The sequence below is a fragment of the Pseudarthrobacter cellobiosi genome (assembly GCF_023913815.1).
Classification (GTDB): Bacteria; Actinomycetota; Actinomycetes; order Actinomycetales; family Micrococcaceae; genus Arthrobacter; species Arthrobacter cellobiosi.
Map to the genome: position 1 here is coordinate 172,743 of NZ_JAMXBK010000022.1, position 101,722 is coordinate 274,464.

Genomic DNA, 101,722 nt, shown 5'->3' on the forward strand with positions numbered 1-101,722 from the left:
GTGGGCGGTCTCGCCGACGCCGAATTCCAACGAAAAGCGCCACCGCCCGGCCAGTCGATGACCATCCGGGAGTGGCGCCTAGCGAGGATGACTAAGCCTTGGGGCTTGCCGCAGATACGACCTTCAGCTTGCCGTCGACGATGTCCTTCTTGAGCTGGTCCAGCTCGGACTTCAGGTCGGACGGGACCTGCCCGTCGAAGCTGTGGAAAGGTGCCAGCTGGACGCCGTCGTTCGCCAAGGTGCCGACATATGGCGTGTTGGTGAACTTGCCTTCCTTGTCGTCCTTGACCACGGTTTCAACGGCTTCGCCCATAAGCTTCATGACCGAGGAAAGCATGATGTCCTTGTATTCGGGTGCGGTCAGGAATCCGTCGGAGTCAACCCAGATCATCTTGACGTCCTTGCCGGCCGCTTTCGCCTCCATCAGGGCTGCACCGGCTCCCTTGCCCACCGGACCGGCGACGGGCATCACAATGTCCGCGCCCTGGTCAAGGAAGTTTTGGGTGAGCTGCTTGCCCTTGTCCTGCTTTTCAAAGTCGCCCGTGAAGCTGCCATCCTGGGCCGCCTTGTCCCAGCCAAGGACTTTGACGTCCTTGCCCTTCTGCTCGTTGTAGTACTTGACGCCGTCGGCAAACCCATCCATGAAAATGGTCACGGTGGGAATCTCCCTGCCGCCGAACGTGGCCACACTTCCTGTCTTGGTGGTGCCTGCGGCCAGGTAACCGGCCAGGAACGCTGCCTGGGCGGTGTCGTAGATGATCGGCTTGACGTTGCTGATGGGCGGGTCGTAGCCGAAGTCGATGATGGCAAAGTGGCGGTCCGGGTTGTCCGTAGCCTGCTTCTTGGTGGCATCACCCAGCAGGAAGCCGACGGTCAGGGTGAGATCGCAGTTGGCGGCAACCATGGCGCGGAGGTTTGGCTCGAAGTCGTTGTTGGTCTTGGACTCGGCCTGGTTGACCTTGATGCCCAGGTCAGCCTCGGCCTTCTTCAGGCCATCGTAGGAGGACTGGTTGAACGACTGGTCATCGAATCCGCCGGAGTCCGAGACGATGCAGCCGGTGTAGTCGCTCGCTGTTGCGGTGGCGGTGCCTCCAGCGTCAGGTGCCGCGCCGCAGCCGGTCAGCAGGAGTGCTGTGGCACCCACTGAGGCCATGCCTGCCATTGAACCGCGCTTGAACTTAGCGCGCAGTGTGTTCTTCAAATTTCCTCCAGGGAGAGAGTGGCGCTACGACTCGAATTCAATGAGTGTCCGTTTCTACACTGAAATTCTGTTTTCACTGAGGGCTTCGCAGCACTGCGCCGAAGCGCCTGATACAAGCAACATTAGTGGGCTGCAACACATCCGATACCACATTGAAGCCGGATCCCGAAGATTGTTGAGAATTTGTTACCAACCAGTAGAAAACCTGCGGTTCCGCACCCCTCACTTTAAGCGCGAACGGACACTTGGGGCCCGCCGGGCGGGGCCTCAAATGTCCGTTCGCGCTGGTGGGGGGCTTAGAGGCGCACGAGCATCTTGCCGGTGTTGGCGCCGTCGAGCAGGTCCATGAAAGCCTGGGGCGCATTCTCCAGCCCGTCCACCACGGTCTCGTCATACCGGACTGAACCTTCCGCCAGCCAGGCTGACATCTTGCCGAAGAATTCAGCGCTGTGCTGGCGCTGTCCGCTGACCAGGAACCCCCGCAGGGTGAGCTGCTTGCCGATGGCAAGGGCGAGGTTCCGCGGCGCCGGCGTGGGTTCGGTGGAGTTGTACTGGGCTATCGCGCCGCACATGGCCACACGGCCGCCCACATTCAGGACCGCCAGGGCAGCCTCCAGATGATCGCCACCCACGTTGTCGAAATACACGTCAATACCTGCGGGTCCTGCGGCCTGGACAAGCTGTTCCCGCACCGGCCCGTCGTTGTAGTTGAATGCGGCGTCGAAGCCCAGTTCCAGGAGCCGGGCCACCTTCTCCGCGGTTCCCGCGCTGCCGATGACCCTGGAAGCGCCCATCGCCTTGGCGATCTGGCCCACAAGAGAGCCCACGGCACCCGCCGCACCTGACACGAATACGGCATCGCCGGGCTTGAACTCGGCCACTTTGAGCAGCCCGGCGTACGCCGTCAGTCCGGTCATGCCCAGCGCGCCAAGGAACGCCGACGCCGGTGCAAGGTCCGTGCGGGCAACCGACGTTGCGTCTGCTTCCAGGACCGCGAATTCCCGCCAGCCGAGCTGATGGACGACGGCGTCCCCCACCTTGCGCCCCTCGGCCCTGGACGCGATGACCTCACCGATGGCGCCGCCGTCGAGCGCTGCATCCAGCGCGAACGGCGGGGAGTACGACTTGACGTCGTTCATACGGCCGCGCATGTAGGGGTCCACGGAGACGTAGAGGTTGCGGACCAGGATCTGGCCGTCCTGAAGCTCCGGCAGCGGTGACTCTGCCAGTCGGAAGTTTTCGGGACCGGGACGCCCTACCGGACGCGAGGCCAGGCGGATTTCGCGGCTGGATGATGGCAGTGCCGTTGTCACGCTCATGCTGCGAACTCCAGGATCTTGATGTCCACGGTCATGTTTCCCCGGGTGGCGTTGGAATAGGGGCAGATCTGATGCGCTTTGGCCACCAGGGACTCGGCCGTGGCGAGATCCAGGGCCGGAACCGCGATCTCCAGTTCAGCAGCGAGACCGTAGCCCACGCCGTCGTTCAGTGCGCCAAAGTGGATCTTGGCGGCCACGGCTGAATCGGTCAGGTCTGCGCGCTCCTTGCGCCCCACGAGGCGGAGGGCCGAGTGGAAGCATGCCGCGTAACCGGCGGCAAAGAGCTGCTCCGGGTTGGTTCCCTGGCCGTCACCGCCCAGCTCCACGGGGATGGCAAGGCTGACATCCAGCTTGCCATCATTGGTGCGTGCGTTGCCGTCGCGGCCTTCGCCGGAAGCCAGGGCCTCGGCAGTGTAGAGAGTCTTCATAGGTGGTCCGTCCTGTTGGATGTGGATAACGGAAATCTTTGGCGCTCAGTGCGTGCGGTGAAGGGCTTCCGTGAGCCTTTCAAGAGTGGTGCGAAGCTGTTCCAGCTCCTCGGCTGACAACCCGGCGGCGTCCGCAAGGTGCCGAGGAATCCCGCTGGCCCTGCTGCTGAGCGAGCGTCCGGTCGGCGTCAGGTGGACTGCAACACGGCGCTCATCTTCCCCGGACCGGCGGCGCTCCACGAGCCCCATGGCCTCAAGCCGCTTGAGCAGCGGCGATAGCGTGCCGGAGTCAAGGCCCAGTTCCTCGCCGAGCTCCTTGACGCCCTTCGGCTCCGATTCCCAGAGGACCAGCATCACCAGATACTGCGGGTACGTCAGGCCGAGGTCTTCCAAGACTGGGCGGTAGACCGCTGTTGCCGCGCGGGACGCGGAGTACAGCGCAAAACACACCTGGCGGTCGAGGCGGGGGGCTTCAGTCATACCTAAGACGATAGTCCACAATTCAATTGTGCACAACTTACCACGCCAAAGAGACGCGCGAACGAGCAGATAACACCCTCAAAACCGGGTTTTGAGGGTGTTATCTGCCAGTTCGCGCGGGAGGGCAAGGGCTTAAATGTCCGTTCGCGCGCCAGGGGTTAGATAGCTCGGGGCGCGGGGGCTAGAGGTCGCGGATGGTCCGGAGGGCCGCTGCCGTGAGGACCTGGATGCCCAGGCCCAGGGCGCGTTCGTCCAGGATGTAGTCACCGCGGTGCAGGTCGTACTCCTCGCCGCCGGGGGTCTTGGTACCCAGGCGCATCATGGCGCCAGGCCGTTCAGCCAGGAACCAGGCGAAGTCCTCGCCGCCCATGGACTGCGGCGTCAGCACTACGGCGCCCTCGCCGATTTCAGCGCGGGCTGCGGCCTCAATGAGCGCGGTCTCGTCCTCGGAGTTCACAACAGGCGGGACGCCCCTGGTGTGTTCCAGGTGGACATCCACCCCATAGGGCGCGGCCACCTGCTGCACGACTTCATCCAGGAGCTCGCCGGCGTCATGCCAGGCATCGCGGTCGAGGCAGCGCATGGTGCCTGACATGTAACCGGTGCCCGGGATGGCATTGGGTGCCGATCCGGCGTTGATCTGGCCCCAGACCACGGATACTCCGCTGCGGACATCCACCCGGCGTGAAAGCACGGCCGGAACGTTGACGGCGATCTGCGCCAGGGCGAAGACCAGGTCCTCGGTAAGGTGCGGGCGGGACGTATGGCCGCCGCGGCCGCTCAGCTCGATCTTGATGGTGTCCGAAGCGGACGTAATGGCGCCGATGCGCGTACCGATGCGTCCGACGTCGATCCTCGGGTCGCAGTGCAGCGCAAGGATGCGCGGCACACCGTCCAGGACGCCCTGCTCAATGCAGGACAGTGCGCCACCGGGCATGGTCTCCTCGGCAGGCTGGAAAATGATCCGGACCGAACCGCCCAGCGGGGACTCCTCGTGCATGCGCTGCAGGACCAGCGCGACGCCGAGCATGGCGGCGGTGTGGACGTCGTGGCCACACGCATGTGTGACGCCATGGTTCTTCGAGGCAAACGGCAGCCCCGTTTCCTCGATGATGGGCAGGGCATCAATGTCGCCGCGGAGCGCTGTGGCGATGGTCCCCTCGCCGATGTCGACGGTGAGGCCGGTGCCTTCAAGCCGCCGCGGAGCCAGTCCGGCGGCTTCGAGCCGCTCCACCAGCTTGTCTGTGGTGCGGAATTCCTTGAAGGAAAGCTCGGGGTGCGCGTGCAGATCCCGGCGAAAGTCGATCAGCTCCGGCAGGAGGGGTTCCAACCATGGCCGCACTAATGCGGTGGGCTCGGCTTCAGTAGTGTAATTACGCACTCATTTACTCTAGCGAGCGTCCACGGAATAGCGTCATCACGGCGGGCGCGTTACAGATTGTGCCGCGCCTGGACACTTCCGACCGGGTTACAGAACGTCGGTGTCGCCACTGGCCTTGAGCGCGTCAACGGCTCCCTTGACCCGCTGCGCATGCTGCTTGGTGGTCACCAGGAGGGCATCGCCCGTGTCAACGATGACCACGTCCTTGATGCCGATCAGGGCGATCACGCGCTTCGTGTCCGAAACCACCACACCGCTGGCGTTTTCGGTGAAAACCCGGGCGCCTTCACCGATAACGGTGACGTCATCGACTTCCCGCGCACTGTTGAGCCGGCCCACCGAAGCAAAGTCCCCGACGTCGTCCCATCCGAAGGTGCCCGGCACAACGGCAACATCGCCGGCAGCGGCGGCAGGCTCGGCCACCGCATAGTCAATGGCGATCTTAGGCAACGTGGGCCAGACGCGGGCTGTGACGGCATCACGTTCGGGAGTGTCCCAGGCCTGGGCGATCTCCTGCAGGCCCTTGAACAGCTCCGGCTGGTTGGCCTCAAGGTGCCTCAGCATCAGGGCAACGGGAGCCACGAACATACCTGCGTTCCAGACATACTCACCGCTGTCCACATACTGCTGGGCAACTTCCTCGTCCGGCTTCTCCACGAACTCCACCACGGCCTGGGCGCTGGGCGCACCTTCGATGTTGAGTTCCGCGCCGGCCCGGATGTAACCGAAGCCGGTGGACGGGTGGGTCGGCTTGATGCCGATGGTCACGATCTTGCCGGCGGCGGCCGTGTGGATGGCCTCGCGGACGGCCTGCTGGAACAGGTGGTCAGGACTGATGACCTGGTCAGCGGCGAAGGAACCCATGATGGTGTCCGGGTCACGCTGGTACAGGATGGCGGCAGCCAGGCCAATGGCGGCGCCGGAATCCTTGGGCTCGCTCTCCAGGACCAGGTCAGACTCCTGGACCTCGGGGAGCTGCCGGCAGACGGCAGCCCGGTGCGCAGTGCCGGTCACCACGAGCACGCGCCTGCCTGCCAGTGGCTCCAGACGGTCGTAAGTGGCGCGCAGCAAAGTGCTGCCGGACCCCGTGAGGTCGTGAAGGAATTTGGGAGCTGCTGCGCGTGACAGGGGCCAGAGGCGGGTCCCCACTCCGCCTGCCGGAATCACCGCAATAAAGCGGTTCAGGGGTGAATCCGGGCTTGTCACTTTGTCTGTACTCATCACCGCTACTTTAGCTGACAAGCCGTGAACTGCCCTTTCAGAACCCTCCGCCAGCTCCCGCGGGCGCGCCATGGTGTGGTGTTCGTCTCATCTGCAGGCAAAACGCAGGCATTGCGGGGTCACCAAGGAGTTCCTAAATTGAATAAGCTGTGAGCGAAGCCTAGATTTAGGCCTGAGCTACGAGTTGCTCTCGCAGCAGGCGTTCCCCCCGCGTGGATCTCATGCCAGCGCCGCTGTGTTGCAGGGAGGTTTATCAGTGCCGACAAAACCAGCTGGCACCTTGTACCGCGGCCGTGAAGGCATGTGGTCCTGGGTAGGACACCGGATTACCGGTGTAGTGATCTTTTTCTTCTTGTTGGTCCATGTGCTGGACACCTCATTGGTGCGTGTGTCCCCGGAGGCCTACACGGCTGTTATCGGTGCCTACAAGAACCCCCTCATGGCCCTGGGTGAAACGGGCCTGGTTGCCGCGATCGTCTTCCACGCCTTTAACGGCTTGCGGATCATCGCCGTCGACTTCTGGAAGAAGGGCGCCAAATACCAGCGCCAGATGCTGTGGACCGTCCTGGCCCTGTGGGTAGTTGTAATGGTCGGCTTCTCCATCCGCCACCTTTCCCTCGCCCTCGGAGGTTACTAAGCCATGACTGCAACGATCGAAAACCCGCGCAGCGGCAAGATCTCCCCCCAGTACCGCCGCACCGGCGCAAGCCGGGGCAACTTCGAAATGTTCGCCTGGCTGTTCATGCGCCTTTCCGGCGTAGTGCTGGTGGTGCTCATCTTCGGGCACCTCTTCGTGAACCTCCTGGTGGGCGAAGGCATCCACGCCATCGACTTCGGCTTCGTCGCCGGCAAGTGGGCTGACCCGTTCTGGCAGATCTGGGACCTCGCCATGCTGTGGCTGGCCATGCTGCACGGCACCAACGGCGTCCGCACCATCATCAACGACTACGCCGAGAAGGATTCCACCCGTCTCTGGCTCAAGATCGTCCTCTACGCGGCCACCACCGTGATCATCGTCCTTGGCACCCTGGTGATCTTCACCTTCAACCCGTGCCCCGTGGTTGACGGCGTTCCGCTGCCCGGCGGCTTCTGCCCCGCGTAGCCAGATCACCGCTGCCCGCGGTGAGCCGCAGGCTGTATTTTGCGGTGCAGGCAACATTTTGCGGTGCAGGCAACGCCCGCCCGTTGTTTTATAGCGAATTTTGAGAGAAAGAGCGCCCAAGTATGCAGGTCCATAAGTACGACGTCGTCATCGTCGGTGCCGGTGGCGCTGGCATGCGCGCCGCGATCGAGTCCGGTCAGCGCGCGCGAACAGCAGTACTGACCAAGCTCTACCCCACCCGCTCGCACACCGGTGCGGCGCAGGGTGGCATGTGTGCGGCCCTTGCCAACGTCGAAGAAGACAACTGGGAATGGCACACGTTCGACACGATTAAGGGCGGCGACTACCTGGTTGACCAGGACGCCGCCGAGGTCATGGCGAAGGAAGCCATCGACGCAGTGCTGGACCTGGAAAAGATGGGCCTGCCGTTCAACCGCACGCCCGAAGGCCGGATCGACCAGCGCCGCTTCGGTGGCCACACCCGCGACCACGGCAAGGCGCCCGTCCGCCGCGCCTGCTACGCAGCAGACCGCACCGGCCACATGATCCTGCAGACCTTGTACCAAAACTGCGTCAAGCACAACGTGGAGTTCTACAACGAGTACTACGTCCTTGACCTCCTGACGGTCGAGGAAGACGCCGTCCGCGAGGACGGCACGCCGTACAAGCAGAAGCGTGTTGCCGGCGTCGTGTCCTATGACCTTGCCTCCGGTGAGCTGCACGTGTTCCAGGCCAAGTCCGTGATCTTCGCCTCGGGCGGCGCCGGCAAGGTCTTCAAGACCACCTCCAACGCCCATACCCTGACCGGTGACGGCATGGGCATCGCGTTCCGTCGTGGCATCCCGCTGGAGGACATGGAGTTCTTCCAGTTCCACCCGACAGGCCTCGCCGGCCTGGGCATCCTGCTGTCCGAAGCCGCACGCGGTGAGGGCGCCATCCTGCGTAACTCCGAGGGTGAGCGCTTTATGGAGCGCTATGCCCCCACCATCAAGGACCTCGCACCGCGTGACATCGTGGCCCGCTCCATGGCCAACGAAGTCCGCGAAGGCCGCGGCTGCGGCCCGAACAAGGACTACGTCCTCCTGGACCTGACCCACCTGGAGCCGGCGCACATCGATGCCAAGCTCCCGGACATCACCGAGTTCGCCCGCACCTACCTGGGTGTGGAACCGTACACGGAGCCGGTTCCGGTGTTCCCCACGGCGCACTACGCCATGGGCGGCATCCCCACCAACATCACCACCGAAGTCCTGCAGGACAACGACACCGTCATCCCGGGCCTCTACGCCGCCGGCGAGGTTGCCTGCGTTTCGGTCCACGGCTCCAACCGCCTGGGCACCAACTCACTGCTGGACATCAACGTGTTCGGCAAGCGCGCCGGCATCGCCGCCGCGGAGTACGCCAAGACTGCTGACTTCGTGGATCTCCCGGAGGATCCGGAGGCCTACACCATCGAGCTGCTGGACATTGCCCGCAACGGCACCGGCGACGAGAAGGTGGCGGTGATCCGCAAGGAACTCCAGGACACCATGGACGCCAACATGCAGGTGTTCCGTACGGCTGACACGCTGAACCAGGTCCTGACGGACATCGAGTCCTTCGAGGCCCGCTACAAGAAGATCAGCGTCCAGGACAAGGGCAAGCGCTTCAACCTGGACCTGCTCGAGGCCGTTGAGCTGGGCTTCCTGCTGGAACTGGCCAAGGTCATGACCGTGGCTGCCCTGCACCGTGAGGAATCCCGCGGCGGACACTTCCGCGAGGACTTCCCGGAACGCGACGACGAAAAATTCATGAAGCACTCCATGGCGTACAAGGATGACCATGCCCCGGCCGACGGCTCGGCAGAGGCAATCGCCGGCATCCGTCTGGGCACCAAACCGGTTGTCTTTACCCGCTACGAGCCGATGGTGAGGAAGTACTAAGATGACCGCTGAACTTGCTGAGCCAGCCTCCAAGATCGAACTGCCCGCACACATCGGAGGCGGCGGAGAGATCCCGACATTCGACGTCACCCTGCGCGTCCGCCGTTACAACCCTGAGGTGTCCGAGGACGCCACGTGGGACGACTTCAAGGTGACCATGTACGGCACCGACCGCGTGCTGGATGCCCTGCACAAGGTCAAGTGGGAAATTGACGGCAGCGTTTCGTTCCGCCGTTCCTGCGCCCACGGTGTCTGCGGTTCCGATGCCATGCGCATCAACGGCCGCAACCGCCTTGCCTGCAAGACGCTCCTGAAGGACTTGGACACCACCAAGCCCATCACCGTTGAGCCCATCAAGGGCCTGCCGGTGGAGAAGGACCTGATCGTGGACATGGAGCCGTTCTTCCAGTCCTTCCGCGAAGTCATGCCGTTCCTGATCAACAAGGGCCACGAGCCCACCAAAGAACGCCTGCAGTCCGCCGAGGACCGTGAGCGCTTCGACGACACCACCAAGTGCATCCTCTGCGCGGCGTGCACGTCCTCCTGCCCGGTGTTCTGGACCGATGGCCAGTACTTCGGCCCGGCCGCGATCGTCAACGCCCACCGCTTCATCTTCGATTCCCGTGATGATGCCGGCGACATGCGCCTGGAAATCCTGAACGACAAGGAAGGCGTGTGGCGTTGCCGCACCACCTTCAACTGCTCCGAAGCATGCCCCCGCGGCATCCAGGTGACCCAGGCAATCGCCGAAGTCAAGCAGGCAATTCTCTCCCGTAAGATCTAATTCAGGTTCTTGCTTACGACGGCGTCACCCACCTTAGGTGGGATGGGCGCCGTCGTTGTTTAACACCTGACGGTACCAACGAAAGCAGCACGCGATGTCCCGCTCCGAAAAAGTCAGCTTCGAAGGATCCACCGGCGAGCTCCTTTCCGGCATCATCGACGTCCCGGAGGGGCCGGTCCGCGGCTGGGGTGTGTTCTCCCACGGCTTCACCCTGGGCAAGGACAGCCCCGCGGCGTCCCGGATGTGCAAGGCCCTGGCTGACACCGGTATCGGGATGCTCCGCTTCGACAACCTGGGGCTGGGCGAGTCCGCCGGCCATTGGTCGGAGGGCTCCTTCAGCCACAAAGTGGCGGACACCGTGGTGGCCGCCGAGTTCATGCGCAGCCAGGGGAGGGCTATCTCGCTGCTGGTGGGCCACTCCTTCGGCGGCGCGGCGGTGCTTTCGGCCGCCCGCCAGATCCCGGAGCTCGACGCCGTCGCAACAGTTGCGGCCCCTTTCTCACCCAAGCACGTGGCCCACGTCTTTGACGCGGCACTGGACAAGATCCTCAGCGAGGGCAGCGCGGAAGTGGACCTCGGCGGGAAACGCGTGGAGATCCGGAAGCACTTTGTGGAGGACCTGGAGAAAGCGGACCTCACGGACTGCATCCGGCAGCTGCATAAGCCGCTGATGGTGCTCCACTCCCCTACGGACAACACTGTGGGCATCGAGAACGCCAGCACCATCTTCCAGACGGCGCGCCATCCGCGGAACTTCGTCTCGCTCGAAGGCAGTGACCACCTGCTGACCGGCAAGGGCCAGGCAGCCCGGGCCGCCAGGATTATTTCTGCCTGGGCCGACCAGTACCTCGACGCCGGAAAGTAACTGCCGGGCTGCCCTGGTGCCCGGCGCCGGGGCCCTTTCCGTCGCTGTGGCCCTCCACGGGTACTTTGCCGGGCTGGACCTGTCGGGAGCCCCACAGGGCTTTGTCCTGGCCTGCGGGTTCGCTCCTGATGTCCTCTTCGCGGATGGTGGACCAGCCCGCGGACACGAGGTAGACCTGGCTGACCAGGTTGAACCAGATCAGCAGGCCGATGATGATGGCAAACGGCGCCAGGATGGGGTTCCGTCCCGCACCGGCCAGCAGTTCAGTGCTGAAGACCTGCAGGACGGTGGTGCCCACCGCGGCAAGGATGGTCCCCTCCAAGAGCGCCCGCCGGGAGAGCTTGAGCCCACCGGCCAGCCGGAACATGATGACGGCCGTGACCCAGTTGAGCAGCAGCGGCACACCGATCTTGATCACGGTGGTCAGCGGACCTGCCACCGTCGGATCCAGCCGCAGGAAGTCCGTGACCCAGCCGGCCGCCGTGCCAAACACCAGGGACGCTCCGGCGCTGATCACCAGGGCCACTCCCAGGAGCAGCAGGGTGCCGGCGTCGCGCAGTTTGAGGACAATCGGGTTGATTTTAAGGGGCGGTAACTGCACCACACCGCGCAGACCGTCACGGAGTCCGGCGATCCAGCCCAGGGACGTGATGACTGTAACCACGGCAGCAATCACGGCGGTCCAGCCGAGACCGTCCGGGTTCAGGAGGTCGTTCGGATCAACCAGCCCTTCTCCCCCGCCCACCTTCAGCAGTCCGGGCGCACTCTGGGCCACGCTGCCGATGATGGTGTCCAGCAGGGCAGGCTGGCCCCGCAGCACCAGACCGGCAACGGAGAAACCCGTGGCCAACAGGCCGGTGATGGAAAAGAACATGTTGAAGCCGATGCCGGCGCTCATCAACGGGCCATGCTGGAGGTTGTAGTGCTGCCACGCGCGCATCGGGCGGAAGGCATTAAGCCTGGCCAGCAGCCACTGGAGCATTGCCAGCGAGCTGGCCACCGGGCCGCCGTCGGACCTTCTGGCCTTGCCCCACTCCATCCGTTTCTGGATGACGGCGAGCTTGAGGCGGGCCTGTTCAGTAGGGAGCGGTGGCTCCGTTTGCGTCGGCGTCCGCGGCGAAGGACCCGCCGTCGTCAGTTTCGGTCCCAAAGTCCAACTCTTCCCGTAGCTGCCAAATGCCGTCGGCATCGTGCTCGTAAAGTCCCATGCTAACCACCGGGAAGGTCGCCCGGTAACTTTCAAGCACCGTTTCGGCTTCGTCCAGGCTTTCGGGCGCAACATCGTGGGCGATCGTGACATGCGGGTGGTACGAGAACGGCAACTCGCGTTGCAGCGGGCCGGTCTGGAGTTTTTCGTGGAGCTCCACGCAGGAGTCGAACCCGTCCTCGACGTTGATGTAAACCACCGGGGAGACCGGCCGGAACGTTCCGGTCCCGGCGATGGTGACCATAAACGGGACCTGCCGCCGCGCCACGTCGCGGACGTGCGCCTGGGTGGCTGCCCAGTCCTGGGTGGGCGTGGTAGTGATCAGCGTGATGTGTGCGGGCACCACCCCCGCCATGGGGTCCCCGAAGGAGGCGCGCCACCGTTGAAGTTCCTCGGCGATGGCAGGGGGGAAGCCCAGAATGACGCCTACGCTCATTCCTTCACTGACATTGCTGGCGGCCGACATCGAGCTAGCGGACGCCTGCGAGGCTGAGGGACGGCAGGAAGCCCATGCGCTCATAGACCTGGCCAAGGGTCACTGCGGCGATTTCCCTGGCCCGATCGGCGCCCTGGGCCAGCAGCCGGTCCAGTTCGGCCGGGTCAGCCATCAGTTCGTTGGTGCGGTTCCGCAGCGGCGTGATGAAGTCCACCATGATCTCCGCAAGGTCCACTTTCAGGTGGCCGTACATCTTTCCCTCGTACTCCGTCTCCAGCTCAGCCACGGACTTTCCGGTGAGCGTGGAGTAGATGGTGAGGAGGTTGGAGATCCCGGGCTTGGCTTCGGCATCGAACCGGACCTCGGATCCGGTGTCAGTGACCGCGGACTTGATGCGCTTCGCAGCGAGCTTGGGGTCCTCCAGCAGCTGGATGGAACCGTTGGGCGACTCCCCCGTCTTGGACATCTTGGCGCTGGGGTTCTGCAGGTCATAGATCTTGGCGCTGGCCTTGAGGATGGTGGCCTCCGGCACGGTGAACGTGTGGCCGTAGCGGGTGTTGAAGCGCTGGGCCAGGTTCCGGGTGAGTTCCAGGTGCTGCCGCTGGTCCTCGCCCACCGGCACGAGGTCCGTCTGGTACAGCAGGATGTCGGCTGCCATAAGCGTGGGGTAAGCAAACAGGCCAAGAGTTGCGGCGTCCGCGCCCGACTTCTGGGTCTTGTCCTTGAACTGTGTCATCCGGGACGCCTCGCCGAAGCCGGTGATGCAGTTCAGCGCCCAGGCCAGCTGCGCGTGCTCGGGGACGTGGGACTGCACAAAGAAGATGCTTTTGTCCGGGTCGATGCCGGCGGCAATGTACTGCGCGGCCACCACGCGGGTGCGCTTGGCGAGCTCGGCGGGATCAAAGTCCACGGTGATGGCGTGCAGGTCCGGGATGAAGAAGACGGCATCATATTCGGCCTGCATGTCCACCCAGTTGCGGACAGCGCCAATGTAGTTGCCCAGGTGCAGGGAGTCCGCCGTGGGCTTGGCGCCGGAGAGGATGCGTTTCTTGGTCACCGGGGAAGTCGGGCTAGTCATGGGGAGAAAAACCTTCGGGGCTTAGAGCCGGTAGTCCACTACCAGCGGGGCATGGTCAGAGAAGCGGGTGTCCCACGAGGGCGCCCGGTCAACCACTGCCGAGAACGCGGCGGCGGCGAGGGCCGGGGTGGCCATGTGGTAGTCGATGCGCCAGCCGGTGTCGTTGTCGAACGCCTGGCCACGCTGCGACCACCAGGTGTAGGGGCCGTCAACGTCGCCCGCCAGGCCCCGGTGGACGTCCTTCCAGCCGATGTCCTCGCCGAAGAAGCGGTCAAAATAGGCACGTTCGTCGGGCAGGAAGCCGGCCTTCTTGACGTTGCCCTTCCAGTTCCTGATGTCCCGTTGAGTGTGCCCCACGTTCAGGTCGCCCACCACGAGTGCGTGGTCGCTGTGCTTGGTGAGTTCAGGCAGGCGGGTGCTCATGACATCCAGGAATCGGTACTTGTCCACCTGCTTCGGGGTTCCCACCTCACCGGAGTGCACGTAGGCGCTGGCAACGGTCAGCTGCGCGGGGTTCCCCTCGCCGTCAGTCACCCTGAAGTCAGCCTCAACCCAGCGGCCGGCGGTGGCGAAGTAGTCATCGCCGATGCCGTTGCGGGTTTCCAGCGGCTCTTCACGGGACGCAATGGCGACGCCGGCACGGCCTTTGGCCTCGGCTTCGGCGTGCAGGATGTGCCAGCCATCACCGAGCAGCTGGCGCACGATCGCGTCAGGCGCCCGGACTTCCTGGAGGCAGAGAATGTCCACCTCGCGGGGCTCCAGCCATGCCGCCATACCGTTCTTGTAGGCAGCCCGGAGGCCGTTGACGTTGACTGATGCGATGCGAAGGTGGTCCTTCTTCAATGCCGAGATCACCCGCACTACTCTAGTCGATGATGGTTCCGCTGACCGGGTCCCCGGTGCCGCCGGAGGCGCGGATCATGTCGCGGGCATTGGTGGCGGTGATCTCGATGGTCTCCAGCGCGCGGCGGATCGTATCCTGGTCCGCTGCCTCACCCTTGGCGTGTTCCTTCTCCACAACCTGGATCTGCACCTGGACAATCTTGAAGGAGTGGTCCAGCTTGAGGTCGCGGACTTCGTCCGCTTCGGTCCGCTCGTACACCATCCGGGTGCCGCCGTGGTCGGCCGAGGACGACGACGGCGCGCGGCCGGCTGCGCTGTTGAAGGCGTTCTGGGCTTCCGTCAGCTTGGCTCCGGCTTTTTTGGCGGCCTTCTGGATGCTGAACACCACGAACGCTGCAAGGGCCAGCCAGAAGGCGGCGATGATAGCGACAACCCAGCCCACAACGTCGTTCTGGTTCGCGGCAAAGATCACGGCAACGAGGAACGCGATGACAAAAACCAGCATTCCCGGCCCACTGATCCGGAGCATGGAGAAGCCGCCCTTGGACCGGCCGGACGGAGATTGAGTGTTACCCAGAGATCGCATGCGTCCATTGTCTCAAACGCAGCAGAGCCCCAACGCACCTTCCACCCCCGGCGAACACTTGCACGCTCCCAAGTAAGTAGCGCTATCTGTCGTTTTGAGCCTCCAAAACGACAGATAGCGCTACTTACTTGGGGTTGGGCACGCTTAACGGCCGACGGCGGTCCCGCGCCTTTCCTGAGAAGGTGCGGACCGCCGTCGGGCTTTGCTGTTAAGGAACGAAACTAGGCGATTCCCGCCTGGCGCTCCGCGGTCTCCACCACATTGGCGAGCAGCATGGCGCGGGTCATCGGCCCTACGCCGCCCGGGTTCGGGGAGATCCACGAGGCGACATCGGCAGCAGCGGGGTCCACGTCTCCGGTGACCACTGCCTTGCCGTTGCCGTCGTCCACACGGCTGACGCCGACGTCGAGCACTATTGCGCCCGGCTTGAGGTCCGCCGCCTTGATCATGTGCGGGACTCCCGCGGCGGCGATCACGACGTCGGCCTGGCGGAGTTCGGCGGCCAGGTCCACTGTGCCGGTGTGCGCCAGGATGACCGTGGCGTTGACGTCCTTACGGGTCAGCAGCAGCCCGACGGGACGGCCGATGGTCACACCGCGGCCCACCACGAGGACGCGCTTGCCCTTGAGGCTGATGCCGTGCCGGGTGAGGAGCTCCACGCAGCCCTTGGGCGTGCAGGGCAGCGGCGAGGTCATGGGTCCGCTGACGTTGGCTACCAGGCGGCCCAGGTTCATTGGGTGCAGGCCGTCGGCGTCCTTGTCCGGATCCATGGCCTCCAGGATGACGTCCTGGTTGATGTGCTTGGGCAAGGGAAGCTGCACGATGTAGCCCGTGCATTCCGGGTTCCCGTTCAGCTCACGGACCACGGCCAGGAGTTCGTCCTGCGTGGTTTCCTCGGGGAGGTCGCGGCGGATGGACGTGATGCCCACCTCGGCGCAGTCCTTGTGCTTGCCGCCCACGTACCAGGTGCTCCCGGGGTCGGAGCCCACCAAAACGGTGCCCAGTCCGGGGGTGACGCCCATGGCCTTGAGTGCGGCCACGCGTTCGGTCAGCTCGGCCTTGATGGCAGCGGCGGTAGCCTTGCCGTCAAGAATCTGTGCAGTTCCAGTTTCAATGGTCATGGATTACCACTGCTCGTGCTGCGGGTACAGCGGGAAATCGGCGGCGAGCTTGTCCACGCGGGACTGCAGTGCCTCGACGTCCGTGGCGGCGCCGGCCTTCAGTGCAGTGGCGATGATCTCCGCCACCTCGGTGAACTCGGCAGCACCGAAGCCGCGGGTGGCCAGGGCCGGGGTTCCGATGCGCAGGCCGGACGTGACCATCGGCGGGCGGGGGTCGAACGGAACCGCGTTGCGGTTCACGGTGATGCCCACGGAGTGCAGGAGGTCTTCGGCCTGCTGGCCGTCGAGCTGGGAGTTGCGCAGGTCCACCAGGACCAGGTGCACGTCGGTGCCTCCGGTCAGGACGGAGACGCCGGCGTTGGCGACGTCGGCCTGGTTGAGGCGGTCAGCGATGATCTTGGCGCCTTCGAGGACACGCTCCTGGCGCTCCTTGAATTCCTCGGTGCCGGCGATCTTGAAGGCCACGGCCTTGGCCGCGATGACGTGCATGAGCGGGCCGCCCTGCTGGCCCGGGAAGACGTTGGAGTTGATCTTCTTGGCCCACTCCTCCTTGGCCAGGATCACGCCGGAGCGAGGGCCGGCGAGGGTCTTGTGCACGGTGGAGGTGACGACGTCGGAGTACGGAACCGGGCTCGGGTGCAGCCCCGCAGCCACCAGTCCGGCGAAGTGTGCCATGTCGGTCCAGAGCAGCGCGCCCACTTCATCAGCGATGGAGCGGAAGGCCGCGAAGTCCAGGTGGCGCGGGTAGGCGGACCAGCCGGCGATGATGACCTGGGGCTTCTCGGCGATGGCCTGCTCACGCAGCTTGTCCATGTCAACGCGGAAGTTGTCCGGCTCCACCTGGTAGGCAGCCACGTTGTAGAGCTTGCCGGAGAAGTTGAGCTTCATGCCGTGGGTCAGGTGGCCGCCGTGGGCCAGGGACAGGCCCAGGATCTTGTCACCGGGAGTGATCATGGCGGACAGTGCTGCGGCGTTGGCCTGGGCACCGGAGTGCGGCTGGACGTTGGCGTACTCGGCACCGAACAGTGCCTTAACGCGGTCGATGGCCAGCTGCTCGGCGATATCCACATATTCACAGCCGCCGTAGTAACGGCGGCCCGGGTAACCCTCGGCGTACTTGTTGGTCAGGACCGAGCCCTGGGCTTCCATGACGGCGCGCGGGGCAAAGTTTTCGGAGGCGATCATTTCCAGGGTGCCGCGCTGGCGGCCAAGTTCCTGGTTGAGGACTGCTGCGATTTCGGGGTCAAGCTCGGCCAGCGACTGATTGCTGACGGCGGCTGTTGTGGTGGCGGTAGTAGTCACGAAAAACTCCTGGCTAGGGATACGGGCACTGCTAAGGTCAGGCTACCGGCTGGCGCACATCACCGCCCGTTGATGACAGGGCGTGAAAGTGAGCCGCGTCCTCAAAGGTTGCAGCTCCGGTAAAACATGACCCTCGGCCCAGGCGTACGATCCGTGGTCTTCGTGATTGCCGCTCCCTGGTGGTTAGCCACCCAACGCCAGTTGCGACCCCACCAGACTACCAAACGCGGGCGTGCCGCGCGGGTAGGCTTGTAGTCGTGACTGAAGAGCAGCTGAACCGAGCCTACGTATTGACATTGTCCTGCCCGGACCGCCCCGGAATTGTCCACGCCGTGGCCGGAGCGCTCCTGGTGGCGGGCTGTAATATTTTGGACTCGCAGCAGTATGGCAGCCCCGCAACCGGCAACTTCTTTATGCGGGTGGAAGCGACGACGACGGCCTCCCGGGCCGAGGTCCAGGCCGCCCTTGAGCCGGTGGTCCACTCCTTTGGCATGCAGTGGAGCCTCAACCCCGTGGGCCAGAAGGTGCGCACGCTCCTGATGGCCAGCACGTCCGCGCACTGCCTCAACGACATCCTGTTCCAGCAGCGCTCCGGCACCCTGCCCATCGAGATCCCGGCCATCGTCTCCAACCACCGTGACCTTGCCGGGCTGGCCGAGTTCTACGGCGTCCCGTTCCACCACATCCCGGTCACCCCGGACACCAAGGCCCAGGCAGAGGACAAGCTGCGCGGCCTCATGGCCGAGCACGATATTGAACTGACCGTTCTGGCCCGCTACATGCAGATCATTTCGGACGACCTGTGCGCGGAGCTCACCGGCAAGGCCATCAATATCCACCACTCGTTCCTGCCGTCCTTCAAGGGCGCCAAGCCCTACCACCAGGCTCATGCCCGCGGCGTGAAGCTGATCGGCGCCACTGCCCACTACGTCACGGCCGCGCTGGACGAGGGGCCCATCATCGAGCAGGAAGTCATCCGCGTGGACCACGCCCGCACTCCGGAGCAGTTCGTGCAGATGGGCCGGGACGTGGAAGGCCGCACTTTGACGCAGGCCGTCCAATGGCATGCCGAACACCGTGTGCTTCTGGACGGCAACCGGACTGTGGTCTTTAACTAAGCGGTCTCTTATTTAAGGTCGTGGGCCATGGACGCAGTTGAGAATGCAGTGGAGGAACCCGGCAGCGAGCAGCGCCTCGCCGAGTTCTATAACCGCCGCGCGGCGTCCGGCACGGAACATCCGCTCGCGCCCCAGCGGGTCGAACAGCGTGAGCGGTTCATCGCGTTGCTCAAGGCCGAGAGCCGCCACAACGTCCTGGAGATCGGCTCCGGCATGGGGCTCGATGGCCTGCAGTTCGTCCGGGCCGGCATCCATTACACCGGCGTTGACCTCTCCGAGGAGCACGTCCGCAGGTCCCGGGCGAAGGGCCTGGACGTCTCCGTGGCCAGCGCCCGGCAACTGCCCTTCCCGGACGGAACCTTTCCGGCCCTCTGGACCATGAGCACGCTGCTGCACGTCCCTGCCACTGATATCGATAGCGTCCTGGGCGAACTGGTGCGAGTCACGGCACCCGGGGCTCCCATCGCCGTCGGCCTCTGGTCCGGTGAGGATGAAGAGGTCCTGAACCCCGAGGACGACGTCGAACCCCGCCGGTTCTTCAGCCGGCGCAGCGACGCGACGGTGCGGCAGGTCTTTGGCCGGCATGGTGTCATCGAGGACTTTGTCACCTGGCCGGAAGGCACCGGTGAGGAATCCGGTCCGGGCGCGGGGAACTGGACGCAGCACTACCAGTTCCTGATCCTCCGCACCCCCGCCTCTCCCAACTGAGTAGCGCTATCTGTCGTTATGAGGGCTCATAACGACAGATAGCGCTACTCAGTTGGGGTGGGCGGATGTCCTAGGCTTGGCCCATGGCTCCTCTTTACACTTTCGCCGGCGACACCCCGGCCGTCCACGCATCCGCCTTCGTTGCCCCGACGGCGTCGATCATCGGCAAGGCCACGCTCGCTGAGGATTCGAGCGCCTTCTATGGGGTGTCGGTCCGGGCGGACACGGCGGCCATCGGCGTCGGCGCCGGCAGCAACCTGCAGGACAACGTGGTGCTCCATGCAGATCCGGGCTTCCCCTGCACGGTCGGGGCCGGGGTCAGTGTGGGGCACGCCGCCGTCGTCCACGGCTGCACGGTGGAAGACGACTGCCTGATCGGCATGGGCGCCACTGTGCTCAACGGCGCCGTGATCGGCACCGGCTCGCTCGTGGCGGCAGGTGCCGTGGTCCTGGAAGGCACGGTAGTGCCGCCCCGGTCACTCGTGGCCGGCGTCCCCGCCAAGGTACGGCGGGAACTCACCGACGAGGAGTTCGACGGCGTGAAGCAGAATGCCGCCCGCTACGTGGAACTGGCCCGGGCGCACCGGGAGCTGCACGGCTAGTCCCCACCCGCCCCTAACCTCGCAAGCTCGGCCAGGGAACCCTGCGGGCGTGGCCCCAGGCTCCTTACCCTCAGTCCAAGGCGATGGGCCCGATAGCGTCCAGGAGTTCGCCCGGACCGGGGTTGCCCGGCGCCGACGTCCCGCCCAGGTGGTTCACCACACCCCACACCGCGTTCAAGCCGGTGGTTACGGCGCCTTCGGCCCAGCCCGCCGTGAAGGACACATCATCACCGGCAAGGAAGATCCCGCGCTGGGCTTCGGGCAGTTTGTCCTGCTTGAAGTGCGTAAAGAGGCGCTGCTGGTAGCGGTAATGCCCCGGCAGGTTCGCTTTGAAGGCACCCATGAAGTTGGGGTCCGCTTCCCAGGAAACGGTGATGGGCTGGCCCACGATGTGGCTGGCGATGTCCACGCCCGGGTAAATCTGCTCGAGCGAGTGCAGCATCAGCTCAACGCGTTCGTCGGCGTCCAGCGCCAGCCATTTGAGCGCGTCATCGTTCCACGTGTAGGACAGCAGGATCACGGCGGGCTTGTCCGGGCCGTCATCCAGGAGGTAGGTGGCCCTGTTCAGCCGGTCCGTCAGGGTCATGGACAGCACCTCGCGGCCGGTGTCCGGATCGACGTCCTTCCAGAACGGACGGTCCACCATGACAAACGTCTTGGACGACTGCATGTAGTGCGAGCGCTCGATCGCAGTCCACAGTTCGGCCGGGAACAGCGCCTCCTCGGTGTGGATGCGAGTGGACAGCAGCCAGGACTGGCACGTGGTCACCACCGCAGGGTAGCTGGCCTCACGGCCCCAGCGCTCCCTGATCCGGAGGTCGCCATCGGGATCGCGGCGGATCCTGCCCACAGCCCCGCGGGGCGTGCCGGAGTGGAGCGACGCCAGGGACGTTCCGTCCGGCCAGTGGGCCATGCCCGACGGCGCGTGCTGCCACAGTGCCTCGGGCAGCCGTTGGGCTCCGCCGCTGATGAGCCGGTGCTGGTCATCGGCGTCGGTGTAGACCACGCGGAGGATTTCCAGGATGGAGTTGGGGAAGTCGGTGTCCCAGCCGCCGGTGCCGAAGCCCACCTGGCCAAAGGCCTCACGGTGCGCAAAGCCGGCTTCCTTGAATGACTCGCTCCCGGCGATGAACCCATAGAAGGTCTGCTCGTCCATGAGCGGCAGCAGCTCGTTCCAGAGCTCCTTGATCCGGCCCGTATCCCGGGCCCGGATGGCCTCCTGCATTTCGACGAACTTCGCTCCGTCGTTCACCGCGGCCTTCCAGGCATCGGCCACCTCGCGGAAGAACGGCGGCAGGTCCTGGGCGGTCTCGGCGTAGTACTTCTGGCCGGCCAGTTCGATCACGGTGCTGGACGTGACGGGTGCCAGGGGGTTGGGGAAATCCTGGGTGTCCAGCTCCAGCAGGTCCACGTAGTGGTAGAAAGCCCTGCCCGACACGGGGAACCGCATGCCGCCCAGATCGGCCACCACGCCGGGAGCGGACGGGAAACCGGCCGTCCGCAAGCGGCCGCCGATCTGGTCCGCTTCATAAATGACAGGGCGCAGGCCCAGCTTCATCAGTTCGTAGGCCGTGACGAGGCCCGAAAGACCCGCCCCTACAACTGCCACCTCGGTGCCGTACAGCTCCGGCGGAACCGCGCCGAGCCCTGCCGGATGGGCGAGGTAGTGGTCGTAGCTGAACGGAAAATCGGGGTTCAGCATGGTGATGGGACCAGCCTGGGTGCTGGACGGGTCAGAAGCCGGGAGTTCGGTGGCGACGGTCATGAAAGCTCTGCCTTCGATTGTTCGGGGGTGGACAGCGTTGAAGATTCCGGCTTGCTCAGCTCACGGTATTCCTCGTGGCTGAGCGCCGCTACCCTGGAGTTCCGGCGCCCGTAGCCGAAGTAGGCCGCCAGGCCCACCAGCATCCAGACTCCGAAGGTCACCCAGGTATCGGCACCGAGGTTGGCCATGAGGAAGGCGCACATCAGCGCACCGAGGATCGGGGTCAGGGGGAAGAGCGGCACGCGGAACGTGCGTTTCAGCTCGGGCCTGGTGCGGCGCAGGTAGATCACGGCCACATTGACGAGGGCGAAGGCGAACAGGGTGCCGATGCTGGTGGCGTCGGCCAGCGCACCGAGCGGGACCAGCCCTGCGGTGAGGGCGACGGCGATGCCCACCAGGAGCGTGCCGGCCGCAGGGGTGCCGGTCCGGCGGGAGACGCGGCCGAAGATCTTGGGGATGAGGCCGTCGCGGGACATGGCGAGCAGGATGCGGGTCTGGCCGTAGAGGACAGTGAGCACGATGCTGGCGATGGCGAGGACTGCGCCGACGGCGAAGACGAGGGCGATCCAGGGCTGGCCGGTGGTTTCCTCCAGGATCTTCACCAGGGCGGCTTCGGTGCCGTCGAACCAGCCCCACGGGCGGGCGCCGATGGCTGCGACGGCCACCAGGACGTAGATGGTGGTGACGATGACCATCGAGAGCATGATGGCCCGGGGAAGGTCGCGCTTGGGGTTGCGGGCTTCCTCGCCTGCGGTGGAGGCGGCGTCGAAGCCGATATAGGAAAAGAACACCCGGGACGCGGCCGCGGAGACTCCGGCGGCGCCCATGGGCAGGAGCGGTTCGAAGTTGCCCGCATTGAAGGCGGTGAAGGCCACAGCGCAGAAGAAGAGGAGAATGCCCACCTTGACCACAACGATGGACGTGTTGATCCAGGCGCTTTCCTTGGCCCCGCGGACCAGGAGGATGGTTGCCAGCACCACGATGACCATGGCGGGGACGTTGACCAGGCCGCCGTCGCCCGGGGGCTGGGAGACGGCGTCGGGCAGGACCTGCCCGAAAACGGCCAGGGTCTCGTTTACGTACTGGCCCGCCCCGACGGCAACGGCCGCGACCGAGACGGCGTACTCCAGGACCAGACACCAGCCGCAGATCCAGGCCATGCCTTCACCCATGGTGGCGTAGGTGTAGGAATAACTGGAACCGGCAACGGGGACCATGCCGGCCATTTCCGCATAGGACACGGCGGAGAGCAGCGCGGCGAATCCGGCGATGGCGAACGAGATCCAGATCGCGGGCCCGGCCAGCGGAACGGATTCTCCGAGGATGACCAGGATGCCTGTTCCCAGGGTGGCACCGACACTGATCATGGTCAGCTGCAGGACCCCGAAGCTGCGGACCAGTTTCGGTCCGCCATGGCCGCTTTCCGCTTCCCTGACCATCTGTCCGATTGGTTTCCGGCGCAGCAGTTGCGCGCCCAGCCCGGGACGGCCGGCTGCACGGCCCGTGGCCGGTCCGGAGAGTGTTGGCACAGTCATCGTTGACGTCCGTTCGTGAGTAGTTGTCGGTTTCCCCCCACCCAGCGTAGGGGTGTGAGCCGCATCTCAGGCATGTGCAAAGTGACCTATAGTGTTCAAGCATGAGACGTAATGCACCACTGATGCGCAGCACTGAACTCTCCTGCCCGGGGACCCTCCGTGCAGCCTGATGCTGCGGAACACCTGGATGCGGTGACCCTCGGCCACTTCCTGGCAGCCCTCCCCCCGGACCTCACCGTCCTGCACGACGCCGGCAACGCCGGCGCGCCTTTGCGCTGGGTGGAGCCCAGCGAACTGGAGGATCCCACGCCGTACCTGCTGGACGGGGAGTTCGTGCTGACGGCGGGACTGCCGTTCCTGGACGACGGCGGAACGAAGAAAAGGGCGGAAGCGTACGTCCGGCGGCTTGTCGGCGCAGGCGTCGCCGCCTTGGGGTTTGGCCTGGAGCCCTACTTCGACGCCGTCCCGGACCATGTGCTGTCAGCGTGCCGAACGCATCATCTCACCCTGGTGCAGATCCCCAGCAGCGTCCCCTTCGCCGCCATCGGCCTGGAGTTCTCCCAGCTCCTGGAATCCGGCAACGCCCGGGTCTTCCGTCAGCTGGCAGACACCAACCGGCAGCTGATGCGGGCGGTGCTGTCGGCCAGGCCCGAGCACGAGCTCCTCTCCGCCCTGGCGCAGCGGGTCCCGGTGTGGGCCCAGCTTTTCGGGGCGGACGGCCGGGTGCGGGCCCGGGCCGCAGCAGCCGGGACCGGCCCTGCGGCCGCCGTCGAGCCTTCCGCCCTGCAGCCCGTGCTGAAGCGGCTGCTCGCAGGCAACGGCCCGCGCGTGGAGACGGACTCACTGCCCACGAGCGGGTCGGCTCTGGTGTTCGGCCACCCCCTCCGAAGCACCAAGGACGCCACCCTCGGGGCACTGATCCTGGGTACGGACAGGGCGCTGACCCCGGCGCAGAACAGTGTGGTGTCCTCGGTGGTGGGGCTGCTGGAACTGCTGGTGCGCCAGCGCACCAGCGGCTCGCTCGCCCCCAGCCAGCTGGCAACGGCGCTGCTGCTGCATCCGGAGAGCCTGGCCGCCGGTTCAACCCGGCAGCTGAACGTCCTCAGGGACCTCTTGGCGCAGAGCGTGTCCGGAACCCGGTCCGGTGCCCTGCGGGTGGTCCAGGGTGTCCGCGCGGACGCCGCGGCGCCGGCGTCGGCGTCGGCGGATGGCCCTGTCCGGGAACTGCTGCAGTGGCGCAGGCTGTTCGACACGAAGATGGTGGAACTGACGGACTACGGGTTTGCGGCCGTCACCCGGTTCAAGGTGGACGACGCACTGCTGCATGAGGTGGAGGAGCTGGGCTGGCGCCTGGTGGTGGGCGATCCCACCGAAATGGCCGGCCTTCCTGCCGCCTACCAGCGCGCGGCGTCGCTGCGGTCCCGCGTCCAGGCAAGCGGAGAAAGCGTGCGTGTGGATGACGTCACGTGGTCGGTCGCGGGGCTGTTGGGACGCGGCGCCGGCACCATGCTTGCCGCCCGGCTGCTGGAACCGGTCCTGGCGCAGGAGCCTGACCGAATCAGCTCCCAGCTCGGTGTCCTGAAGTCGTGGCTGGGCGAAAACGGCAACTGGGATGCCACTGCCAAAGTCCTGGGGATGCACCGGAACAGCGTGCGGCGCCAGATCAATGCACTGGGCGAGCTGCTGGCCATGGACCTAGGTTCCGCCCAGGTGCGGGCGGAGCTGTGGATTGCCCTGCAGTACGTGGATGCTCTGGAGGACCGGATGGTTCAGATGCCCCAGGACCGGTAGAGCTCCGGGCGGCGTTCCCGGAGATAGGGCACCACGTCACGGGCATTTCGGGCGGCGTCCGGATCCACCTCGGCGAACAGGAGTTCGGCTCCCGGTCCCGCCGTGGCCAGCAGCGAACCATCCGGTCCGGCAATGACACTGCCGCCGAGGAATTCGCAGCCGTCCTCGGTTCCCGAGTGGTTGGCATAGGCGATGGTCAGCTGGCTTTCCAGCGCGCGGGCCCGGAGCAGGACCTGGGGAACCGTCTCGAAACCGTGCGCCAGTGCGGTGGGTACCAGCAGCAGCTCGGCTCCGCCCAGCGCGGCGGCCCTGACCGTTTCCGGAAATTCCACGTCGTAGCAGATCACCATTGACGTCCGGAAGCCGTTGAAATCGACGACGGCGGGAGCTGCTTCCGCGGGGCTGAACGCCGCGCGTTCGTCATCGCCAAAGAGGTGCACTTTTGCGTAGGTGAGAAGCTCAACCCCCGCGCTGTCCACGAGCGTGGAGGTGATGTGCCAGCTGCCCCTTTCCGTGACTGACGGCAGGCTGTAGACCAGTCCGATTCCGTGGCGGCGCGCGATGCCTGCCAGCGTCTCCCTGATGGCGGGAAGCCCGGTGGGGTCCAGCTCAGCGCGGAGCTGGAGCGGGGCGTAGCCCACGGCAAACAGTTCGGGCGTAAGCAGGACTGCTGCGCCTGCCGCGGCGGCCGCCCGGGCAGCCGCATCCAGCTCAGCGCAGTTTGCATCGACGTCGAGTACGCGGGCGTTTGCCTGCATCAGGGCCAGCAGCACCGTTTCCACCTCACATGATCGGGACGGCCACAGGAAGGATGCGTCCGCTTTTTCCAGCCTAGCCACCGGCCCTGAACGACATCCGGGGCCAATTGCACCGGCCGAAGCCACAGGAGGGACGGATCGTCCTATCTTTTTTGTCTCATCCGGCAGACTCCTTGCGTTAACTTCTTGACTACAACAGTCAAAGTAGGGCAGTCTTCTTTTCATGTCCGCCACACCGCGCTCGACGAGGAGCAAGCCAAAGAATCCGGGATCCCAGTCAGCCCTCCGGCAACTGAACCAGCAACGGATCATCGAGACCCTCATGAGCGGCCCGTCCACCCAGGCCGAGCTTGCGCGCCAGACCGGCCTCTCCACCGCCACGGTGTCCAACATCGTCAAAATCTTGCAGGACGCCGGCCTGGCGTCAACCGAACCGATCACCAGTTCCGGACGCCGAGCACTCAACGTAAGACTCAACAGCAACGGCGCGGTGGCAGTGGGAATCGATTTCGGCCGGCGGCATCTCCGCGTGGTCCTGGCATCCCTGAGCTACCACGTGATCGCCGAGGAATCCGTCCTGCTGCCGCTCGGCCACCAGGCCGAGGAAGGCATCCGGGCAGCCGTAGGACTACTGGACAAACTGCTGCAGCAAAGCGGCGTGGACCGGACCCTGGTGGTGGGCGCCGGCGTCGGAATTCCCGGCCCCATCGACCGCCGGACCGGCACCGTAGCGCAGGGCGCTATCCTCCCCGAATGGGTGGGCATCAACATCCTCCAGCATCTGGAGGAAAAGCTCAATATCCCCGTATTCGTTGACAACGACGCCAATCTTGGCGCTTGGTCCGAGGTCACGTGGGGGCCGCATTCGGGCGTGAGCAACCTGATGTTCCTCAAGATCGGATCGGGCATCGGCGCGGGCCTGATCCTCAACGGCGCGCCGTACTACGGCACCGTTGGCATTACGGGCGAAATCGGCCATGCAACGATCCACGAGCACGGGCTGGTGTGCCGCTGCGGTAACCGTGGCTGTCTGGAGACCATCGCCTCCACTACCACCATGATGGAGCTGCTGGGCCGCGGCGAAGACCCGCCCCTGACGCCGGCAGACATCGTGCGGAAAGCCCTCGCCCGCGACTCCGCAACACTAAGGGTGGTGGATGATGCAGGCCTGGCAGTGGGACGCGCCCTGGGCAATGTGGCCAATCTGATCAACCCTGAAGTGATCGTAGTGGGCGGTCCCCTCGCGGGGCTGGGCAACCTGCTGCTCGATCCCATCAGGCGGGGGCTCATCAGGCATGCAGTGCCGGTGATCGGCGAGACCACCAAGCTGACGATGTCTTCCCTCGGAGATAGCGCAGAGGCCTTGGGGGCTGCCGCGTTGGTGTTCCAACACGCCGGGATCCGGCGAACGTAGCCGTTTTGTTATCCGGCAATTGCGTTAAAGACTTGACGACAATGGGTGTGATCCAGTTTACTTTTTCATCAGACGTCCCTGCGCTTTGCGGGGCGGACAAAGAAGTCATGCATTGGAGGCGTAAGGGCAAATGACGTCCCAGACCACGCACACTGACCCGGTCATCCTGGAGATGCGTTCCATCACCAAGGAATTTCCCGGTGTCAAGGCATTGTCGGAAGTGAGCCTCCGGGTCAAAGCCGGCGAGATTCACGCTATCTGCGGCGAAAACGGCGCCGGCAAATCCACGCTGATGAAGGTGCTTTCGGGCGTCTACCCGTACGGCAGCTACGACGGCGACATCGTGTACCAGAACGAAGTCCAGCAGTTCAAAGACATCCGGGCCAGTGAGGCGGCCGGCATCGTGATCATCCACCAGGAGCTGGCCCTGATCCCGGAGCTCTCCATAATGGAGAACATCTTCCTGGGCAACGAACCCACCAAGCGCGGCGTGATCAACTGGGCGGAGGCGCGCCTCCGTTCCACCGAACTTCTGGCCCGCGTGGGGCTCAGGGAAAACCCGGACACCCCCATCAAGGAGATCGGCGTCGGCAAACAGCAGCTGGTGGAGATCGCCAAGGCGCTGAACAAGTCGGTCAAGATCCTCATTCTGGACGAGCCAACCGCTGCGCTGAACGAATCCGATTCCCAGCACCTCCTGGACCTGATGCTGGGCCTCAAGGGCAAGGGCATCACCTCGATCATCATTTCCCACAAGCTCAACGAGATCGAACAGATCGCCGATTCCATCACCATCATCCGAGACGGCAAGTCGATCGAAACGCTCGACGTCAAGGCCGACGGCGTCGACGAGGACCGCATCATCAAAGGCATGGTGGGACGGGCCCTGGAGTCCCGCTTCCCCGACCACACCCCCAAGATCGGCGACGTGTTCTTCGAGGTCAAGAACTGGACCGTGGCCCACCCGCAGATCCAGGACCGGATGGTCTGCAAGAACTCGAACTTCTTTGTGCGGCGCGGGGAGATTGTGGGATTCGCCGGGCTGATGGGCGCCGGCCGGACCGAACTGGCCCGTTCCGTCTTCGGCCGGTCCTACGGCCACTTCGTGTCGGGCCATGTCTACGTGGACGGCAAGGAAGTGACACTCAAGAGTGTCCACCAGGCCATCGACGCCGGCCTCGGCTACGTGACGGAGGACCGGAAGTCGCTGGGACTGAACCTCCTCGACGACATCAAGACCACCACGGTCTCGGCCAACCTCGAGAAGATCAGCAAGCGCAGCGTGGTGGACACCAACAAGGAGTTCACGGTCGCCGAACAGTACCGGAAGTCACTGCGGACCAAGGCCCCGTCGGTTGAGGAAGGGGTTGCCAAGCTCTCCGGCGGCAACCAGCAGAAGGTGGTCCTGGCCAAGTGGATGTTCACCGATCCTGAACTGCTGATCCTGGACGAACCCACCCGCGGCATCGACGTCGGAGCCAAGTACGAGATTTACGGCATCATCCAGCAGCTCGCCAACCAAGGAAAGGGAGTCATTGTGATTTCTTCCGAGCTCCCCGAACTGCTGGGGCTCTCGGACCGCATCTACACGATCTTCGAGGGCGCCATCACTGGGGTTCTCGATAAGGAGGAAGCCAGCCAGGAAAGCCTGATGAAGCTGATGACCTCCGCCCGAAAAGCCGCCTGATCCACTGCAGCCTTCCAGAACCTTCCAGATACAAGGACTGAAAAAACAATGAACGCGCTCAAGAAACTCTTCGGTGGCGACACCCGCCAGTTCGGCATGATCTTTGCCTTGGTGGCTCTGATAGTTCTCTTCCAGTGGCTCACAGGCGGCATCACGCTCACTCCGGGCAATGTCATCAACCTCTTCAACGGCAACTCCTACATCCTCATCCTCGCCATCGGCATGGTGCTGGTCATCATCGCCGGACACATTGACCTGTCGGTGGGCTCCGTGGCGGCGTTCGTGGGCATGGTGGTGGCCATCGCCATGCGGGACTGGGACCTCCCCTGGTTCCTGGCGATCCTGCTCGGCCTGGGCCTGGGCGCACTGATCGGTGCATGGCAGGGTATGTGGACGGCTTACGTCGGCATTCCGGCGTTCATCGTGACCCTCGCCGGCATGCTGATCTTCCGCGGGGCCCAGCAGTTTGTTGGCCAGTCTAACTCGATTCCTGTTCCGCGGGAGTTCCAGTACATCGGTGCCGGGTACCTCCCCGAAGTCGGGCCTGCCACCGGGTACAACAACCTCACGTTGCTCCTGGGTCTTGCCGGCGTTGCGTTCGTGATCTACAGCGAAGTCCGACGGCGGCGCACCGCCAAGGCGCTCGGCGCTGAGGTCTCGGAAACGTGGGTCAGTGTCCTTAGGCTTGTCCTGATCTGCGCGGCCATTCTCTACGCCACCTACCTCTTTGCCACCGGCCGCCCTGGCACGTCTTTCCCGGTCCCCGGCCTGATCCTCGCCGTGATGGTTCTGATCTACGGCTTCGTCTCTTCCAAGACGGTGGTCGGGCGCCACGTCTACGCAGTGGGCGGAAACCGCCACGCAGCCGAGCTGTCCGGTGTGAAATCAAAAAAGATCAACTTCCTGGTCATGATGAACATGTCCATCATCGCCGGACTCGCTGGAATGATCTTCGTGGCCCGCTCAACCTCCGCAGGACCGTCGGACGGTACCGGCTGGGAGCTGGACGCCATCGCTGCTGTCTTCATCGGCGGCGCTGCCGTGACTGGCGGCGTGGGTACCGTCATCGGATCCGTCGTTGGAGGCCTGGTCATGGCTGTGTTGAACAACGGCTTGCAGCTCCTCAGCGTCGGTGCCGACTGGCAGTCCATGATCAAGGGCCTGGTGCTGCTGGTGGCCGTGGCCATCGACGTCTACAACAAGTCGCAGGGCCGGGCATCGATCATCGGGCTGATGATGAAGAACTTCAACCGTCCGTCCGGCGGGCCAGGCACACCGCTGCAGCCGGATGAAACCACCTCCACCAAAGAAGTCATTTCCAGGGAAGCCTGAGCGATTCAGGTTCCGGAACCAACACCCCAAAAAAGAAAGTGGATCAAGAAATGCGAATGATTGGTAAAGCAGGAAAGGCAGCAGCAATAGCTGCGATCGCGGCACTGGCGCTGACGGCCTGCGGACGGGCCGAACCCGGCACCTCCAGCGGCACTACCGGTGGAGCCAGCGGCTTCGCACAGGACTCCGCCATCGGCGTCGCGCTTCCCAAGAAGACCAGCGAAAACTGGGTTCTGGCAGAGAAGCTGTTCAACGACGGACTTAGCAGCGCCGGTTTCAAGCCGACTGTCCAGTTCGCCAACAACGGCGTGGCTGAGCAGCAGAACCAGATCAGCGCCATGATCGCCAAGGGTGCCAAGGTGATCATTGTGGGTGCCCTCGACGGCTCCCAGCTGGGGACCCAGCTCCAGCAGGCCAAGGACGCAGGCGCCACCATCATCGCCTACGACCGCCTCCTGCTGAACACCGCAAACGTGGACTACTACGTGGCTTACGATAACTTCAAGGTGGGCGAGCTCCAGGGCCAGGCCCTCCTGGACGGCATGAAGGCCAAGAAGCCCTCCGGCCCGTACAACATCGAACTGCTGGCAGGTTCACCGGACGATGCCAACGCGAAGGTCTTCTTCGACGGCGCCATGAAGGTCCTCAAGCCCAAGATCGACGACGGCACGCTGAAGGTGGTCTCCGGCCAGACGACGTTCGAAAAGGCCGTCACCCAGGACTGGAAGGCTGAGAACGCCCAGCGCCGGATGGATACCCTCCTGACCGGCTCCTACGGCACGGCGTCGCTGGACGGTGTCCTGTCACCGAACGACACCCTCGCCCGTGCAGTCATCACCTCCGTCAAGGCGGCCGGCAAGCCGCTTCCGGTCATCACCGGCCAGGACTCCGAGGAACAGTCGGTCAAGTCCATCCTTGCCGGCGAGCAGTACTCCACCATCAACAAGGACACCCGCAAGCTCGTTGAGCACGCGATCGTGATGGTCAAGGATCTCCAGGCAGGCAAGACGCCTGAGATCAACGACGACAAGTCCTACAACAACACGGTGAAGACCGTACCCGCCTTCCTGCTGCCGCCGGTCATCGTGACCGCCGCCAACGTTAAGACGGCCTACGCGGACGATCCGGTACTGGGCCCGCTGACCAAGTAACGCGGTGTAACTAACGCGGTCCGCCGGTCACCACCGGTTTACACGGAATGCCCCGGCTCCCCACAGGGAGCCGGGGCATTCCGTGTCCCAACGCTCTCGCACTTAATGCACGCTTTTCACCAACGCTCTCTCACTGCCCTCTGCGTTTCACAGCCCAAACACAGCTTCGGCCGTCTTCCCGCACAGCCCCCGACGCGAGGGTAGGAGCAGATGCCGGCCTTCCGCCGGCCCCAGATCCTAGGAGTACAGTGAGCGTCCTTGCCCGGAGTGTTGGCAATGCCTTCAGAAACAAGGTCCGAACAGCTGCTGTGGTGGCAGTCCTGGCCGTCGCGATCGGACTTGCACTGGCCATGCTGGTGGCCAATCAGGCCGTCGGAGCCAAAGTCCAGGAGCTGAACGCATCCGTCGGGACCGTCCTGACCGTCAACCCGGCCGGCGGCCAGGGCTTCGAAGGCGGCGGCGAACCGCTGACTGCCGAGCAGGCCGCCACCGCAGCGGCCGTCTCCAACGTAACCTCCGTCGTCGGCACCAGCTCACTCCGGCTGCGGAACGCCGCCGAAGCGGCAGTGCAGACGGCGGCCGGCACCCAAGCCGGCCCCGGCGGCGGCCAGGGCGGTCCCGCCGGACAGAACGCCACCACGTTGACCACGAGCCTTACCGCAGCCATCGACGCTGGCACCCTAGGTGGACGGAACCAGGCCGCAAACGGCACCACCGGAACCACCACCGCGCAGCCGGTTCGCTCCCTCCCGATCACTGCAACCGGAATCGGCGGCGAAGTGGACACCACCGGCAAGGCCCTTGCCATCACCGAAGGCACTGGCCTGGGCGACTACACGGCTGAGTCCGCCAATGCCCTCCTGGGAACCACTCTGGCCGAGAAGAACAACCTGGCCATCGGTTCCACCTTCACCATCAACGACGAGACGTTCTCTGTGGCTGGCCTCTTCGATTCAGGCACCACGTTCGGCAACAACGCCCTGTACCTGACCCTCCCCACGGCCCAGACCATCGCGGAACTGCCCGGTGAGCTGTCATCGATGATCGTCACCGTGGACAGCATGGAAAATCTCGAAACCGCCAAGGCCGCGCTTGAGTCCGCCCTCGGCACCGACAAGGCCGACGTCACGCAGGGCCAGAACTTGGAGTCCGCCGTCAGCTCGCTCGGCAGCGTCAAGAACATCTCGTTCATCGCCTTCGTAGCAGCCTTGGGCACCGCCGGGCTGATCATCCTGCTGATCATGGTCATGCTGGTCCGCGAACGCCGCCGGGAAATCGGTGTCCTGAAGGCGATCGGAGCACCCAACCGCACCATCGGCCTGCAGTTCGTGCTGGAGGCGCTGGTCCTCGTGGCCATGGGCAGCGCGGTGGGCGCCGCCGTCGCCTCGTTTGCCAGCGGCGGCATCGCTTCCGCGCTGATCAGCACCAACACCACCACGACGGCGGCCACCACCACCGGTCGCGGGGCCGCCATGGCCGGCGCTGCAGGCGGCGCCGGAATGCCGGGCGGCGGGGCTGGCTTCCCAGGCGGCCAGGGAGGACCCCTTGGCGGCGCTTCCCAACTGCTGACATCGGTCACCGCCAGCGCCTCCCCCGGGGTCATCGCCGCCGGCATCGCAGCGGTGTTCGGCGTGGCTATCATCGGCGCGCTGGTCCCTGCACTGCTCACGGCACGCATCCGTCCCATCGAAGTCCTGCGAGGAGAATAGCCATGATTGAAGTCAAGAACCTGGTCCGCACTTTCAACTCCGGCGACCGCACCATCAAGCCGGTCAACGACGTCAGTTTTGTTCTGGAGCAGGGCACGCTGGCGTCCATCGTCGGCAAGAGCGGCAGCGGCAAGAGCACACTCTTGTCCCTCCTGGGTGCGTTGGACAAACCGACCAGCGGAGACGTCGTCGTCAACGGCGTGAGCCTGGCCGGGATGCCGGACGGCAAGCTGACCGAGTACCGGCGCCGGGATATCGGGTTCGTTTTCCAGCAGTTCAACCTGATCCCGAATCTTTCGGCGATGGACAACGTCATCCTGCCCATGGAGTTCGCGGGCGTGCGCAGGACAGAGCGTCGGCAGAGGGCAACGGACCTTCTGGAGCAGGTGCAGCTGGACCCGGAGAAGCAGGTGCGCCGCATCAACCGGCTGTCCGGCGGCGAGCAGCAGCGCGTGGCGATTGCCCGGGCGCTGGCCAACGAACCCAAGCTGATCCTCGCTGACGAGCCCACCGGCAACCTGGACGAGCAGACCGGTGACCACATCATCGAACTGCTCAGCTCGCTCAGGCGTGACCACAACACCACCATCCTTGTGGTCACGCACGACAAGGCGTTGGCCAACAAGACGGACCGCCGCTTCAGGCTCCAGCAGGGCAGGCTGACGGAAGAACCGGCGCGCGCCTTGGTCTGACGCCCGGACTGGTCTGAATGAGAGGATGGGCACTATGAGTGCGCCCATTGCCACACCGTGGCTGTCCAGCCAGTCCGATCCGGATCCCCGGTCTGCCACTGGAAGACGCCTGCGGTGGGGCGTCATAGCCACCGGCGGGATCGCGCGGTCAGTATCGCAGGACCTGGCACTGCTCCCAGACGCCGAGCTCTATGCCGTCAGTTCCCGCTCACAGGGCACTGCGGAGAGTTTCGCGGCGGACTACGGTTTCGCCAAGGCGTACGGGGACGACGACGGCGTGCCCGGCTACCAGCGGCTGCTCGCCGATGACTCGGTGGACGTTGTCTACGTCGCCACGCCGCACGCCCAGCACCACCAGTTTGTGCTCGCTGCGCTCAATGCGGGCAAGCACGTCCTGTGCGAAAAGGCGTTCACCATCAACGGCAGGGAAGCGAGCGAGCTCGTCGCGCTTGCCCGGGAGCGGAAGCTCTTCCTCATGGAGGCAGTGTGGTCCCGCTTCCTCCCGGGCATGCAGCGGGCGTTCGAGATTGCCGCGTCCGGGGAGCTCGGGGACGTGCATTGGGTGACCGCTGACCTTGGTTTTCCCGCGCCGTATTCCCCGACGTCCAGGCTGTGGGCCAGGCAGGCCGGTGGCGGCGCCCTCCTGGACATCTCGGTCTACCCCTTGCTGTGGGCAGTAGGAACGCTGGGGTTCCCGCAGACCGTCAGTGCCACCGGCTTCATTAATGACGACGGCGTGGACGCCCAGAATGCGCTGACGCTCGGCTACAACCATGGTGCCCAGGCCCAGCTGACGTCCTCGCTCCTGGCGTACGGTCCGCGGACTGCCACCGTGGCCGGCAGTCTGGGCTACCTCCAGAGTGTCGGTTCCATCAACAATCCGCGGGAGTTGGTGATCGGCGTCGGACGGGAAGGGCTGCGCAAGGAGGCGTTCGACGTCGTCGGCATCGGCTACACCTACGAACTGCGCGAGGTGACCCGCTGCATCCAACAGGGTCTGACCGAGAGCCCCGTCATGCCGCTGGAGGATTCCATCAAAACGATGCGGCTCTTTGACGGAGTGCGCGGGCAACTGGGCGTCAGCTACCCGAACGATGCCCACTGAATGATTCCCACTGAAGGGCAAAATCTCTCCGTTCGGGTCTATGACTTTCTTGTAAATAGGTTTGACACTCTCGTTTCGGATATCGATCTCGTTTCGGATATCGATGACTGAGTGACAAATTAGTAAGCTTGCTGGATTTATTATCCGTTTCCCTAGACTTCCTGCACGCGAGAGTCTTACGCTGTTGAAATCGTTAGGTCTCAACGGTACCGGGGGTGGTACGCATGGCTAAAGTTAGCTCGCCGTGGCGTGCGCTCCGGCCGCTCCTCCTCGCAGGTGCGGTGACCGCCACTTGGCTGACACTCTCCGCTTCAGCCGCGACGGCAGACTCGTCACGAGATTCAGGATCCCTTCTGGGCAGCCTCAGTTCATCGGCTTCGTCCCTGACTGCACCGTTGCCCGGCGCTGTCTCGCCCATTCTTGAGGCCGCGTCACCGGCTCCTGCACCCACCGGACTCCTGCAGCCAGTAGTAGGCAGTGTGGCGGGCACGGCTGATCAACTGATCACCGCCGTCCCTGCGGTGAAGAGCGTGGTTCCGGCGGGGACCGTCACGGCCGTGGCTGTCCCGATTGCCGCAGTGGTGGATACCGCTGCAAATGACCTGATTGAGACAGTCGCCCCTCCGCTCACCGATGCCGCACCGGTTCTTGAGCCTGTCCTGAAGCCCGTAGTGGATCTGGTAGATGCGACCGTTCCGTCCGCACCGGTCAAGCTGCCCGAGCTGCTGCCGCTTGAAGAGATTGCCGTTGCCGGGGATATCCCGACCGGCACTGACGCCCACGCTGCTTCAGGGCACATCACAGCTGATACCACCCCAAACTCCCCCGGCACTTCCGCGAACCTGCTGTCCGCTACGGGAATGTCGTCACTGCCGGTTCCGGCCGGCACAGAAATGCACGCAGTCCCGGCAGAAAGCCCCTGGACCGCCGATCCTTCCACGCCCCCAGCTGGACCTGCTTCCGGGGCCGGGAGCGGCGCATCGCCCTCCGGCGCCTCAGGCTCTGCTGTCTGGCTGGACGAGTTCGCTTTCAACCTGCCGCTTTCGGAAGCCTTCCCCATCAGCGGATCATCGGAGTACGCCCCTTCACCGGTGTCATTCGACCCCGGTTCCTCACCTGACTAGTTGAGCCCTGCTGCCCTTTTTCATGGGCAGGACACGGCCTCCAGGCGCTGAACAGCGCCCCACATCAACTTCTCAGGAGACATCATCATGAATTGCAACCTTCGCAGGGGGCTGCTCAGCACCCTCTTTGCCGGCGGGCTACTGGCCTTCGGCGCCACCGCAGCAAGCGCCGCGGACACAACCAGCGGACAGGACCTTTCCGCATCCGCCCTGGTCTCAGCAGCGGGATCGGCAACACCACCGCCGACGTAGCCGCAGCAGCGGACATCAATCTCGCCTCGGTGCCGGCATCCTCGGCAGTACCGACGGCGGCTTGGCTGCCGTTGTTGATATCGATCTGGGCCTGGACACGTCCGGCAACCTTGATGACGCGAATGTTGATATTGATGCATGCGTCATCATCGGCGGCGGCACCGATGGCTGTGGAACCCCGGGTACTGAAACCCCCGGTACGGACACCACGGACCCAGGAACCGGAACTACCGGCACCACGGACCCAGGAACCGGAACTACCGGCACCACGGGAGGTGGCACGACCGGTATCACTGTTGTTCCCGCCGGCACCAGCACCGGTTCGGTATCTTCCGCAGCAACCACCATGGGCAACACCTCAGGCCAGGGCGGCACCGCCACCCTGGCCAAGACGGGCATGGATGCTTCACTGATCCCTCTCGCCCTCATCCTGCTGCTTGCCGGACTGCTGATGCTCAAGCCGCGCCGGAAGGCCTAGCGGACCCCGCACTCAGCGGACTGCGACGGCTAAGACCGTCAACGCACCGGCTCCGCCGTTCGCGGCCTAGCCAACTGTTCCGATAGGAGGTGGCCACCAGAGAGCTCAACTACCAGCACTTGTCCCTGTGACCGGAGGTCCGGCTGAGAAAGTCCCAATCACTTCTTAGCCGGGCCGTCGGCGTGCCGGCAGACGGCTTAAAGGATGCCCTACCGGCCGGTATTATTGAGCAAGAATAGTGCCGCAGCGCACCGGGAGGAACGGGTCATGGTGGCGAATTCGCCTAGCTCCACTAAGAATGAAGTGCTCGGCGGACGCTATCGGCTGGCGGACATAATCGGCCGCGGCGGCATGTCATCCGTCTACCGCGCCCGGGACGAAAACCTGGGCAGGGATGTCGCCCTGAAGCTCTTTGCCCCACAGGCACCGGATGCCAATGAGCTCAGGCGCCAGGAAGCCGAAATCCAGCTGCTGGCAACGCTCAACCATCCCAGCCTGGTCACGCTGTTCGATGCAGGCATCGATACCCGTGTCCTGGACGAACCTCGGCCGTTCCTGACAATGGAACTCGTGGAGGGCCAGGACCTCCGCAGCCGGATCAGGCACAGTGCAGTTCCCTTGGACGAGCTTGCAGTCATCGGGGCAGGCGTAGCTGACGCGCTGGCCTACGTGCACAGCCTGGGCATCATCCACCGCGACATCAAGCCCGGGAACATCCTGCTCGTACAGATCCGTCCGGGCGAACCTTTACGACCCAAACTCACGGATTTCGGCATCGCCAGGATGGCGGATTCAGCCCGGCTGACCGCCACGGGAACCATGGTGGGGACGGCCGCATATCTCAGTCCGGAGCAAGCCATGGGTTCTCCCCTGTCGCCCGCCACTGATATCTACTCACTGGGTCTGGTACTGCTGGAATGCGTCAAGCAAACCGTTGAGTTCCCGGGCAGCGCCGTTGAATCCGCGGTGGCCAGGTTGCACCGGGCACCCGAGATCCCCGCTGACCTTCCGGCGGAGTGGGCTGATCTGATCCGTTCCATGACTGCCATCGAACCGCTGGAACGTCCCGTCGCGTCCGATGTTGAATCCGTTCTGCGTCAGGCCCTGGTGTCACCCGTGTCCGCCCCGGGCGAGCTCGAACCGGCGACAACCCGCGTACTCCCGGCCATGCCGTTCAGGCCGCCGTCCATCGCCATCACCGCTGAATCAGACCTGCCCCTAGTCCGGGCCAGCAAGAAACAAGCGGATGTCACCCGCGGTTCCGACGCGCGCGGCTGGGTCCCGGACTTGTCTCGTCTCCGCCACACCGGAAGGCGGCTCTGGACGGTCATCGCATTGGGCGTGCTCGCCGCTGGAGCAGCCGCAGCGACGCTGACCTTCAGCCTGGCACCTCAGCCAACGCCCGACGTCGTTCCTTACCCCGCCGTCACCGGCACCTTGGGCGACCACCTCAAGGAACTTCAGGAGAGCGTGGAACCATGAGCCCTGCACCGAAGCACCGCGGGCGTTCGGCCACTGCCAAACGCCTGACAGCAGCAGCAGCAGCATTTCTGCTCGCCGGTTCACTGGCAGCGTGCGGTCCGGCTGAGACCGGCCTTCAACGTGATGCCGCCCGCCAACTCCAGGAACGAGTCCTCGGCGTCAGCCAGGCCGCAGCCAATAATGACCCCGCTGGAGGACTGGCAGCCTTGGATAGGCTCGAGGCCGATCTTGCCTCCGCTGCGGGGACCGGGCAGGTTTCCGAGGAACGCCGGCGCAGCATCACGACGGCCGCCACTGCCGTCCGCGCCGACCTGACGGCGGCCAAGGCCGTAGCCGACGCCGCAGCAGCGAAAGCTGCGGAGGACGCGGCCGCTGCGCAAAAGCAGGCAGAGTCGGACGCCGCTGCGGATGCGGCCCAAAAAGCAGCCACCGCGCCGGTAGCTCCCGCGCCCACAGACGACAAGGGAAATAGAGGCAAAGGCAAGGACGACTGACTGACGGGCAGACGGACGGCACATCACGTATTAACTCACCCGCGCTTCATCCGGTCCCGTCGACTAGACGAAGTCGACTAGACGAAAAAGGCGGCGCCCCGGTTTCCCGGGGGCGCCGCCTTCTAAGGTTTGGTGCCGCTTAGTTCAGGGTCGCAATGACCCTGTTCAGCGTGGCGGACGGACGCATCACGGCCGAGGCCTTGGCCTCGTCCGGCCGGTAGTAACCGCCGACGTCCACCGCTGAGCCCTGGACCGCGGCAAGTTCGCCGACGATGGTGTCCTCGTTGGAGGAAAGCTCCTTGGCCACAGCCGCGAACGATGCCGCCAGCTCCGCGTCCTCGGTCTGCTTGGCCAGTTCCTCAGCCCAGTAGCGGGCGAGGAAGTAGTGGCTGCCTCGGTTGTCCAGCTCGCCGGCGCGGCGGCTCGGCGACTTGTTTTCCAGCAGGAAGGTTCCCGTCGCCTTGTCCAGGGTGTCTGCCAGGACCTGCGCGCGGGCGTTGTTCGAGGTGGTGGCCAGGTGCTCGAAGCTGACGGCCAGAGCCAGGAATTCACCCAGGCTGTCCCAGCGCAGGTGGTTTTCCTTGAGCAGCTGCTGGACGTGCTTGGGAGCAGATCCGCCGGCGCCGGTCTCGAAGAGGCCGCCACCGTTCATCAGCGGAACAACCGACAGCATCTTGGCGCTGGTGCCCAGTTCCAGGATGGGGAACAGGTCCGTGAGGTAGTCGCGGAGCACGTTTCCGGAGACGGAGATGGTGTCCTCGCCCTTGCGGATGCGCTCCAGGGTGAAGGCAGTTGCCTTCACCGGGGACATGATTTCGATCTGCAGGCCCTCGGTGTCGTGGTCCTTGAGGTATTCGTTGACCTTGGCGATGAGGTTGGTGTCGTGCGCGCGGGTCTCGTCCAACCAGAACACTGCGGGCGTCTTGGAGGCGCGGGCGCGGGTTACGGCCAGCTTGACCCAGTCGCGGATGGGGGCATCCTTGGTCTGGCAGGCGCGCCAGATGTCACCCGGGGCAACCTCGTGTTCGATCAGCACAGCGCCGGTGCCGTCGACGATCTGCACGGTGCCGGCTTCCTGGATCTCGAACGTCTTGTCGTGGCTGCCGTATTCCTCAGCGGCCTGGGCCATGAGGCCAACATTCGGGACGGTCCCCATGGTGGTGGGGTCGAAGGCGCCGTGGGCGCGGCAGTCGTCCAGGACAACCTGGTAGATGCCGGCGTAGGAGCTGTCCGGGAGGACCGCCAGGGTGTCGGCTTCCTGGCCGTCCGGGCCCCACATGTGGCCGGAGGAGCGGATCATGGCGGGCATGGAAGCGTCCACGATGATGTCGGAGGGCACGTTGAGGCTGGTGATGCCCTTGTCGGAGTCCACCATGGCCAGGGCCGGGCCGTCGTCGAGGCCCTTCTGGATGAGCGCCTTCACGCCTTCACGGACGTCCTCCGGCAGCTCTTCGAGACCGCTCAGGATGGCGGCCAGGCCGTTGTTGGGACTCAGTCCGGCGGCGGTGAGCTGCTTGCCGTACGTCTCGAACAGTTCGGAGAAGTAGGCCTTCACCACGTGGCCGAAGATGATGGGGTCCGAGACCTTCATCATGGTGGCCTTCAGGTGCGCGGAGAACAGGACGCCCTCCTCCTTGGCGCGAACTACTTGGGCCGCCAGGAACTCGTCCAGCGCTGCGGCGCGCATGACAGTGCCGTCGATGACCTCGCCGGCCAGCACGGGAAAGGCCTTCTTCAGGACCTTGACCGAGCCGTCTTCGCGGACCAGCTGGAGGGCGATGGTGCCGTCGGACCCGATGACCACGGACTTCTCGTTCGCGCGGAAGTCATCAGACGACATGGTGGCAACGTTGGTCTTGGAATCCGCGGACCAGGCACCCATGGAGTGCGGGTTCTGGCGGGCGTAGTTCTTGACGGACAGCGGTGCACGGCGGTCCGAGTTTCCCTCGCGCAGGACCGGGTTCACAGCGGAGCCCTTGATCTTGTCGTAGCGGGAGCGGACGGCCGTTTCCTCGTCCGAGGAGGGGTTGTCCGGGTAATCCGGCAGGTTGTAGCCCTGGCCCTGGAGCTCGGCGACGGCGGCCTTCAGCTGCGGGATGGAAGCGCTGATGTTGGGCAGTTTGATGATGTTGGCGTCCGGCGTCTTTGCCAGCTTACCCAGTTCAGCAAGGGCGTCGCCGATCTGCTGTTCCGGGGTGAGGTAGTCACCGAACACGGAGATGATGCGGCCTGCGAGCGAAATGTCACGGGTCTCCACCTCCACACCTGCGGTCGAAGCAAACGCCTCGATGATCGGCAAGAACGAATAAGTAGCCAGCATCGGCGCTTCGTCGGTGTGGGTATAGATAATCTTGGACATGCGCGGGCGTCTCCCTGGAGGTCGGCTGATTTTTTGGAAATTTTGTTCTATTTCACCACCCCTAACTTACCTGAGGACACGGCTTTGAACCGTACCGGGGCGACCGGACGGCCCTGCATTACAGCGGACTGGGACATGGGAGAACGCCCGACGGCGGTGCGCACCCCGGGCCGCCAGCCGCCGTCGCGCTTTACCTCCGGGAGCCACCGGCGCAGGTGAGGATCCGGTCAGCGCCGCTTGTGGGGTATGTCACTGGGCCAGAGCTGCACGTACTTGGGGTCCTGCCGGCGCAGTTCCTCCGTCGCGGTGAACGAATGGACGGGATCGACGTCCCGCAATTGCACGGCTGCTGCGTAGGCCTCAACATCCGGGGAAGCGCCCTGGACGCTCCCTTCGGCTGCAAAATGCCGGCCATGCACGGCCGACTTCTTGGCGGACTTCCAGAAAGCAATCACGATGGGGCCCCAATTCGCATAGAGTCCGGAGCCCAGATCGGACGTGCCACTGTATAGAAAAAGTACCCTTCGAAAAGCGTTTTGACCAGAGCGGCGCACCGGTACCAGCCGATCCGGGCCGTGTTTGCGGAGCATACTCGAGGCGTCACTACTATTTACAAATTTGTCATGTCTCGATAAGTTACATGGGTCACGCGGTGGGCTCTGCTGGGAACGCCTTCACAAGTACAAGACAGGACAACAATGACGCGTACCAGGTCTCTGGCGGCCAGCCTCATGAGCCTTTCTGCAGCTGCCATATTGGCGCTGGTTGGCGCCGCTGGCGCAACAGCCGCTGCCCCGGCGTCGGACGACAAGTCGGCACCATCCGTTACCAGCGCTGCGGTGGACAGCACCGGGGTTGCCGACTACTGGACTGCAGACAGGATGCGCGCCGCCATTCCCGGCGACGTCCTCGCCGACAAGGCAGTGGAACGAGGCAACACCTCCAACGCCATTTCGGTGGAAAAGGGAGCCTCCACCAAGGTCAGAGGCACCAAGGCCAAGCCGACCATCGCCAAGCTTGAGACCCCGGTGGGCCACATCGGCAAGGTCTTCTTCACCTTGGGCGGCACTAACTACGTCTGTTCAGGCAACGCCGTCTCCACTGCCAACAAGAGTACGGTGGCCACTGCTGGACACTGCATCAACGAAGGGCCCGGCGCGTTCGTCACCAACTTCGCGTTCGTCCCGGCCTACGACAACGGCAACGCTCCATACGGCAGGTGGACGGCCAAGGCCTTGTACGCCCCCACCCAGTGGACCGCCAACGGGGACATGACGTACGACACTGGCTTCGCGGTCATGAATCCGCTCGGCGGGCAGCTCCTGACGGACGTCGTGGGGGGTTCCGGTGTTGCCTTCAACCAGCCGCGCGGCCTGACCTACCAGTCCTACGGATACCCCCAGGCATCGCCCTTTAACGGCGCCTCCCTCTGGAGCTGCACCGGCACGGCCACCAATGACACCAACAACCCGCAGTTCAATACCCAAGGCATCCCCTGCGACATGACCGGCGGTTCATCCGGCGGCCCGTGGTTCATCGGCACGGGCTCCGATGGCTTGCAGAACTCGATCAACAGCTACGGCTACAACGGGTCGTCCGTGATGTACGGACCGTACTGGGGCACTGTCATCTGGGAAACGTACAACTTTGCAGCAGCAGCCTAGGAAAACCTCGCCTGACGAGGCATCCCGGAACGGATCCGTCAGCCACAGCAAATCGGCCCAGACCCACGGGGAGATCCTCGAGTACTGGACCAAACAGCGAATGGCCGATGCAAAGCCCCGGGAGCTTCGGCTTCCGGAAGGGGGTCCGCGCCTCATGCAGCGGGGCGCGGACCCGGCACCACGTCCTTCCTAGCTGCCCGTTAAGGCCCGACGGCGCCTGTCCCCTCAGCGGGGACAGGCGCCGTCGACGTTTAACCGCTTAGTGGAAGAAGTGGCGGGCACCCGTGAAGTACATGGTGATGCCGGCCGCGTTGGCCGCGGCGACGACTTCCTCGTCCCGGACGGAACCGCCGGGCTGGACCACGGCGCGGACGCCGGCGTCGATCAGGATCTGCAGGCCGTCAGCGAACGGGAAGAACGCGTCGGAGGCTGCGACGGCGCCGCTGGCGCGCTGCGGAGCGCCACTCGCGCTGGTATTGGACGCACCGCCGGCGCCGTCGACGTCGGACTCCACAGAAACGCCCAGCGTGTTGGCCCGCTCGACGGCGAGTTTGCAGGAGTCCAGGCGGTTGACCTGGCCCATGCCGATGCCCACGGCAGCGCCGTTGTCGGCCAGCAGGATGGCGTTGGACTTGGCCGCGCGGCACGCGGTCCAGGCGAAGGCGAGGTCCGCGAGGGTCTTTTCGTCAGCGGCTTCGCCGGCGGCGAGGGTCCAGTTGGCGGGGTTGTCGCCGTCGGCGTCCACCTTGTCGCTCATCTGGACCAGCACACCGCCTGAAACCTGGCGCATTTCTGCCGGGTAGCGGTCGTAGCCTTCGGGCAGTGCGAGCAGGCGGATGTTCTTCTTCTTGGCCAGGATCTCCACGGCTTCCGGCTCGAAGTCCGGCGCGATGACAACCTCGGTGAAGATGCCGGCGACGGTCTCGGCCATGGCCGCGGTGACCGTGCGGTTGGCAGCGATGACGCCGCCGAAGGCCGAAACGGGGTCGCAGGCGTGGGCCTTGGCATGGGCGTCGGCGATCGGGTCTGCAGCATCGGCGGAACCAACGGCGACGCCGCACGGGTTGGCGTGCTTGATGATGGCGACGGCGGGCTCGGCGAAGTCGAACGCGGCGCGGAGGGCGGCGTCGGCGTCGACGAAGTTGTTGTAGCTCATGGCCTTGCCGTGCAGCTGGTCGGCCTGCGCGATGCCGGCCGGGGCTGCTTTGTCCACGTAGAGGGCGGCCTGCTGGTGCGGGTTTTCGCCGTAGCGGAGAACCTCGGAGCGCTCCAGCGACAGGCCGGCGTAGGCAGGCCAGTCGATAATGCCGTCGCCGTCTTCATCCAGGAACTGGCTGGCAGTCCAGGTGGCCACGGCGTTGTCGTAGGACGCGGTGTGGGCGAACGCCTTGGCGGCCAGCCGCCGTCGGGTCTTCAGGTCAAAGCCGCCCTCAGCGGCGGCGGTGACCACGGAGCCGTAGAACGTGGGGTCAACAACAATGGCGACGGCGGCGTGGTTCTTCGCTGCCGAACGCACCATGGCGGGGCCGCCGATGTCGATCTGCTCAACGACATCGTCCTGCGCGGCGCCGGACTTCACCGTCTCAACGAACGGGTAGAGGTTCACCACCACCAGGTCGAAGGTTTCAATCTCCATGCCGGCGAGGGTTTCCATGTGCGCGGGGACGCGGCGGTCCGCCAGGATGCCGCCGTGAACGCGCGGGTGCAGCGTCTTGACGCGGCCGTCCAGCATTTCCGGAGACCCGGTGACTTCTTCGACTTCCTGGACCGGGATACCGGCCGCGGCGATCTTCTTGGCCGTGGAACCGGTGGAGACGATCTTCACGCCGGCTGCGTGCAGGCCCTTGGCGAGATCCTCCAGCCCGGTCTTGTCGTAAACCGAGATCAGCGCCCGGCGGATGGGAACACGGTCGATGGATACACGGTCAGGCTGCGTGGCGCTCACAAAAAGTCTCCGTCTGATCTCGCGGAACAGTGCCGCGGTTGGTGGGGATGGGCCCAGTTTATCGTGTTGTGCGGTTTGCCCCGCTTGCCGGCGGCAGTGTGAACGTCAGTGGGCACGGTTAGAGTTTTCACAGGAGGCTGCGATGAATACTTACACCACTGTGCCCAGCGGCGAACAGGTGGTCCAGGAACTGCCCTGGCGTTGGAAAGTCCAGGGGCGGATCTTCGTGATCGGCGGCCTCGGCTTTATGTTCGATGCCTGGGACGTGACGCTTAACGGCATCCTCATCCCGCTGCTCTCGACGCACTGGGCCCTGGCTCCCGGCGAAGTGGCCTGGGTGGGTACTTCGAACCTGATCGGCATGGCCCTGGGCGCGTTTGTGTGGGGCACCATCGCGGACACGATCGGGCGGAAGAAGGCATTTACGGCCACGCTGCTGATCTTCTCGCTGTTCACGGTCCTGGGCGCCTTCTCCCCCGATTTCATCTGGTTCTGCGTGTTCCGGTTTATGGCCGGCTTCGGTCTGGGCGGCTGCATACCGGTGGACTACGCGCTCGTGGGTGAGTTCACACCACGCAAGCAGCGCGGGAAGGTCCTCACCGCGATGGACGGCTGGTGGCCGGTGGGCGCGGCCCTTGCCGGTTTTGTGTCCGCAGGCCTCGTGGCCGTGTTCGGCGACTGGCGGCTGACCATGCTGGTGATGGTGCTGCCTGCGCTCCTGGTGTTCTGGGTCCGGCGCAGCGTTCCGGAGTCTCCGCTGTTCCTCATCCGCAAGGGCCGCCGCGAGGAAGCTGCCAAGGTCATCGACGACCTCGTGGCAGCAACCGGCGCCGAACCCCGCGCCTACAGCCTGCCCGATGCGCAGGAAGTTCCGCGGCTCTCCGCCGGCAGCGCCTGGCATCAGCTGCGGCTGGTGTGGCAGTTCAACTGGAAGATCACGGCCACGGCCTGGGCCCTGTTCTTCAGCATCCTGCTGGTCTACTACCTGTCCTTGACATGGATGCCACGGATCCTGATCGGCGCTGGTTTCGCCGAGTACAAGGCGTTTGTGACCACGGCGTCCATGGCGGCGGTTGGGCTTTTGGGTGTCGTTGTGGCCGCGCTGCTGGTGGAGCGTGTGGGCCGCAAATGGATCCTTGCCATCACGGGCCCGCTGTCCGCGCTGACCCTGGTGATCGTGGCGATTGTGGTGGACATCCCCACCGCCGCGATATTCTGGCTGCTGGTGTTCGGGTTTGTGGTGCAGATAGCGATTCCGGTGCTCTACGCGTACGTGTCTGAGCTGTACCCCACCGAGCTCCGCGGCACGGGTTTCGGCTGGGCATCAACATTTTCGCGGCTGGGGGCTGGTTTTGGGCCCCTGATATTTGCGAACTACTTCTGGCCCGAGCTCGGCCTGGCCACGTCCTTCGCCCTGGCCGGTGGGCTGGTGCTGGTGGCCGTCCTGTGGATGGCGTTCTTCTCCCCCGAAACCAAGCAGCGCCGCCTCGAGTAGCCCCCGGCGTCGCCCCCCCAACTAGGTAGACCAGCCGCGGTTCATCAGCGCTGAACGGACTTTGGCGACGGCGGCACGGGCTTCGTTCTCCATCTGCCGTCTCGAGATCCGGACCATCAACCACCCCGCCCTGGCAAAGTCCTCTTCGCGGGCAATGTCGCGGACGATCTGCGCCGTCTCGGAATGGCCTTCGCCGTCGTACTCCACTGCAACTTTTTGTTCCGGATAGGCGAGATCCGGTTGACGTACGACGCCGACGCCCAGTTCCACGGGAACGTTCAGTCGCGGTTCTGGCAGCCCGCGGTTCTCCAGTGCCAGCCTAAGTTTGGTTTCCGGGGCGGAGTCGGACCCGATCCGGGCCTGCTCAAGGGCAAGGCGCGCCTTCTGAATGCCGGGCGTTCCTTTGTGCCGGTCGAGCATTTCCGCCAGGCCGGCCGGCGTCGCATAGGGCTCGGATCTGCCCTCGAAATCAGGCCTGGGAATCCTCACCAGGTGATCGGCAACCACAGTCAGCTCGTCAATGCTCATCTTCCGGGCGCAATCCAGCCACGTCCGCGTCCGGGACGTGATCACCAGGCCGTTGTGGGTGACAATTTCGTCGGCAAAGAACTGGCCCCTGTGACCCTTCACCCCCGGACGGCGCATGATGGCTACTGTGTCCGGGCGCGAGATATGAATCAGTGGTTCATCGCTCCCCGGCAGGAACCCCGGGAAGGACCACAACAAGAACGCAGAGGCGTGCGAAGCTGCAGCGAACTCCGTGACCTGGGTGTACGGCCGGATGTTGGGCGCCAGGCCGTACCCGGCGTCGTCGTCCGCCCTTGGCACTCGGACTCCACGGGTGGGCCGCCCCAGACCCTGGTGACGTAACTGCCGTTCGGTGATCCCGGCGTCGGCCGCTTCTTTCAAAGTGAACGGCAGCACAGCCAGCGGCTGCGGCAGAGAACGTGGAACTTTCATGTGCCCATGTTGGCAGCCCCGCGAAAACGCCGCTGGAGTTATCCACAGGTTCCTGCCACCCTGCCAAACTAAGTAGCGCTATCTGTCGTTTTGGGCGGTCAAAACGACAGATAGCGCTACCTAGTTGGGAGAGGGTTGGGGGGGGTGGGTGGGGTTAGGAAGCGGTGGCGAGGGCTGCCAGGGTGTTGACCAGGAGGCGGCGCTCCACCACCTTGATGCGTTCGTGCAGCGATTCCTCGGTTTCGCCCGGTTCAATCGTGACGGCTTCCTGGGCGATGATGGGCCCGGTGTCCACCCCGGCGTCGGCCCAGTGCACCGTGCAGCCGGTGACCTTCACGCCGTAGGCCATGGCATCGCGGACGCCGTGGGCGCCGGGGAAAGCGGGCAGCAGGGCGGGGTGGGTGTTGAGGTACTTGCCGTTGAAGGCAGCGATGAAGTCGGCGCTGACGATGCGCATAAAGCCCGAGGACACCACCACGTCCGGAGCGTACGAAGCCACGCGGGCGGTCAGTGCTGCATCCCATTCGTCGCGGGTGGGGAAGGAGTTGAAGTTGACCACAAACGTCTCCAGCCCGGCTTCCGAGGATCGTTCGACGCCGTAGGTCCCCTCCCGGTCGGCACCTACCGCGGCGATTTCCACGTCCAGCTCCCCTGCCTTGACGGCGTCGATGACTGACTGGAGATTGGACCCGGTACCGGAAACGAGGACTACGATGCGCATGGGTCTAGCTTATGGGCACGCTCGCGTAGGCTGGAAAACATGAACAACACCCCGGAACCGGCTGGCCAGCAACGGACCAAACAGCCGCTCAGCGAGGCCGCCAAGGACTCGCTCACCAAAACCCGCAACCTGTTCCGGATCTTCATTGTCACCGTGCTGGGCGCTTTCTTCGTCTACCAGCTCGACGTCAGCTACCTCTGGCTCACCGGCATCCTGACCGCGGCGAGCTTTGTGCTGGGTGTCCTCCTGCTGGTCAGGTCGGCCAGGCTCAAGGAGTCCAAGCTGGTCCTGTTCGGCACCATTTCGGGGCTGGTGGTATCGCTGATCATGCTGCTGGTCATCCTCGCTACGGCGCTGTTTTTCCGCCAGGTCCAGGACTTCCAGACCTGCTCACGCGAGGCCCTTACCGACCAGGCGCTCTCCAATTGCCGGGTCCAGCTGGAAAGCTCGCTGCCGGGTCTCCGGTAGCAGCCACACCAGCCGCAGCCACGAAGGTCAGCGGGCAAGTTCCGCTTCCTCATCCACGTGCTGCTGGCGTTCCAGCCACGGTCCGGCCGCATAACCGATCACAACGCCGATGCCAACCTCCGCGGCAATCCAGAGTCCCATCCACAAGGGGTCGGGTCCGATGGCGGTGAGGCGCCCGAGGCCGGCGGAGCCTCGGGCCAGCCAGGCCAGGCCCGCGGCCAGCAGACCGGACACAACCCCTACCAACGCGCCGAGGGCAAGCGTGGACATCATGGCCGTGAACCAGCGCGCGTCAATCTTGATGGAGAGCCACTCGTCGAAGTGGTTTTCGCCCTCGCGCAAGAACCACCAGCCGGCCAGGATACCCGCCAGAACGGGCAGCACCAGCGCCACGAACCCGTAGTCCAGCGGACCCGACGGGATGGCGGCGAAGACCGGAATGGACGGCAGTGGCCCGGTGGCGGTGCCCAACGGCCCCACCTGCGAGCCCACGCCCAGGGCGAAGCCCGAGCCCGAGACCCAGGCCAGCGCAAAAACCACGAGGTTGGGCAAATACCCAAGCTGCGCGATGGTGAGCGCCGCACCCCCAACCGCTCCGGCGTCGAGCGCTTCATAGACAGCAATCACCAGGTTCCAGTGGATAAAGAGGTCCACCGCCAGGAGCACACCCGCGAGCGCAAAGGCCGCCAGAAGAGCCACACAGCCCGCCTTCGCCGCGGAGCCCAAATAGGAGCCGGCCCAGCGGGAATGCTGGCTGGTACGCGAGATCCAGTCGACTGCGTCGACGCCGATCAACCGGCTCCACGAGCCTGCCTCGCGGCGGGCGCCGATCACCATGCCGAGGGCGAACGGGATCAGCGGGATAAGCATTGCCAACCAGATGTTAATGACGACGTCGGCCGTGCGGCACACAAAGCCGGTGGCAGCGCCGAACGCCGAGTAGACCACCCAGGACCCGAGCAGTGCCTGCCACAGCTGGTCCGTATAGGAGGCCCGGGCCAAGCGCCGCCCCGCACGCCATGCGAGCAAAAACGGGATCAGGGTCAGGCCCAGGGGCACCAGGGTCAGCAGGCCGGAGCCTGGACTGCCGGCCGCACCAGCCTCACCGGACACGACGGCGAGCTGCAGCGGCACCCCGTGAATCAGCAGCCAGCCCTGGCCGGCGAGGCGGGCCAGGGCATCAAAGGTGGTGTTCTGGAAGCCCGCGGTGGCCCACACGGCCACAATGGGAACCACCACCAGGAGCGCGGAGATGATGGCAGCCTGCGCCGTTTCGAGGCCTCCCTGCAGCCACAAGGGCATGGGAAGGCCACGGTCTCCGGTCTGATCAGCGCGCAGTTTCATCGTGTCCCATGGTGTCACGGCCGGGCCGTCGGACCGGGCTTCGACAGGCTCGTTCTCCGTGCGAGACGTGCCTCACCAGAGTTCGTAGTCCGCCGCGCTGATCGTGAACCCGTGACCGGCGCGGAGGTGGGCGCACACCATCCGGCCCGGCTCCCGCGAACACACCATGTTGCACTGCCTGTCCTTGTTCACCGACTGCACCACCGCCGGCAGGGTGGCCCGTGGCAGGCGAAGAACCGGACGACGACGGCGGGACGGCCGCCGCCGGCGATGGAGCCGTCGTTGGGCGTTCAGACTGTCGGGGCGCCTCATCCGGATCGCTTATGTAGCTGGGCAGAAGTCCCCATCCGGGCTTGTACCGGCGCTTTTTCCACGGGTCCGCCGTAAAATTGGAATGTCCGCAATCAGTGGTTGGAGGCAGAAAAAAATGACTACCGCATCCCCACATGCACACGTTCATTTTGGGCGCGCAGACGTCCAGAATGCCGGCATGGGAGTAGGTATCCTGTTGTTGGTGGTGGGTGCCCTGGGCTTTATCCCCGGCGTCACCACCCAGTACAGCGAATTGATGTTCCTGGGACCTGATTCCCATGCCATGTTCCTTGGCATGTTCCAGGTGTCCATGCTGCTCAATATTGTGCAGCTGGCCATCGGCGCAACGGGCTGGGCGATGTCCCGGACCGAACATGGCGCACGGAACTTCCTCATCGGAGCAGGCGCGCTGTACATCATCCTCAGCATTTTCGGGCTCAGTGTCGGCGTTGACTCGGCGGCCAACTTCCTGTCGTTCAACATGGCTGACAACTGGACCCACCTTGTGCTGGGCGTAGCGATGCTAGCTGCTGGCTGGCTGTTCTCCAGGAACATGTCCGGCGAGAGGAAATAGCCCGGAAATGACAGGCCGGGATACAGGAGCCGCGAATGAGAAATGATCCATAAGTTCTGAATATTCGTCCTACCTCGCCGGTGCAGTTGCCGCGTTCCGCGAACAGCTGCACCGGCTTCTTTGTGCTCCTTAGCGGCCGACGGCGGCGCGGGGCCGCTTTCTGAGACGCGTGGCCGCTAAGTGCCACGCACGGGGTCCAGCGCAAACGGACACTTGAAGCCCACCCTCTGGCGCGAACCTGCAGGTAATCCCCTCAAAACTCGGTCTTGAGGGTAATAGCTGCCAGTTCGCGCTTGGAAATCAGGGCCGCAAGTGTCCGTTCGCGCCAAAGGCGGCACGGGCCATTGGGCCTGCAACAATGGCCCCATGAGCGACATCATTCTGGGCTGGGACCCGGCCGGCTGGAACCGCTGGAACTACCCGGCTGTTACTGAACAGGTCGCCGCGACAGGGCTCCACCTGGAGCCCTGGAGCGTGGGCCGGAGCGTTGCCCCCGGCACCGGCGTGTGGCTGCTCCTGCTGGGAGCGCACGGCCCCGGCCTGATCGGCCATGGCGTGGTGCTCTCAGAAAACGCGGAGTTCATCGCGCAGGTGGCGTTCGATGCGCTCCTGCCGCTGGGCGATCAGGTGCCCGCCGCGGTCCTCACCGAGGCAGTGGCCGACGTCGGGTGGAACAGTACCGAAATCGAAGGCGTGGCGCTGGAGTCCGGCGACGAAGCCGCGGTCCGGGCGCTCTGGGCCACTCACGGGCCGGCGCAAGGGCCAGACCCCACCCAACCTGTGCCCGGCACGTACCCCGAGACCGCCGTCGTGAGCGTCACCGCCAACCGGTACGAGCGTGATGCGGCGGCCCGGCGGGCATGTATCGCGCACCGCGGCAGCAGCTGCGCGGCCTGCGGGTTCTCCTTCGAACTGGCGTACGGGGAGCTCGGCAAAGACTTCATCGACGTCCACCATGTGGTGCCGGCGGCCCAACTCGGCGGCGGCTACCAGCTGGATCCGCTCACGGATCTGGTTCCGCTCTGCGCCAATTGCCATGCCATGGCCCACCACGGAGTGAGCACGCCGCGCACGCAAGCCGAGCTGCGGCAAATCATGGCCACCGCCGGATACCTCCGCGGAACCACCGTTGCCCCTGAGGAGATCGAGGCCCAGCGGGTTGCCCGCGAGATCCTCGGCAAATAGGAACCGGTGATCGAGCCGGTCGAGATCCAGCCTGTTGAAACCCCACACAACAGCCCGCGCTCTGGACTCTTGGGCGGGCGCCAACCAGACTGTCTACAACAGCTGGCCAGCTGGCCGGAATTGGAGACGCGCAATACCGGCAGGGCCTGAGCAGTTGCATTTATTGGGGCTGTGCGGCGAGGCCTGTTCCGCACGCGCGAAAGGACCTCGTCATGCCGGATCTGTCAGCATTCTTCCCGCTTCTTGCCGCGATTATCGGGGCAATTCTGGTGGTCGGCTTTGTCTGGGGGGCCATCAAACTGATGTGGAAAGTGGCGGAGCCAAATGAGGCCCTGATCATCTCCGGCCTGACCCGCGGAACCCTGGAAACCCGGGCCGGAATGGACTTTAAGATTGTCACCGGAAAGGGCGCCCTGGTATTTCCGGGCCTGCAGACCGTCCGCACGCTTTCCCTGACGCTGAATGAAACGGAGCTAAAGGTTTCCTGCGTGACTTCGCAGGGCATCCAGGTGATTGTGGAAGGCGTGGTAATTTACAAAATCGGTGATGCCCCGCCGTTTATCGCAAATGCGGCTAGGCGTTTCCTGGGCCAGCAGCCCAAGATGGAAAGCCAGGTCTACAACGTCTTTGAGGGCCACCTGCGGTCCATCATCGGAAGCATGACCGTGGAAGAGATCATCCGCGAACGGGACAAGCTGGGGTCCCAGGTCCGCAGCGCCAGCGGAGTGGAAATGGAGAAGCTGGGGCTGGTGGTGGATTCGCTGCAGATCAAGGACCTGCAGGACCCCACGGGGTACATCCAGAACATCGCCAAGCCCCACATCGCCCAGGTCAAAATGGAGGCCCGGATCGCGGAGGCCACGCGGAACCGCGAGGCGGCCGAGAAGGAGGCCGAGGCGGCTGCAATGATCGCGGACGCGCAGAGTGTTTCGGCCATCCGGCAGTCGGTGGCGCAAGCGAACGCCGAGCGGGCCAAAGCCGAGGCCGCCCAGGCGGGACCGCTGGCGGATGCGACGGCGCGGCAGCATGTCGTCGTCCAGGAAACGGAAGTGGCCAAGCTTGAGGCGGACCGGGAGGAGCAGAAGCTCCAGACCACGGTCCGGAAGCCCGCCGACGCCAAGGCATACGCCAAGCGCACAGACGCGGAGGGCCAGAAGGCGGCGGACATCAGCGCCGCCGAAGCGCTGGCCCGCCGGACGGAACTTGAGGCCCAGGCCAACGCCCGCCGGACGGAGCTGCAGGCCCAGGCGAACGCCACTGCCGCGGCGGCCGCGGCCGGAGCCACGAAGGTCACCGGCGAGGCCGAAGCCGCTGCCACCAGGGCCCGCGGTGACGCCGCGGCCTCCGCCATCAAGGCCAAGGCGCTGGCCGAGGCAGACGGCATCAAGGCGCGGGCCGAAGCACTCGGGACCAACCAGGACGCCGTCATTTCGCAGCAGCTGGCCGAAAACATGCCGGCCATCATCGCCGCAGCGGCCGAGCCTTTCTCGCACGTGGGCCAGATGACCGTGCTGAACGGCGGCGAGGGCGTGAACAAGATGCTGGGCGGCATCCTGGCCCAGGTGGGCGACTACCTTCCTGCCTTGTCCTCGGCACTGAAGAACAGCCGGGAAGGCAAGCGCCCCGCGAAAGGCCCCGATGCATAGAAACGTTGACCGGAGCCTTACCGGCAAGATCGGCCGCGTGACCGGGCGCATTGGCCCCGGAACCCTCGGCGAGGTCATGCTGCCCTACCTGGGCGGCACCAACGCGTTCCACGCCCACCCCTTCGACAAGACGAGCGTCTTCGCAGTCGGTGACGAAGTGCTGGTCATCTATTTCGAGCCGCCGCAAACGGTCTATGTGGATGAACTGCCGGACGTGCTGCGGCACGGCGAAGACGGCTGACCCCAAGCGCTGATCTGTTAACCCAAGCTTTCCCTCTACTCAACCCGGGTGACCCCGCCCCGACAGGCGCCGCGCCCACCGTGGAGGGGTGAGGATCGCAATTGTTGCCGAGTCATTCCTGCCGCTGATGAATGGGGTGACCCACTCCATCCTGAGGGTGCTTGAACACCTGGAGGACCAGGGCCACGACGTCCTGGTCATCGCCCCTTCCCCACATGCGGTCGCCGAGTTCGTGGGACCGGCCGAGGTGGTTCACGGCGCGACGGTGCACAGGGTTCCCGCGGTTCCCCTGGCGGGATACACCAACGTGCGAGTGGCGATGGGCGGTGTGTACCGGGTCAAGCGAATCCTTGCCGACTACGCACCCGATGTTGTCCACCTCGCATCGCCGTTTATCCTCGGGTGGCGGGCAGTGCAGGCCGCGCATCAGTTGGGGATCCCCACCATAGCCATCTACCAGACCGAGGTTCCCAGCTACGCCGCACGCTATGGTGTGCCGTTCCTGGAGAACTGGGCGTGGAGCCGGGTGGAGAATATCCACCTGCTGGCCACCCGGACCCTGGTGCCGTCCACCTTCGCGCTGAACCAGTTGCGCGGCCGCGGGATTCCGCGGGTGGGCATGTGGCGGCGCGGTGTGGATACCGCGCGGTTTTCGCCGGAAAAGCGCGACGCCGGGTGGCGGGAAACGGTTGCCCCCGGCGGTGAGCGCATCATCGGCTACGTCGGCCGGCTGGCCATCGAAAAACAGGTAGAGGACCTCGCCGCGCTCGCCAACGTCCCGAACACCAAGCTGGTGATTGTGGGCGACGGACCCCAAAAGTCCGCCCTGCAGGAAGCCCTGCCGGACGCCGTGTTCACCGGGTTCCTCGGCGGTGAGGAGCTGGCGACGGCGGTGGCGTCCTTCGACCTTTTTGTCCATCCCGGCGAGTTCGAGACGTTCTGCCAGACCATCCAGGAGGCCATGGCATCGGGGGTGCCGGTGGTGGCCACGGGCCGCGGCGGGCCTCTGGACCTGGTGGAAAACTCCCGTACAGGCTGGCTGTACCAGCCCGGCGACCTGGCCGGTTTCCGGGCCCGGGTGATGGACCTGATGGGCGACGACGCCAAGCGCCGCGCGTTCGCCAGGACAGCGCACGCTTCGGTCCAGGCGCGGACGTGGCCGGTGCTCAGCGCCGAGCTGGTGCGTCAGTACCAATCAGTAATCGCCGGAGAACCGTTGGCTGAAACCGTCGAAACCAAGAGCCGCCGCCCGGTGGTTGAGCCAGTCGAAACCAAGAGTGGAGCGTCCCTGTGAAAATATCGGTGATCGGCTGCGGCTACCTCGGCGCGGTGCACGCCGCCACGCTCGCGTCCATGGGCCACACCGTGGTGGGCATCGACGTGGACGCCACCAAAGTGGACCAGCTGGGCCGCGGCCAGGCCCCCTTCTTCGAACCCGGCCTGGACGAACTGCTCCGCGACGGACGCAGCACCGGCCGCCTCACGTTCTCCACCGACGTCGCCGCTGCCGTCGGCGCCCAGGTCCATTTCCTGTGCGTCGGGACGCCGCAGTCCAAAACGTCCGACGGCGCCGACCTCACCTTCCTCGTCGCCGCCACGGAGGCGCTGCTCCCGCACCTGGCGAGGGGCGCCGTCGTCGTCGGTAAATCAACGGTGCCCGTGGGCACGGTGGACATGCTCCAGAACGTCCTCGCGGGGCGGCCGGACGTGCAGCTGGGCTGGAACCCCGAGTTCCTGCGGCAGGGCACAGCAGTGAAGGACTCGCTGGTGCCGGACCGGCTGGTCTACGGTGTGGCGGGCGGACGCGCCGCGGCCTTCAACCCCAAAACCGGGGCGCCGCGTGCGGTGACGGCCGCACTGGATGCCGTCTATGAGCCACTGCTGAACGCCGGCATTCCGCGCCTGGTGTGCAACTTCGCCACGGCTGAGCTGATCAAGTCGGCCGCCAACGCGTACCTGGCCACCAAGGTCAGCTTCATCAACGCCATCTCCGAACTGTGTGACGCGTCCGGCGCGGACGTGGCCGAACTCAGCGAGGCGATGGGCATGGACCCGAGGATCGGCAGCCGCTACATGCATGCCGGGCTGGGCTTCGGCGGCGGGTGCCTGCCCAAGGACATCCGCAGCCTCCGCAGCCAGGCCGCCGCGCTGGGCGTGGACCCGGTGAACGACTGGATGGGCGTGGTGGATGCCATCAACGTCCGCCAGCGGACCCGGACAGCGTCCCTGGCCGCGGAGCTGTGCGGCGGCGGGCTCTCCGGACGCGCGATCACCATCCTCGGAGCCTCCTTCAAGCCCGAGACCGATGACATCCGCGACTCCCCCGCCCTGGACGTCGCGGCCCGGCTGGCAGCGGCCGGCGCGCACGTGACGGTGACGGATCCGAAAGCCGTGAACCACGCGTGGCTGCGGTATCCGCAGCTGCGGTTCGAAGCCTCCGCAACGCGGGCCTTGGAGGGTGCCGAGCTGGTGCTCCTGCTTACTGAGTGGGACGAATACCGGCGCCTGAGCCCTGCCGCTGCGGGCGCTTTGGTGCGGCGGCGGGTGATCCTGGACGCCAGGAACGTCCTCGATGCTGCTGCCTGGCAGGCGGACGGCTGGGTGGTCCGCGGGCTGGGCACCAACGCCGGTGCCGCTGCCAGCGTCGTTTCCGAGGCCGGTGCCAGCGTCGTTTCCGGGGCCGGCCTGACGGGAATGCGAAACTCTTAGCCAATTTTCACCGCTGCGGACCAAGCGAAGCGCGAATTCCCGGGCCTCCATGTCCGAGGGCCTCTCAAAAGTCACGCATTTTCGTACCGCGATCACAACATGCACTTTATGATGTGCGTGGGGGTGGTAGCGCATGGGGCGTTCCAAGCGGCAGGACAAGGATTTGGGCGCGCCAGATTTCGGCGCGCTTCTTGATGCCAGCCCGGATGCGCTTCTCGCTCTCAACGCGGACCGCACCATCAAAATGGCCAACGCGGCAGCCAGCAAGCTGTTCGGCTACACACGCGCTGAGCTGATCGGCAGCGACCACTGGCTGCTCCTGTCGGAGGGGTTCCGGAGCGAAACGCGGCTGCTTCAGGAGCACCTGCAAGCGCAGCCCGATATACCGCTGCCGCCGCGTGAAGTGTACGGACTGCACCGGGACGGCACAGAGTTCTCCGCCGAGGTGGCAGGCTCACTGCTGGACGACGGCGGCACGCAGGTTTTGCTGGTTTCGGTCCGGAGCACGGAACACCGCAAGGGAGCTGACGCTGACCTCCTCGAGGCCATGTCACTGCTGACGGCCACCCTCGAATCCACCGCGGACGGCATCCTGGTCATCAGCTCCGACGGCAGTGTGGCCGGGTTCAATGACCAGTTCCTGAAAATGTGGGGCATCCCGCCGGAACTCCTGGACGGCGACACCGAAGTGCCCATTATGCGGCTGATCATCTCCCAGGTTGCCAACCCGGAGGCCTTCATGGCAAGGATCGCCGAGGTTGTGGAGAACCCGGCGGCAGAAAGCCACGACGTGCTGGACTTCAAGGATGGCAGGACCTTTGAAAGGTACTCGCGGCCCCAACGGGTTGGTGAGAGGATCGCGGGCCGGGTGTGGAGCTTCCGGGATGTCACTCCGCGCAGGCAGGCGCAGGAGCAGGCCGAGCAGGCCCTGACTGATTTGGCCGCGCAGGCAGAACAGCTGAGAGCACTTGCGTTCCAGGACCCGCTGACCGGGCTGGCCAACCGGGCGGTGTTCAACCAGGCCCTCACGGCGGCCCTCACCGAACCACACCTCAAGACCGTCGATGTCCTGCTGATCGACCTCGACAACTTCAAGGAAGTCAACGACATCCTGGGGCACCAGGCAGGCGATGACATGCTCGTGGAAGTGGCACGCCGGCTGCGCGGCTGTGTCCCCATGGCCGACGTGGTGGCCCGGCTCGGCGGCGACGAGTTTGTGGTGCTGCTGACGGCCTGCCCCGACGCCGATGCCATTGCCAAATGCATCGTCCGCTGTCTGCATGTGCCCGTGACCATCAACGGCACGGCGCTGCGGCCGAGCCTCAGCCTGGGGCTCGCCTCCAGTGGCAAGGAAACGATGGTCGATTCCGAGTTGCTTCGTGAGGCGGATATCGCCATGTACGCGGCCAAAGCTGCCGGCAAGAACCGTTTCCTGCGCTTCCATCCGGACATGATGACTGCTCTGGTGCAGCGGACGGAGATGGAAGCGGGATTGCAGCTCGCGGTCACCCGCGGTGAGATCTCGGTGGCCTTCCAGCCGATTGTCTCCCCGCGGATCGGGCAAATGGTCCAGTTCGAGGCCCTGGCGCGGTGGGACCACGCCGGCGAGCGCATCCCGCCGTCGGTCTTTATCCCGATGGCGGAGCGCAGCGGCCTGATCGGCGAGATCGGCAACGAAGTGATGGGGCTCAGCCTGGTGCAGCTGGCGCCTTGGCTGCGCGAGGACCTGTCGCGGTCGCTCGCGGTCAACGTGTCCGGTGTGCAGCTGCAGGAACCGGCTTTTGCCGAAGGCGTCCTCCGCTTGGCCGCTGCCTGTGGCGTGGGCGCTTACCAGCTGGTCCTGGAAGTCACCGAAAGCGTGTTTTTCGACCCGGACTGCGGACTAATCAGGCAGCTCAGTAGCCTGCGCGAGGCCGGCGTCCGGGTGGCCCTGGATGACTTCGGCACGGGCTATTCGTCGCTGGGCCGGCTGCAGGACCTGCCGGTGGACACCGTCAAGATCGACCGAGCGTTTGTGTCCATGGTCCTGACGGGACAGGAACGCCTGCCCATCCTGAGCTCCATGATCAACATGGCCCACAGCCTGGGCCTGACCGTCACCGCCGAAGGCGTCGAAACGGCCGTGCAGGCAGACTACCTGACCGCGCTGGACTGCGATTCGCTGCAGGGGTACCTGTTCTCGCTGCCGGAGACCCCGCAGCGGCTGGGTCTGGCTGGCCGGCAGGCAGAAGACGCCCTGGCGGCGCTGGCGGGCAGGCGGCCTACAACCGCCTGACCGCGCCAACTTCGGGCTGCGGGAGGAGAATGAACCTATGGACGTCGTTGTCATCGAGACGCGGCCGCTCGGGGACCGCAGCTACCTGGTCCACGACGGCGAGGTGGCGCTGGTCATCGATCCGCAGCGGGACACGGACCGCGTGGAAGCCGCGGCCTCGGAAGCCGACGTCCGGATCACCCACGTTGCCGAAACCCACCTTCACAACGACTACCTCACCGGCGGGCTCATCCTCGCCCACACGCACGGTGCCGAGTATCTCGTCAACGCAGACGACGACGTCGCGTTTGAACGCACGCCAATAGCCGACGGCGGCACGGTCCAGGTAGGCCGGCTCACCGTGAAGGCCGTGGCCACGCCCGGTCACACCCACCACCATCTCAGCTACGTGGTCAGCGACGGCGAGCAGCAGGCCGTGTTCTCGGGCGGCAGCCTGCTCTACGGGTCGGTGGGCCGGACTGATCTGGTCAGTGACGAGGACACCGAAGACCTCACCCGCGCCCAGTACTCCTCGGTCCGCCGCCTGGCCGCCGAGGCCCAGCCGGACGCAGCCCTTTACCCCACACACGGGTTCGGCTCGTTCTGCTCGTCGGGGCCGGCGTCGAGCGCCCGATCGTCCACCGTCGCCCAGGAGCAGGAAACCAACCACGCGTTCACGGACGCCGATGAGGACCACTTTGTCCGGGAGCTCATCAACAACCTGACCGCATACCCGTCCTATTACGCGCACATGGCCCCGGCGAACCGGCAGGGTCCGGGGCCGGCGGACCTCGCCGTGCCGGAATCCGTGGATCCGGAGGAGCTCAGCCGCCGGCTCGCGGGCGGCGAATGGGTGGTGGACCTGCGCCACCGGGTGGCCTTCGCCAGCAGCCACCTGCAGGGCTCGGTGAGTTTCGAGTACGGCCGCGGCTCCAGCTTCACCGCCTACCTGGGCTGGGTCCTGCCGTGGAACCAAAAACTGACGCTGGTGGGAACAGAGGAGGACGTCGAAAAGGCCATCCGGGACCTCTCCCGCATCGGCATCGACTCCCCCGACGCCGCCCTCGGAACGGAACCGTCGGCACTCGCGCCCGGCACCGCCGTCGTGCATTATCCGCGTGTGGACTGGGCCGAAATGCTGCACGGGCGGAGCGCCGGGGACGTGGTGCTCGATGTCCGACGGACGGATGAGTACGACGACGGCCACCTCGCAGGGGCGGTGAACATCCCCCTGCATGAGCTGCTGGGGCGGATGGCCGAGATTCCGGCGGGCACAGTATGGGTGCACTGCGCCACCGGATACCGTTCCGGGGTGGCGGCGAGCCTGCTGCAACGCGCGGGCCGGCAGGTGGTTCATGTGGACGGGAAGTACGGTCCTTCTTGAGTTGTGAGGGATATCATAGGGATGCGTCTCCGCCCTGGTCTCGGGCGGGCCCGGGTCTCAGCTTTTACGGGTGACAGGCGCACCGATGGGGAGGATCCGCGTGTCTCAGAATGGTCTCCTGGAGCAGCGTCCTGCCACGGTGAGGAGCACGGCCGCACTGGGCTGGCTGGTGGTTCCTGCTGCCGTGGTGGTGGGTGTGCTTGGACTGTTTTTTGCCGCCAACAGCGGCACTCCGGCGGCCATGGTGGCCGGCGATTTCTCCATCCTCGCGGCTGCCGTCCTGGCAGGTCACAGCTGCGGCCGGGCGGCGCTGCGCGGCGGCGTGAACGCACGCGCCTGGACCCTGATGTCGGTGGCTGCCTATGTCTGGGCCGCCGGCCAGGCCGTCTGGACGTACTACGGGCGCACAAACGACCACGCCTACCCCTTCCCGTCCCTGGCGGATGTCGGATTCGTGGGGTATTCGTTGCCGGCCGCCATCGCGCTGTTCAGTTTCAAGCGGCCCGGCGGCACCACCCGCGTTGGACTGCTCCGGTCAGTGCTGGACGCGGCGGTCATCGCTGGCTCGGTCCTGGCGATCAGTTGGTACATGGCGCTGGGCCCGGCCATCAGCGCCGAGGGCGACGTCCTCTCCCGGCTCACCACCATGGCTTACCCGGTGGTGGACGTGATCATCACGTCGCTGGTGCTGGTCCTGGGAATGCGCCGGCAACCCGGCGAACGCCTGCCGTGGCTGTGCTTCGGCGGCGGCCTGCTGGTCCTCACCGTCACGGACAGCATCTACGTGCGGTTGACGTCCGACGGCGTCACGGGAGTCACCGGTTCACCGCTCGCCTTGGGCTGGATTATCGCCTTCCTCCTGATTGCGCTGGCACCGCTGGTCCCCTATGCGGAAGACCCGCGGCCGGACCGTAAGTCGTTTGCGCTGGCCCTGGAGCTGCTCCCCTACGCACCCATCCTGGTGGCCTTGATGGTGCTCGCGGCCCCGCATGTACAGGAAATGAGCACTTTCCTCTTGGTGGTGGCAAGAGTCACCGTTGCCCTCATCCTGGTCCGCCAGGTGCTGATCATCATCGAGAACCTCACCCTGACCACCGGGCTGGAGCAGGAAGTGGCGGCCCGGACGGCTGAGCTGGAGGGCCTGGGCGCGATCGTCAACTCCTCCACGGACGCCATCCTGAGCACCACACCCTACGGCATCATCACCAGCTGGAACCCCGGAGCCGAACTGCAGTACGGCTACACGGCCGAGGAAGCGATCGGCCGCGACGCGCGTTTCCTCCTGCCGCCGGGCGGTATCGCCGGTGCCGCCAAGGTCTTCGAGCAGATCCGCGCCAGCGGCAAAGCGATGAGCTTCGAGATGGAGCACCTGACGAAGGACGGCGCCGTCATTCCCGTGTCGATGACCGTCTCCCCCATCCGGGACGATACCGGCCGGCTCAGCGGGTTGGGCACCATCGCCAGGGACATCACCCTGCGCCGGGCCGCCGAACTGGAGCTGAAGGCCGCGCGGGAAGCCGCACTGGAATCGAGCCGGCTCAAGTCCGAGTTCCTGGCCACCATGAGCCACGAAATCCGCACCCCCATGAACGGCGTGGTGGGGCTGACCGCGCTGCTGCTGGAGACGCCGCTGGACCAGACACAGAAGCAGTACGCCCAGGGCGTCAAAGGCGCCGGCGAGGCGCTGCTGTCCCTCATCAACGACATCCTGGACTTCTCCAAACTGGAAGCCGGCAAGGTTGACCTGGACATCCGCGCCTTCGATCCTCGCGCCCTCGTGGAGGAAGTGGCCGGTCTGCTGACCGAGCCCGCGCAGGCCAAGAGCCTTGAGCTGATCGCCTACTGCGAACCGGACGTTCCGGCCAGGCTGCACGGTGATTCCGGCCGGATCCGCCAGATCCTGCTGAACCTGGCCTCCAACGCCGTGAAGTTCACGGCGGCCGGGGAGGTGTCCATCCGCGTGACGACGGAGACGCCGGACGCGAAGCCCGGGGCCACCGCCATGGTTTGCTTCGAGATCCGCGATACGGGCATCGGGATCAACCCCTTGCACCACGCGCGCCTGTTCGAATCCTTCTCGCAGGCGGACGCTTCCACCACCCGGCGCTACGGCGGCACAGGCCTGGGCCTGGCCATCTGCAGCCGGCTCACTGAGGCCATGAACGGCGAGATCGGGCTGGACAGCGCTCTGGGCGAGGGCAGCACGTTCTGGTTCCGCATCCCCGTGCCCGTCGCGCCACCGTCCACGGATCCCGTGCCGGCCGCCGGTTTCCTCACCGGGCTGCGCGTCCTGGTGGTGGACGACAACGCCACCAACCGCCTGGTGCTGGAATCCCAGCTGCGCGGCTGGAAGCTGCAGCCGGAGGCCGTGCCGGATGCCCGCGCCGCGCTGGCCCTCGCCCACGAAGCCGCAGCAGCCGGAGTACCCTTCCACCTGGCCGTGCTGGACCTCTGCATGCCGGATACCGATGGCCTGGAGCTGGCCCGCGAACTCAAGGCCGACGCCGCACTGGCGGACATGGAGCTGATCATGCTCACGTCCACCATGCAGGTCAACGCCGCCGAGATCGCCGACGCCGGAGTCCGCGAATGGCTCATGAAACCGGTCCGCAGCTCCGAGTTCTACAACCGCCTGATCCGGCTGATGTCCACGAGTGAACACCATGCCCCGGCGGCTCTTGGGTTTGGCCAGCATTCCGACGCTGAGCCGTCGGCCGAGTCGTCCGGTTCGTCCCCCGAGTCCTCCCCGGAGTCGTCCGCTGATTCGTCCGATGCGTCGTCCCTCCGGGGCGCATCACGGGGCCGCATCCTGGTAGTGGAGGACAACGAGGTGAACCAGCTGGTAGCCCGCGCCACGGTGACCAAGTTCGGCTACGCGGTGGACGTGGTTGCCGACGGCGCCGAAGCCGTAGCCGCCACCGCCAGCACCCGGTACGCCGCCATCCTGATGGACTGCCACATGCCCGTGATGGACGGGTTCGAGGCCACGCGCGTCATCCGCCGGCGCGGCGGCAGGGCCGGCCATCTTCCCATCATCGCGATGACCGCCGGCGCCCTGGACGGGGACCGGGAACGCTGCCTCGCCGCCGGCATGGACGATTACCTCTCCAAACCGGTGGACGCCGCCGAGCTTGAAGCCGCCCTGGCCCGCTGGGTCCCCGAGCAGGCACCGCTCTCTTCGCCGGAAGAGCTGGCGGCTCCTCAGTTGGAGGAGGCTCCCCAGCACGAATCTCCCCAGCAGGTGGCTCCCCAACTGCTGGCCGTCACCGGTGGAGGTGCTCCGGCGCTGGATGCGGACCGGCTCGCGATGCTGCGCGGCCTCGGCCCGGAGGACGGCCTGGGCATGCTGCCCGCCACGACAGAGGCGTTCCGGAAGGACGTTCCCGCGCGGCTCGCGGCGCTGCGCGAAGCGGTGAACGACGGCGGCGGGCCGGCCCTGGCGCAGGCGGCGCACGCCCTGAAGGGTGCGGCGGCCAACATCGGGGCCACCGCCGTCGCAAGCCTGTGCGGCGAACTGGAAGTCCTGGGACGCAGCGGAATGCTCGACGGCGGCCCGCAGCTGGTCAGCCGGCTGGAAGCTGCGCTTGTGCGCGTGGACTTTGAACTCGATCTGGCGCTGGAGGTGGCACAGTGAAAGTCCTGGTGGCAGATGACGATCCGGGCTCGCTCCTGGTGGCCCGCGCCGCCGTCGAACGCTACGGGCATGACTGCCTGACGGCGGCCGACGGTGACGAGGCGTGGGCCCTGTACCTGGAACACCAACCCGACGTGGTGGTCACGGACTGGATGATGCCCGGGATGGACGGGCTGGCGCTGTGCCGGGCCATCCGGGCGCGCGGGGCGGACCTGTACACGTACATCGTGCTGCTGACGTCGCAAGGATCCCGGGACGATGTGCTCGCCGGGCTCGCAGCCGGGGCGGACGACTACGTCACCAAGCCGCTGGACCCGTTTGTCCTGCATGCGCGGCTGCTGGTGGCGCTGCGGGTGACCACGTTGCACGCGGACCTGGCTCACTACCGGAAGGTGCTGTCGCAACAGGCGCGGACGGATCCGCTCACCGGCCTGCACAACCGGCTCAAGCTCTCCGAGGACCTCGAGCAGCTGCATGCCCGCAGCCAGCGGTACACGGAGGGGTATTGCGTGGCCATGTGCGATGTGGACAATTTCAAAAGCTATAACGACATCTACGGGCACCAGGCGGGCGATCTCGCGCTGCGGGCCGTGGCGGGGGCGCTGGTGGGCGCGGCGCGGAAGACCGACGGCGTATACCGGTACGGCGGCGAAGAGTTCCTGCTGGTGCTGCCGAACCAGTCACAGCTGAGCGCCAAGGCCTTTATGGAGCGGGCGCTGGACACCGTGCGCGAGCTGGAAATTGTCCACTCCGGGGATCCGCTGGGGCAGCTGACGCTGAGCGCCGGGATTTCCGCGTTCACCCCCGAGCACCCGGCCGACGCCGACACCCTCCTGGGCGAGGCCGATGCCGCGCTTTATGTAGCCAAGGCGGCTGGCCGGAACCGGGTGGAGCTGGCGCTGCAGTAGCGGCTACGCGGCTTTTTTGCGCTGCTTCGTCTGGGCCGGCTGCTTATTGGCGGTCTGCTGCTTGGCAGGCTGTTGCTGCACCGGATGGCGCTTCACGGGCTGCTGCTGGGTTACCGGGCGGTGTTGTGCGGGCTGGTTCGGGGCGGACTGCTTTGGGGCTTCGGGCTCGGCGGGCTGTGCCGGGGCCTCAGGCCGTGTTGCGGGCTCCTGCACCTGGTCGTCCGCTGGTTCCGCGTCCTGCGCCACTTCGTCCTGCACGGTCTCGTACTCGGTGGTCCCGTCCTGCGCCATCTCAACCAACGCGTACATGCGGTTGCGGCGCCAGCGGCGGACCAGGTCCACACCGGCCAGAATGCCTGCCAGCGGCGTCAGGACAGCCGCAGCGTAGACGAACAGCATCCACGTCAAGGTAGTCATGGGCGGCTGGTTGTTGTTCAACAGGGAGAGCCCGCCGAACATAGCGATGATCCAGAAAAGCAACACCGCCGTCAACACCGCGGCCGCGGGGAAGTACTGGTTGCGTACGATCTTCTTCAGGGTTTCCATGCATTTTCCTCCTGCCTGGCCGGGGTGCGGTGAGAGGCCGCATGAACACCAGTATGCGGCTGCAGGCTCACGGATTTGCGCAACACGCAGGTGGTGGTGACGAACCTAACGGCGGCTCGGCTGAGACCGGTGATCCGGCCCGTCGAGATCCAGGTTTCGGCAGGCTCAACCACCGGTCGGGGCTTCCGTGCTGCGGGCACAGCCAATACCGTGGATGACAACCGCCCCCTGACATTGGAGGACCTCATGCGCAAAGTCACGTCCGGCCTGTTCCACTCCGTTGACGGCGTGGTCTCAGACCCGTTCCTCTGGCAGTTCGACAGCTTCGACGACGACCTCGGCCAGGCTCTGACCCGCATGATGGAAAGCGTGGACACCGTGGTGCTGGGCCGGGTGAGCTACCAGGAGTGGGCCGGTTACTGGCCCACAGCATCGGTGGACGAGGACTTCGCCGGCTTCATCAACCCGGTGGAAAAGTTTGTGGCCTCCCGGACGCTGACGGAGCCGCTTGAGTGGCAGAACTCCCACCTGATCGAGGGACCGCTGGAGGAATTCGTGGCGGGCCTGAAAGAGCGCGACGGCGGCGAGATCGCCGTGACCGGCAGCATCTCGGTGGTGCGCCAATTGCTGTTCGCCGGGCAGCTGGATGAGCTGACCCTGATCACCCACCCCGTGGTGGCCGGCAGCGGCAGGAAGCTGTTCCAGGACGGCGACCCCGTGACACGGCTCGGTCTAAAGGACCAGTACCGGACCACGAAGGGCAACGTCGTCAGTACCTACGGGCTGCTGGGCGAATAAGCACCGACGCGATGGTCACCAGGGCGCGGCGCTGACGGCGCTTTCGTTGGGTCGATCGAAAGTCGGACGAACGGGGTCATCGTTAATGAACTCGCCGGGGTTGCTCGCCTGCCTAACGTGCAGCACCTCGTGGACGACTTGGGTGAGCGTCAGCGACTCGCCTCCCGCCCAGGCCAGTCCGAAGCGGATGGGACCGGCCGCGGCCCGAGCCTTGGTGATGATCGATTCGATGCGTCGCTGTTCTGCGGGGTAGAGGGGAAGCCCCCGGTCGCTTCGGTAGGCGTCAGCGGCCGCCAGTAGTCGAATGGCCTCCTCGACGCGGTGCTGCGCTGCGTAGACGCCGGCAATCGACTCGAGGAAAGCCTCGACGTGGCCTTGTGCACCGAGCTCAAGCGCCGCGCCGAGTGCCTCGTACAGCAGCTGTTCTGCAGTATCGTAGTCGCCGGATTGCTCTGTGCTGTCGGCCAGATTAACCAAGGTATTCCCGAGGAGTGATCGATCGCCGAGTGGTCGTGCACGTTCGACACATTCGCGGCACAGGTCAAGGGCGCGGCCGATGTCGCCGGCGTACAGTGCCAGCAGACCCAGGATAATCAAAGCTGCGACGCGCGTGCGCGGGCTGGCGTGGGGCAGCGACAAGACTTCGCCAGCCAGTCGCTGAGCGGTGTCCGAGTCGTCTCGCTGGGCCGCCTGCGTCGCCAGGCACATCGAGGACCAGGCGGCGCCTTGCTCGTTTCCGGACCTCCTAAATGCCTGAAGCGCCCGGTTGTGGAGGTCGGACGCCTCGTCGTTGCGGCCCAGTATCCAGCAGAGGGTGGCTGTTCCGCTAAGCGCGGCAGCCTTCAGCGCAGGTGCGGCGTCCGGTGTGCCGGCTACAAGCTTGAGGGCGATTTCACACTGCTCGGCCACGTCCCCGGTGAGCTCCCAGAAATGCCAGAGCTGTCCGATCAGCCGCAGGGCCAGATCAGTCGAGCCGTCCGGTCCGGTGGCCCAGAGCAGGGCACCGCGCAAATCCGGCGCATCAGCATTCAGCAGCCGGAAGGCGTCCACTTGACCGCGCTCCCAAAGCTGAGGGCTGACAGTCTCGGCGAGGGCGAGGTAGTACTCAGCATGCTGGCGCCGCACTGCTGCCCCCTCGCCACGCGACCCGAGACGGTCGCGGGCAAACTCGCGGATCGAATGCAGCATCGACACGCGTTTTGCTCCCGCCGGGTCGGTGTAGCGACGCAGCAGGCTATGGTGTGCGAGTCCCGTCAGCAAGTCTTCCGCCTCAGCCTCTGTGGCGGGAGTCGATCCGCAGATGCGGCTAACTGCCGCCACGGTTGGATCAGCAGCGAACACGCCAAGCTGATCGAAAAGCTGCCGCTCGGTTTCATCCAGCAGCTGGTAACTCCACTCGATCGTGGCCGTGACGGTTCGCTGGCGGTCCGGAAGGTCGCGGAAGGCTTCCGGCAGCGCGGCAAGGCTGACCTCCAAGTCGTCCAGGAGCTCGGTCTCGCTGTGATCCCGCAACTGGGCGGCTGCCAGTTCGATTGCCAGCGGAAGGCCGTCCAGGCGGTGGCACAGACGGGTCAGCACTGCTGCGTTGCCGTGGTCGAGTTCGAAATGCGGACGGACTGCCCGTCCACGGGCCAGGAGAAGTTTCACGGCCGGCACTTCCCGTAACACGCGCGGTTGCAGCGGCGGGTCGAACGGAGGCAGGGCCAACGGTGCGAGCTCGTATTCGTACTCGGCGCGAAGTCCAAGTCTTCGTCGGCTAGTGGCCATGATCCGCAGGCCAGGGGCCGCGGTCAGCATATCCAGCACCACCGGCCAAGCCTCTTCCAGGTGCTCGAAATTATCCAGGACCAACAACAGCCGGCGCGAGCGTAAGAAGCGGGCCGCGACCTTCAGCGGGTCCTCTCCGGCCCGGTCCTGCAACCCGAGCGCAGCAGTTATGGCGGCCGGCACTTGTTGAGTCTGGGTGAGCGGGGCGAGATTGACCCAGCCCACGCCGTCGGCCAATCGCTCACCGAGCTGCGCCGCTGCCGCCAAGGCCAACCGGGTCTTGCCGGTCCCGCCGGCGCCCGTTACGGTGACCAGCCTGCAGCGCTCCGAGCGGTAGAGGGAACACACCTCGGCCAGTTCTGCGTCCCGCCCGACCAGCGGGGTGAGTTCGGCCGGAAGGTTGTCCAGCCGTTGCCTGATGCGGCGGTGCCCATTAGTAGTCGGGGCAGCTAGCGACGCGTCTTGTTGCAGCACCGACCGCTCCAACAGTTGGAGGCGTGAACCAGGGTCGATGCCCAGTTCCTCGCGGAAGACCTGGCGCGCGTCACGGCAGGCTGCCAGCGCATCCGCCTGCCGATCGGAGCGGTACAGAGCGAGCACCAGCGACGCCCACAGCCGTTCCCGATACGGATGCTGCGCAGCCAACGTCTGTAACTCGCCCACGAGCCTGCCGTGCCGGCCGAGCGCGAGCTCAACCTCAGCCAGGTCCTGGTAGGCATCCAGGCGGCGATCCTCGAGTTCGTCCAGCTCCGGTCGGAACAGCTCGATGTCCGCCAAGTCAGGAAATGCGTGGCCCCTGAAGAGCTCCACGGCCTGGCGAAGAGACTCCGCGCCCCCGGCTAAATCCCCGGCCTGCACCGCCAGCTCGCCGGCCGCGATGTGCTCACGGAATTGCAGGAGGTCGAGCTCGTCCTCGGCAATCGTCAGCACGTAGCCGCCCGACCGGCTCGCCAGCCGCAGGGAGGCGGCGCCCTTGGATCGATCAGGATCCAGCATGTTTCGAAGGTTCGCGACATACACCTGAAGCTGTGCGCCCGGCTTTGCGGGCGGGTTGCCGGACCAGAGTGACTCTACGAGGAAGTCATGGGTCACCACCGAATTGGCCCGCAGGGCCAGGCACGCCAACACAATTCGCTGCTGGGCAGCACGCACGGCAACCGGCGTCCCGCCGGCGACCACCTCCAGTGGGCCCAGGGCCCGTATCCACAGTGCGCCCATCGCCAAGCACCCCTCACCGACCGGCCGCTGGCCCGGACCTGACCGGCCCGGTCCCGCGGAGCTCATCGACCAGCGACCCCATACGCCCGCCCTGACACGCGATGGGCCCCGAGGAGCCGCATCAACCCCATCATGCTCCTGCGGCGGGCAGAGGGTCCAGAGTCCCGGCAGCGATTAAGGACCGGTTAAGCCCCGGGAGCCACGCTTGAGTCACCCATCCGATATACGTTCGAAAGGAAATCCCATGAAAACCACGATTACCCGCGCATTGGCCCCTGCAGCCTTGGCCGCAGCCGCCCTGGTCGCCCCTGTGCCCCCGGCTGTTGCCGCAGCTGCTCCCGGGCCGATTGCCGGCTCATTCACCGTGCCATGCCCGGGCTTCAAGGTGGTCCTCACGGCTGACGGCAAGGTCGGGGTTATCGACCTGCCCGGTGACCGGGCCAAGATCATCTGGCCGGGCTTGACTGTCACTCTCACGGCAAAATCAGGGGAATACATAACCTACGAGGGCGCCTCGGGCGTGACCCACATTGAGCCAGCCTCCGATGGCGGCCAGTACGTTACCGCGACGGGGCGCAACATCATCACCGTTCCTAAAGCAAACGGGCATCCTCTGGGCGTGTACTTCACCATCGGTACCGTCAACTGGACCCTCAACGCCGACGGAAGCGAACGCGGAGGTATGTTCACAGGTACCGGCACAGTGGTTGACGTCTGCGCTGAACTGGCCAGCTGAGCCCTAGCCCCTGTTCCGCTCCAGCATTTGGCCAATGATCCGGGCGCCCTCGGGGAAGGCGCCCGGATTCGTCCCCGAGTAGTTGAGCCGGATGAACGGACCGGCCGGCTCGGCCGGGAACCATTCGTTGCCGCCGGCGATGATCACCCCGGCGGTTTCGCAGTCGCGGGTCAGCCGTTCCAGGTCGGTCCCGTCCGGCAGGCGCGCCCAGAGGTTCAGGCCGCCCTTGGGCACCTGCTCGATGTGCGCCTGAGGGGCGTGCTGGCGCAGGCTGGTGACGAGCAGGTCGCGGCGTGACTCGAGCTGGTGGCGGAGGCTGCAAAGGTGCGTCTGCCACCCGGGCTGCGTCACGACGTCGAGCGCTGCCGCCTGGAGCAGCCCGCTGACGTACATCGATTCGGCCGCCCGGTCCGCCAGGATGCGCTCCCGTGCCGGACCGCGGGCGATCACCGCGGCGACCCGGATCGACGGTGACACGCTCTTGGTCAGCGAGCGCAGGTAGACAACGTGGCCGGAGTCGTCGCGGGAGGCGACGGGCACGGGGTTGGAGCTGATGCCAAAGTCGTGCGCCCAGTCGTCCTCCACAAGGAACGCGCCCTTCGCGCGCACCACGTCCAGGACCTGTTCACGCCGTTCAGCAGACCACTGCGCGCCGGTGGGGTTGGCGTAGTTGGGCTGCGCGTAGAACAGCCGCGCGCCGGACTCCTCAAAGGCTCGGGCCAGTTCCGCCGGGTCCGGTCCGTCCGGTCCGCTGGGCACCGGGACAATGCGCACGCCGCCCTGCCCCGCTGCCAGGATGGCACCCCAGTAGGACGGCGATTCCATCAGCAGCGGCTGTCCGCGGCCCGCGAGCGCGCTGAAGACGGAGCTCAGCCCGCTTTGGCTTCCAGGGAGTACGACGACGTCACTCGGGTTCGGCGGGGTGGTCCCGGCCGGCGTGGAGGCACCGAGTTCGTGCGCAAACCACGACTGCAGTTCCGGCATGCCGGCTGCGGGCGGACGGAACAAGGCCGCGTCACCGCGGGCTGCCCGGGCAATGGCGGCCCGCACCAGCCGCTCGGGCAGGAGTTCGCGGTCCGGGTAGCCGGAGTGGAAGGAGATGGCATCGTTGGCGACGTTGCGCATGGTGCTGGAGGCCGGGGGCGGCGGCGCCAGCGGGGAACGGAGGGCCGCCGTCTGCCAGCCGTAGTCGGACGGACGGGCACTCCGGACGGCGCGCACGAAGGTCCCCACGCCGGGCCGGCTCTCGATCAGCCCCTGCGCCGTGAGCGCCTGCAGGGCCTTCTGCACCGTGACGGGACTGGCCTGATACTCGGCCACCAGCGACCGCGTGGACGGCAGCTTCGCACCGGGCGCGGCCGAAGAAATCCATTTCTTCAGGTGCGCCACAATCCGGGAACTGCTATCGTTATTCATGAGAGACAATAGTAGCGCTACTACTCCTTTACCGCCAGTGATACCGTCCAGCCAGCCCGTCGGCCTCTGGTGGGGTCTCGTGGGAGTAGCAGCCTTCTCCTTCACGGTTCCTTTCACGAAGGTGGCCGTCGAGTCCCTGTCGCCGCTGTTTATCGGGTCAGGCCGTGCGGTGGTAGCCGCCATCCTCGCCGCCTTCGCGCTCGCCCTCAACCGGCAGCGGCTACCCCGCGGCACGCAGTGGGTCCGCCTCGCGGTGGTGGCCAGCGGCATCGTAGTCGGGTTTCCCCTGCTGACTTCCTTCGCGCTCACCACAACGCCGGCCAGTCACGGCGCAGTGGTGATCGCCCTGTTGCCCGCCGCGACGGCGACCGTGGCTGTCCTGCGGGGGCGTGAGCATCCCCCGCTGGCGTTCTGGCTCATCACCGGCGTGGGCGGGTTGGCCGCAATAGCCTTCGGATCCCTGCAGTCCGGCGGGTTCGGGCAGCTGCACTGGGCCGATCTGCTGCTCCTCGGCGCGGTGATGGCCGCGGCCATCGGCTATGCGGAGGGTGGCCTGCTGGCCCGCGAGCTCGGCGCCTGGCAGACCGTGTCGTGGGCACTGGTGCTGGCGTCGCCGCTGATGGTGTTTTTGGTGGCGGTATCCGTGGCGCAGCAGCCGCCGTCGGGCACACCGGTCCAGTGGCTGGCCTTTGCGTACCTGGGCGTGGTCAGCATGTTCCTCGGCTTCTTCGCCTGGTACCGCGGCTTGGCTATTGGCCCCATGGCCCAGGTCAGCCAGATCCAGCTTGTCCAGCCCGTGCTGAGCATCTGCTGGGCGGGCCTCCTGCTCGGCGAGACCCTGACATGGAGCACCATCGTGGGCGGCCTGGCCGTTATTCTCTGCGCGGGCGCCGCGGTCCGGGTCCGGATGAGGCCGGCCTCAACTCAACCGGCGCCCGCCCAGCCCGCCGTCCTCGACGCCACAAAATCCCTCCAGTCAGCGAAGGATTAGTCCCATGTACACCCCAGCTCATTTTGAAGCCGGCCCCGATGCCATTCAGGAACTGCTGACCCGGCCGGGCGCAGCGAACCTGGTCACCACGACGTCAGGAGGCCTGATCGCCACGCTGCTGCCGTTTGCCTACGACCCCTCGGTGGGCGAGCACGGCGCGCTGCAGACGCACGTCGCCAGGAACAACCCCCAGTGGTCCGAACCGGCCATCGGCGAATCACTGATGATCATCCAGGGCGCGGACGCATACATTTCGCCGTCCTGGTACCCGTCCAAAGCCGAGCACGGGCGCGTTGTGCCCACGTGGAACTACTCCACGGCGCACGTGTACGGCCATCTCGTGATCCATGACGACCCGGCATGGCTCGCCGGCCAGGTCAGGCGGCTGACCAACGCCAACGAAGCGGATTTTGACCACCCTTGGAGCGTGGACGACGCGCCGGAACGCTACGTCTCGGGCCAGTTGCGCGCCATTGTGGGCATCGAACTGGTCATCACCAGGATCGAGGCCAAGACCAAGCTGAGCCAGAACCGGTCAGCGGCGGACGTCGACGGCGTCGTGGCTGGGCTCACCGCCCGCGGGGATACAGAAAGCGCCGCCGACGTCGAACGCGCACGCTAAGGCCCCGGCCTAGCGTGCGACGAGCTCCTCGCTGGCCTCCCACAAACCCTGCGCCAGCTCGGCGTCGTACGCCTGGGCGTTGGCCTTGGCCAGGGCTCGCTTGGCGTAGTAGGCGCCGGAGATCCAGTCGGTTCCGGCGGTGCCGTTGCTGAGCCAGAGGAGGGTGTCGGCGCCCTGGTCCGGGGTGAGCATAAAGCGGTTGAGGAGCGTCTTGTAGGCGTGCCGCATGGGGCTGGTGGACTCTGCCGCGAAGTTGGTGCGGACCACGCCCGGGTGGAACGCCGCCGTCGTGATTCCGTGCTCGCCGAAGCGGCGGTGCAGCTCGGACGTGAAGAGGATGTTGGCGAGTTTGGCGGTGCCATAGGCGCGGTTGGTGGCGTAGGTGTGCTCCGATTTGAGGTCGAAGAGGTCCATTTTGCCGAAGCCGTTGGCCGCGCTGGCGGTGTTGATGACCTTGGCGTTGCTGGCGGTGAGGACGTCCATCAGCTCGGTGGTGAGCAGGAACGGCGCCAGGTGGTTGATCTGGAAGGTGGACTCGTTGCCGTCCACGGTGAGCTGGTGCTTGCCCATGATGCCGCCGGCGTTGTTGGCCAGGACGTCGATCCGGTCGTAGTCGTCCCTCAGCTGCGCGGCGAGCGTGCGGACCTGGTCCAGCTCGGCGAAGTCGCTGACGAAGTAGTCGGCGTTGAGCTCCTTCGCGATGGCCTGCGTCTTCTCCTCGGAACGGCCGACGACGACCACCCGGTCGCCTGCCTGGGTCAGCGTCCGCGCGGCTGCCGCGCCAATGCCGTCGCTGGCGCCGGTGATCACGATGGTGCGTTGGGTCAAGGGGTGTCCTTTGGTTGGGTGGAACCTGGGAGGTGAGTGCGGACTCCTGCAAGCCTAGCGGTACGGCAATTCTGTCCACGGCGCACCGGCGGGCATAAGCTGCACAAGGAATCACACCGCAGACTTGGGAGAATGCCACATGGAGATGGCCAAAGCGTCCGACGAAGCCAAGGAGCGCTTCCGCTCAGTAGTTCCGGACAACCCCGAGGTGGTGGTCAAGCCGATGTTCGGCAACCTGGGCGCCTTCGTCAACGGCAACATGTTCGCCGGACTGTTCGGCTCCACGATCGGCGTGAAGCTCTCCGACGCCGACCGGCAGGAGCTCGAAAGCACCGAGCGGACCGTCCCGTTCGGACCGGCGGAGCGGCCCATGGGCGGCTACACCGGGCTGCCGGAGGTGTGGAACGCCGAGGGTGAGGGTGGCGACGCGCGAGCAAGCGCGTGGGTGGAGAAGGCCTTCGAGTACGTCGCGGGGCTCCCGCCGAAAGCGCCCAAGGCAGCCAAACCGCGCAAGTAGCGGCGGAACAGTATTACGACGACGGCGGGGCGCCAGAATTTCTCTGGACGCCCCGCCGTCGTACTTCAGTCAGCCGTGGCTGGAGTCGGTTCGCTAACCCGACACGCCGGCGAGCAGGAAGAGGACCGCGGCGATGGCGAAGCCCATCACGCCGATCAGGGTTTCCATGACGGTCCAGGTCCGCAGGGTGGTCTTGACGTCCATGCCGAAGAAGCGGCCCACCAGCCAGAAGCCGGAGTCGTTGACGTGGGAGACCACCACGGAGCCTGCTGCCACGGCAATAACCAGGGCGGCGACCTGCATACCGGTCAGTCCGGCGGTGGCCACGGCCGGGGCGATCAGGCCAGCGGTGGTGGTCAGGGCCACGGTGGCGGAACCCTGGGCGATGCGCAGGATGGCGGCGATCAGGAAGCCGGCCAGGATCAGCGGGATGCCCAGGTTGCCCAGGACATCGGCCAGTGCGTCGCCAATGCCGGAGGCACGGAGGACGCCGCCGAACATGCCGCCGGCGCCGGTGATCAGGATGACGGAGCAGACCGGCCCCAGCGAGGATTCGAGCAGCTTCTCGATGGCGCCAGCATCCTTGCCGCGGCGGGCTCCCAGAACAAACACGGCGACCAGGACGGCGATCAGCAGGGCCACCGGGGTTTCGCCGATGGTGCGCAGGACCTGGAACCACTGCTCGTTCCGGACGGCTTCGGAGAGCGCTCCGGACGAGGCAAGGGTGTTCAGGCCGGTGTTGATGAAGATCAGGACGAGCGGCAGGAGCAGCAGGCCGATGATGGTGCGGAAGCGCGGCGGGTGGGACTCGGCCTCAGCACTGGCGTGGCCCAGGATTTCCGGCACCGGGAGGACCAGCTTCTTGCCGGTCCACAGGCCGAACAGGTAGGCGGTGACGTACCAGGTGGGGATGGCGGTGATGAGGCCGGCGATCAGGACCAGGCCGATGTTGGCATCAAAGAAGGCGGCAGCGGAGACCGGGCCCGGGTGCGGCGGCAGGAAAATATGCATCACGGAGAACGCACCGGCGGCGGGGAGGCCGTAGCGCAGCACTCCCCCGCCCAGGCGGTGGGCCACGGCGAAGACGACGGGCAGCATGACCACCAGGCCGGCGTCGAAGAAGATGGGAAAGCCGAAGATCAGGGAGGCGAGGCCCAGGGCGAACGGGGCACGCTTTTCGCCGAACACGCCGATCAGGTAGTCGGCCAGCACCTTGGCGCCGCCGCTGGTCTCAACGATGCGGCCGAGCATGGCGCCCAGTCCCACGAGGAGCGCCACGGTGCCCAGGGTTGTACCGAACCCGTTGATCAGCACAGGAACCACCTGGTTGGCGGGGATTCCGGTGGCGAATGCGGTCGCGAGGCTGATCACGATCAGGGCCACGAGTGCGTGCATCCGCAGCTTGATGATCAGGAACAGCAGCGCGACGATCGATGCCGCGGCGATGAGCAGCAGGGGGCCTGCACCCAGCGTCTGGGTCCATCCTTCGATGACCATGGTTCTCCTTTGAAACAGAAATAATGAAATATTTGGGGAAAATTGGGCCGGCTCAGCAGGCGCCGGGCTCAGCTGGCGCCGGGCTCAGCTGGCGCTGGGCTCCAGGCGGGCGCTCGGCGCCGGACCCACGGGAAGCGTGAGGCCAGCCAGCACGGCGGCGACGATCTCCGCCGGGGAGTTGGAGATGTCCAGGCGTAGGCTGCCGGCGGCGAGTTCGTTGCCGGTCAGCGGTTCCAAGGCGGCCAGCTGGCTGGGCAGGAGCGTGGGCGGCATGAAGTGGCCTTCGCGGCCCTGCATGCGATGGCCGATCAGGTCGGCCCCGCCGTCGAGGTGGATGAACAGGACCCGGCCCTGCGCGTCGGAGAGCAGCTGACGGTAGCTCTGCTTGAGCGCGGAACAGGTGAGCACCGTGCTCTTCCCGGCCGCCGCATTTGCGGTCATCCAGTCCTGGATTTCCCGCAGCCAGGGCCAGCGGTCCCCGTCCTGGAGGGGAATGCCCTGGGTCATCTTGTCGATGTTGGACTGCGGGTGGAACTCGTCCGCTTCGGCACAGGCCCAGCCAAGCTGCTGGGAAAGCGCTGCCGCAATGGTGGACTTGCCGGAGCCGGCAACGCCCATCACCACCAGGTGCGTGGCTGGATACTGCATGTTTTACCTCCGAAGAAGACGCCGTTGGCTAAGGGAAGAACGCTCATTGCGCATCTCACAGGGAACTGCGCCGGGAGATAAGGTATCACCATTTTGAACCATTGATACTATCTTTTGGTGTCACAAGTCATACCTTTGGGACTTTGTCGGTACGATTGGAGGGCGCACAGGCGCCGAGGAAAGCAGGAAAGATGTCGACGGCGACACCACCGGACGCGGATGACGCGCACGACGGCGGGGCCTCCCCCGCCATGCATGAACGCGTTCTCGAGGCGGTTGGCTCGGCCATCGCGGCAGGGAGCCTTCCTCCGGGCAGCCGGCTGACCCTTGAGGGCCTCCAGCAGGAGTACGGCATCTCCCGCACCGTTGCGCGGGACAGCATGAAGGTCCTGGAGTCCATGAACCTGGTGTATTCGCGCCGGCGGGTGGGCATCGTGGTCCAGGAGCGCAGGCTGTGGAATGTCTTCGATCCCAAGCTGGTGCGCTGGCGCCTCGGCTCTGTCCGGCGCGACATCCAGTACAGCAGCCTCACGGAGCTGCGCATCGCCGTCGAGCCCATTGCAGCCGCAGGTGCTGCCCGCCGGGCGAGCGCCGCGGAACGGGCCAAGCTGGTTGCCCTGGCTGCGGAGCTGCGGCGGCTGGGCGAAGCCGGCGAACTTGAGGCGTTCCTGGCGGTGGACATCGAGTTCCATTGCCTGCTGCTCCAAAGCTGCGGCAATGAGATGTTCACAGCGTTGGAAGGCATGGTGGCCGAGGTGCTGACCAGCCGGACCAAGCAGGGCCTGATGCCCTTCAAACCGCGGAACGAAGCGTTACAGGCCCACCAGGATGTTGCGGCGGCAGTGGCCCGCGGAGACGCGGTGGGGGCGGAGACTGCCGTCCACCACATCCTGGACGAGGTCCGGAACGCGATGGGCCTGCACTGACTCTTTCGGGATGCCGCGTTAGTGAGTAGCCTGCAATTAGGGGCTCATGCAAAGGGCCCATAGCTGCCGTGCAGAAGTATCTGTGAGGTGAAAAATGGCCATCACCGGACATTCACGAATAGGGACCTCGTCTACCGCTGCTCCCGCGGTAGTACCCCGGCGCAAAGGCGCCATGGTGGTCAGCTGGCTCACCTCCACCGACCACAAGGTCATCGGGTATATGTACCTGATCGCGTCGTTCGTCTTCTTCTGCCTGGCAGGAGTGATGGCCTTGCTGATCCGGGCCGAGCTCTTCGAACCCGGCATGCAGGTCCTGCAGACCAAGGAGCAGTACAACCAGCTGTTCACGATGCACGGCACCATGATGCTGCTGATGTTCGCCACCCCGCTGTTCGCCGGCTTCGGCAATGTCATCATGCCGCTGCAGATCGGCGCCCCCGACGTCGCGTTCCCGCGTCTGAACGCACTGGCCTTCTGGTTCTTCCTCTTCGGCTCCACCATCGCCGTCTCGGGCTTCATCACCCCGCAGGGCGCTGCGGCGTTCGGCTGGTTCGCTTACGCGCCATTGAACAACACCACTTTCACCCCCGGCGTGGGCGGTGACCTGTGGGTCTTCGGCCTGGCGCTGTCCGGCTTCGGCACCATCCTTGGTGCGGTCAACTTCATCACCACCATCATCTGCATGCGCGCCCCGGGCCTGACCATGTGGCGGATGCCCATCTTCACCTGGAACACGCTGGTCACGGCCATCCTGGTGATCATGGCCTTCCCGCCGCTCGCCGCAGCACTGTTTGCCCTGGGGGCGGACCGTAAGTTCGGTGCCCACATCTATGATCCGGAGAACGGCGGCGCGGTTCTGTGGCAGCACCTGTTCTGGTTCTTCGGCCACCCCGAGGTGTACATCATTGCGCTGCCGTTCTTCGGCATTGTGTCCGAGATCTTCCCGGTCTTCAGCCGCAAGCCGATCTTCGGCTACAAGGGACTGGTCTACGCCACCATCGCCATCGCCGCCCTGTCCATGACCGTGTGGGCACACCACATGTACGTGACCGGTTCGGTGCTTCTGCCGTTCTTCGCCTTCATGACCATGCTCATCGCCGTACCTACCGGCGTGAAATTCTTCAACTGGATCGGCACCATGTGGGGCGGATCCCTCACCTTCGAAACCCCCATGCTCTGGAGCCTCGGTTTCCTCATCACGTTCCTCTTCGGCGGCCTGACCGGGATCATCCTCTCCTCCCCGCCGCTGGACTTCCACGTCTCCGATTCGTACTTTGTCGTGGCGCACTTCCACTACGTGGTGTTCGGCACGGTGGTGTTCGCGATGTTCGCAGGCTTCTACTTCTGGTGGCCAAAATTCACAGGCAGGATGCTCAACGAGCGCCTCGGGAAGATCCACTTCTGGATGCTGTTCCTGGGATTCCACGGAACGTTCCTGATCCAGCACTGGCTAGGGGTCATGGGAATGCCCCGCCGCTACGCCGACTACCTGGTGGAGGACAACTTCGCCTGGATGAACCAGTTCTCCACCATCTCGTCATACCTTCTCGGCGCCTCGATGATTCCGTTCTTCTGGAACGTCTACATCACGTGGCGCACCTCAGAGCGCGTTGAGGTGGATGACCCGTGGGGCTTCGGCGCCTCGCTCGAATGGGCCACGTCCTGCCCGCCGCCGCGCCACAACTTCACGTCCCTGCCCCGGATCCGTTCGGAACGTCCCGCCCTGGACCTCCACCACCCGGAGCTCAGCGTCCGCGCGCACGAAACCACGCACAGCCCTGCCGCGGCCGCCCTGGGCGCTGCCGATATCGGCGAACAGGATGTGCGGAATCCAAACCCGGACGAGTAACCGGGGATTGAGCCTGCCAACCTCCGGTGGTTGAGCCCGTAGAAACCTAAACCGAGCGGCCCACAGCCTGGACCGCCAGCAGGAACTTCACGCCGCCGTCGGTTAGCAGTGCCCTGTCAAGAGGCCCCAATTTGGGCGCCGTCGAATGTTGCGGGGGCGAAGTGGCTGCCGTACTCGCCCGTCACGCCGAAGATCCAGGACGTCGCATCCGCGTGTTCCGGATGCTCCGGGTCCGCGACGATTTGCAGCATTCGCGTGTACCCGTGGGGCCCGCCGGAGTCCTCCACGGGTCCGCGGTTGGCGCCATCGACGCACAGCAGTTCCCCGGCCGGAAGGTCCGCTGAACCAAGCACCTCCACGTGATGCGTCCAGCTATCGCCAAAGTCGTACTCGTATTCCAGCGCGCTTCCCGGCTTTTGGGCATCCAGCAGTTCGGAAAGGACGACGCCGGAGGCCGGCTCTGCGTCCAGATCTTCCGTGAGGTCGTGGGGACCCACAATTTCCCGCGGCTTTCGGGCGCGGTCCTCGCAGCGGATGGCGTAGAGGTGGCTGTTTTCCCAGCCGAAGGCGGCCTGGACAGCGAGGTGGAACTCGGGAACCGTCAGCGTCACGGGGACCTGCAGCCTTCGCCAGATCAACGGTTCGATGTCCGTGATGCTGATCCGGAGGTCGAAGGCGGGAACGGAAAATTGCATGGAGGCAATCCTGCCAGAGTGCGGCCGGAGATCCGTCATAGTGCTGGCTCAACGGATTCAACGGATTCAACGGCATAGGGTTTGGTGGCCGCCCGCCTCAGGGGATGACGCAGGCGCACCTGGTACGGACCATTCCGGAACGTGGCGCGGGGGTCCATCTGGACAACCACGAGTGGTTCGTCGCGGGAGCAGTCCAGCCGTACCACCATGCCATCACGCCGCCCGTTCACGTACAGCGGGGTTGCCCGCTCCACGGCTGTTTCCTGAAGGCGTTCCCGATATTCCTGCCCTGCCGCCAGGAAGAGGATTCCATGCGCCAGCCCCATGACTTTCAGCGGGATCACGGCGTCAGGCGGTGCGGGTTCAGTGGTGGGCAGAGTGCGGACGTGGTGTTCCTGCGCAGCTGACGCTCTGGCGGCCTTCGCGTGCCGGTCGCATTCCGTGCACCGGGACCGCTCCCCGACGGCGGCCAATAGGGTCACGAACAGTCTTCTGGGGGCGTGGTCCCAGCTGTTGGCCGTGACCTGGCACCACGCCGGGTGGTAGTCCGTCCCGTACTTCATGATGTAGACCTGGTCATCGCCCAGCAGGGGAGCCCCGTCCGGATGGGCGGCGGGCTCCACTGGTTTGAGCTCGCCGGGGCCTCTGGCCTCTGCCTGGGCGGAGCGGCTGAAATTGAGGTACTTGCGGATCAGCGGACTGAGTCGGCGTTTTGATATTGGCACGGAAATGTGCGGCCTCTCTGTGCTGGAACGATGCGATCAGCACATCTGGGTTAACAAAAACAGGGCCGGTCAAATGACCGGCCCTGTTTTGAAAATGAAACCCTAAGGCCCCAGAATCTCTAAAGAATTAGAGTGCCTGGATGTTGACGGCCTGGGGACCCTTGGGGCCCTGCTCGGTTTCGAAGGAAACCTTCTGGTTCTCTTCGAGTGAGCGGAAGCCGGAAGAGGCGATCGCGGAGTAGTGAGCGAAAACGTCCTGTGAGGAGTCATCGGGGGAAATGAAGCCGAAGCCCTTTTCAGCGTTAAACCATTTGACGGTACCAGTAGCCATTATTTTTGTCCTTCGTGAAGGTGGAGGAAAAGTCCCGACTTTCGGGTCCTCCGGTGTGGGGTGTTCAAAACCGCTACTTCAGAAAGACGCGGACTTTCGACCGCGCGTACTGCCTGAACTACCAACTGCATAAACACAACAACAGGATCAACACTACAGGAGATTTTCCGAACCATTTACCACCGGCCAACGAGACGGGTGGTTGAGCCTCCACGATCCGGTGGTTGAGCCTGTCGAAACCCCGGCGTACCGTTCTCCCATGGGACCAATTCGGGCCATTCTTCTACCGGGTGCTGTACTCCCCGCCCAGGCCGCCTTCGGCGGACTCATCGCAGCCCTCGGGCCGGATGTCCAGGCAATCGCCAAGGATCTCGAGCTCTACGCGGAAGATGGGCCGCCGGCGGACTGGAGCCTGGACACAGAGATCGACGGCGTGCTGCGCGAAGCCGATACCCGGGGATGGGAGACGTTCCACTTAACGGGCTATTCAGGTGGCGGCGCGGCGGCGCTGGCGTTCGCTGCCAAGCACCCTGGCAGGCTGCTGAGCCTGGCGCTGCTGGAACCGGCCTGGGCCGGGAACTGGGACTGGAGCCCTGCGTACACGGAGCTCCGGAAGAAGTACGAGCAGCTGGAAACACTCCCGCCGGAACAGTTCATGTCCGCCTTCATGAGGCTGGGAGTTAAGCCCGACGTCGTCCTTCCGCCGCCGCCGGATCCCCCGCCGCCGTGGATGACCAACCGGCCGGCGGGTATCAGGGCGTTCCTGCGGACCTTCAAAAACTATGACCTGGAGAGGGCGCGTTTGGCTGCCTTTCGCCAGCCCGTCTATTTCGCCTTGGGCGGCCTGAGCAATCCCCATGACTACGGCGATATCGCCAGCCGGCTGTCCAGGGTCTTCTTCCCGGACTTCCACCTGGACGTGTTCCCTAAGCGCCACCACTTCGACCCGCCACACCGGATCGAGCCCGAGCGACTGGCGGAATTGCTCCGGCGGCACTGGGAGCAGGCAGAAGCAGCAATCCCTGACTGATCCTTTCGTTCGGGCGCACAGATTGCTACGCTTGCTACGGAGGTAACCATGACGACAATCCCACACCGGGAACTGCGCAACCAGAGCAGCAGAATCCTGGAGCGCGTTAAGAACGGCGAAACCATCGACGTCACGAACAACGGCGAAATAGCCGCTACATTGATCCCGCCGTCGGCGTCACCCTTTGAGCGGTTGTTGCTGGCGGGCCAGGTCCGCCCAGCCGCCAAGGGGCCGGTCGATTTCCAGACGCTGCCGCGCGTCCCGTCCGAAGCCGGCACTGCTGAGATCCTGGCTGACCTCCGCGGGGACCGGTGATCATCTACCTGGACACGTCGGCTGTCCTCAAGCTTGTGGTCGAAGAGCCAGAATCATCCGCGGCCGCCCATTACCTCTCAACCGCGGCAGCCCAGGGCCACCAGCTGGTGGCTTCGATGCTGCTCTATACGGAACTTCATTGTGCGGCCCATCGCCGCGGATTTCCCGGCGAGACCGTCAATACGGTCCTGGGAGCCATTAACCTGGTCGATCTTGCCCGCTCGGACCTTATGTACGCGGCGGCCCTGCCCGGCAAGTTCCGAAGCGCCGATGCCATACATCTGGCCGCAGCCATCCGGCTGCAGTCCGACTTAATGGTGGCGTATGACGCCGAACTCCGGGCTGCTGCCGTCGATGCGGGCATCAACGTCCTATCCCCCGGCGCCGGGGGTTGAGCCTGCCGAAACCCCCGGATCTCTGACAAGCTCGATCACCGACGCGGTGGTTGAGCCTGTCGAAACCCGATCTCTACAGCTCGATCGCCGATGCTCTGCCCGTGTAGCTTTGGAATATCAGCACCCTGCCTGAGGACGCCATGGACTTCTACGCCATCAACGCACTGCGTGAAAACCACGCAGGGTGGTCCCTGCTCCGCGCCCAGAACGCCCCGCTGGCCGTCAGTTTCTTCATCAAGGCCTTCACCGGGCCCAACCAACGGGACATCGGCCGTCAGGAACTCATCGACCACCTCGACGATGTCCTGTTCGGTCTCCGCGAAGTCTTCGGCGAGGACAGGTTCCCCCGGCCGGCCGGGGAGTACCTGGACGAGTGGGCGGCCCCGGAACGCGCGTGGCTGCGGAAATACTACGTGCCGGGCCAGGACGAGCCGCGCTACGATCTTACCGCCGCTGCCGAGGACGTGGTCCGCTGGGTGGAGAGCCTGAGCGGGCGGGACTTCGTGGCCACCCAATCCCGGCTGACCAGCATTTTCGCCGTGCTGAAGGCCCTGGTCCAGCAGTCCGAAACTGATCCGGAAGTAAGGCTCGCCGAGCTCCAGCGCCAGCGGGACGGGATCGACGCCGAGATGCAGCGCATCCGCGACGGCAACATCCGCGTGATGACGGCTCCGGAAGCCCTGGACCACTTCCAGCAGCTGACCACCCTGGCCAAGGACCTGCTCTCCGATTTCCGGGAGGTGGAGCAGAATTTCCGCAAGCTGGACCGGCAGGTCCGCGAACAGATCGCCACGTGGGACGGCACCCAGGGCGAGCTGCTGGCCTCCATCTTCGCCAACCAGCAGGACATCAGCGGCTCCCTCCAGGGCCGCACCTTCCAGGGCTTCTGGGACTACTTGATGTCCCCGCAGCTCCGCACCGAACTGCGGGACCTGCTGCAGCGGGCCACCCAGATCGACGCCCTCGCCAAACTGGACAACCTGCACGCCGTGACCAACCTGCACCAGGACTGGCTGCCCGCCGTCGAGCAGACCCAGGCCACAGTCCGCCAGCTCTCACAGCAGATGCGCCGGCTCCTGGACGACAAGGTGTTCCTGGAGAACAAGCGCATCATGCAGCTCGTCAGGAGCATCGAATCCGGCGCACTGGGCACCCGGGAGGTGCCGCCGTCGGGCGTCTTTTTGGAGATCGCGGCGCAGTCCGTGGACGTCGCGCTCCCCTTCGAACGGCCGCTGTATGAGCCGAGCCGGCGGATCATGGTGGACGACGTCGTGGTGGCGGCAAACGATACGGAAGTGGACGCCGGCGCCCTCTTCAGCCAGTTCCATGTGGACACGGAACGCCTGAAGTCCAATATCGACGATGTCCTTGCCGGCGCTGAGCAGGCCACCCTTGGCGAGGTGGCGGCGGCGCATCCCCTCTCGCAGGGACTGGCCGAAATCGTTGCCTATTATCAGCTCGCCACCGAATCGGACTGGGCCTCCATCAACCCGGTCGAGTCACAGCAGTTGTCCTGGCAGCTCCCGGACGGCAGCATCCGGGAAGCCACCGTCGAACAGATCATCTTCGTGAGGCCAGCATGACCACCACAGACGCACCTAAAACACACAGGCCCGAGGAACTTCCCGGCGTCGTCACCAGGCTGTTCAAAGGCGTGGTGTACGCCGAGTCCGACGAGAAGATCTGGCAGTCGCTGCTGGGACTGTCCTCCCACGTCCGCGACTACGTGGCCGTCCTTGGCCTTGACCTGATCCTGGACGAGTCGGAGGGCTACGCGTTCCTGAAATCCCGCGAGGACCCGGACGGCACACTGCCGCGGCTGATCCCCCGGCGCCCGCTCACCTTCAACGTCAGCCTCCTCCTGGCGCTGCTCCGCGGCCGGATGCTCGAATTCGACACGAACAGCAGCGAACTGCGCCTGATCATGACCGAGCAGGACATCGCGGACATGGTGGCCGTCTTCCTGCCCGAATCCAGCAACGAGGCTCGGATCCTGGACCAGCTCGGCACGAACATCAAGAAGGTGGTGGAGCTGGGCTTCCTGCGGAAACTGCGCGGCCAGGCGGGCACGTACGAGGTCGCCCGGATCCTGAAGGCCTACGTGGATGCCCAGTGGCTGGAGGAATTCGACGCGCGGCTGGCCGATTACCGCGCTTCGCTCACCGGAACCGGCACCGGCAGCAAGGAAGAGGACCGCACATGAGCACCGAGACGGCCACCGCCGTTAAGGGCGGCGCTGACCAGCAGGAGATGCTGTTCAGCCTGGATGAAAAAGCGGACGACGCCGGCACTCCCCCGGGCTTCCGGCTGCACCGTCTGGAGCTGCTCAATTGGGGCACCTTCCATCATGAGGTGCGGACGTTCCGGCTTGACGGCTCGAACAGCCTGCTGACCGGCGACATCGGCTCCGGGAAGTCGACAGTGGTGGATGCCATCACCACCTTGCTGCTGCCGGCCAATAGGATCGAGTACAACAAGGCGGCGGGCGCACAGAAGAAGGAACGCACGCTGATGTCGTATGTGCGCGGCTTCCATAAGAGCACCCGCAGTGCCGGCGGTGAATACTCCAAGCCTGTAGCTCTGCGCGGCACCGGCAAGCTCACAGTGGTCCTGGGCGTGTTCCACAACGCCGTCCTGGGCAAATCAATCACCCTGGCCATCACCCTCTGGGCCACCCAGGAGGCCGGCCAGCCCAACCGCTTCTACTCGCTGGTGGAAGGCGAGCAGTCCATCGCCGGGGACTTCGCCAACTTCGGCCAGGACCCCGCGAAGCTAAAGAAGCAGCTCCGGGCCGCGGGTGCGTCCATCCATGAAACGTTCGAGCCTTATGCGGCGGCGTTCAAGCGGCAGTTCGGCATCAGCGGAAACCAGGCCATGGAGCTGTTCCACCGCACGGTGTCCATGAAGCAGGTGGAGAACATCACCAACTTCGTGCGCACCAACATGCTCGAGGAAGACGACGTGGAGGCCCGGATCGGCAACCTCATCCACCACTTCGACGATCTCAAGAAAGCCCACGACGCCGTCCTGCGCGCCAAGGACCAGATCGCCCTGCTCACGCCCATCACCGAGGGCGCCGCCCAGCACACCGCCCTGAGCCGGGACGATGAATTCGCCCGCCAGCAGCGGGACCAGCTGCACCCGTGGTTCACGGACCGGAAGCTGCAGCTGAGCCTCGAGCACCAGACGGAACTGCAGAACACCGGTGCGCGGCTGCAGGAGGACAGCGGCAAGCTGGCCACCGAAATCACCCAGCTCCGCCTCGACCTGGCCGCCGTCAAGGAAGACATCCGCAGCAACGGCGGCGGGCGGCTGGCCGCCATCGAGGCCGAGGCCGCACGGCTGGGCGAAGAGTCCCGGTCCCAGCGGGTGCGCTTCGAAAAGTACGCCGAAGCTGCCGCGGACCTCGGTCTTCAGGCCCCGGCCGACCGCGTCCAGTTCGACGCCAACCGGGCCCGGCTGGCCGACGTCGAAAAGGAACTCGCCGCCGCAGCCAACGAAGTGCAGGACAGCCGCACCGAACTGACCATGACGCGCACGGCGCTCACCGGACGCGCCACTGACATCGCCGCGGAGCTGACCAGCCTGCAGGCGCGCCCCAACCTGCTGCCGCGTCCGCAAGTGGAGCTCCGCCGTCGGCTGTGCGACGGGACCGGCATCCAGGAATCTGAGCTGCCGTACGCCGGTGAACTGCTGCGCGTCCGCGACGGCGAAGCGGCCTGGGAAGGCGCCGCCGAACGCACCCTGCGCGGCTTTGCGCTGTCCCTGCTGGTGCCGTCGGAGCACTACGCGGCGGTGAGCGGCTGGGTGGACGGCAACAACCTGCGCGGCCGGCTGGTGTACCTGAAGATCGGCGAATCGTACGCGCCGAAGCGGGCCGAGGCGGGCACGCTGGCGGCGAAGATCGCCGTCAAGCAGGGGACGCCGTTCCGCAATTTCCTGCTGGACGAGCTCAGCGGCCGCTTCGACTATTTCTGCTGCGACACGCTGGAGGACTTCCGCCGCCGCTCCAAGGCCCTCACCGCCAACGGCCAGCTCAAGGGCGGCCGCGGCCGGCACGAGAAGGATGACCGGCAGGACCTGGCGGACCGCCGGAACTACGTCCTGGGCTGGGACAACCTGGACAAGATCAGCCGTTTCCGTGCCGAACAGGACGAGGTCCAGGGCCAGCTCAGCGTGGTGGCCGGCCAGCTCTCCCGGGTCAACGATTCGCTGGGCGCCATCGGCCGGCAGAACCAGCAGCTGGGCATCATCGGAGCGGTGTCCGACTTCGCCGAGCTCAGCTGGCAGCTCACCGCACGCCGCATCGAGGAGCTTAAGGCGGAGAAGGCCCAGCTGGAGTCCACCAGCGATGTGCTGCAGCAGCTGACCGCGAAGGAAACCGAGCTCACCGGAAAACTGGAACGACTGCAGGTGCGGGCCGATGACATCCAGCGCCGGATCGGCTCCAACGAGGGCGCGGCCAAGGACATCGTCGAGGCGATCGCGGACTGCCGCAGTGTCCTGAGCGAGACCCCGTTGACGGACGACGGCGGCGTGCTGGCCGCCGTCGCGCGGCTCGCCGCCGCGGAACTCGCCGGCAAACCGCTCACCTACAAGAACACGGGCACATTGGAAAGCGCCGTCCGGTCCGGGCTGACCGACACCATCGACGCGCTGTCCAAGCAGATTGCCCGGGCCGCCGAGAAGACTGTCCGGCTGATGGCCGAGTTCCGGAACAAGTACCCGAACGAGACCACGGAGATCGACGCCGCCCTCGAGTCCGCCGGCGACTTCGGCAAGCTGCTGGAGCAGCTGGTCAGCAACGATCTGCCGCGCTTCGAGGCGCATTTCAAGGAGTCCCTGAACCAGAACACCATCCATGAGGTGGTGGCGTTCAACGCGTTCCTGGACAGCCGCCGGCAGGACATCGTGAACCGGATCGGCGAAATCAACCTGTCCTTGGCCGGGATTGAGTACAACACCGGCCGGCACATCCAGCTGGAGCACCAGAACAGCACCGACCTGGACGTGCGGCAGTTCGGGATGGACCTGCGGGCCTGTTCGGAGGGCACCATCGGCGACGATGACCAGTACTCCGAGCAGAAGTACCTTCAGGTGGCGCGCCTGATCGAGCGGTTCCGGGGCCGGGACGGATACACCACCCTCGACGAGCGCTGGACCGCCAAGGTCACGGATGTCCGGAACTGGTTCACGTTTTCCGCCTCGGAAAAATGGACCGAAACCGGCGAGGAATTTGAACACTTCACCGATTCGGGCGGCAAGTCCGGCGGCCAGAAGGAGAAGCTCGCCTACACCATCCTGGCGGCCGCCCTGGCATTCCAGTTCGGGCTGGCGTCCGGCAAGGGTGCCGGCAAGAACGCCGGCAGCGGGCGCAGCTTCCGGTTCGTGGTGATCGATGAGGCGTTCGGCCGCGGCTCCGACGAGTCGGCCCGGTACGGGCTGGAGCTGTTCCAGCGGATGAAGCTGCAGCTGCTGATCGTCACTCCCCTGCAGAAGATCCATGTGATCGAACCCTTTGTGTCCCATGTGGGGTTCGTGGCCAACACCAACGGCGACGATTCGCAGTTGCGGAACATGACCATCCAGGAGTACCGGGACGAGCGGGCCCGGCGTGCTGGGTGACAGGATTTCGGGTTCCCCTCCTGGCCGGGCACAGGCGGGTCGGGCGCAGGGCTGGACCACACTGGCTGACCTGCGGGCGCAGTCGCTGAAGGCCTGGGGCAGCGGTGCGCTGCTCCGCGAGGTGCTGGAACCGGGCGGACTGTACCCCCGCCGTCGTCCATTGAAACGTCCGACGGCGGCGACGCTCCGGAGTGACTACCCTACGGCGAGTGCGTGGGCGGCTGAGTTGTTCGGCGCAGTGGGTCCGTTCAGCCTGGAAACCGCAGAGGTGGGTCGCACCACGGTCGGGGCCAACCACCTTCCGGCGGCGGCGGTCTTTGCAAACGCCCAGGCCGAGATCGGCTTTGTGGGTAAGGCGCAGGATGCAGCCCGGTTCGTGGAGCTTGCCGGGAGTCTGGCCTCGCTCCACTCCTTGTTCCGCGGGTGGGCGCTGAAGCGGCCGCTCAAGCTGCTGGAACTCGGGGCTGACGCGCTGACAGCCGCCCGGGTGGCCCTGTGGCTGGAGAACAATCCCGAGCCCGGCATCTATGTGCGGCAGCTGAGCCTTTCCGGTGTGCACACCAAGTTCATCGAGAACCACAGGGCGGTGATCAGCGAGCTGGCCATGGTGCTGCGGGCTGATTCCGTACGCGCCGAGATTGAGCCAGACGAGGACTCTCTTCCGGACTTTCCCGCTGAGCCTGGTTCGCTGCTGGGGCTAACGCCGGCCCGGACGCCGGCAGCGCGCTTTGCCGCAGGGCACGGCTTCCTGCATCCGCCGGAACTGGTCAGGTTCCGCATGCTGGATCCTGGATTGCCCCTGCTTGGCCAGGCCCGCGATCTGACCCTGACCGCAGAGGCCTTCAGCACCCTGAGCCTGCCCGTCACCAGAGTCCTGATCACGGAGAACCTGGTCAATTTCCTGGCCCTCCCCGAGCGCCCGGGCACGCTGGCGATTTACGGCGGCGGTTATGGGTTCACGTCGTTACGGGACGCCACATGGCTGCGCCACTGTGAGGTCCTGTATTGGGGCGATCTGGACACCCACGGGTTCCGGATCCTGGACCAGCTCCGTGCGGTGCATCCGGATGTGCTGAGCGTGCTGATGGATGAGGCCACGCTGCTGGCCCACCGCGATGCCTGGGGCAGCGAGCCGTCGCCGTCGAAGGCTGTGTTGAGCCGGTTGACGGCTGAGGAGTCGGCGCTTTATGAAGGACTCCGCAGCGACTCCTTCGGGACGGCGGTCAGGCTGGAGCAGGAGCTGATCCGCTGGGACTGGGCGCTGGCCCGACTCTGTGGTTGAGCCTGCCGAAACCGAGCGTGTCGAAAACGGAGCTTATTCCTTCGGTCTCGCACGCCGCTTCTGGACCGGGGGAACGTCCAAGTCCGGCACAGTCCGAAGCATAAAACGATCAAAGTGAGGCACCGTAAATCCGCGGTGGGATACGTCAAGCTCGATACCCACGGAGCGGAGCTGCTCTTCCAGATCATCACGGCCCGGGAAGAGAGGGCATCCATCGCATGCGCCTTCAACGCCAACTTCAGCGAGTGGGGCCAGACCTTCACCGGCCCCCGCCTCGCGGCGGCCATCGTGGACAGGCTTCCGCGGCCACATCATCAACACCGAACCGATTCCTACCGCCTCAAAACCACCCGCCAAGCACAGAACGGATAAGCCCGGCCCCGCCGGCGGCAAAGCAGGAAACCCCTCCCCGGGGGCCAAAACAAGCGACTAACCCGGGGCCAAATCAACTTGCTATTCCTAGTCGAGTCTGCGCAAGAGCACGTGGAAGTCATTCAGGAACTCATCACGCCCGATGACAATTTCCGGGGTAGCGCCTGCATTCGGGGTGTAGGGGTTATTCACGGGGTCCATGTGCACGATTTTACAAAACTTATCAAAGCTTTATTGATTTCAAATAAAGCTTTGATAGCTTAATAAAGCCTGGCAGCGGACAGGCTCGCACTGGACGAGCCCAGCGAAACCACCGCCGGGCTTCTGGATCTCGACACGCTCCATCACTGGCGCTCGCTCGAGCCTGTCGAACCCCCGGTTGTAGGCATTGCCGTGTAATTTAGGCATAACATCACCCCGGTCCGAGGACGCCCATGAAAAGAGCCACCACAACGCCGCGCTCCTTTAGCCTGCAGCGTGAATGGTCCGGGGCGTTCACGCTGATGCTCCTGGCCCTGTTCATCGGCGCGGCAGTCACAGTCGGGGGAGTCCGGTTTGTGGTGAACGAGATGGAAGCTGCGACCGGGCGGCTCCAGGCCGAGTACGGCAGCGTCTCTGAGCTGGCCGCCGCCCTTGAGACGCATGAGCAGCTTGGATACCAGCTGCTCGCGGCGGCGCCCGTGAACAGGGAGGCGTTTGTCCTGGAACAGCAGGACATTGAGGCACTCTTCCGTGCGGCCGCCGCCGTCCCGGTCGCGGACGAAGGCCGGCCCGAGGCCCTGTCCGCGGCACAGCAGGACTGGCAGGCCGGCTTGGAGAACGGCGGGCTCTGGGGTGACCAGGTACTGACGCTCACGGGAAACAACGTGGCTGATGCGCGTGCCTTCGCCGCCGCAAGCTCGAAGGTGCGGACGCAGCTGGCCGCCGTCCAGCAGTCCTCGCTCCAGGCGCTGAACAGGGGGCTCGTGGACACGCGCGAGCTCGAGGGCCTCCTGGTGATTGGCCGGTTCGGGCTGTTCGTTGTGGCCATCGGCGCCACCCTGTACTTCCGCCGTCGGATGGTCAAGGACCTGATGCGGCCCGTCAACAGCCTCCGCCGGGGCGTCCTGAAGCTGCAATCCGGTGACTACAGCCATCGCCTGGAAGTTGCCCGGCGGGACGAACTCGGCGAGGTTGCGGTGGCCTTCAACGGCATGGCCGCCGCGCTCCAGGACAGCCACAAGGCATTGACGTACCGGGCCACACACGATGACCTCACCGGGCTCGCCAACCGTGCAGCCCTGGCCGAGCGACTGCTGGCATCCTTCGAACCGGACAGCGACCGCCGGACCCGGCACGAGGGCCTGCTGTTCATCGACATCGACGATTTCAAGGACGTCAACGATTCCCTCGGCCATGAAGGCGGCGACGCGCTGCTGGCCCAGCTGGCCGAGCGGCTGCGGGCCAGCGTCCGCAGCCACGACCTGGTGGCCCGGCTGGGCGGCGACGAGTTCGCCGTCGTCGTTTTGGATAACGACGACGGCACTCCGGCAACGGGGCCCGTTGCCGAACGGATTTATGAGGCGCTCAGCGAGCCGTTCGTGATCGGCGACCGGTCGCTGCGGGTGTCGCTGAGCATGGGCGTAGCGCAGCGCACCGCCGAAACGGCGGACGTGACAGAGCTGCTGCGGCAGGCAGATTCGGCCATGTACCGGGCCAAGCAAGGCGGCAAGGCCCGGTACGAAATCCACGGCGGGTCAACCCCTGTGGTCGAACCTGTCGATACCGTCGGCGGCTGAGCCCGGCAGGCTCGACCACCGGCAAACCCGAAACCCCGGCTACTCCCCCGCGCCGTGGAAAGGTGGTTTGCCGCTGCGATTTCCAGGTGCGTCAGGTCGGACGCCACGGTCACGAATGTGAAGCCCACCGCGATCCGCTGGCGCGCGATCTCACCGCTGGCGGTGTGAATAGCTGCGATCACGCCGGCGGTGGTCATCAGTTCAACGGAAAGTCCCTGACCTCCAGCACGCTCAGCGCGCTTTCCATCAGCACGGCAGTGGCCAGGAGCAGCAGGACCACCACAATGACCTGGGAGTGCACTCCAGAATATTCTCTGAATAACCCATCCGACATGCGGTTACGCCCGAATAGCTGACATAACCCCATAGGTCGGCAGGAAGAACAAAAGCCCGCCGATCCATAAACACATATCGCAATCAGGAGATCACCATGGCAACGCACACCGGCACCCGAACGGCAGCCCGCACCAACGTCCAGAAGGCATCGATGGTTGTCGGTGCAGTATTCCTGCTGGTCGGCATCCTGGGCTTCGTTCCGGGCATCACGGCCAACTTTGATGAACTGCACTTCGCAGGCCACCACTCCGAGGCAATGCTGCTGGGCCTCTTCCAGGTCTCGGCCCTGCACAACATCGTCCACCTGATCTTCGGCGCAGCGGGCATCGCCCTGGCCAGATCTGGAGCCGGCGCCCGCGCCTTCCTCCTCTACGGCGGCATCATCTACTTGGTCCTGTTCGTCTACGGCCTGGTGGTCCCCCAGGATTCGGCCGGCAACTTCGTCCCGCTGAACGGCTTCGACAACGTCCTGCACCTGCTGCTCGGCGTCGGCATGGTTGCCCTGGCCGTGATCCTTACCAAGGGCCACGCCAAGGCACGCGCCTAAGGCAGCACCTCCCGCAATGGCCCCGGCTGCAGCTTCCCGCTGCTGCCGGGGCCATTCCCGTGCCGGGGTTGCGGGCGTCAGGCCTCCAGCGTCAGAAGGGTTTCCGTGGCACCTTGGCGGTGCAGGCTGGCCAGGGCGTCCGAGTACGCGACAACAAACCTTTCGTCGTCGATGAGGTCGCCGAAGACCTCACGGTTGGAGATGAAAGCGAGCGGGTCCTGACGCTGGCGTCCGGCAGCGGCCATGAGGCTGTCTTTCAGCCGGTCCACCACGTCGATCGGATTGCCTTGCTCGTCCGTTCCTTCGTCATACCGGGCCCAGCTCGCAACGATGGCCGCTGAACGCCGGATCTCTCCGCCGTTGTCGAGGTTGATGCGGACCACCGGCAGCAGCCACTTGGGGATCCGGTCGGAGCTCTCGGCGCAGAGCCGGGCCAGGGTGTCGCGGACGTGTTCGTTGGAGAAGCGCTCGATGAGCGTGCGCTTGTAGATCTCGAGGTCTATCCCGGGTACCGACTGCAGTGTGGGGGTTGCCTCCTCGTCCATGTAGCCGAGCAGGAACCGGGCAAACAACGGGTCCTGGGCGACCTCGTGGGCGTAACGGTAGCCGGCGAGGTAGCCGAAATAGCACATGCCCTGGTGGCTGGCGTTGAGCAGCCGCAGCTTCATGAGTTCGTACGGCTCCACGTCGTCCACAAGCTGCACGCCCACGTTTTCGAAGGGCGGGCGTCCGAGGCTGAAGTGGTCTTCCAGGACCCACTGCTCGAAGGGTTCGCAGACTACCGGCCAGCCGTCATCCACCCCGAATTCCGCGGCGATGGCCCGCCGGTCCTCGTCAGTGGTCACGGGAGTGATCCGGTCCACCATGCTGTTGGGGAAGGGCACGTGCTCTCCGATCCACGCCCCAAGCTCAGCGTCCTTGAGCTTGGCGTAGGACGTGAACATCATGCGTGCTACATCGCCGTTGCCTTGGATGTTGTCGCAGGACATGATCGTGAACGGTTCCAGTCCACGTTCGCGGCGCCGCGACAGGGCTTCTGTCACCAGGCCGAAAGTTGTCCGTGGCGCTGCTCCCGGCTCGAGGTCATGGATTACGTCCGGGTTTTCGGCGTCGAATTCCCCGGTCACGTGGTGGAAGTTGTAGCCGCCCTCGGTGACCGTGAGTGAAACGACCCGGATGTCCCCGGAGGCCATTTTCTCGATGACGGCCTCGGGGTCCTCGGGGGCGAAGAGGTATTCGATGATGGACCCGATGACCCGCCCTTCCCGTGTACCGTTGGGGTTCTTCACCACGAGCGTGTAGAGGCAGTCCTGGTTGTCCATAACCTGCTTCATGCGCGCATCGCCGGGCAGGACGCCGACGCCGCAGATGGCCCAGTCACGTGCGAGACCGGAGTCCATCAGCCGGTCCAGATACATAGCCTGGTGGGCGCGGTGAAAGCCGCCGACGCCGAAATGGACGATTCCCGCCGTCAGGGCTGAGCGGTCGTAGGACGGTTTACCCAGGGCTTCCGGGAGCCCTGGCAGGGTGGCATTGGTGAGCGGTTGCATGTAATTAAGCCTTTCGGAGCGGGCTGAAAGAAACGGGGTGCCTTACCGGCCGGGGTAGACGACGGTTTTGAGCTGGCCGGCCTGCTTGCCTGCTTTGAGTGCTTCTTCGGACTCGGCGAGGGTGTATTTGCCGGTGACGAGGATGTCCAGGTCCACTTTCCCGTCGGCGATGAGCTGGATGGCCAGCGGCCAGGTGTTGGTGTAGCGGAAGACGCCGGAGAGCCAGATTTCGCGGTTCTGGATGTAGGAGATGGGGAGTTCGACGTCGTCGGCGCCGAGCCCGACGAGGATGACTTTCCCGGCGGGTCCGACGGCTTTGATTCCGGAACGGACGGCCTGCGGGGCGCCGGATGCGTCGATGAACGCATCGACGTCGAGCCCTTCCACGCTGTCCGTTATGGCGTTGAGCGCGTGCGTGGCGCCGTGCTCGAGGGCGAAGGCGAGCCGGTCCTCGGCGATGTCCGTGATGTAGATTTCGGTGGCCCCGAAGGCGCGGGCGGCTTGGGCGGCGATGATGCCGATCGGGCCGGCGCCGGCGATCAGGACCCGGCTGCCCGGTTTGATTTCCGCTCGTTCGCAGGCCCAGAGGCCCACGGAGAGGGGTTCGATGAGTGCTGCCGCCTCGTCGCTGACACTGTCCGGGATGTCGTAGGCGAAGTCGCTCTGGATGGTGACGTATTCGGCGAAGGCGCCGTCGATCGGCGGGGTGGCGTAGAACTCTATGTCCGGGCACAGGTTGTAGCGGCCGGCTTTGCACTGCTTGCAGGTGCGGCAGGGGCGCTGCGGTTCCACGGCGACGCGGTGGCCGATGCGTCCGGTATCCACGTCGCGTCCGACGGCGGCGATCCGTCCGGAGAGTTCGTGGCCGAGGATGAGCGGATGGTCCACCACGTAGTCCCCGATCCGGCCGTGCTCGTAGTAGTGGACGTCGCTGCCGCAGACGCCGACTGCTGCCACCTGGACCAGGACCTGGTCGGCGTCGAGCCGCGGGACGGGCAGGGTTTCCATGGCCATCTCGCCCTGGCGCTTCAGGACGGAGGCGCGCATGGTGGCCGGCAGTTCGGGGTGCGCCAGGGTGCCGGACCGGGCGGTGGGTGTTGTCATCGGAAGTACTCCTCTAAGAATCGAAAGTGGGGATGGCCGGCTACTCGAGGCCGTTATTTCACGGCGCCGAGGGAGAGGCCCTGGACGAGCTTGTCCTGGGCGGCGAAGCCGGCGAACAGGACCGGCACAGAGACCACGACTGCGGCCGCGCAGACCTTGGCGAGGAAGAGGCCCTGGCTGGAGACGAAGCCGGTGAGGAACACGGGGGCGGTGCCGGCCATAACACCGGTGAGGACCCGGGCCAGGAGGAGTTCGTTCCAGCTGAAGATGAAGCAGATCAGGGCGGTGGCGGCGATGCCGGGCATCGCCACGGGAGCGACGACCTTCCGGAGGGTGAGGAGCAGGCCGGCGCCGTCGATCTGGGCGGCTTCCAGCATTTCCACGGGCACCTCGGCGAGGAAAGAGCGCATCATCCACACGGCAATGGGCAGGTTCATCGAGGTGTATATCACGATCAGGAACCAGATGTTGTCCAAAGCACCGACGTTTTTGGCGAAGAGGTAGAGCGGCAGGATGGCGGCGACCACGGGCATCATCTTCGTCGAAAGGAAGAAGAACATGACGTCGGTCCACTTCTTCACCGGCCGGATGGACAGTGCGTAGGCGGCCGGGATGGCCAGGACCAGGACCAGGACCGTGGAGAGGATGGAGGCGGTGGCGGAGTTGATCAGCGGCGGCCAGGGACTGACCCCGGAGCTGGCTCCGAAGAACTCCTTGTAGGCGTCCAGGGTGAGGTTGGCGGCTATGGAAGGCGGGTTGGTGGCGGCGTCGGTTTCGGAGTGGAAGGACGTCAGGATCATCCACAGGACCGGCGTTGCGAAGAGCAGTGCCAGCAGCCAGGCGGCGAGGCCGGCGGCGGTGTTGTTGCGGGTGGGATCCATCCGGGACTTGCCGCGGCGGCGTGATCCGGTTTTCAGGGCCGTGGGCCCGGGGACCGTGTTGCGGGGTGCGGCAGGAGTGAGGGTGCTCATCGTGCTGCCTCCTTCTTGAAGAGCGAAAAGACGGTGCGGAGGGCGAAGGTGGCCACGATGATGGTGCCGATGACCACCACGACGCCGGCGGCGGAGGCCAGGCCGTATTCGTTGGCGAAGTAGAACGTCTGGTAGATGGCGTAGGGCAGGTTGGCGGTGCCCAGGCCGCCGGAGGTGAGGGTGAAGACGGCGTCGAAGTTCTGCACGATGTAGATGGCTCCGAGCAGTCCGCCGAGCTCCAGGTACTGGCGCAGGTGCGGCAGCGTGAGGTGCCGGAAGATGGCCCACGGTGTTGCGCCGTCCATCTGGGCGGCTTCCACGGTGTCCATGGGCCGGGACTGCAGGCCGGCGAGCAGGATGAGCATCATGAAGGGGGTCCACTGCCAGACCAGGGAAATGATGACGGCCATCAGGGGTGCCTGTGACAGGAGGTCCGGCTGGGGCGGGGTGCCGCTCCCGGAGAGGGACCAGATCCAGGTCAGGGTGCCGTTGATCAGGCCGTAGACCGGGTTGAGGATGGCATGCTTCCAGATGAGCGCCGCGGCGACCGGCACCACGAGGAACGGTGCGATCAGCAGGGTCCGTGCCAGTCCGCGGCCGATGAACTTCTTATCCAGCAGCAGCGCCAGTCCCAGTCCAATGACCAGGCTGGCCAGGACCACCGAGACGGTCAGGATGATGGTGGTGACGATGGCCTGGCGCAGGTCGGCGTTGGTAAGGACCTCGAGGTAGTTGTCTAAACCGGCGAATCCGGTCTGGTCCGGGCGGAGGCTGTTCCAGTTCAGGAACGAGATGATCAGGGTCACGACGAACGGAAGCTGGGTGACGATGATAAGGAAAATCAGGGCCGGCAGCAGCGGTGCGCGCCGCGCCCAGGCCAGAGCCCGTTCGCGGGACCTGGCGGTCTTGGAGGATTGAGGTGCGCTGTGCCCAGGGCGGGAGGTGCGCGCCGTTGCGTTAGTCATGATGGACTCCTGTGGTGCTGCGGCCCGCGGGTAAGCGGGCCGCAGCACCGGGTGGTGGGGATATTACTTTTTGTATTTGTCGCCGATTTTTTGGGCGGCTTCCTGGCCCTTGGCCAGCGCCTCGGCCACTGTGCCTTGACCGGCGATGGCGGAGCTCACGCCCTGGGAGACGGTGGTCCCGAGATCCGCGAATTCCGGGATGCCAACGAACTGGATACCGACAACGGGACGTTCCTGCACGCCGGGGTTCTTCGGATCGGCGTTCTCGATGGCGGAGCGTTCCGCCTTGAAGAACGGCGCGGCTTTCTGGAACTCGGCGTTCTCGTACGTGGAGATGCGCTTGCCGGAGGGGACCTTGGCCCAGCCCAGCTTCGAGGCAACGAGTTCCTCATACTTTTTCGAACTTGCCCAGGCAATGAACTTACCGGCAGCATCCTGCTTCTTGGAGGCCGCCTGCACGCCCCAGGACCAGGTCCACAGCCAGCCCGAGGAGTCGGTCTTCTTCACCGGCGCCTGGGCGTAGCCGATCTTGCCTTTCACTGGGGACCCCTCTGCTTCCAGGGCGCCGGCAGCGGAGGTGGCGTCGTACCACATGGCCACTTTGCTCTGGCTCATGTTGTTCAGGCACTCGGTGAACCCGGCCTGCGCGGCCCCTGCTTCACCGTGCTTCTTCACCAGGTCCACGTAGAACTCGGTGGCAGCGGTGAATTCAGGAGAGTTGACCTGGGCGTTCCAATCCTTGTCGAACCAGGTGCCGCCGAACGTGTTCACCACGGTGGTCAGCGGTGCGAAGACCTGGCCCCAGCCCGGCTGGCCGCGGAGGCAGATTCCCTTCATCCCCGGTGCTGCACCATCAGCCTTGGCCGCCAGGTCTGCCACCTCGTCCCAGGTCGGCTTCTCCGGCATGGTCAGGCCCTTGGACTCCAGGATGTCTTTGCGGTACATCAGGAAGGAGGATTCGCCGTAGAACGGTTCGCCGTAGAGCTTGCCATCCTTGCCGGTGAGGGATGCCGTGTAGGCGGGGAGGATGTCGTCCTGGTTGAACTCGGCATCCTTGGCCACGTTGTCCAGCGGCGCCAGCCAGCCGTTGGCGGAATAGAACGGAATCTCGTAGTTGGACAGCGAGGCAACATCGTACTGACCAGCCTGGCTGGAGAACTCCTGGCTGATCTTTGCCCGAACATCATTCTCGGGGAGCACCGTGTAGTTGACCTTCACGCCGGTTTCCTTCGTGAAGTTATCCGCCGTCAGCCGCTGCAGGTCTTCCATCTGCGGGTTGTTGACCATCAGGACGTTGATGCTGTTCTGGTCGCCGGCGGCAGTACCACCACCGGCACCGGAACACGCTGAAGCTGACAGTGCGATACACAGGGCACCGGCCGCCACCGAAGCGGCACGCAATTCAAGACGCATTAAGGACTCCTTTGTTCTTATGAAATCGGGGAACCAATCCATGCGGCGCGGCATGCCGCCGGCCACAGGATTGGATGGGCGTTCGGGCCCAACTGCTTAGACCTGGTTCCTCACCAAAGCCTTTCTGCACATTTGAGCAGACGCGAATCGCTCATCTGTCATGTGACTCTAGTCATATATACTCATTTGAGCAAGAGGCTATTACTCAAATGTTCGAAGGAGGCGCCCGGATGACCGAACGGTCCCATAAGGAATTGCTCGCGCGGATCGGCCGCGAGTACTATCTGGAAAACCGCCCCAAGGTCGAAATTGCGGCCAGTCATGACCTCTCCCGCTTCCAGGTCGCCCGGCTTCTCACCGAAGCCGTGGAGAGCGGCATCGTGGAAATCAAGGTACATTTTCCCTCCCACCTCTCCGGTGCGGACCTGAGGCGGCTCGAGTCGTCGCTGAGCATAGGCCAGGTGATCGTTGCCGACACCACAGGCGGGGAGATCCAGGCCCGCGGCATCCTGGCGAAGGCCGCCGCAGCGGAAATATCCCGCCAGGCGCCGGTCGGCGGGACCCTGGGCATCTCCTGGTCCCGCACCTTGGATGCGGCCTCCCGGCTTGTCAAGGAGCTTCCCCGCTGCGATATTGTCCAGCTCGCGGGCGCCCTTCCGGCAGAGGCAGACAGCAACCCCCTGGAACTGATCCAGAGGCTGGGCCAATTGAGCGGAGGCCTCACCTGGCCGTTGTGGTCACCCTTGGTCGTTGAAGATCCGACGACGGCATCTGGGCTGCGCCGTCAGCCCGAGATCGCCGGAGCGCTGGCCAAGGCTGACTCGCTGGACCTGGCCGTGGTGGCGATCGGCGCCTGGAAGGCCGGTAGCTCCACAGTCTGGGAACGCGCCGACCCCAAGGTGCGCCAGGATGCTGTGCAGGACGGCGCTGTCGCGGAATGCTCGGGCCGACTCCTCAACGCAGCAGGGATTCCGGTGCAATCCGGGCTGGACGAACGGATCATAGCCGTCACCGTGAAGCAGCTGCAGCGCACCCCGCGGGTGATTGCCATCGCCCAGGGAACAGCACGGACAGACGCCGTGAGGGCCGTGGCCAAGGCAGGCTTTGTCACCACGCTGATCGTTGATGAGCCGCTGGCCAAAGCCCTGTATGACCAGATCGATCAGGAGAATAGTCAATGAGCGTTGTCATCGGTGTGGATTCCTCCACGCAATCCTGCAAAGTCCTGGCCGTGGACGCCGAAAGCGGGGATGTCATTTCTTCGGGGGCGGCAGCCCACCCGGACCGGACGTCGGTGGACCCGCAGGTCTGGACAGCCGCCCTGCGGAAAGCCTGGCATGCTGCCGGTGCGGACCGCCTGGGCGGTTCTGTCGCCGCTGCCAGCATCGGCGCCCAGCAGCACGGGATGGTGGCGTTGGACAGTTCCCGGGAACCCGTGCACGAGGCACTGCTGTGGAACGATACTCGCAGCGCCGAAGACGCCGCGCGGCTCCGGGATGAACTCGGGCCCGACGGGTGGGTAGACGCCGTCAATCTGGTTCCTGTCGCTTCATTCACCATCTCCAAACTGGCGTGGCTGGCACGGAACCAGCCGGACGCCGCCAGCCGCGTCGAGCAGGTGGTCCTGCCCCATGACTGGCTCAACGGGGCCATGGCCGGCGAATTCACCACGGACCGAAGCGACGCCTCCGGCACGGGCTACTTTTCCCCGATAACGAACAGCTACCGCCCCGACCTGCTGGAACGCTTCTTCGGACGCGCTCCTCAACTTCCGCGCGTCGTTGCCTCCCATGAACCGGCAGGAACCGTGCGGGAAGGATGGGGCATCGACGGCGCCCTGCTGGCGGCCGGGGCCGGGGACAATGCCGCAGCCGCGCTGGGACTTGGCCTGCGCCCCGGCGAAATCGTCGTCTCCATCGGAACCTCCGGCACGGTCTTCACCACCACGCCGTCGGCTGTGCCGGACCATACCGGCGCCGTGGCAGGTTTCGCGGACGCCACCGGCAACCATTTGCCCCTGCTGGCCATGCTCAATTCCGCCCGCGTCATGGCCGCTACCGCCGCCATGCTCGACGTCGACCTGGCAACGCTGGACTCACTGGCACTGGCTGCCAGCAGCGACGCCGGCGGGCTCGCGTTCCTGCCTTACCTGGACGGTGAGCGCAGCCCCAACCTGCCGCATGCCACCGGATCCCTCACCGGACTCACCAGAAGCAACATGACCCCACAGAATCTCGCCCGCGCCTCCGTCCTGGGAGTACTCAACTCCCTGGCGGACGCCATCGACGTCCTGAAGCAGTCCGGCGGGATACCGGACAAGGTTCTCCTCATCGGCGGAGGCTCCAAATCCCAGGCCCTGCGCCAGGCCGCCGCCAGCATATTCGGCCTGCCGGTGGAAATACCGGCCACCAGGGAGTACGTGGCGCTTGGCGCTGCCAAGCAGGCCGCCTGGGCAGCTACTGGGGAGCTTCCCGACTGGAAGCGAAGCATTGAAGCTGCCTACGAGCCCGACGGCGACTGGGGCTCCGGCGTCAGGGAACGCTACGCCGATGCCCGCAGGAGCCACTACGGGGTCTGAGCGCCTTCATGAGGTTGGGAGTCAAGCACGACGTCGTCCTGCCGCCACCGCCGCCCGGGCCCCGCCGCCGTGGATGGTTTCACAGACCGGGGTCCGGCTACTGTGCGAAGAGCCTCAGGGCCCCGTCGGCCACGAGCTCAAGCCGGTGGTCGGCGAGGAAGTGCCCCTCACCGGGCAGGATCCGTTGCCGGCCTCCGCGATGTGCATCCGTACCCCACGCACATCTATCCACCGGTGGGTCACGCCGGCAAGGTGCGGCATGGCGATTCCGGCGACGATGCCCTCTGCCTCTTCCATACACCGAAAGCACTACGTCCGTAGTAGTTTTGTCACTACTTCTATAGTGGAACCTATGTCTACCCGCAGGAGAGTGCTCGACGCCGCCGTAGAGCTGCTCGGAACGCAGGGCCTGAGGGCCCTTACGCACGCCCGTGTGGACCAGGCGGCCGGAGTGCCGAAAGGCTCGACGTCGAACTACTTCCGCACGCGCTCGGCCCTCCTGACCGGCGCCGTCGAGTGGATTGCGGAGCAGGATCGTGGCGCAGTCGAAGGGCCGGCGAGTCTGCCCGCCGATGTTGACGCGTTTGTCGCCCAACTGGCCGGCGGCGTCGAGATGATCACCGGCGCATTCCGGACCCGCACCATTGCACGGTACGTACTGTTCCTCGAGGGCACGCACGACGACGATGTGCGGCGTCCGCTGCTGGCTGGCCGGGCGCAGTTCCAGACAGTCGTTGAAGCGGCAATGGCGCACCTTGGAGCACCCGACCCCGCAGTGGCAGCGACAGCCGTCATGTCAGTGTGCGAGGGCCTGAACATCCACCGGATCACGGTGGATCCCGAAGCGGAAGTGCTGGCGCCCATCGAGGCCGTGGTGCGGGCGTTCGTCCCGGCTGCGGGTCCGAAGAGTTCCTCACGGTAGGCGCGCATGTGCGGCACGACGCCTGCCGGCCCGCCACCCCATGGATCGACAGTTTTTGTCACGCAGTTAACCACCCATTCACGCCGCCCTTACAAACTGTCCAACCGGCCTGCCTACGGTCGAAGCCATGGATAACATTTCACGTAGATCCCT

90 protein-coding genes and 1 riboswitch are annotated in these 101,722 nt (G+C 65.3%); of the genes, 54 read left to right on the forward strand and 36 right to left on the reverse strand.

The features are described from left to right. Positions 1 to 91 precede the first annotated feature (91 nt). The 6 genes from NG701_RS08690 to NG701_RS08715 all read right to left on the reverse strand — a co-directional run bounded on the left by NG701_RS08690 (position 92) and on the right by NG701_RS08715 (position 6,030). Positions 92 to 1,201 (reverse strand): BMP family lipoprotein, encoded by a 1,110-nt coding sequence (locus NG701_RS08690; protein WP_445260426.1) that lies wholly within the window; start codon positions 1,199 to 1,201, stop codon positions 92 to 94. A 296-nt stretch (positions 1,202 to 1,497) separates the two neighbouring features. Beyond that, positions 1,498 to 2,520, reverse strand: coding sequence for an NADP-dependent oxidoreductase (locus NG701_RS08695; protein ID WP_252566480.1), 1,023 nt, complete (start codon positions 2,518 to 2,520; stop codon positions 1,498 to 1,500). Continuing rightward, positions 2,517 to 2,948 carry an organic hydroperoxide resistance protein gene (locus NG701_RS08700; RefSeq protein ID WP_252566483.1) on the reverse strand — a complete coding sequence of 144 codons (432 nt, stop codon included), beginning with the start codon at positions 2,946 to 2,948 and terminating at the stop codon, positions 2,517 to 2,519. Before NG701_RS08700 ends, NG701_RS08695 begins: the two co-directional genes overlap by 4 nt. A 45-nt stretch (positions 2,949 to 2,993) precedes the next feature. Then, complete coding sequence (locus NG701_RS08705; RefSeq protein ID WP_252566486.1) at positions 2,994 to 3,428, reverse strand: MarR family winged helix-turn-helix transcriptional regulator; 435 nt, start codon at positions 3,426 to 3,428, stop codon at positions 2,994 to 2,996. Between the two features lie 181 nt (positions 3,429 to 3,609). Continuing rightward, positions 3,610 to 4,809: an amidohydrolase gene (locus tag NG701_RS08710; protein WP_252566489.1), complete on the reverse strand. Its 1,200-nt coding sequence runs from the start codon at positions 4,807 to 4,809 to the stop codon at positions 3,610 to 3,612. An 87-nt stretch (positions 4,810 to 4,896) separates the two neighbouring features. After that, complete coding sequence (locus NG701_RS08715) at positions 4,897 to 6,030, reverse strand: mannose-1-phosphate guanylyltransferase (RefSeq protein ID WP_252566492.1); 1,134 nt, start codon at positions 6,028 to 6,030, stop codon at positions 4,897 to 4,899. Between the two features lie 256 nt (positions 6,031 to 6,286). Between NG701_RS08715 and sdhC the strand changes: the two genes are divergently transcribed. From sdhC to NG701_RS08740, 5 genes are all read left to right on the forward strand, one after another. Then, complete coding sequence (sdhC, locus tag NG701_RS08720) at positions 6,287 to 6,667, forward strand: succinate dehydrogenase, cytochrome b556 subunit (RefSeq protein WP_308291944.1); 381 nt, start codon at positions 6,287 to 6,289, stop codon at positions 6,665 to 6,667. Between the two features lie 3 nt (positions 6,668 to 6,670). Next, entirely contained in the window at positions 6,671 to 7,132 is a 462-nt protein-coding gene (locus tag NG701_RS08725; RefSeq protein WP_252566495.1) for a succinate dehydrogenase hydrophobic membrane anchor subunit, read from the forward strand. A 122-nt stretch (positions 7,133 to 7,254) separates the two neighbouring features. Next, positions 7,255 to 9,054: a succinate dehydrogenase flavoprotein subunit gene (sdhA, locus tag NG701_RS08730; RefSeq protein ID WP_252566498.1), complete on the forward strand. Its 1,800-nt coding sequence runs from the start codon at positions 7,255 to 7,257 to the stop codon at positions 9,052 to 9,054. A 1-nt stretch (position 9,055) separates the two neighbouring features. Next, positions 9,056 to 9,838: a succinate dehydrogenase iron-sulfur subunit gene (locus tag NG701_RS08735; RefSeq protein WP_058929685.1), complete on the forward strand. Its 783-nt coding sequence runs from the start codon at positions 9,056 to 9,058 to the stop codon at positions 9,836 to 9,838. Positions 9,839 to 9,932: 94 nt separating this feature from the next. Beyond that, entirely contained in the window at positions 9,933 to 10,703 is a 771-nt protein-coding gene (locus NG701_RS08740; protein WP_252566500.1) for an alpha/beta hydrolase family protein, read from the forward strand. On the opposite strand, the gene NG701_RS08745 is transcribed toward NG701_RS08740, so the two are convergent. From NG701_RS08745 to glyA, 7 genes are all read right to left on the reverse strand, one after another. Next, positions 10,660 to 11,742: a YihY/virulence factor BrkB family protein gene (locus NG701_RS08745; RefSeq protein ID WP_252566712.1), complete on the reverse strand. Its 1,083-nt coding sequence runs from the start codon at positions 11,740 to 11,742 to the stop codon at positions 10,660 to 10,662. The two genes, NG701_RS08740 and NG701_RS08745, sit on opposite strands and share 44 nt — an antisense overlap. Before the next feature lie 37 nt (positions 11,743 to 11,779). Next, positions 11,780 to 12,376, reverse strand: coding sequence for a 2'-5' RNA ligase family protein (locus NG701_RS08750; protein WP_252566503.1), 597 nt, complete (start codon positions 12,374 to 12,376; stop codon positions 11,780 to 11,782). Positions 12,377 to 12,380: 4 nt separating this feature from the next. Beyond that, positions 12,381 to 13,424, reverse strand: a complete 1,044-nt coding sequence (gene trpS / locus NG701_RS08755) for a tryptophan--tRNA ligase (protein WP_252566506.1) — start codon at positions 13,422 to 13,424, stop codon at positions 12,381 to 12,383. A 21-nt stretch (positions 13,425 to 13,445) separates the two neighbouring features. Then, a complete protein-coding gene (locus NG701_RS08760; protein WP_252566509.1) occupies positions 13,446 to 14,279 on the reverse strand; it encodes an exodeoxyribonuclease III in 834 nt (277 codons plus the stop codon). A 10-nt stretch (positions 14,280 to 14,289) separates the two neighbouring features. Continuing rightward, on the reverse strand, positions 14,290 to 14,853 hold the full coding sequence (locus tag NG701_RS08765; protein WP_252566512.1) for a hypothetical protein: 564 nt from the start codon (positions 14,851 to 14,853) through the stop codon (positions 14,290 to 14,292). Between the two features lie 221 nt (positions 14,854 to 15,074). Next, a complete protein-coding gene (locus NG701_RS08770) occupies positions 15,075 to 15,968 on the reverse strand; it encodes a bifunctional methylenetetrahydrofolate dehydrogenase/methenyltetrahydrofolate cyclohydrolase (RefSeq protein ID WP_252566715.1) in 894 nt (297 codons plus the stop codon). Positions 15,969 to 15,977: 9 nt separating this feature from the next. Further along, positions 15,978 to 17,276 (reverse strand): serine hydroxymethyltransferase, encoded by a 1,299-nt coding sequence (gene glyA, locus NG701_RS08775; protein WP_252566515.1) that lies wholly within the window; start codon positions 17,274 to 17,276, stop codon positions 15,978 to 15,980. Positions 17,277 to 17,405: 129 nt separating this feature from the next. Next, a riboswitch (ZMP/ZTP riboswitch) is annotated at positions 17,406 to 17,491 on the reverse strand. Between the two features lie 42 nt (positions 17,492 to 17,533). Here glyA and purU point away from each other — a divergent pair. From purU to NG701_RS08790, 3 genes are all read left to right on the forward strand, one after another. After that, positions 17,534 to 18,394: a formyltetrahydrofolate deformylase gene (purU, locus tag NG701_RS08780; protein ID WP_252566518.1), complete on the forward strand. Its 861-nt coding sequence runs from the start codon at positions 17,534 to 17,536 to the stop codon at positions 18,392 to 18,394. Between the two features lie 27 nt (positions 18,395 to 18,421). Further along, positions 18,422 to 19,102, forward strand: coding sequence for a class I SAM-dependent methyltransferase (locus tag NG701_RS08785; RefSeq protein ID WP_252566520.1), 681 nt, complete (start codon positions 18,422 to 18,424; stop codon positions 19,100 to 19,102). An 83-nt stretch (positions 19,103 to 19,185) separates the two neighbouring features. Further along, complete coding sequence (locus NG701_RS08790; protein WP_252566522.1) at positions 19,186 to 19,704, forward strand: gamma carbonic anhydrase family protein; 519 nt, start codon at positions 19,186 to 19,188, stop codon at positions 19,702 to 19,704. A 70-nt stretch (positions 19,705 to 19,774) separates the two neighbouring features. On the opposite strand, the gene NG701_RS08795 is transcribed toward NG701_RS08790, so the two are convergent. Together NG701_RS08795 and NG701_RS08800 are read right to left on the reverse strand one after the other, a co-directional pair. Then, complete coding sequence (locus NG701_RS08795) at positions 19,775 to 21,469, reverse strand: flavin monoamine oxidase family protein (protein WP_252566524.1); 1,695 nt, start codon at positions 21,467 to 21,469, stop codon at positions 19,775 to 19,777. Continuing rightward, a complete protein-coding gene (locus tag NG701_RS08800) occupies positions 21,466 to 23,004 on the reverse strand; it encodes an amino acid permease (protein WP_252566526.1) in 1,539 nt (512 codons plus the stop codon). The genes NG701_RS08795 and NG701_RS08800 overlap by 4 nt, the downstream gene beginning before the upstream one ends. 159 nt (positions 23,005 to 23,163) lie before the next feature. Here NG701_RS08800 and NG701_RS08805 point away from each other — a divergent pair, with 159 nt between their 5' ends. After that, positions 23,164 to 24,795: a PucR family transcriptional regulator gene (locus NG701_RS08805; RefSeq protein WP_252566527.1), complete on the forward strand. Its 1,632-nt coding sequence runs from the start codon at positions 23,164 to 23,166 to the stop codon at positions 24,793 to 24,795. Here NG701_RS08805 and NG701_RS08810 read toward each other — a convergent pair. Further along, a complete protein-coding gene (locus NG701_RS08810) occupies positions 24,774 to 25,553 on the reverse strand; it encodes a carbon-nitrogen hydrolase family protein (protein WP_252566718.1) in 780 nt (259 codons plus the stop codon). The genes NG701_RS08805 and NG701_RS08810 overlap by 22 nt on opposite strands. Positions 25,554 to 25,776: 223 nt before the next feature. Here NG701_RS08810 and NG701_RS08815 point away from each other — a divergent pair, with 223 nt between their 5' ends. The 12 genes from NG701_RS08815 (at position 25,777) to NG701_RS08870 (ending at position 38,473) form a co-directional block, all read left to right on the forward strand. Continuing rightward, a complete protein-coding gene (locus tag NG701_RS08815) occupies positions 25,777 to 26,967 on the forward strand; it encodes an ROK family transcriptional regulator (protein WP_252566529.1) in 1,191 nt (396 codons plus the stop codon). A 130-nt stretch (positions 26,968 to 27,097) separates the two neighbouring features. Next, on the forward strand, positions 27,098 to 28,654 hold the full coding sequence (gene mmsA / locus NG701_RS08820; protein ID WP_252566531.1) for a multiple monosaccharide ABC transporter ATP-binding protein: 1,557 nt from the start codon (positions 27,098 to 27,100) through the stop codon (positions 28,652 to 28,654). A 48-nt stretch (positions 28,655 to 28,702) separates the two neighbouring features. Then, positions 28,703 to 29,986, forward strand: a complete 1,284-nt coding sequence (gene mmsB / locus NG701_RS08825) for a multiple monosaccharide ABC transporter permease (RefSeq protein WP_252566533.1) — start codon at positions 28,703 to 28,705, stop codon at positions 29,984 to 29,986. A 50-nt stretch (positions 29,987 to 30,036) separates the two neighbouring features. After that, the gene (locus tag NG701_RS08830) at positions 30,037 to 31,137 is read left to right on the forward strand and encodes a substrate-binding domain-containing protein (protein WP_252566536.1); all 1,101 of its coding nucleotides are present in this window, start codon (positions 30,037 to 30,039) and stop codon (positions 31,135 to 31,137) included. 248 nt (positions 31,138 to 31,385) lie between these two features. Then, positions 31,386 to 32,846 carry an ABC transporter permease gene (locus tag NG701_RS08835; RefSeq protein WP_252566539.1) on the forward strand — a complete coding sequence of 487 codons (1,461 nt, stop codon included), beginning with the start codon at positions 31,386 to 31,388 and terminating at the stop codon, positions 32,844 to 32,846. A gap of 2 nt (positions 32,847 to 32,848) precedes the next feature. Continuing rightward, positions 32,849 to 33,538 (forward strand): ABC transporter ATP-binding protein, encoded by a 690-nt coding sequence (locus tag NG701_RS08840; protein ID WP_252566542.1) that lies wholly within the window; start codon positions 32,849 to 32,851, stop codon positions 33,536 to 33,538. A 34-nt stretch (positions 33,539 to 33,572) separates the two neighbouring features. Next, positions 33,573 to 34,643: a Gfo/Idh/MocA family protein gene (locus NG701_RS08845; protein ID WP_252566545.1), complete on the forward strand. Its 1,071-nt coding sequence runs from the start codon at positions 33,573 to 33,575 to the stop codon at positions 34,641 to 34,643. A 224-nt stretch (positions 34,644 to 34,867) separates the two neighbouring features. Further along, positions 34,868 to 35,767, forward strand: coding sequence for a hypothetical protein (locus tag NG701_RS08850; RefSeq protein WP_252566548.1), 900 nt, complete (start codon positions 34,868 to 34,870; stop codon positions 35,765 to 35,767). A gap of 87 nt (positions 35,768 to 35,854) precedes the next feature. Beyond that, entirely contained in the window at positions 35,855 to 36,019 is a 165-nt protein-coding gene (locus NG701_RS08855) for a hypothetical protein (protein WP_252566551.1), read from the forward strand. A gap of 61 nt (positions 36,020 to 36,080) precedes the next feature. Then, positions 36,081 to 36,497 (forward strand): hypothetical protein, encoded by a 417-nt coding sequence (locus NG701_RS08860; protein WP_252566554.1) that lies wholly within the window; start codon positions 36,081 to 36,083, stop codon positions 36,495 to 36,497. Between the two features lie 267 nt (positions 36,498 to 36,764). Beyond that, complete coding sequence (locus NG701_RS08865) at positions 36,765 to 37,979, forward strand: serine/threonine-protein kinase (RefSeq protein ID WP_252566556.1); 1,215 nt, start codon at positions 36,765 to 36,767, stop codon at positions 37,977 to 37,979. Further along, positions 37,976 to 38,473, forward strand: a complete 498-nt coding sequence (locus NG701_RS08870; protein ID WP_252566558.1) for a hypothetical protein — start codon at positions 37,976 to 37,978, stop codon at positions 38,471 to 38,473. Before NG701_RS08865 ends, NG701_RS08870 begins: the two co-directional genes overlap by 4 nt. Positions 38,474 to 38,612: 139 nt before the next feature. On the opposite strand, the gene NG701_RS08875 is transcribed toward NG701_RS08870, so the two are convergent. Continuing rightward, a complete protein-coding gene (locus tag NG701_RS08875) occupies positions 38,613 to 40,832 on the reverse strand; it encodes an NADP-dependent isocitrate dehydrogenase (protein ID WP_252566560.1) in 2,220 nt (739 codons plus the stop codon). A gap of 227 nt (positions 40,833 to 41,059) precedes the next feature. Further along, on the reverse strand, positions 41,060 to 41,287 hold the full coding sequence (locus NG701_RS08880; RefSeq protein WP_252566562.1) for a hypothetical protein: 228 nt from the start codon (positions 41,285 to 41,287) through the stop codon (positions 41,060 to 41,062). Between the two features lie 243 nt (positions 41,288 to 41,530). Here NG701_RS08880 and NG701_RS08885 point away from each other — a divergent pair, with 243 nt between their 5' ends. Then, a complete protein-coding gene (locus tag NG701_RS08885) occupies positions 41,531 to 42,496 on the forward strand; it encodes a trypsin-like serine peptidase (protein ID WP_252566564.1) in 966 nt (321 codons plus the stop codon). A 259-nt stretch (positions 42,497 to 42,755) separates the two neighbouring features. Here NG701_RS08885 and purH read toward each other — a convergent pair whose 3' ends face one another. Then, positions 42,756 to 44,441 carry a bifunctional phosphoribosylaminoimidazolecarboxamide formyltransferase/IMP cyclohydrolase gene (purH, locus tag NG701_RS08890; RefSeq protein ID WP_252566566.1) on the reverse strand — a complete coding sequence of 562 codons (1,686 nt, stop codon included), beginning with the start codon at positions 44,439 to 44,441 and terminating at the stop codon, positions 42,756 to 42,758. Positions 44,442 to 44,583: 142 nt separating this feature from the next. On the opposite strand from purH, the gene NG701_RS08895 reads away from it, so the two are divergent. Further along, the gene (locus tag NG701_RS08895) at positions 44,584 to 45,936 is read left to right on the forward strand and encodes an MFS transporter (RefSeq protein ID WP_252566569.1); all 1,353 of its coding nucleotides are present in this window, start codon (positions 44,584 to 44,586) and stop codon (positions 45,934 to 45,936) included. A gap of 21 nt (positions 45,937 to 45,957) precedes the next feature. Here the strand turns inward: NG701_RS08895 and NG701_RS08900 are convergent, their stop codons facing one another. Both NG701_RS08900 and purN read right to left on the reverse strand, forming a co-directional pair. Beyond that, positions 45,958 to 46,896 carry an endonuclease domain-containing protein gene (locus NG701_RS08900; RefSeq protein ID WP_252566572.1) on the reverse strand — a complete coding sequence of 313 codons (939 nt, stop codon included), beginning with the start codon at positions 46,894 to 46,896 and terminating at the stop codon, positions 45,958 to 45,960. A gap of 154 nt (positions 46,897 to 47,050) precedes the next feature. Then, the gene (gene purN, locus NG701_RS08905) at positions 47,051 to 47,617 is read right to left on the reverse strand and encodes a phosphoribosylglycinamide formyltransferase (protein WP_252566575.1); all 567 of its coding nucleotides are present in this window, start codon (positions 47,615 to 47,617) and stop codon (positions 47,051 to 47,053) included. 39 nt (positions 47,618 to 47,656) lie between these two features. Between purN and NG701_RS08910 the strand changes: the two genes are divergently transcribed. Next, complete coding sequence (locus NG701_RS08910) at positions 47,657 to 48,085, forward strand: hypothetical protein (protein ID WP_252566577.1); 429 nt, start codon at positions 47,657 to 47,659, stop codon at positions 48,083 to 48,085. Between the two features lie 27 nt (positions 48,086 to 48,112). On the opposite strand, the gene NG701_RS08915 is transcribed toward NG701_RS08910, so the two are convergent. Next, entirely contained in the window at positions 48,113 to 49,429 is a 1,317-nt protein-coding gene (locus NG701_RS08915; protein WP_252566579.1) for a cell division protein PerM, read from the reverse strand. Positions 49,430 to 49,856: 427 nt separating this feature from the next. On the opposite strand from NG701_RS08915, the gene NG701_RS08920 reads away from it, so the two are divergent. The 10 genes from NG701_RS08920 to NG701_RS08965 all read left to right on the forward strand — a co-directional run bounded on the left by NG701_RS08920 (position 49,857) and on the right by NG701_RS08965 (position 64,276). After that, complete coding sequence (locus tag NG701_RS08920; protein WP_374208671.1) at positions 49,857 to 50,315, forward strand: DUF4383 domain-containing protein; 459 nt, start codon at positions 49,857 to 49,859, stop codon at positions 50,313 to 50,315. Positions 50,316 to 50,681: 366 nt separating this feature from the next. Beyond that, on the forward strand, positions 50,682 to 51,500 hold the full coding sequence (locus tag NG701_RS08925; protein ID WP_252566585.1) for an HNH endonuclease: 819 nt from the start codon (positions 50,682 to 50,684) through the stop codon (positions 51,498 to 51,500). 212 nt (positions 51,501 to 51,712) lie between these two features. Next, positions 51,713 to 53,146 carry a flotillin family protein gene (locus NG701_RS08930; RefSeq protein ID WP_141139797.1) on the forward strand — a complete coding sequence of 478 codons (1,434 nt, stop codon included), beginning with the start codon at positions 51,713 to 51,715 and terminating at the stop codon, positions 53,144 to 53,146. Then, positions 53,139 to 53,387 carry an NfeD C-terminal domain-containing protein gene (locus NG701_RS08935; RefSeq protein WP_082576089.1) on the forward strand — a complete coding sequence of 83 codons (249 nt, stop codon included), beginning with the start codon at positions 53,139 to 53,141 and terminating at the stop codon, positions 53,385 to 53,387. The genes NG701_RS08930 and NG701_RS08935 overlap by 8 nt, the downstream gene beginning before the upstream one ends. A gap of 88 nt (positions 53,388 to 53,475) precedes the next feature. Beyond that, positions 53,476 to 54,681 (forward strand): glycosyltransferase family 4 protein, encoded by a 1,206-nt coding sequence (locus NG701_RS08940; RefSeq protein ID WP_252566588.1) that lies wholly within the window; start codon positions 53,476 to 53,478, stop codon positions 54,679 to 54,681. Then, positions 54,678 to 56,096 carry a UDP-glucose dehydrogenase family protein gene (locus NG701_RS08945; RefSeq protein ID WP_252566591.1) on the forward strand — a complete coding sequence of 473 codons (1,419 nt, stop codon included), beginning with the start codon at positions 54,678 to 54,680 and terminating at the stop codon, positions 56,094 to 56,096. Before NG701_RS08940 ends, NG701_RS08945 begins: the two co-directional genes overlap by 4 nt. Before the next feature lie 133 nt (positions 56,097 to 56,229). Beyond that, positions 56,230 to 58,371, forward strand: coding sequence for a putative bifunctional diguanylate cyclase/phosphodiesterase (locus tag NG701_RS08950; protein ID WP_252566593.1), 2,142 nt, complete (start codon positions 56,230 to 56,232; stop codon positions 58,369 to 58,371). Positions 58,372 to 58,408: 37 nt separating this feature from the next. Continuing rightward, a complete protein-coding gene (locus tag NG701_RS08955) occupies positions 58,409 to 59,734 on the forward strand; it encodes an MBL fold metallo-hydrolase (protein ID WP_252566595.1) in 1,326 nt (441 codons plus the stop codon). A gap of 100 nt (positions 59,735 to 59,834) precedes the next feature. Beyond that, a complete protein-coding gene (locus NG701_RS08960; protein ID WP_252566598.1) occupies positions 59,835 to 63,368 on the forward strand; it encodes a hybrid sensor histidine kinase/response regulator in 3,534 nt (1,177 codons plus the stop codon). Beyond that, complete coding sequence (locus NG701_RS08965; RefSeq protein ID WP_252566601.1) at positions 63,365 to 64,276, forward strand: GGDEF domain-containing protein; 912 nt, start codon at positions 63,365 to 63,367, stop codon at positions 64,274 to 64,276. The genes NG701_RS08960 and NG701_RS08965 overlap by 4 nt, the downstream gene beginning before the upstream one ends. A 3-nt stretch (positions 64,277 to 64,279) precedes the next feature. Here the strand turns inward: NG701_RS08965 and NG701_RS08970 are convergent, their stop codons facing one another. After that, the gene (locus tag NG701_RS08970) at positions 64,280 to 64,822 is read right to left on the reverse strand and encodes a hypothetical protein (protein ID WP_252566604.1); all 543 of its coding nucleotides are present in this window, start codon (positions 64,820 to 64,822) and stop codon (positions 64,280 to 64,282) included. Between the two features lie 246 nt (positions 64,823 to 65,068). Between NG701_RS08970 and NG701_RS08975 the strand changes: the two genes are divergently transcribed. Then, on the forward strand, positions 65,069 to 65,620 hold the full coding sequence (locus NG701_RS08975; RefSeq protein WP_252566721.1) for a dihydrofolate reductase family protein: 552 nt from the start codon (positions 65,069 to 65,071) through the stop codon (positions 65,618 to 65,620). Positions 65,621 to 65,635: 15 nt separating this feature from the next. On the opposite strand, the gene NG701_RS08980 is transcribed toward NG701_RS08975, so the two are convergent. Next, complete coding sequence (locus tag NG701_RS08980) at positions 65,636 to 68,605, reverse strand: AfsR/SARP family transcriptional regulator (RefSeq protein ID WP_252566607.1); 2,970 nt, start codon at positions 68,603 to 68,605, stop codon at positions 65,636 to 65,638. A 244-nt stretch (positions 68,606 to 68,849) separates the two neighbouring features. Between NG701_RS08980 and NG701_RS08985 the strand changes: the two genes are divergently transcribed. Further along, positions 68,850 to 69,341 carry a hypothetical protein gene (locus tag NG701_RS08985; protein ID WP_252566610.1) on the forward strand — a complete coding sequence of 164 codons (492 nt, stop codon included), beginning with the start codon at positions 68,850 to 68,852 and terminating at the stop codon, positions 69,339 to 69,341. Between the two features lie 3 nt (positions 69,342 to 69,344). Here NG701_RS08985 and NG701_RS08990 read toward each other — a convergent pair whose 3' ends face one another. Then, positions 69,345 to 70,757, reverse strand: a complete 1,413-nt coding sequence (locus NG701_RS08990; protein ID WP_252566613.1) for an aminotransferase-like domain-containing protein — start codon at positions 70,755 to 70,757, stop codon at positions 69,345 to 69,347. Here NG701_RS08990 and NG701_RS08995 point away from each other — a divergent pair. After that, positions 70,756 to 71,748, forward strand: a complete 993-nt coding sequence (locus NG701_RS08995) for a DMT family transporter (RefSeq protein WP_252566616.1) — start codon at positions 70,756 to 70,758, stop codon at positions 71,746 to 71,748. The two genes, NG701_RS08990 and NG701_RS08995, sit on opposite strands and share 2 nt — an antisense overlap. Positions 71,749 to 71,752: 4 nt before the next feature. Next, complete coding sequence (locus tag NG701_RS09000; protein ID WP_252566619.1) at positions 71,753 to 72,370, forward strand: FMN-binding negative transcriptional regulator; 618 nt, start codon at positions 71,753 to 71,755, stop codon at positions 72,368 to 72,370. A 9-nt stretch (positions 72,371 to 72,379) separates the two neighbouring features. Here NG701_RS09000 and NG701_RS09005 read toward each other — a convergent pair whose 3' ends face one another. Next, the gene (locus NG701_RS09005; protein WP_252566622.1) at positions 72,380 to 73,198 is read right to left on the reverse strand and encodes an SDR family NAD(P)-dependent oxidoreductase; all 819 of its coding nucleotides are present in this window, start codon (positions 73,196 to 73,198) and stop codon (positions 72,380 to 72,382) included. Between the two features lie 139 nt (positions 73,199 to 73,337). Here NG701_RS09005 and NG701_RS09010 point away from each other — a divergent pair, with 139 nt between their 5' ends. After that, complete coding sequence (locus NG701_RS09010) at positions 73,338 to 73,715, forward strand: TfoX/Sxy family protein (protein WP_252566625.1); 378 nt, start codon at positions 73,338 to 73,340, stop codon at positions 73,713 to 73,715. A 93-nt stretch (positions 73,716 to 73,808) separates the two neighbouring features. On the opposite strand, the gene NG701_RS09015 is transcribed toward NG701_RS09010, so the two are convergent. Both NG701_RS09015 and NG701_RS09020 read right to left on the reverse strand, forming a co-directional pair. Then, positions 73,809 to 75,212 carry a GntP family permease gene (locus tag NG701_RS09015; RefSeq protein ID WP_252566627.1) on the reverse strand — a complete coding sequence of 468 codons (1,404 nt, stop codon included), beginning with the start codon at positions 75,210 to 75,212 and terminating at the stop codon, positions 73,809 to 73,811. Between the two features lie 84 nt (positions 75,213 to 75,296). Beyond that, positions 75,297 to 75,860 (reverse strand): gluconokinase, encoded by a 564-nt coding sequence (locus NG701_RS09020; protein WP_252566630.1) that lies wholly within the window; start codon positions 75,858 to 75,860, stop codon positions 75,297 to 75,299. A gap of 191 nt (positions 75,861 to 76,051) precedes the next feature. Here NG701_RS09020 and NG701_RS09025 point away from each other — a divergent pair, with 191 nt between their 5' ends. Both NG701_RS09025 and ctaD read left to right on the forward strand, forming a co-directional pair. After that, positions 76,052 to 76,786: a FadR/GntR family transcriptional regulator gene (locus tag NG701_RS09025; protein WP_252566632.1), complete on the forward strand. Its 735-nt coding sequence runs from the start codon at positions 76,052 to 76,054 to the stop codon at positions 76,784 to 76,786. 94 nt (positions 76,787 to 76,880) lie between these two features. Beyond that, positions 76,881 to 78,635, forward strand: coding sequence for an aa3-type cytochrome oxidase subunit I (ctaD, locus tag NG701_RS09030; RefSeq protein WP_252566635.1), 1,755 nt, complete (start codon positions 76,881 to 76,883; stop codon positions 78,633 to 78,635). 116 nt (positions 78,636 to 78,751) lie between these two features. On the opposite strand, the gene NG701_RS09035 is transcribed toward ctaD, so the two are convergent. The 3 genes from NG701_RS09035 to NG701_RS09045 all read right to left on the reverse strand — a co-directional run bounded on the left by NG701_RS09035 (position 78,752) and on the right by NG701_RS09045 (position 80,386). Next, the gene (locus NG701_RS09035) at positions 78,752 to 79,330 is read right to left on the reverse strand and encodes a plasmid pRiA4b ORF-3 family protein (protein WP_252566638.1); all 579 of its coding nucleotides are present in this window, start codon (positions 79,328 to 79,330) and stop codon (positions 78,752 to 78,754) included. 35 nt (positions 79,331 to 79,365) lie between these two features. After that, a complete protein-coding gene (locus NG701_RS09040; RefSeq protein ID WP_252566641.1) occupies positions 79,366 to 80,055 on the reverse strand; it encodes a hypothetical protein in 690 nt (229 codons plus the stop codon). 127 nt (positions 80,056 to 80,182) lie between these two features. Further along, a complete protein-coding gene (locus NG701_RS09045) occupies positions 80,183 to 80,386 on the reverse strand; it encodes a cold-shock protein (protein WP_024365339.1) in 204 nt (67 codons plus the stop codon). A 259-nt stretch (positions 80,387 to 80,645) separates the two neighbouring features. Here NG701_RS09045 and NG701_RS09050 point away from each other — a divergent pair, with 259 nt between their 5' ends. The 10 genes from NG701_RS09050 (at position 80,646) to NG701_RS09095 (ending at position 92,066) form a co-directional block, all read left to right on the forward strand. Then, positions 80,646 to 81,416 carry an alpha/beta fold hydrolase gene (locus NG701_RS09050; RefSeq protein WP_252566643.1) on the forward strand — a complete coding sequence of 257 codons (771 nt, stop codon included), beginning with the start codon at positions 80,646 to 80,648 and terminating at the stop codon, positions 81,414 to 81,416. A 48-nt stretch (positions 81,417 to 81,464) separates the two neighbouring features. Further along, complete coding sequence (locus NG701_RS09055) at positions 81,465 to 81,731, forward strand: type II toxin-antitoxin system Phd/YefM family antitoxin (protein WP_252566645.1); 267 nt, start codon at positions 81,465 to 81,467, stop codon at positions 81,729 to 81,731. Next, positions 81,728 to 82,126: a type II toxin-antitoxin system VapC family toxin gene (locus tag NG701_RS09060; RefSeq protein ID WP_252566647.1), complete on the forward strand. Its 399-nt coding sequence runs from the start codon at positions 81,728 to 81,730 to the stop codon at positions 82,124 to 82,126. The genes NG701_RS09055 and NG701_RS09060 overlap by 4 nt, the downstream gene beginning before the upstream one ends. A gap of 140 nt (positions 82,127 to 82,266) precedes the next feature. Then, complete coding sequence (locus NG701_RS09065) at positions 82,267 to 83,709, forward strand: DUF3375 domain-containing protein (protein WP_252566649.1); 1,443 nt, start codon at positions 82,267 to 82,269, stop codon at positions 83,707 to 83,709. Continuing rightward, positions 83,706 to 84,329 (forward strand): DUF4194 domain-containing protein, encoded by a 624-nt coding sequence (locus tag NG701_RS09070; RefSeq protein WP_252566651.1) that lies wholly within the window; start codon positions 83,706 to 83,708, stop codon positions 84,327 to 84,329. Before NG701_RS09065 ends, NG701_RS09070 begins: the two co-directional genes overlap by 4 nt. Then, entirely contained in the window at positions 84,326 to 87,751 is a 3,426-nt protein-coding gene (locus NG701_RS09075; RefSeq protein ID WP_252566653.1) for an ATP-binding protein, read from the forward strand. The genes NG701_RS09070 and NG701_RS09075 overlap by 4 nt, the downstream gene beginning before the upstream one ends. After that, positions 87,741 to 89,033, forward strand: a complete 1,293-nt coding sequence (locus NG701_RS09080) for a Wadjet anti-phage system protein JetD domain-containing protein (protein ID WP_252566654.1) — start codon at positions 87,741 to 87,743, stop codon at positions 89,031 to 89,033. Before NG701_RS09075 ends, NG701_RS09080 begins: the two co-directional genes overlap by 11 nt. A gap of 114 nt (positions 89,034 to 89,147) precedes the next feature. Then, positions 89,148 to 89,405: an ATP-binding protein gene (locus NG701_RS20975; protein WP_374208672.1), complete on the forward strand. Its 258-nt coding sequence runs from the start codon at positions 89,148 to 89,150 to the stop codon at positions 89,403 to 89,405. A gap of 434 nt (positions 89,406 to 89,839) precedes the next feature. Beyond that, positions 89,840 to 91,183: a diguanylate cyclase domain-containing protein gene (locus NG701_RS09090; protein ID WP_252566656.1), complete on the forward strand. Its 1,344-nt coding sequence runs from the start codon at positions 89,840 to 89,842 to the stop codon at positions 91,181 to 91,183. 430 nt (positions 91,184 to 91,613) lie between these two features. After that, entirely contained in the window at positions 91,614 to 92,066 is a 453-nt protein-coding gene (locus NG701_RS09095; RefSeq protein ID WP_252566659.1) for a DUF4383 domain-containing protein, read from the forward strand. A 77-nt stretch (positions 92,067 to 92,143) separates the two neighbouring features. On the opposite strand, the gene NG701_RS09100 is transcribed toward NG701_RS09095, so the two are convergent. The 5 genes from NG701_RS09100 to NG701_RS09120 form a co-directional block, all read right to left on the reverse strand. After that, positions 92,144 to 93,616 carry a mannitol dehydrogenase family protein gene (locus NG701_RS09100; RefSeq protein ID WP_252566662.1) on the reverse strand — a complete coding sequence of 491 codons (1,473 nt, stop codon included), beginning with the start codon at positions 93,614 to 93,616 and terminating at the stop codon, positions 92,144 to 92,146. Positions 93,617 to 93,658: 42 nt separating this feature from the next. Next, positions 93,659 to 94,720 carry an NAD(P)-dependent alcohol dehydrogenase gene (locus tag NG701_RS09105; protein ID WP_252566665.1) on the reverse strand — a complete coding sequence of 354 codons (1,062 nt, stop codon included), beginning with the start codon at positions 94,718 to 94,720 and terminating at the stop codon, positions 93,659 to 93,661. Positions 94,721 to 94,773: 53 nt separating this feature from the next. Further along, positions 94,774 to 95,691, reverse strand: a complete 918-nt coding sequence (locus NG701_RS09110; RefSeq protein ID WP_252566668.1) for a carbohydrate ABC transporter permease — start codon at positions 95,689 to 95,691, stop codon at positions 94,774 to 94,776. After that, positions 95,688 to 96,656 (reverse strand): carbohydrate ABC transporter permease, encoded by a 969-nt coding sequence (locus tag NG701_RS09115; RefSeq protein WP_252566671.1) that lies wholly within the window; start codon positions 96,654 to 96,656, stop codon positions 95,688 to 95,690. Before NG701_RS09115 ends, NG701_RS09110 begins: the two co-directional genes overlap by 4 nt. A 63-nt stretch (positions 96,657 to 96,719) precedes the next feature. Continuing rightward, positions 96,720 to 98,069 (reverse strand): ABC transporter substrate-binding protein, encoded by a 1,350-nt coding sequence (locus NG701_RS09120; RefSeq protein ID WP_252566674.1) that lies wholly within the window; start codon positions 98,067 to 98,069, stop codon positions 96,720 to 96,722. 230 nt (positions 98,070 to 98,299) lie between these two features. On the opposite strand from NG701_RS09120, the gene NG701_RS09125 reads away from it, so the two are divergent. The 3 genes from NG701_RS09125 to NG701_RS09135 all read left to right on the forward strand — a co-directional run bounded on the left by NG701_RS09125 (position 98,300) and on the right by NG701_RS09135 (position 101,569). Continuing rightward, entirely contained in the window at positions 98,300 to 99,250 is a 951-nt protein-coding gene (locus NG701_RS09125) for a sugar-binding transcriptional regulator (RefSeq protein WP_252566677.1), read from the forward strand. Then, a complete protein-coding gene (xylB, locus tag NG701_RS09130; RefSeq protein WP_252566680.1) occupies positions 99,247 to 100,647 on the forward strand; it encodes a xylulokinase in 1,401 nt (466 codons plus the stop codon). The genes NG701_RS09125 and xylB overlap by 4 nt, the downstream gene beginning before the upstream one ends. 352 nt (positions 100,648 to 100,999) lie before the next feature. Further along, complete coding sequence (locus tag NG701_RS09135) at positions 101,000 to 101,569, forward strand: TetR/AcrR family transcriptional regulator (protein ID WP_252566683.1); 570 nt, start codon at positions 101,000 to 101,002, stop codon at positions 101,567 to 101,569. The last annotated feature ends 153 nt before the right edge of the window (positions 101,570 to 101,722 follow it).

Bases quoted from the DNA above. Each gene is read 5' to 3' on its own strand.
- NG701_RS08695 (WP_252566480.1), bottom strand. From the start codon at position 2,520: ATGAGCGTGACAACGGCACTGCCATCATCCAGCCGCGAAATCCGCCTG.
- NG701_RS08700 (WP_252566483.1), bottom strand. From the start codon at position 2,948: ATGAAGACTCTCTACACTGCCGAGGCCCTGGCTTCCGGCGAAGGCCGC.
- NG701_RS08705 (WP_252566486.1), bottom strand. From the start codon at position 3,428: ATGACTGAAGCCCCCCGCCTCGACCGCCAGGTGTGTTTTGCGCTGTAC.
- NG701_RS08715 (WP_252566492.1), bottom strand. From the start codon at position 6,030: ATGAGTACAGACAAAGTGACAAGCCCGGATTCACCCCTGAACCGCTTT.
- NG701_RS08725 (WP_252566495.1), top strand. From the start codon at position 6,671: ATGACTGCAACGATCGAAAACCCGCGCAGCGGCAAGATCTCCCCCCAG.
- sdhA (WP_252566498.1), top strand. From the start codon at position 7,255: ATGCAGGTCCATAAGTACGACGTCGTCATCGTCGGTGCCGGTGGCGCT.
- NG701_RS08735 (WP_058929685.1), top strand. From the start codon at position 9,056: ATGACCGCTGAACTTGCTGAGCCAGCCTCCAAGATCGAACTGCCCGCA.
- NG701_RS08740 (WP_252566500.1), top strand. From the start codon at position 9,933: ATGTCCCGCTCCGAAAAAGTCAGCTTCGAAGGATCCACCGGCGAGCTC.
- NG701_RS08745 (WP_252566712.1), bottom strand. From the start codon at position 11,742: ATGGAGTGGGGCAAGGCCAGAAGGTCCGACGGCGGCCCGGTGGCCAGC.
- NG701_RS08750 (WP_252566503.1), bottom strand. From the start codon at position 12,376: ATGTCGGCCGCCAGCAATGTCAGTGAAGGAATGAGCGTAGGCGTCATT.
- trpS (WP_252566506.1), bottom strand. From the start codon at position 13,424: ATGACTAGCCCGACTTCCCCGGTGACCAAGAAACGCATCCTCTCCGGC.
- NG701_RS08765 (WP_252566512.1), bottom strand. From the start codon at position 14,853: ATGCGATCTCTGGGTAACACTCAATCTCCGTCCGGCCGGTCCAAGGGC.
- NG701_RS08785 (WP_252566520.1), top strand. From the start codon at position 18,422: ATGGACGCAGTTGAGAATGCAGTGGAGGAACCCGGCAGCGAGCAGCGC.
- NG701_RS08790 (WP_252566522.1), top strand. From the start codon at position 19,186: ATGGCTCCTCTTTACACTTTCGCCGGCGACACCCCGGCCGTCCACGCA.
- NG701_RS08795 (WP_252566524.1), bottom strand. From the start codon at position 21,469: ATGACCGTCGCCACCGAACTCCCGGCTTCTGACCCGTCCAGCACCCAG.
- NG701_RS08800 (WP_252566526.1), bottom strand. From the start codon at position 23,004: ATGACTGTGCCAACACTCTCCGGACCGGCCACGGGCCGTGCAGCCGGC.
- NG701_RS08810 (WP_252566718.1), bottom strand. From the start codon at position 25,553: ATGCAGGCAAACGCCCGCGTACTCGACGTCGATGCAAACTGCGCTGAG.
- NG701_RS08815 (WP_252566529.1), top strand. From the start codon at position 25,777: ATGTCCGCCACACCGCGCTCGACGAGGAGCAAGCCAAAGAATCCGGGA.
- mmsA (WP_252566531.1), top strand. From the start codon at position 27,098: ATGACGTCCCAGACCACGCACACTGACCCGGTCATCCTGGAGATGCGT.
- mmsB (WP_252566533.1), top strand. From the start codon at position 28,703: ATGAACGCGCTCAAGAAACTCTTCGGTGGCGACACCCGCCAGTTCGGC.
- NG701_RS08830 (WP_252566536.1), top strand. From the start codon at position 30,037: ATGCGAATGATTGGTAAAGCAGGAAAGGCAGCAGCAATAGCTGCGATC.
- NG701_RS08840 (WP_252566542.1), top strand. From the start codon at position 32,849: ATGATTGAAGTCAAGAACCTGGTCCGCACTTTCAACTCCGGCGACCGC.
- NG701_RS08845 (WP_252566545.1), top strand. From the start codon at position 33,573: ATGAGTGCGCCCATTGCCACACCGTGGCTGTCCAGCCAGTCCGATCCG.
- NG701_RS08850 (WP_252566548.1), top strand. From the start codon at position 34,868: ATGGCTAAAGTTAGCTCGCCGTGGCGTGCGCTCCGGCCGCTCCTCCTC.
- NG701_RS08855 (WP_252566551.1), top strand. From the start codon at position 35,855: ATGAATTGCAACCTTCGCAGGGGGCTGCTCAGCACCCTCTTTGCCGGC.
- NG701_RS08865 (WP_252566556.1), top strand. From the start codon at position 36,765: ATGGTGGCGAATTCGCCTAGCTCCACTAAGAATGAAGTGCTCGGCGGA.
- NG701_RS08870 (WP_252566558.1), top strand. From the start codon at position 37,976: ATGAGCCCTGCACCGAAGCACCGCGGGCGTTCGGCCACTGCCAAACGC.
- NG701_RS08875 (WP_252566560.1), bottom strand. From the start codon at position 40,832: ATGTCCAAGATTATCTATACCCACACCGACGAAGCGCCGATGCTGGCT.
- NG701_RS08885 (WP_252566564.1), top strand. From the start codon at position 41,531: ATGACGCGTACCAGGTCTCTGGCGGCCAGCCTCATGAGCCTTTCTGCA.
- NG701_RS08895 (WP_252566569.1), top strand. From the start codon at position 44,584: ATGAATACTTACACCACTGTGCCCAGCGGCGAACAGGTGGTCCAGGAA.
- NG701_RS08900 (WP_252566572.1), bottom strand. From the start codon at position 46,896: ATGAAAGTTCCACGTTCTCTGCCGCAGCCGCTGGCTGTGCTGCCGTTC.
- purN (WP_252566575.1), bottom strand. From the start codon at position 47,617: ATGCGCATCGTAGTCCTCGTTTCCGGTACCGGGTCCAATCTCCAGTCA.
- NG701_RS08910 (WP_252566577.1), top strand. From the start codon at position 47,657: ATGAACAACACCCCGGAACCGGCTGGCCAGCAACGGACCAAACAGCCG.
- NG701_RS08915 (WP_252566579.1), bottom strand. From the start codon at position 49,429: ATGAAACTGCGCGCTGATCAGACCGGAGACCGTGGCCTTCCCATGCCC.
- NG701_RS08920 (WP_374208671.1), top strand. From the start codon at position 49,857: ATGACTACCGCATCCCCACATGCACACGTTCATTTTGGGCGCGCAGAC.
- NG701_RS08925 (WP_252566585.1), top strand. From the start codon at position 50,682: ATGAGCGACATCATTCTGGGCTGGGACCCGGCCGGCTGGAACCGCTGG.
- NG701_RS08930 (WP_141139797.1), top strand. From the start codon at position 51,713: ATGCCGGATCTGTCAGCATTCTTCCCGCTTCTTGCCGCGATTATCGGG.
- NG701_RS08935 (WP_082576089.1), top strand. From the start codon at position 53,139: ATGCATAGAAACGTTGACCGGAGCCTTACCGGCAAGATCGGCCGCGTG.
- NG701_RS08950 (WP_252566593.1), top strand. From the start codon at position 56,230: ATGGGGCGTTCCAAGCGGCAGGACAAGGATTTGGGCGCGCCAGATTTC.
- NG701_RS08955 (WP_252566595.1), top strand. From the start codon at position 58,409: ATGGACGTCGTTGTCATCGAGACGCGGCCGCTCGGGGACCGCAGCTAC.
- NG701_RS08970 (WP_252566604.1), bottom strand. From the start codon at position 64,822: ATGGAAACCCTGAAGAAGATCGTACGCAACCAGTACTTCCCCGCGGCC.
- NG701_RS08975 (WP_252566721.1), top strand. From the start codon at position 65,069: ATGCGCAAAGTCACGTCCGGCCTGTTCCACTCCGTTGACGGCGTGGTC.
- NG701_RS08980 (WP_252566607.1), bottom strand. From the start codon at position 68,605: ATGGGCGCACTGTGGATACGGGCCCTGGGCCCACTGGAGGTGGTCGCC.
- NG701_RS08985 (WP_252566610.1), top strand. From the start codon at position 68,850: ATGAAAACCACGATTACCCGCGCATTGGCCCCTGCAGCCTTGGCCGCA.
- NG701_RS08995 (WP_252566616.1), top strand. From the start codon at position 70,756: ATGAGAGACAATAGTAGCGCTACTACTCCTTTACCGCCAGTGATACCG.
- NG701_RS08990 (WP_252566613.1), bottom strand. From the start codon at position 70,757: ATGAATAACGATAGCAGTTCCCGGATTGTGGCGCACCTGAAGAAATGG.
- NG701_RS09000 (WP_252566619.1), top strand. From the start codon at position 71,753: ATGTACACCCCAGCTCATTTTGAAGCCGGCCCCGATGCCATTCAGGAA.
- NG701_RS09010 (WP_252566625.1), top strand. From the start codon at position 73,338: ATGGAGATGGCCAAAGCGTCCGACGAAGCCAAGGAGCGCTTCCGCTCA.
- NG701_RS09015 (WP_252566627.1), bottom strand. From the start codon at position 75,212: ATGGTCATCGAAGGATGGACCCAGACGCTGGGTGCAGGCCCCCTGCTG.
- NG701_RS09020 (WP_252566630.1), bottom strand. From the start codon at position 75,860: ATGCAGTATCCAGCCACGCACCTGGTGGTGATGGGCGTTGCCGGCTCC.
- NG701_RS09025 (WP_252566632.1), top strand. From the start codon at position 76,052: ATGTCGACGGCGACACCACCGGACGCGGATGACGCGCACGACGGCGGG.
- ctaD (WP_252566635.1), top strand. From the start codon at position 76,881: ATGGCCATCACCGGACATTCACGAATAGGGACCTCGTCTACCGCTGCT.
- NG701_RS09035 (WP_252566638.1), bottom strand. From the start codon at position 79,330: ATGCAATTTTCCGTTCCCGCCTTCGACCTCCGGATCAGCATCACGGAC.
- NG701_RS09045 (WP_024365339.1), bottom strand. From the start codon at position 80,386: ATGGCTACTGGTACCGTCAAATGGTTTAACGCTGAAAAGGGCTTCGGC.
- NG701_RS09050 (WP_252566643.1), top strand. From the start codon at position 80,646: ATGGGACCAATTCGGGCCATTCTTCTACCGGGTGCTGTACTCCCCGCC.
- NG701_RS09055 (WP_252566645.1), top strand. From the start codon at position 81,465: ATGACGACAATCCCACACCGGGAACTGCGCAACCAGAGCAGCAGAATC.
- NG701_RS09065 (WP_252566649.1), top strand. From the start codon at position 82,267: ATGGACTTCTACGCCATCAACGCACTGCGTGAAAACCACGCAGGGTGG.
- NG701_RS09070 (WP_252566651.1), top strand. From the start codon at position 83,706: ATGACCACCACAGACGCACCTAAAACACACAGGCCCGAGGAACTTCCC.
- NG701_RS09075 (WP_252566653.1), top strand. From the start codon at position 84,326: ATGAGCACCGAGACGGCCACCGCCGTTAAGGGCGGCGCTGACCAGCAG.
- NG701_RS09090 (WP_252566656.1), top strand. From the start codon at position 89,840: ATGAAAAGAGCCACCACAACGCCGCGCTCCTTTAGCCTGCAGCGTGAA.
- NG701_RS09095 (WP_252566659.1), top strand. From the start codon at position 91,614: ATGGCAACGCACACCGGCACCCGAACGGCAGCCCGCACCAACGTCCAG.
- NG701_RS09100 (WP_252566662.1), bottom strand. From the start codon at position 93,616: ATGCAACCGCTCACCAATGCCACCCTGCCAGGGCTCCCGGAAGCCCTG.
- NG701_RS09105 (WP_252566665.1), bottom strand. From the start codon at position 94,720: ATGACAACACCCACCGCCCGGTCCGGCACCCTGGCGCACCCCGAACTG.
- NG701_RS09110 (WP_252566668.1), bottom strand. From the start codon at position 95,691: ATGAGCACCCTCACTCCTGCCGCACCCCGCAACACGGTCCCCGGGCCC.
- NG701_RS09115 (WP_252566671.1), bottom strand. From the start codon at position 96,656: ATGACTAACGCAACGGCGCGCACCTCCCGCCCTGGGCACAGCGCACCT.
- NG701_RS09120 (WP_252566674.1), bottom strand. From the start codon at position 98,069: ATGCGTCTTGAATTGCGTGCCGCTTCGGTGGCGGCCGGTGCCCTGTGT.
- NG701_RS09125 (WP_252566677.1), top strand. From the start codon at position 98,300: ATGACCGAACGGTCCCATAAGGAATTGCTCGCGCGGATCGGCCGCGAG.
- xylB (WP_252566680.1), top strand. From the start codon at position 99,247: ATGAGCGTTGTCATCGGTGTGGATTCCTCCACGCAATCCTGCAAAGTC.
- NG701_RS09135 (WP_252566683.1), top strand. From the start codon at position 101,000: ATGTCTACCCGCAGGAGAGTGCTCGACGCCGCCGTAGAGCTGCTCGGA.